This is a genomic window from Sinorhizobium sp. CCBAU 05631 (genome assembly GCF_002288505.1).
Taxonomy (GTDB): Bacteria; Pseudomonadota; Alphaproteobacteria; order Rhizobiales; family Rhizobiaceae; genus Sinorhizobium; species Sinorhizobium fredii_C.
This window is the reverse complement of record NZ_CP023063.1, coordinates 851,910-964,191: the sequence shown is the minus strand read 5'-3', so window position 1 is coordinate 964,191 and position 112,282 is coordinate 851,910. Positions and strand designations below refer to the sequence as shown.

The 112,282-nt window shown below is 62.8% G+C and carries 104 protein-coding genes, 1 tRNA gene and 1 pseudogene (2 of these 106 only partly in view); 61 read left to right on the top strand and 45 right to left on the bottom strand.

The window, feature by feature from the left end:
* From rplM to argC, 5 genes are all read left to right on the top strand, one after another.
* Nucleotides 1-219, top strand: partial view of a 50S ribosomal protein L13 gene (gene rplM / locus SS05631_RS04615; RefSeq protein WP_014327963.1) — the end only. The gene continues 246 nt to the left of window position 1, outside the view; only the last 219 of its 465 coding nucleotides appear in the window; the start codon falls outside the window, past its left edge; its stop codon occupies nt 217-219.
* 2 nt (nt 220-221) lie between these two features.
* Nucleotides 222-689, top strand: coding sequence for a 30S ribosomal protein S9 (rpsI, locus tag SS05631_RS04610; RefSeq protein WP_018239369.1), 468 nt, complete (start codon nt 222-224; stop codon nt 687-689).
* Between the two features lie 81 nt (nt 690-770).
* Nucleotides 771-1,106, top strand: coding sequence for an antibiotic biosynthesis monooxygenase (locus tag SS05631_RS04605; RefSeq protein ID WP_037414064.1), 336 nt, complete (start codon nt 771-773; stop codon nt 1,104-1,106).
* Between the two features lie 2 nt (nt 1,107-1,108).
* On the top strand, nt 1,109-2,065 hold the full coding sequence (gene speB, locus SS05631_RS04600; protein WP_037414062.1) for an agmatinase: 957 nt from the start codon (nt 1,109-1,111) through the stop codon (nt 2,063-2,065).
* 84 nt (nt 2,066-2,149) lie between these two features.
* Nucleotides 2,150-3,082: an N-acetyl-gamma-glutamyl-phosphate reductase gene (gene argC, locus SS05631_RS04595; protein ID WP_037414060.1), complete on the top strand. Its 933-nt coding sequence runs from the start codon at nt 2,150-2,152 to the stop codon at nt 3,080-3,082.
* Between the two features lie 72 nt (nt 3,083-3,154).
* Here argC and SS05631_RS04590 read toward each other — a convergent pair whose 3' ends face one another.
* Complete coding sequence (locus tag SS05631_RS04590; protein WP_095677929.1) at nt 3,155-4,258, bottom strand: COX15/CtaA family protein; 1,104 nt, start codon at nt 4,256-4,258, stop codon at nt 3,155-3,157.
* A gap of 211 nt (nt 4,259-4,469) precedes the next feature.
* Between SS05631_RS04590 and SS05631_RS04585 the strand changes: the two genes are divergently transcribed.
* Nucleotides 4,470-4,682, top strand: a complete 213-nt coding sequence (locus SS05631_RS04585) for a DUF2842 domain-containing protein (protein ID WP_037414046.1) — start codon at nt 4,470-4,472, stop codon at nt 4,680-4,682.
* A 17-nt stretch (nt 4,683-4,699) separates the two neighbouring features.
* Nucleotides 4,700-5,440 carry a metallophosphoesterase family protein gene (locus tag SS05631_RS04580; RefSeq protein ID WP_037414045.1) on the top strand — a complete coding sequence of 247 codons (741 nt, stop codon included), beginning with the start codon at nt 4,700-4,702 and terminating at the stop codon, nt 5,438-5,440.
* A 2-nt stretch (nt 5,441-5,442) separates the two neighbouring features.
* On the opposite strand, the gene SS05631_RS04575 is transcribed toward SS05631_RS04580, so the two are convergent.
* Nucleotides 5,443-6,090, bottom strand: a complete 648-nt coding sequence (locus tag SS05631_RS04575; protein ID WP_037414053.1) for a CatB-related O-acetyltransferase — start codon at nt 6,088-6,090, stop codon at nt 5,443-5,445.
* Nucleotides 6,091-6,302: 212 nt separating this feature from the next.
* Here SS05631_RS04575 and SS05631_RS04570 point away from each other — a divergent pair, with 212 nt between their 5' ends.
* Nucleotides 6,303-7,547 carry a GNAT family N-acetyltransferase gene (locus SS05631_RS04570; RefSeq protein ID WP_037414044.1) on the top strand — a complete coding sequence of 415 codons (1,245 nt, stop codon included), beginning with the start codon at nt 6,303-6,305 and terminating at the stop codon, nt 7,545-7,547.
* A gap of 6 nt (nt 7,548-7,553) precedes the next feature.
* Here SS05631_RS04570 and SS05631_RS04565 read toward each other — a convergent pair whose 3' ends face one another.
* Nucleotides 7,554-9,671, bottom strand: coding sequence for an exopolysaccharide transport family protein (locus SS05631_RS04565; protein ID WP_037414042.1), 2,118 nt, complete (start codon nt 9,669-9,671; stop codon nt 7,554-7,556).
* A gap of 213 nt (nt 9,672-9,884) precedes the next feature.
* Here SS05631_RS04565 and SS05631_RS04560 point away from each other — a divergent pair, with 213 nt between their 5' ends.
* From SS05631_RS04560 to SS05631_RS04545, 4 genes are read left to right on the top strand one after another with little or no spacing between them, the layout of a single operon-like run.
* Nucleotides 9,885-10,460 carry a polysaccharide biosynthesis/export family protein gene (locus tag SS05631_RS04560; protein ID WP_037414040.1) on the top strand — a complete coding sequence of 192 codons (576 nt, stop codon included), beginning with the start codon at nt 9,885-9,887 and terminating at the stop codon, nt 10,458-10,460.
* Nucleotides 10,461-10,464: 4 nt separating this feature from the next.
* Nucleotides 10,465-11,637 (top strand): glycosyltransferase family 4 protein, encoded by a 1,173-nt coding sequence (locus SS05631_RS04555; RefSeq protein WP_037414051.1) that lies wholly within the window; start codon nt 10,465-10,467, stop codon nt 11,635-11,637.
* A 57-nt stretch (nt 11,638-11,694) separates the two neighbouring features.
* A complete protein-coding gene (locus SS05631_RS04550; protein WP_037414038.1) occupies nt 11,695-13,251 on the top strand; it encodes an undecaprenyl-phosphate glucose phosphotransferase in 1,557 nt (518 codons plus the stop codon).
* A complete protein-coding gene (locus SS05631_RS04545) occupies nt 13,248-14,495 on the top strand; it encodes an O-antigen ligase family protein (protein ID WP_037414036.1) in 1,248 nt (415 codons plus the stop codon). Before SS05631_RS04550 ends, SS05631_RS04545 begins: the two co-directional genes overlap by 4 nt.
* Nucleotides 14,496-14,641: 146 nt before the next feature.
* Here SS05631_RS04545 and SS05631_RS04540 read toward each other — a convergent pair whose 3' ends face one another.
* A complete protein-coding gene (locus SS05631_RS04540) occupies nt 14,642-14,857 on the bottom strand; it encodes a hypothetical protein (RefSeq protein WP_037414035.1) in 216 nt (71 codons plus the stop codon).
* A 195-nt stretch (nt 14,858-15,052) separates the two neighbouring features.
* Here SS05631_RS04540 and SS05631_RS04535 point away from each other — a divergent pair.
* A tRNA-Pro gene (locus SS05631_RS04535) sits at nt 15,053-15,129 on the top strand.
* A gap of 76 nt (nt 15,130-15,205) precedes the next feature.
* On the opposite strand, the gene SS05631_RS04530 is transcribed toward SS05631_RS04535, so the two are convergent.
* The 8 genes from SS05631_RS04530 to SS05631_RS04495 all read right to left on the bottom strand — a co-directional run bounded on the left by SS05631_RS04530 (nt 15,206) and on the right by SS05631_RS04495 (nt 21,506).
* Complete coding sequence (locus SS05631_RS04530) at nt 15,206-16,288, bottom strand: hypothetical protein (RefSeq protein WP_037414034.1); 1,083 nt, start codon at nt 16,286-16,288, stop codon at nt 15,206-15,208.
* A gap of 133 nt (nt 16,289-16,421) precedes the next feature.
* Nucleotides 16,422-16,784: a YbaN family protein gene (locus SS05631_RS04525; protein WP_037414033.1), complete on the bottom strand. Its 363-nt coding sequence runs from the start codon at nt 16,782-16,784 to the stop codon at nt 16,422-16,424.
* Between the two features lie 238 nt (nt 16,785-17,022).
* On the bottom strand, nt 17,023-17,553 hold the full coding sequence (locus SS05631_RS04520) for a MerR family transcriptional regulator (protein WP_037414049.1): 531 nt from the start codon (nt 17,551-17,553) through the stop codon (nt 17,023-17,025).
* 134 nt (nt 17,554-17,687) lie between these two features.
* Complete coding sequence (locus SS05631_RS04515) at nt 17,688-18,026, bottom strand: integration host factor subunit alpha (RefSeq protein ID WP_037414032.1); 339 nt, start codon at nt 18,024-18,026, stop codon at nt 17,688-17,690.
* A gap of 91 nt (nt 18,027-18,117) precedes the next feature.
* Nucleotides 18,118-19,089 carry a beta-ketoacyl-ACP synthase III gene (locus SS05631_RS04510; protein ID WP_037414031.1) on the bottom strand — a complete coding sequence of 324 codons (972 nt, stop codon included), beginning with the start codon at nt 19,087-19,089 and terminating at the stop codon, nt 18,118-18,120.
* Nucleotides 19,090-19,107: 18 nt separating this feature from the next.
* Nucleotides 19,108-20,151 (bottom strand): phosphate acyltransferase PlsX, encoded by a 1,044-nt coding sequence (gene plsX, locus SS05631_RS04505; protein WP_037414030.1) that lies wholly within the window; start codon nt 20,149-20,151, stop codon nt 19,108-19,110.
* A 198-nt stretch (nt 20,152-20,349) separates the two neighbouring features.
* Nucleotides 20,350-20,901 carry a DUF177 domain-containing protein gene (locus SS05631_RS04500; protein ID WP_037414029.1) on the bottom strand — a complete coding sequence of 184 codons (552 nt, stop codon included), beginning with the start codon at nt 20,899-20,901 and terminating at the stop codon, nt 20,350-20,352.
* Between the two features lie 65 nt (nt 20,902-20,966).
* Nucleotides 20,967-21,506 (bottom strand): ubiquinol-cytochrome C chaperone family protein, encoded by a 540-nt coding sequence (locus SS05631_RS04495; RefSeq protein ID WP_037414027.1) that lies wholly within the window; start codon nt 21,504-21,506, stop codon nt 20,967-20,969.
* Between the two features lie 139 nt (nt 21,507-21,645).
* On the opposite strand from SS05631_RS04495, the gene SS05631_RS04490 reads away from it, so the two are divergent.
* Nucleotides 21,646-22,155, top strand: coding sequence for an outer membrane protein assembly factor BamE (locus SS05631_RS04490; RefSeq protein ID WP_083853857.1), 510 nt, complete (start codon nt 21,646-21,648; stop codon nt 22,153-22,155).
* Nucleotides 22,156-22,224: 69 nt separating this feature from the next.
* On the opposite strand, the gene SS05631_RS04485 is transcribed toward SS05631_RS04490, so the two are convergent.
* From SS05631_RS04485 to SS05631_RS04470, 4 genes are all read right to left on the bottom strand, one after another.
* Nucleotides 22,225-24,360 (bottom strand): sodium-translocating pyrophosphatase, encoded by a 2,136-nt coding sequence (locus SS05631_RS04485; RefSeq protein WP_037414025.1) that lies wholly within the window; start codon nt 24,358-24,360, stop codon nt 22,225-22,227.
* Between the two features lie 201 nt (nt 24,361-24,561).
* On the bottom strand, nt 24,562-25,791 hold the full coding sequence (locus SS05631_RS04480; RefSeq protein ID WP_037414023.1) for an MFS transporter: 1,230 nt from the start codon (nt 25,789-25,791) through the stop codon (nt 24,562-24,564).
* Between the two features lie 5 nt (nt 25,792-25,796).
* Nucleotides 25,797-26,279, bottom strand: a complete 483-nt coding sequence (nusB, locus tag SS05631_RS04475) for a transcription antitermination factor NusB (protein ID WP_037414021.1) — start codon at nt 26,277-26,279, stop codon at nt 25,797-25,799.
* Nucleotides 26,276-26,737 (bottom strand): 6,7-dimethyl-8-ribityllumazine synthase, encoded by a 462-nt coding sequence (locus SS05631_RS04470; RefSeq protein ID WP_037414019.1) that lies wholly within the window; start codon nt 26,735-26,737, stop codon nt 26,276-26,278. Before SS05631_RS04470 ends, nusB begins: the two co-directional genes overlap by 4 nt.
* Before the next feature lie 246 nt (nt 26,738-26,983).
* Here SS05631_RS04470 and SS05631_RS04465 point away from each other — a divergent pair, with 246 nt between their 5' ends.
* The 7 genes from SS05631_RS04465 to SS05631_RS04435 all read left to right on the top strand — a co-directional run bounded on the left by SS05631_RS04465 (nt 26,984) and on the right by SS05631_RS04435 (nt 33,894).
* The gene (locus tag SS05631_RS04465) at nt 26,984-27,532 is read left to right on the top strand and encodes a cupin domain-containing protein (RefSeq protein ID WP_037414017.1); all 549 of its coding nucleotides are present in this window, start codon (nt 26,984-26,986) and stop codon (nt 27,530-27,532) included.
* Nucleotides 27,533-27,534: 2 nt separating this feature from the next.
* Nucleotides 27,535-28,071, top strand: a complete 537-nt coding sequence (locus SS05631_RS04460) for a GNAT family N-acetyltransferase (protein ID WP_037414016.1) — start codon at nt 27,535-27,537, stop codon at nt 28,069-28,071.
* Nucleotides 28,072-28,389: 318 nt separating this feature from the next.
* Nucleotides 28,390-28,740: a hypothetical protein gene (locus SS05631_RS04455; protein ID WP_037414014.1), complete on the top strand. Its 351-nt coding sequence runs from the start codon at nt 28,390-28,392 to the stop codon at nt 28,738-28,740.
* 365 nt (nt 28,741-29,105) lie between these two features.
* Nucleotides 29,106-29,864 carry an AraC family transcriptional regulator gene (locus tag SS05631_RS04450; protein WP_244412093.1) on the top strand — a complete coding sequence of 253 codons (759 nt, stop codon included), beginning with the start codon at nt 29,106-29,108 and terminating at the stop codon, nt 29,862-29,864.
* Between the two features lie 207 nt (nt 29,865-30,071).
* Nucleotides 30,072-30,704: a (2Fe-2S)-binding protein gene (locus tag SS05631_RS04445; RefSeq protein WP_037414010.1), complete on the top strand. Its 633-nt coding sequence runs from the start codon at nt 30,072-30,074 to the stop codon at nt 30,702-30,704.
* A 2-nt stretch (nt 30,705-30,706) separates the two neighbouring features.
* Nucleotides 30,707-31,684: a xanthine dehydrogenase family protein subunit M gene (locus SS05631_RS04440; RefSeq protein WP_095677928.1), complete on the top strand. Its 978-nt coding sequence runs from the start codon at nt 30,707-30,709 to the stop codon at nt 31,682-31,684.
* Nucleotides 31,681-33,894, top strand: a complete 2,214-nt coding sequence (locus SS05631_RS04435; RefSeq protein ID WP_037414005.1) for a xanthine dehydrogenase family protein molybdopterin-binding subunit — start codon at nt 31,681-31,683, stop codon at nt 33,892-33,894. The genes SS05631_RS04440 and SS05631_RS04435 overlap by 4 nt, the downstream gene beginning before the upstream one ends.
* 25 nt (nt 33,895-33,919) lie before the next feature.
* On the opposite strand, the gene SS05631_RS04430 is transcribed toward SS05631_RS04435, so the two are convergent.
* The 7 genes from SS05631_RS04430 to SS05631_RS04400 all read right to left on the bottom strand — a co-directional run bounded on the left by SS05631_RS04430 (nt 33,920) and on the right by SS05631_RS04400 (nt 40,475).
* On the bottom strand, nt 33,920-34,540 hold the full coding sequence (locus SS05631_RS04430) for a riboflavin synthase (protein WP_037414002.1): 621 nt from the start codon (nt 34,538-34,540) through the stop codon (nt 33,920-33,922).
* On the bottom strand, nt 34,525-35,730 hold the full coding sequence (gene ribD / locus SS05631_RS04425; RefSeq protein ID WP_037413999.1) for a bifunctional diaminohydroxyphosphoribosylaminopyrimidine deaminase/5-amino-6-(5-phosphoribosylamino)uracil reductase RibD: 1,206 nt from the start codon (nt 35,728-35,730) through the stop codon (nt 34,525-34,527). The genes SS05631_RS04430 and ribD overlap by 16 nt, the downstream gene beginning before the upstream one ends.
* A gap of 17 nt (nt 35,731-35,747) precedes the next feature.
* On the bottom strand, nt 35,748-36,221 hold the full coding sequence (gene nrdR, locus SS05631_RS04420) for a transcriptional regulator NrdR (RefSeq protein WP_026612571.1): 474 nt from the start codon (nt 36,219-36,221) through the stop codon (nt 35,748-35,750).
* A 12-nt stretch (nt 36,222-36,233) separates the two neighbouring features.
* Nucleotides 36,234-37,529 (bottom strand): serine hydroxymethyltransferase, encoded by a 1,296-nt coding sequence (gene glyA / locus SS05631_RS04415; protein ID WP_095677927.1) that lies wholly within the window; start codon nt 37,527-37,529, stop codon nt 36,234-36,236.
* 184 nt (nt 37,530-37,713) lie between these two features.
* Entirely contained in the window at nt 37,714-39,042 is a 1,329-nt protein-coding gene (locus SS05631_RS04410; RefSeq protein ID WP_037413991.1) for a murein L,D-transpeptidase, read from the bottom strand.
* A 352-nt stretch (nt 39,043-39,394) separates the two neighbouring features.
* A complete protein-coding gene (locus SS05631_RS04405) occupies nt 39,395-39,907 on the bottom strand; it encodes a MarR family winged helix-turn-helix transcriptional regulator (RefSeq protein WP_037413965.1) in 513 nt (170 codons plus the stop codon).
* Between the two features lie 130 nt (nt 39,908-40,037).
* Nucleotides 40,038-40,475 carry a DUF6163 family protein gene (locus tag SS05631_RS04400; protein WP_037413963.1) on the bottom strand — a complete coding sequence of 146 codons (438 nt, stop codon included), beginning with the start codon at nt 40,473-40,475 and terminating at the stop codon, nt 40,038-40,040.
* Between the two features lie 182 nt (nt 40,476-40,657).
* Here SS05631_RS04400 and hemB point away from each other — a divergent pair, with 182 nt between their 5' ends.
* The 4 genes from hemB to SS05631_RS04380 all read left to right on the top strand — a co-directional run bounded on the left by hemB (nt 40,658) and on the right by SS05631_RS04380 (nt 44,084).
* Nucleotides 40,658-41,671 carry a porphobilinogen synthase gene (hemB, locus tag SS05631_RS04395; protein WP_037413961.1) on the top strand — a complete coding sequence of 338 codons (1,014 nt, stop codon included), beginning with the start codon at nt 40,658-40,660 and terminating at the stop codon, nt 41,669-41,671.
* Between the two features lie 77 nt (nt 41,672-41,748).
* Nucleotides 41,749-42,213, top strand: coding sequence for an RDD family protein (locus SS05631_RS04390; RefSeq protein ID WP_037413959.1), 465 nt, complete (start codon nt 41,749-41,751; stop codon nt 42,211-42,213).
* A gap of 176 nt (nt 42,214-42,389) precedes the next feature.
* Nucleotides 42,390-43,169 carry an arginyltransferase gene (locus SS05631_RS04385; protein WP_037413957.1) on the top strand — a complete coding sequence of 260 codons (780 nt, stop codon included), beginning with the start codon at nt 42,390-42,392 and terminating at the stop codon, nt 43,167-43,169.
* A gap of 3 nt (nt 43,170-43,172) precedes the next feature.
* Nucleotides 43,173-44,084 carry a DMT family transporter gene (locus SS05631_RS04380; protein ID WP_037413955.1) on the top strand — a complete coding sequence of 304 codons (912 nt, stop codon included), beginning with the start codon at nt 43,173-43,175 and terminating at the stop codon, nt 44,082-44,084.
* A gap of 18 nt (nt 44,085-44,102) precedes the next feature.
* On the opposite strand, the gene SS05631_RS04375 is transcribed toward SS05631_RS04380, so the two are convergent.
* Both SS05631_RS04375 and parC read right to left on the bottom strand, forming a co-directional pair.
* Complete coding sequence (locus SS05631_RS04375; RefSeq protein ID WP_037413954.1) at nt 44,103-44,426, bottom strand: metalloregulator ArsR/SmtB family transcription factor; 324 nt, start codon at nt 44,424-44,426, stop codon at nt 44,103-44,105.
* 144 nt (nt 44,427-44,570) lie between these two features.
* Nucleotides 44,571-46,847, bottom strand: coding sequence for a DNA topoisomerase IV subunit A (gene parC / locus SS05631_RS04370; RefSeq protein ID WP_037413952.1), 2,277 nt, complete (start codon nt 46,845-46,847; stop codon nt 44,571-44,573).
* 380 nt (nt 46,848-47,227) lie between these two features.
* Between parC and SS05631_RS04365 the strand changes: the two genes are divergently transcribed.
* From SS05631_RS04365 to SS05631_RS04325, 9 genes are all read left to right on the top strand, one after another.
* Nucleotides 47,228-48,421, top strand: coding sequence for a hypothetical protein (locus SS05631_RS04365; RefSeq protein ID WP_037413984.1), 1,194 nt, complete (start codon nt 47,228-47,230; stop codon nt 48,419-48,421).
* Between the two features lie 196 nt (nt 48,422-48,617).
* Nucleotides 48,618-48,836, top strand: a complete 219-nt coding sequence (locus tag SS05631_RS04360) for a hypothetical protein (protein WP_037379841.1) — start codon at nt 48,618-48,620, stop codon at nt 48,834-48,836.
* Between the two features lie 95 nt (nt 48,837-48,931).
* Nucleotides 48,932-50,560, top strand: coding sequence for a chaperonin GroEL (gene groL, locus SS05631_RS04355; RefSeq protein WP_037413945.1), 1,629 nt, complete (start codon nt 48,932-48,934; stop codon nt 50,558-50,560).
* A 231-nt stretch (nt 50,561-50,791) separates the two neighbouring features.
* Nucleotides 50,792-51,718 (top strand): helix-turn-helix domain-containing protein, encoded by a 927-nt coding sequence (locus tag SS05631_RS04350; protein ID WP_037413942.1) that lies wholly within the window; start codon nt 50,792-50,794, stop codon nt 51,716-51,718.
* Nucleotides 51,719-51,825: 107 nt separating this feature from the next.
* A complete protein-coding gene (locus SS05631_RS04345; RefSeq protein WP_037413940.1) occupies nt 51,826-53,337 on the top strand; it encodes an alpha-N-arabinofuranosidase in 1,512 nt (503 codons plus the stop codon).
* 247 nt (nt 53,338-53,584) lie between these two features.
* The gene (gene ugpC / locus SS05631_RS04340; RefSeq protein WP_037413938.1) at nt 53,585-54,685 is read left to right on the top strand and encodes a sn-glycerol-3-phosphate ABC transporter ATP-binding protein UgpC; all 1,101 of its coding nucleotides are present in this window, start codon (nt 53,585-53,587) and stop codon (nt 54,683-54,685) included.
* Nucleotides 54,678-55,613, top strand: coding sequence for a sugar ABC transporter permease (locus SS05631_RS04335; protein WP_037413935.1), 936 nt, complete (start codon nt 54,678-54,680; stop codon nt 55,611-55,613). The genes ugpC and SS05631_RS04335 overlap by 8 nt, the downstream gene beginning before the upstream one ends.
* Nucleotides 55,610-56,461, top strand: coding sequence for a carbohydrate ABC transporter permease (locus tag SS05631_RS04330; protein ID WP_037413933.1), 852 nt, complete (start codon nt 55,610-55,612; stop codon nt 56,459-56,461). The genes SS05631_RS04335 and SS05631_RS04330 overlap by 4 nt, the downstream gene beginning before the upstream one ends.
* Nucleotides 56,462-56,541: 80 nt before the next feature.
* Nucleotides 56,542-57,867, top strand: coding sequence for an extracellular solute-binding protein (locus tag SS05631_RS04325; RefSeq protein ID WP_037413932.1), 1,326 nt, complete (start codon nt 56,542-56,544; stop codon nt 57,865-57,867).
* 212 nt (nt 57,868-58,079) lie between these two features.
* Here the strand turns inward: SS05631_RS04325 and SS05631_RS04320 are convergent, their stop codons facing one another.
* Both SS05631_RS04320 and aspS read right to left on the bottom strand, forming a co-directional pair.
* Nucleotides 58,080-58,460 carry a rhodanese-like domain-containing protein gene (locus tag SS05631_RS04320; protein WP_037413931.1) on the bottom strand — a complete coding sequence of 127 codons (381 nt, stop codon included), beginning with the start codon at nt 58,458-58,460 and terminating at the stop codon, nt 58,080-58,082.
* 253 nt (nt 58,461-58,713) lie between these two features.
* On the bottom strand, nt 58,714-60,501 hold the full coding sequence (gene aspS, locus SS05631_RS04315) for an aspartate--tRNA ligase (RefSeq protein WP_037413982.1): 1,788 nt from the start codon (nt 60,499-60,501) through the stop codon (nt 58,714-58,716).
* 291 nt (nt 60,502-60,792) lie between these two features.
* Here aspS and SS05631_RS04310 point away from each other — a divergent pair, with 291 nt between their 5' ends.
* The 5 genes from SS05631_RS04310 to SS05631_RS04290 all read left to right on the top strand — a co-directional run bounded on the left by SS05631_RS04310 (nt 60,793) and on the right by SS05631_RS04290 (nt 67,476).
* Nucleotides 60,793-62,079: an MFS transporter gene (locus SS05631_RS04310; RefSeq protein WP_037413930.1), complete on the top strand. Its 1,287-nt coding sequence runs from the start codon at nt 60,793-60,795 to the stop codon at nt 62,077-62,079.
* Between the two features lie 72 nt (nt 62,080-62,151).
* Nucleotides 62,152-63,552, top strand: a complete 1,401-nt coding sequence (locus SS05631_RS04305; RefSeq protein WP_037413980.1) for a multicopper oxidase family protein — start codon at nt 62,152-62,154, stop codon at nt 63,550-63,552.
* Between the two features lie 80 nt (nt 63,553-63,632).
* Entirely contained in the window at nt 63,633-64,784 is a 1,152-nt protein-coding gene (rnd, locus tag SS05631_RS04300; RefSeq protein WP_037413978.1) for a ribonuclease D, read from the top strand.
* 159 nt (nt 64,785-64,943) lie between these two features.
* Entirely contained in the window at nt 64,944-65,963 is a 1,020-nt protein-coding gene (locus tag SS05631_RS04295) for an adenylate/guanylate cyclase domain-containing protein (RefSeq protein ID WP_037413929.1), read from the top strand.
* A 160-nt stretch (nt 65,964-66,123) separates the two neighbouring features.
* A complete protein-coding gene (locus SS05631_RS04290; protein WP_037413976.1) occupies nt 66,124-67,476 on the top strand; it encodes an esterase-like activity of phytase family protein in 1,353 nt (450 codons plus the stop codon).
* Nucleotides 67,477-67,547: 71 nt separating this feature from the next.
* On the opposite strand, the gene ppx is transcribed toward SS05631_RS04290, so the two are convergent.
* From ppx to SS05631_RS04270, 4 genes are all read right to left on the bottom strand, one after another.
* Nucleotides 67,548-69,071, bottom strand: coding sequence for an exopolyphosphatase (gene ppx / locus SS05631_RS04285; protein WP_037413928.1), 1,524 nt, complete (start codon nt 69,069-69,071; stop codon nt 67,548-67,550).
* Between the two features lie 11 nt (nt 69,072-69,082).
* Nucleotides 69,083-71,269 (bottom strand): RNA degradosome polyphosphate kinase, encoded by a 2,187-nt coding sequence (locus SS05631_RS04280; RefSeq protein ID WP_086022722.1) that lies wholly within the window; start codon nt 71,267-71,269, stop codon nt 69,083-69,085.
* A 64-nt stretch (nt 71,270-71,333) separates the two neighbouring features.
* Nucleotides 71,334-72,023, bottom strand: coding sequence for a DnaA regulatory inactivator HdaA (gene hdaA / locus SS05631_RS04275; protein ID WP_037413926.1), 690 nt, complete (start codon nt 72,021-72,023; stop codon nt 71,334-71,336).
* Nucleotides 72,016-73,173, bottom strand: coding sequence for an AI-2E family transporter (locus SS05631_RS04270; protein ID WP_037413925.1), 1,158 nt, complete (start codon nt 73,171-73,173; stop codon nt 72,016-72,018). Before SS05631_RS04270 ends, hdaA begins: the two co-directional genes overlap by 8 nt.
* Before the next feature lie 240 nt (nt 73,174-73,413).
* Between SS05631_RS04270 and purM the strand changes: the two genes are divergently transcribed.
* Nucleotides 73,414-74,484, top strand: coding sequence for a phosphoribosylformylglycinamidine cyclo-ligase (purM, locus tag SS05631_RS04265; protein WP_037413924.1), 1,071 nt, complete (start codon nt 73,414-73,416; stop codon nt 74,482-74,484).
* Nucleotides 74,481-75,146, top strand: coding sequence for a phosphoribosylglycinamide formyltransferase (gene purN, locus SS05631_RS04260; protein WP_037413922.1), 666 nt, complete (start codon nt 74,481-74,483; stop codon nt 75,144-75,146). Before purM ends, purN begins: the two co-directional genes overlap by 4 nt.
* A gap of 16 nt (nt 75,147-75,162) precedes the next feature.
* Here purN and SS05631_RS04255 read toward each other — a convergent pair whose 3' ends face one another.
* The 5 genes from SS05631_RS04255 to SS05631_RS04235 form a co-directional block, all read right to left on the bottom strand.
* The gene (locus SS05631_RS04255; RefSeq protein ID WP_037413920.1) at nt 75,163-77,037 is read right to left on the bottom strand and encodes an adenylate/guanylate cyclase domain-containing protein; all 1,875 of its coding nucleotides are present in this window, start codon (nt 77,035-77,037) and stop codon (nt 75,163-75,165) included.
* A 156-nt stretch (nt 77,038-77,193) separates the two neighbouring features.
* Complete coding sequence (locus SS05631_RS04250; protein WP_037413919.1) at nt 77,194-78,576, bottom strand: AcvB/VirJ family lysyl-phosphatidylglycerol hydrolase; 1,383 nt, start codon at nt 78,574-78,576, stop codon at nt 77,194-77,196.
* A complete protein-coding gene (gene mprF / locus SS05631_RS04245) occupies nt 78,573-81,185 on the bottom strand; it encodes a bifunctional lysylphosphatidylglycerol flippase/synthetase MprF (protein WP_037413918.1) in 2,613 nt (870 codons plus the stop codon). Before mprF ends, SS05631_RS04250 begins: the two co-directional genes overlap by 4 nt.
* 95 nt (nt 81,186-81,280) lie before the next feature.
* Nucleotides 81,281-81,877: an NUDIX domain-containing protein gene (locus SS05631_RS04240; RefSeq protein WP_037413917.1), complete on the bottom strand. Its 597-nt coding sequence runs from the start codon at nt 81,875-81,877 to the stop codon at nt 81,281-81,283.
* Nucleotides 81,878-81,935: 58 nt separating this feature from the next.
* Complete coding sequence (locus SS05631_RS04235; RefSeq protein ID WP_037413915.1) at nt 81,936-84,068, bottom strand: molybdopterin oxidoreductase family protein; 2,133 nt, start codon at nt 84,066-84,068, stop codon at nt 81,936-81,938.
* Nucleotides 84,069-84,136: 68 nt separating this feature from the next.
* On the opposite strand from SS05631_RS04235, the gene SS05631_RS04230 reads away from it, so the two are divergent.
* From SS05631_RS04230 to SS05631_RS04215, 4 genes are all read left to right on the top strand, one after another.
* Nucleotides 84,137-85,018, top strand: a complete 882-nt coding sequence (locus SS05631_RS04230) for a 23S rRNA (adenine(2030)-N(6))-methyltransferase RlmJ (RefSeq protein ID WP_037413912.1) — start codon at nt 84,137-84,139, stop codon at nt 85,016-85,018.
* A 151-nt stretch (nt 85,019-85,169) separates the two neighbouring features.
* Nucleotides 85,170-85,613 (top strand): hypothetical protein, encoded by a 444-nt coding sequence (locus SS05631_RS04225; RefSeq protein WP_037413910.1) that lies wholly within the window; start codon nt 85,170-85,172, stop codon nt 85,611-85,613.
* Nucleotides 85,610-86,311 (top strand): ribonuclease T(2), encoded by a 702-nt coding sequence (locus tag SS05631_RS04220; protein ID WP_244412091.1) that lies wholly within the window; start codon nt 85,610-85,612, stop codon nt 86,309-86,311. The genes SS05631_RS04225 and SS05631_RS04220 overlap by 4 nt, the downstream gene beginning before the upstream one ends.
* Nucleotides 86,312-86,325: 14 nt before the next feature.
* Entirely contained in the window at nt 86,326-86,916 is a 591-nt protein-coding gene (locus SS05631_RS04215; protein WP_037413906.1) for a glutathione S-transferase, read from the top strand.
* 58 nt (nt 86,917-86,974) lie between these two features.
* Here SS05631_RS04215 and SS05631_RS04210 read toward each other — a convergent pair whose 3' ends face one another.
* The gene (locus SS05631_RS04210) at nt 86,975-87,613 is read right to left on the bottom strand and encodes an outer membrane protein (protein WP_037413904.1); all 639 of its coding nucleotides are present in this window, start codon (nt 87,611-87,613) and stop codon (nt 86,975-86,977) included.
* A 370-nt stretch (nt 87,614-87,983) separates the two neighbouring features.
* Here SS05631_RS04210 and SS05631_RS04205 point away from each other — a divergent pair, with 370 nt between their 5' ends.
* The 5 genes from SS05631_RS04205 to SS05631_RS04185 all read left to right on the top strand — a co-directional run bounded on the left by SS05631_RS04205 (nt 87,984) and on the right by SS05631_RS04185 (nt 92,298).
* Complete coding sequence (locus SS05631_RS04205) at nt 87,984-88,748, top strand: SDR family oxidoreductase (protein ID WP_037413902.1); 765 nt, start codon at nt 87,984-87,986, stop codon at nt 88,746-88,748.
* Nucleotides 88,745-90,766 (top strand): excinuclease ABC subunit UvrC, encoded by a 2,022-nt coding sequence (uvrC, locus tag SS05631_RS04200; RefSeq protein ID WP_037413900.1) that lies wholly within the window; start codon nt 88,745-88,747, stop codon nt 90,764-90,766. Before SS05631_RS04205 ends, uvrC begins: the two co-directional genes overlap by 4 nt.
* Nucleotides 90,767-90,984: 218 nt before the next feature.
* A complete protein-coding gene (pgsA, locus tag SS05631_RS04195; RefSeq protein WP_037379793.1) occupies nt 90,985-91,572 on the top strand; it encodes a CDP-diacylglycerol--glycerol-3-phosphate 3-phosphatidyltransferase in 588 nt (195 codons plus the stop codon).
* Nucleotides 91,569-91,829 carry a molybdopterin converting factor subunit 1 gene (moaD, locus tag SS05631_RS04190; RefSeq protein ID WP_037413895.1) on the top strand — a complete coding sequence of 87 codons (261 nt, stop codon included), beginning with the start codon at nt 91,569-91,571 and terminating at the stop codon, nt 91,827-91,829. The genes pgsA and moaD overlap by 4 nt, the downstream gene beginning before the upstream one ends.
* 4 nt (nt 91,830-91,833) lie before the next feature.
* Nucleotides 91,834-92,298: a molybdenum cofactor biosynthesis protein MoaE gene (locus SS05631_RS04185; RefSeq protein WP_037413893.1), complete on the top strand. Its 465-nt coding sequence runs from the start codon at nt 91,834-91,836 to the stop codon at nt 92,296-92,298.
* A 10-nt stretch (nt 92,299-92,308) separates the two neighbouring features.
* Here the strand turns inward: SS05631_RS04185 and SS05631_RS04180 are convergent, their stop codons facing one another.
* The gene (locus SS05631_RS04180) at nt 92,309-93,205 is read right to left on the bottom strand and encodes a branched-chain amino acid ABC transporter permease (protein WP_037413890.1); all 897 of its coding nucleotides are present in this window, start codon (nt 93,203-93,205) and stop codon (nt 92,309-92,311) included.
* Between the two features lie 263 nt (nt 93,206-93,468).
* On the opposite strand from SS05631_RS04180, the gene SS05631_RS04175 reads away from it, so the two are divergent.
* Nucleotides 93,469-94,029: a CGNR zinc finger domain-containing protein gene (locus SS05631_RS04175; protein WP_037413887.1), complete on the top strand. Its 561-nt coding sequence runs from the start codon at nt 93,469-93,471 to the stop codon at nt 94,027-94,029.
* A complete protein-coding gene (locus tag SS05631_RS04170) occupies nt 94,026-94,526 on the top strand; it encodes a hypothetical protein (RefSeq protein WP_037413885.1) in 501 nt (166 codons plus the stop codon). Before SS05631_RS04175 ends, SS05631_RS04170 begins: the two co-directional genes overlap by 4 nt.
* Before the next feature lie 74 nt (nt 94,527-94,600).
* Here the strand turns inward: SS05631_RS04170 and ndk are convergent, their stop codons facing one another.
* On the bottom strand, nt 94,601-95,023 hold the full coding sequence (gene ndk / locus SS05631_RS04165) for a nucleoside-diphosphate kinase (protein ID WP_012707487.1): 423 nt from the start codon (nt 95,021-95,023) through the stop codon (nt 94,601-94,603).
* Nucleotides 95,024-95,125: 102 nt separating this feature from the next.
* Nucleotides 95,126-95,815 carry a glutathione S-transferase family protein gene (locus tag SS05631_RS04160; protein ID WP_037413883.1) on the bottom strand — a complete coding sequence of 230 codons (690 nt, stop codon included), beginning with the start codon at nt 95,813-95,815 and terminating at the stop codon, nt 95,126-95,128.
* 139 nt (nt 95,816-95,954) lie between these two features.
* On the opposite strand from SS05631_RS04160, the gene SS05631_RS04155 reads away from it, so the two are divergent.
* On the top strand, nt 95,955-96,467 hold the full coding sequence (locus tag SS05631_RS04155) for a DinB family protein (protein WP_083853852.1): 513 nt from the start codon (nt 95,955-95,957) through the stop codon (nt 96,465-96,467).
* On the opposite strand, the pseudogene SS05631_RS04150 reads toward SS05631_RS04155, so the two are convergent.
* Nucleotides 96,411-99,071 (bottom strand): annotated as a pseudogene (locus tag SS05631_RS04150) (AMP-binding protein); the annotation flags it as partial. The gene SS05631_RS04155 and the pseudogene SS05631_RS04150 overlap by 57 nt on opposite strands.
* A gap of 224 nt (nt 99,072-99,295) precedes the next feature.
* Entirely contained in the window at nt 99,296-99,574 is a 279-nt protein-coding gene (locus SS05631_RS04145; protein WP_037413881.1) for a hypothetical protein, read from the bottom strand.
* A gap of 319 nt (nt 99,575-99,893) precedes the next feature.
* Here SS05631_RS04145 and SS05631_RS04140 point away from each other — a divergent pair, with 319 nt between their 5' ends.
* Nucleotides 99,894-101,783: an ABC-F family ATP-binding cassette domain-containing protein gene (locus SS05631_RS04140; RefSeq protein WP_037413879.1), complete on the top strand. Its 1,890-nt coding sequence runs from the start codon at nt 99,894-99,896 to the stop codon at nt 101,781-101,783.
* Nucleotides 101,784-101,795: 12 nt separating this feature from the next.
* Here the strand turns inward: SS05631_RS04140 and SS05631_RS04135 are convergent, their stop codons facing one another.
* Entirely contained in the window at nt 101,796-102,635 is an 840-nt protein-coding gene (locus SS05631_RS04135) for a GNAT family N-acetyltransferase (RefSeq protein WP_037413876.1), read from the bottom strand.
* A gap of 187 nt (nt 102,636-102,822) precedes the next feature.
* On the opposite strand from SS05631_RS04135, the gene SS05631_RS04130 reads away from it, so the two are divergent.
* Nucleotides 102,823-103,749 carry a Gfo/Idh/MocA family oxidoreductase gene (locus SS05631_RS04130; RefSeq protein ID WP_037413873.1) on the top strand — a complete coding sequence of 309 codons (927 nt, stop codon included), beginning with the start codon at nt 102,823-102,825 and terminating at the stop codon, nt 103,747-103,749.
* Between the two features lie 171 nt (nt 103,750-103,920).
* Here the strand turns inward: SS05631_RS04130 and SS05631_RS04125 are convergent, their stop codons facing one another.
* Together SS05631_RS04125 and SS05631_RS04115 are read right to left on the bottom strand one after the other, a co-directional pair.
* Nucleotides 103,921-104,385 carry a DNA polymerase III subunit chi gene (locus SS05631_RS04125; RefSeq protein WP_037413871.1) on the bottom strand — a complete coding sequence of 155 codons (465 nt, stop codon included), beginning with the start codon at nt 104,383-104,385 and terminating at the stop codon, nt 103,921-103,923.
* Between the two features lie 120 nt (nt 104,386-104,505).
* Nucleotides 104,506-105,999, bottom strand: a complete 1,494-nt coding sequence (locus SS05631_RS04115; RefSeq protein ID WP_095677926.1) for a leucyl aminopeptidase — start codon at nt 105,997-105,999, stop codon at nt 104,506-104,508.
* Nucleotides 106,000-106,081: 82 nt separating this feature from the next.
* Here SS05631_RS04115 and SS05631_RS04110 point away from each other — a divergent pair, with 82 nt between their 5' ends.
* The 6 genes from SS05631_RS04110 to pdxA all read left to right on the top strand — a co-directional run.
* Nucleotides 106,082-106,315 (top strand): hypothetical protein, encoded by a 234-nt coding sequence (locus tag SS05631_RS04110; RefSeq protein ID WP_037413867.1) that lies wholly within the window; start codon nt 106,082-106,084, stop codon nt 106,313-106,315.
* On the top strand, nt 106,312-107,484 hold the full coding sequence (lptF, locus tag SS05631_RS04105; protein WP_037413865.1) for an LPS export ABC transporter permease LptF: 1,173 nt from the start codon (nt 106,312-106,314) through the stop codon (nt 107,482-107,484). The genes SS05631_RS04110 and lptF overlap by 4 nt, the downstream gene beginning before the upstream one ends.
* Nucleotides 107,481-108,563: an LPS export ABC transporter permease LptG gene (gene lptG, locus SS05631_RS04100; RefSeq protein WP_037413863.1), complete on the top strand. Its 1,083-nt coding sequence runs from the start codon at nt 107,481-107,483 to the stop codon at nt 108,561-108,563. The genes lptF and lptG overlap by 4 nt, the downstream gene beginning before the upstream one ends.
* The gene (locus tag SS05631_RS04095; protein ID WP_037413861.1) at nt 108,563-110,911 is read left to right on the top strand and encodes an LPS-assembly protein LptD; all 2,349 of its coding nucleotides are present in this window, start codon (nt 108,563-108,565) and stop codon (nt 110,909-110,911) included. Before lptG ends, SS05631_RS04095 begins: the two co-directional genes overlap by 1 nt.
* Before the next feature lie 198 nt (nt 110,912-111,109).
* On the top strand, nt 111,110-112,048 hold the full coding sequence (locus SS05631_RS04090; RefSeq protein ID WP_037413859.1) for a peptidylprolyl isomerase: 939 nt from the start codon (nt 111,110-111,112) through the stop codon (nt 112,046-112,048).
* Between the two features lie 11 nt (nt 112,049-112,059).
* A protein-coding gene (gene pdxA, locus SS05631_RS04085; RefSeq protein WP_037413857.1) for a 4-hydroxythreonine-4-phosphate dehydrogenase PdxA crosses the window boundary here: on the top strand, nt 112,060-112,282 show its 5' end (the start). 806 nt of this gene lie beyond the right edge of the window; only the first 223 of its 1,029 coding nucleotides appear in the window; it begins with the start codon at nt 112,060-112,062; the stop codon falls past the right edge of the window.

Genomic DNA, 112,282 nt, shown 5'->3' with positions numbered 1-112,282 from the left:
GGCATCAAGGAGCGCACCGCTCGCCAGATCATCGAGGGCCGCTTCCCGGAGCGCGTCATCGAGAAGGCCGTCGAGCGCATGGTTCCGCGTGGTCCGCTCGGCCGTCGCCAGATGAAGAACCTGCGTGTCTACGCCGGTACGAACCACCCGCATGAAGCACAGCAGCCGACCGTCCTCGACGTCGCCAAGCTGAACAGCAAGAACACAAGGAGCGCCTGATAATGGCTGACCTTTCCGCTCTCAAGGATATTGCCACGACCGCGGAACCGGCCGCTCCGGTTCACGTCAAGAAGGTCGACGCGCAGGGCCGCTCCTACGCGACCGGCAAGCGCAAGGACGCCGTCGCCCGCGTTTGGGTTAAGGCCGGCTCCGGCAAGATCACCGTCAACGGCAAGCCGTTCTCGGCCTACTTCGCCCGCCCGGTCCTGCAGATGATCCTGCAGCAGCCGATCGTCGCCGCTGCCCGTGACGGCCAGTTCGACGTCGACGCGACCGTTGCCGGCGGCGGCCTCTCCGGCCAGGCCGGTGCCGTTCGTCACGGCATCGCCAAGGCGCTGACCTACTTCGAACCGGGCCTGCGCTCCGTTCTGAAGCGCGGCGGTTTCCTCACCCGCGACAGCCGCGTCGTCGAGCGCAAGAAGTACGGCCGTGCGAAGGCACGCCGTTCGTTCCAGTTCTCCAAGCGCTAATCGCGCTCACGGATTACGAGATCGAAAGGCGGGGCTTTCAGCTCCGCCTTTTCTTTTGCGGATCGGTCACGGGAGCGTCGGATGCCCTTCGCCAAATTGCCTGCCCCGCCCTACTACGTCGTCTGCTTCTCTTCCGCCCGAACCGACGGCGACAACGGCTATGGAGACATGGCCGACGCGATGGAGAAACTGGCGCGGGAGCAGCCCGGCTTTCTCGGCCTAGAGAGCGCCCGCGGCAATGACGGCTTCGGAATCACCAATGCCTTCTGGCGCGATGAAGATTCCATCCGAGCCTGGAAAAGAAACGTCGATCATCTCGCCGCGCAAAAGCGCGGCCGTGCCGAATGGTACAGCCACTATGAGGTGCGCGTGGCGCGGGTCGAGCGCGCCTATGGCTTCAGCAAGACAGAGGGTTGAAGATGGCTCCGAAATCCATCGATCACGCGATTACCGCCGGTTCGCTGCACGGTGCCGCCACGGACCCGACCCATGCCGGCGTGCTTTCCTTCATGCGGCGCAAATATTCGAAGCGGCTGCAAGACGTGGATGCCGTCGTCTGGGGCATTCCTTTCGACGCCGCCACCTCGAATCGCCCCGGCGCGCGTTTCGGTCCGCAGGCGATCCGCCGGGCGTCGGCGATCTTCGACAACGATCCCCAATACCCGTTCCAGCGCGATCTCTTTGCCGACATGGCGACGATCGACTATGGCGACTGCCTGCTCGACTATGGCAACCATGCGAAGACCCCAGCCACGATCGAGCGCGAGGCGGCGAAGATCCTGAGGTCGGGCGCCTATCTGCTGACGCTTGGCGGCGACCATTTCGTCACCTATCCGATCCTCAAGGCGCACGCAGCGCTCCACGGCCCCCTCGCGCTCGTGCAATTCGACGCGCATCAGGATACCTGGCCGGATGAAAAGGGCCGTATCGACCACGGCTCCTTTGTCGGTCGGGCCGCGCGCGAGGGGCTGATCGACGTCGAGCGGTCGATCCAGATCGGCATCCGCACGCATGCGCCGGACGACTGCGGCATCCGCATCGTCCACGGCTACGAGGTCGAGGAGATGCGCGCCGAAGAGGTCGCCGACACCATCGTCCGGCATGTCGGCAGCCATTCGGCCTACCTGACCTTCGATATCGATTGCCTCGACCCGGCTTATGCTCCGGGCACCGGCACGCCGGTTGCGGGCGGTCCGTCCAGCGCCAAGATCCTCTCGGTGCTGCGCAAGCTGGGAGCATTGCATATCGCCGGCAGCGACGTCGTCGAGGTGGCGCCCGCCTATGACCATGCCGACCTGACCGCCATTGCTGGCTCGACCATCGCCATGTATATGCTGGGCCTTCGAGCCGAATGGCTGGCGGAACGGCGCGGCTGATCGCCGCCGCTCAAGAAACTGATTCAATTCTATGCCAGATTGAATCCGGAAACCCCGGTAACCATCTGCAGGAGCAGGAAAATCATGAAACCGAAGATCTTCATCGATGGCGAACACGGCACGACGGGCCTGCAGATCCGGACCCGCATGGCCGGTCGTTCCGATCTCGAGCTCCTGTCGATCCCGGAAGCGGAACGCCGTAACGCGGCGATGCGTGAAGACCTTCTGAACAGCGCCGACATTGCCATCCTCTGCCTGCCGGACGACGCCTCGCGCGACGCGGTCGCCATGGTCGCCGGCAACAATCGGGTGCGGATCATCGACACATCGACAGCGCACCGCGTCGCGCCCGACTGGGCCTATGGCTTTGCCGAGATGGACAAGGCACAGCCCGCCAAAATCCGCGACGCGCGGCATGTCTCCAATCCCGGCTGCTACCCGACCGGCGCGATCGGCCTGATCCGGCCGCTGCGCCAGGCGGGCGTCCTGCCGGACGGCTACCCGGTCACCGTCAACGCCGTCTCCGGCTATACCGGCGGCGGCAAACAGATGATCGCGCAGATCGAGGACGAGAACCACGCCGACCGCATCAGCGCCCCGCACTTCCTCTACGGCCTCCCGCTCAAGCACAAGCATGTGCCGGAAATGAAGATGCACGGTCTGCTCGAGCGCGCGCCGGTCTTCTCACCCTCGGTCGGCAAGTTCCCGCAGGGCATGATCGTCCAGGTGCCGCTTTATCTCGACGACCTCGCCGCCGGAACGACGCTCGAAAGCATCCATGCCGCGCTCGCCGCGCACTATGCCGGCCAGGCGATCGTCGAAGTGGTTCCGCTTGCCGACAGCGCAAAGCTTGCCAGGATCGACGCCACCGAGCTCGCCGGCAAGAACACGATGAAGCTCTTCGTATTCGGAACCAGCGGCGGTGCCCATGTGAACCTCGTCGCCCTGCTCGACAATCTCGGCAAGGGCGCCTCGGGCGCGGCCGTCCAGAACATGGACCTGATGCTGTCTGCCTGACAAAGGCTCAGGAAACAAAACCCCGGCAGTCATCGCTGCCGGGGTTTTTCTTTGCGCCTTTCGAGCCGCGGATCAGTTGCGGATTTCGATCGCCGTCGGTCTCGGATATTCGCCGACGAAGCCGCGCCAATGGGCGATCGCGAAGCCGAGCACGACAAGCGCGCCTGCCTGGTGAAGCACGCCCCAGCCGATCGGCACCTGCAGAACGAGCGTCGTGATACCGATCGCGGCCTGGATGGCTATCAATGCAAGGAGAAGCACGGAACGGCGTGCATGGGTCGTGCCCGGCGCGGCTCGAAGGGAGGCGACCATGTGCACGAGCACCAGGGCAAACAGCAGGTAGGCGCCGGCGCGGTGCAGGAATTGCACGGTTTTCGGATTCTCGAAGAGGTTGATCCAGGCGGGCTGCTGCACGAAGAGATCCCCCGGTACGAGGGCGCCATCCATCAGCGGCCAGGTATTGTAGCTCAGGCCGGCGTCGAGACCGGCGACGAGCGCGCCCAGATAGATCTGGAAGAGGCTGATCACTGCGATGATGGCGGCCATCATTCGCGACCTTTGCGTCGGCGCCGCATCGCCGGAATGCGGCGAAAGCCCGCGATAGATCCACATGCAGGCAGCAAAGATCAGACAGGCGATCACCAGATGCGTGGCAAGGCGGTACTGGCTGACCTCCGTGCGCTCGACGAGACCGGAGGAGACCATCCACCAGCCGATGAAGCCCTGAAAGCCCCCGAGCGCCAGAATGCCGAGGAGCGGCAGCCGCAATCGCGGCTCGATCCGCCGGGTCAGCCAGAAGAACAGAAGTGGCAGGGCGAAGACCACGCCGATCCCGCGCGCGAGCAGCCGGTGCGCCCATTCCCACCAGAAGATCGTCTTGAACTCCTCGACGGTCATTCCCTTGTTCATCTGCTCATATTGGGGAATGCGCTGGTAAAGGCGGAACTCCTCCTCCCATTCCTCCGCGGACAGAGGCGGAACGACGCCATGGATCGGCTTCCACTCAGTGATCGACAGGCCGGACTCCGTCAGGCGCGTCGCACCGCCGACAATCACCAGGGCGAACAGGGCGAACAGGACGACCGCGAGCCAACCGCGGATCTGCCGGCGATTGCGCTCGGCTCTGTCGATCTCGCGCCGCAGCGTCTGTTCCGTTGCCAGTTCGGCATGCGCCATGACGTCTTCCTCGTTTGTCGGCGACAACCTTGTAGGGACGGGTTGCCGCCAAGCGTTCGAAAGCCGTTGATTTGCACCAGAGCGGCGTGCAAAACAAGGCCGAAGCCTTTGCGGCATGCCGTCGCGGCCAGCTCCAGGTTGAAGCGGGATGCAGGGAGCCGCAAGCAATTCTCCCGATCCGGCGCGGCTGCCGCCATCCGAAAGACATCCAATGCCCCTACGCCTCAGAAAACTCATCGGCACCGTCCTCATCATCATTCTTGTCATCGTCTATGCGCTGGCGGCAGTCACCTTTGCCTCCCTGCTACTCGGCGCGTCGCCCTGGTGGGTGCATCTTCTCTATTTCTTCTTCACCGGGCTCCTGTGGATCCTTCCGGCGATGCTGATCATCAAGTGGATGGAAAAACCGGCAAACAATCGCTGACCGGCTGAGGTGCACCCATGAAGATCGCCGTCATCTCCGACATTCACGGCAACGACCTGGCACTCGAGGCGGTGCTGGCGGACATCGACGCCCAGGGGATCGACGACATCGTCAATCTGGGTGACCACCTGAGCGGACCGCTCAATGCCGCCCGCACGGCGGACCTCCTGATCGACCGCGGAATGCCGGCGATCCGCGGCAATCACGATCGTTACCTGCTGACGCTGGAGCCGGCCAAAATGGGGCCTTCCGATCGCGCGGCCTGTGACGAACTCGAACCGCGCCACAAGGAATGGCTGGCTGCGCTCCCGGAAACGCTCGTCCATCGCGACACGTTCTTCCTCTGCCACGGCACGCCCACGAGTGACGAGACCTACTGGATGGAGGCGCTGACAGGCGATGGCGTCGTCCACATGGCTGCGCGAAAGGCGATCGAGCGTTTGGCCGATGGTGTCGACTACCCGGTGATCCTCTGCGGACACACGCATATTCCGCGCGCCGTGCGGCTGGCGGACGGGCGCCTCCTCGTCAATCCCGGCAGCGTCGGCTGCCCGGGTTACGATGACGATCAACCCGTGGCGCACAACGTGGAAACCGGCGCGCCGGACGCGCGCTACGCTATCGTCGAATGCACTTCTGACGGTTGGACTGTCAGCTTCCGCTGCCTGCCCTACGACCACAGGGCAATGTCGCGCCTCGCCGCCGAACGCGGCCGAGCCGACTGGGCAGCCGCGCTGGCGACCGGATTTCTGGACTGAGGCTACTCTGCGATTTCAAGCGCCCCAATGTCCGCGCCGGTGATCGCCGCGATGTTGCGCGTCACCTTGTCGGCCGGCCAGTTCCACCAGGCCACCGCCTGCAAGCGCTCGACGATCTCAGCCGGGAACCGCATCCTGACGACCCTTGCCGGGTTGCCCGCGACGATCGCGTAGGGAGGAACGTCCTTGCTCACAACGGATTTCGCCGCCACGATCGCGCCGTCGCCGATGGTAACGCCCGGCAGAACCGTCGCCTCCCTGCCGAGCCAGGCATCGTTGCCGACGATCGTGTCGCCGCGATGGCCCGTGCCATAGGCGGACGGATCGAAGCCCTCGCGCCAGGCACCGGGGAAAATGCCGAAAGGGAAGGTCGAAAAGCCGGACAGCGCGTGGTTGGCGCCGTTCATGATGAACTGGACAGCGGTCGCCAACGCGCAAAACCGCCCGATAACCAGCCGATCCCCGACGAAGTCATAGTAGTAGAGGACGCACTTCTCCTCGAAACATTCGGGGCCCTCGGGATCGTCGTAGTAGCTGTACTCGCCGGCTTCGATCAACGGCGACCGCACCAGGTTCCTAAAAAATCCTATCCGCAGAAATTCCGCGACCGGAAACTTGGCGCCGGGGTCCGGCAGGGCATGGCTCGGCATCATCAGCAGTTCCGCAGTTGTTTCTTCATGACGTCGTATCGGCCGCGAGATGTAACGCCGCGGCGGCGATTTCCAAGCCGCAGACAAACCAGTCGCTTCACGCTTTGCTAACCGCATTTGCCGATCGCAGGGTAGGCAGCGGCGGATTTAAAGAGGATGTAGCAATTTTTGCCGTCTTATCGATACGCGACGTATGCCGGATGATCCGAGAGATGGCCAATTTCAATTTCACCCTTGCCGCGCCAGAGGGGCAATCCTGGCGCGACCTTTCGATGCGCCCGGCTGCCCATAATCCTTACGCCGACCGGGTCACGCTTTCCGTGCATCGCGATATGGCGGAACTGGAGGCGGACTGGCGTGCGCTCGACGCCAACAATCTCAACTCCCTGCATCAAAGCTTCGACTGGTGTGCCGCCTGGAAGAGAGCGCATGACAGCCAATTGCTGGTCGTGCGCGGCGCCATTGCCGAGCAACTGCTTTTCCTCCTGCCGTTCGAGGTCGAACGGGGCCAATTCTTCCGGACCGCGCGACTGATCGCGACCGGGCACAGCAATCTCAACACCGGCTTGTTTGCTGCCGAGATCGAGCGCGTGCCGCGGGACGACCTCGTCCGCTCGCTGAGCGAAGGAGTCCGCCAGGCGCTGCGCGCGCATGCGGATGTCGTTGCCTTCGAAAGGACGCCGGCAGTTTGGCGCGGCCTGCCCCACCCCCTCGCCGCCCTGCCCGGAATCGCCAATCCGAACGCCTCTTTCCAGCTCGGGCTTGCCGGCGACATGGAGCGGACGCTCGCCCAGCTCAATGCAAAACGCCGGCGCAAGAAGATGCGTCTCTCCGAAAGGCGTCTCGCCGAAATCGGTGGCTATGACTATGTGGTTGCCCGTGAGGCGGCGGAGGCGCAGGCGCTGCTGGAGACGTTCTTCCGGCAGAAGGCCGCGCGGCTGGAGGCCCAAGGCTTACCCGACGTCTTCGACGAGCCGGAGACGCGCGCCTTCTTTCGCCTGCTGATCGATCGCCATCGCGCCGGCGACAGGCTGCTCGAACTCAACGCGATCCGTCTCAAGGGCGAGCACGAGGGGCGGATCATCGCCGTGACCGGCCTGTCGCGCAAGGGCGACCATGTCATCTGCCAGTTCGGCTCGATCGATGACACGATCGCCGCCGACAGCAGCCCGGGCGAGTTGCTCTTTTACCGGGTGATCGAGCGTCTTTGCGGCGAAGGCGTCGTACTCTTCGACTTCGGCATCGGCGACCAGCCCTATAAGCGATCGTGGTGTACGATTGAGACCGTCTTGCGGGACATCACCCTGCCGCTGACGCTGCGTGGACATGCGGCAGCCGGCCTGCACCGAGCCGCGGTCCGCGCCAAACGCGCCATCAAGGCAGACAAAGCCCTTTATGCCCTCGTCCAGCGACAGCGGCGCCGGCTGCGGACCACCACGGAAATCGCAGCCGATTGAAGCACCTCACGCCGCGCGGCGGTCGCGAAGCTCGGGACCGCTTTCGCCGCCACCGGTCATCAGCAGGATGTCGCGGTAGCCGGCCTCCCCGAAGCTTGTCAGTGCTTCGATGATCCCGTCCTCGCTGACCGACGGCGCCGAAACGATAATCTCGACCTCCTCGCGCCGCGCCACCTTGGCGACGGAAGCCGCGTCCGCGGCACCGCATTCGACCAGCACAAGATCATAGGCGCTTGTCAGCGCGTCGATGATCATCTGCAGACGCTCGATGCCGCGCATCGCCGTGTGGGGATCTGCGTCGCCCTGCGGGATGATGTGCGCCTCGGAAAACCTGTCCGCATGGATCGTCTCGGTGAAGGCAACCTCGCCGGATAGGAGGTTCGTAATGCCGGGCAGATGCAGCGCCTGGGCCATCAGCCGCGTCGGGCAGGCCGATCCGGAAAGGTCGATGAGCACGACCTTGTGTTCCTCTTCGGCAAGCAGACGCGCCAGCATCACCGTTGCCGTCGATCCTTCATCCCCTCCGGGCGAGACCGAAACGGCGACCCGGACGGCGTTGTCGAGCAGATGTCCGGCCACGGACTCGATCGAGAAGTCGTGCTCTGCTGCGATGCTCGGCTCCTGCTCCTCTCGTGCCCGCTCGTCTTCCGGCACGGCAACGGTTGCCGGCACCTCGTCCGGGACAGTCGTACCAGCAGTTTCGGGCATCCTTCCGGAACCGGAGACCGGCCTCAGCGCCCTGCCGCTGAAGAGTTCGCCGAGCATGATGACGACGCAGCTGATCAGGAAACTCGCAAGCGCGGCGACGATCGTGATCGGCACCACCTTGGGAAAGCTCGCCAACGTCGGCACCACGGCATTGGAAATCACCCGCGCGTCCGCCGGCGTCGCATTCGCGACGGTTCGCGATGTCGCTTCGCGGTAGCGGGCCAGATAGGTCTCCAGGAGCTGGCGTTGGGCCGCCGCCTCGCGCTCCAGCGCACGAAGCCCCACCTCTTCCTCGCCCGCCTGCGCCGATTGCGCCTTCAGCGCGTTCAACTGCTGCAGCAATTGCTGTTCGCGAAGCTGCCCGACCTTCGCCTCGTTCTCGAGACTGGAGAGAATCTTTCGCGTTTCCGAACGTATCTGCTCCCGAATACCTTCGAGCTGTGACTTCAGCCCCTTCAGCCGAGGATGCCCGTCGAGCAGCGAGGTCGATAGATCGGCGATCTGCGCCTGCAGAGTGGCCTGGCTCTCCTTCAGCCGCTGGATCATCGGTGAGCCGACGATATCGGTCAGCGTTTCGACCGGGCGGCCATCGGCAAGCGCTGCGCGCACGCCTTCGGCGCGTGCCGCCGCATTCGCCCTTTCGCCCCGGACCCGCGCCAGCTCGGTCGAAATATCGGTGAGCTGCCTGGTCGCGAAGTTCTCCGTTTCGCCGGTCGGGAGCAAACCGGATTCGGCGCGATAGACGGCGACCTTGGCCTCCGCCTCGCGAACCTTTTCCCTTAGATTGGCGATCTCCGGCTCCAGCCAGCGGCTGGCTTCCGAGTTGGAGTCGAGCTTCGCACCGCTCTGCAGCGAGAGATAGACCTTGGCCATCTCGTTCGGAATGGCAGCGGCGAGTTTCGGATCCTTCGACGTGAAGGCAATGGCGATCACGCGTGACTTCTCGACCTGGTAGACTTGCAACTTGGTATTGAACTCTTTGAGGATCCGCTCTTCCGGCGGCAGTTCGAGCGGGTTCTTCTTGAGCCCCAGCATGACCAGGAGATCGGAAACGGCCGAGGGATGCGCCGACGGATCGAATTCCTCCAGCTCGTGCAGCTTCATGTTGCGGGCGACCTGCTTGATGAGGTCGGCGGAGCGCAGCACCTGCACCTGGCTGGCGATGCCGGACTCGTCGAAAATTCGGTCCGAACTCGTCTGAGACGCCTGATTGGGACCGCTGAACTCCGGCTCGCGCGATTCGATCAGGACACGCGTTTCGCTTTCATAACCGGGCGCGATCATCTTCGCCGCGCCGAAGGCAAGCACCGCGGCCCCGACCGTCGCAAGCAAGACACGGGTGCGACGCTGCCAGATGGCGCGAACGAGCCTGCCCAGATCGATATCCACATCCTGCTGACCGCCGACGTCCGACATGCCGCAACCCCAATAGCTTCCGCATTCAGCCGGAAGGTAAAGGAACATGGTAACGCAAGTGTTAATTGCAGGCACAACCGTCGGATGCCGGTGCCGCGGAAGGGTGCGGATCGCCGCCGGATCGGAATTCTACCGGAGTTTACCGGCTATTAACCCTAACGGATCGATAACATCACCGAGAGGTATTCATTTCCGGAGCCAACGAGAACCCGCATGTCGATCGCAGGCACAAAGGCAGCACGCGCTTTCGCCGTGGCAATATTGTCGGCGCTGGCCAGCGGTTGCACGAGCTATCAGCCGGCTCCCAAGGCCTTCAGCGAGGCGACGATCCAACCCTACCGGCTGGACAGCGGCGATCGCCTTCGCGTCACCGTATTCGAACAGCCGGGCCTCAGCGGGACCTACACTGTCGACCAGGCGGGCTACGTCGCCTTCCCGTTGATCGGCGCAGTGCCGTCGCGCGGCCATACGCTTCCGGAACTCGAAGGGATGATCGCGGCGAAGCTCCGCGAGGGCTTTCTGCGCGACCCGGACGTGACCATCGAGGTCGATCGCTACCGTTCCGTCTTCATCATGGGCGAAGTGGGCCAATCCGGCCAGTACAGCTACGTTCCCGGAATGACCGTGCAGAACGCGATCGCGGTTGCCGGCGGCTTCACCCCCCGCGCAAACCAGGCGAATGCCGACATCACCCGCAAGGTCAACGGCCGTATCATAACGGGTCGCGTGCCGATCACCGATCCGGTGCTTGCGGGCGACACGATCTATGTTCGCGAACGGCTGTTCTGACGCCATGTCGAACGAGCGGCCCCTGCGCATTCTCCATTGCTTCAGATCGCCGATCGGCGGCATCTTCCGCCACGTTCGCGATCTTGCCGAGGCGCATGCGGCAGCGGGCCATCAGGTGGGAATTCTCTGCGATAGCACCACGGGCGGCGCCTACGAGGATGCCCTCTTCGACGAGATCCGCCCCTTCCTGGCGCTCGGTGTCGTCCGCACGCCGATCCATCGGACGATCGGGCCTTCGGATTTTGCCGCGCTCTGGCGCAGCTACAAGCAGATCAGAAGCTTGCAACCGGATGTGTTGCACGGGCATGGCGCCAAGGGCGGCGTGCTCGCACGCATCATCGGTTCAGCGCTGCGGGTCAACAAGTATCGCGTAGCCCGCCTCTATTCGCCCCACGGGGGCAGCCTCCATTATGAACGGAAGTCGCTCGCCGGCGGCGCCATCTTCCGGATGGAGCGCCTCCAGGAGCGTCTCACCGACGCGCTCGTCTTCGTCTGCGATTTCGAGCGGCAGACCTATTTCGCCAAGGTTGGCCGGCCCGCGGGGCGCAATGAACTGATCTATAACGGCATCGGAGACACGGAGTTCGCGCCGATCGCCGAAAGTCCCGGGGCGGTCGATTTTCTTTATATCGGCATGATGCGGGATCTGAAGGGGCCGGATCTCTTTATCGAGAGCTTCGCCAAGGCCGAAGAACTTGCCGGGCGGCCGCTTTCGGGCCTGATGATCGGCGATGGTCCGCAGCAATCCCGGTATGAAGAAATGATAGCGCGCATGGCGCTTGGCGATCGCGTCAGGATGCGCCCGGCAATGAAGGCGCGCGCGGCCTTCGCGCTTGCCCGGACAGTCGTCATCCCCTCTCGCGCGGAGTCGATGCCCTATATCCTTCTCGAAGCGCTCGCCGCCCGAAAACCGGTCATCGCGTCCCGGGTGGGCGGCATGCCGGAAGTGCTGGGCGCCGACAGCGGAGCGCTCGTCCAGCCGGCAGATGCAAGGGCGTTCGCCGAAGTCATGGCGGCGGCCGCCGTCGACCAGGACTGGGCAGTCCGCACGATGCCCGATCCGGAGGGCTTCAAGTCGCGCTTCTCGGCTGCGGTGATGACCAGGCGCGTGATGCAACTCTACGGTGAACTTACCGAGGAATCGATCTTCGCCGAGGCGCGACTTCGCACAACGTAAGCGTTTCTTAGTGGCTTTCTGCTATCCGGGCGTAGCGGACAGCGCCGGAAAGCCACCATGAACAAGTTTGACAGGCCCGAGACTTTCGATACCGAGGCGCTTCGCAAGAAGGTCTCCGAGATCCGAACGACCGCCGACGGGAAAAAGGCCGGCGATCCTACGCCGCTCAATCCGCTGGCGCGCCAGATCGCACTCCAGTTCCGGGCCGATACCTATTCCCCGTCGATGATCACCGGTCTCATCCGGCTGCTCGACCTCTGCGCGCTGTTCGCGATCGGCTATGCCATCAATACGCAATATGTCCGCCCTCCGCTCCAGGACCTGCCGGTCTACCTCGCCATTCTCGCCTTCGGTTCGGCGCTTGCCGTGATCGCCATGCAGATCGCCGATACCTATCAGGTGCCGGCGCTCAGGGCCTGGCTCCGGATGACGCCGCGCATCCTGGCCGCCTGGACTGCGACATTCGGCACCATCGCGCTCGTCCTGTTCTTTCTGAAGTGGGGCCATCTCTATTCGCGCGTCTGGGTCGGCGGCTGGTTCGTCGCCGGCGCGCTCTTCCTGGTCGCCGAACGCGCCTTCATCGCCTATTCGATCCGGCATTGGTCGCGCAACGGCACGATGGAGCGCCGCGCGGTGATCGTCGGCGGCGGTGCCCCGGCACGAGACCTGATCCGCACGATCGAGCACCAGCCGGATAACGACATCCGCATCTGCGGGATCTTCGACGACCGCGACGAGCGGCGCTCGCCGCATGTGATCGCCGGCTACCCGAAACTCGGAACCGTCGACGAACTCGTCGAATTCGCCCGGCTCGCCCGCATCGACATGCTGATCTTCTCGCTGCCGCTGACGGCGGAGAAGCGCATTCTCGAACTCTTAAGGAAACTCTGGGTGCTGCCGGTCGACATCCGTCTCGCCGCCCATGCCAACAATCTGCGCTTCCGCCCGCGCAGCTACTCGCATGTCGGCGAGGTGCCGATGCTCGACATTTTCGACAAGCCGATTGCCGATTGGGATTCCGTCGCTAAGCGGTGCTTCGACGTCTTCTTCAGCATCGTGGCGCTCGCCCTGCTTTGGCCGGTGATGCTGGTCGCCGCGCTCGCGGTCAAGCTCACGTCGCCTGGGCCGATCATATTCAAGCAGCACCGCCACGGCTTCAACAACGAGATCATCGAGGTCTACAAGTTCCGCTCGATGTACACCCATTTGAGCGATCCGAGCGCCCGCAACGCGGTCTCCAAGGGGGACCCCCGCGTCACCCCCGTCGGCCGCTTCCTGCGCAAATCCTCGATCGATGAGCTGCCGCAGCTCGTGAACGTGCTGAAGGGCGAGCTCTCGCTTGTTGGGCCGCGCCCGCATGCCGTTCTCGCGCAAACGCACAACCGCACCTATTCGGATGTGGTGGAAGGCTATTTCGCCCGCCACCGGGTCAAACCTGGCGTCACCGGCTGGGCGCAGATCAACGGCTGGCGGGGAGAAATCGACAACGACGAGAAGATCCGTTTCCGCACCGCCTTTGACCTCTACTACATCGAGAACTGGTCGCTGCTTCTGGACCTGAAGATCCTGTTTCTGACGCCTTTCCGGCTGCTCAATACGGAAAACGCGTATTGATCGCCACCACCTCCCAGCCGGCCATCATCCGGCCCCAGCTCGCCGCGGTTTCGATCATCGGCTCCGGCCTGGTGACGATCGGCGTTTTCCTCTCGGGCTTCGTCATCGCGGAGCCGGCGCCCTACGAGGTCTTCATGGCGGGCCTCATCGGTCTCTGGTCGCTCTTCGGGCTGAGGATTTCACGCCGCGTCGCTCCCCTCCTGGCCCTGCTCGTACTGTTCATGGTCGGCGGCATGCTGTCGCTGACGGTGATGACCGAACTCGCCACGGCACCGATGTACATGGCGGTCTCCGGCTTCCTGGCACTGACCGCCGTCTTCTTCGCTGCGATCATCGAAGACCGTCACCAGCGACTGCGGTTGATCTTCAATGCCTGGGTCTCGGCTGCCGTGCTCACCGCCCTTCTCGGCATTCTCGGCTATTTCGGCGCAATCCCGGCGGCGGCAAACTTCACCCTCTACGACCGCGCCAAGGGTGCCTTCCAGGACCCGAACGTCTTCGGGCCGTTTCTCGCCGCGCCGGTGCTCTATCTGGTACACGGCCTGCTGACGGAACCGATCCGGCGTGCTCCGCTCAAAATCGCCGGCCTGCTCGCCCTCACGCTGGGGGTGTTCCTCTCCTTCTCCCGCGCGGCCTGGGCGCTCAATCTCTTCTGCGTGGTCGCGCTGGTCTTCGTCATGCTCCTCAAGGAGCGCAGCGGACTATTCCGGCTGAGAATTCTCGTGCTCGCACTCTGCGGCGCCCTTTTCGTCATGGCGGCCCTTGTCGCCGCCCTGCAATCGGAACAGGTGGCAACGCTCTTTTCAAGCCGCTCCCAACTCGTTCAGGATTACGACGGCGGCCACCTCGGGCGTTTCGACCGGCACCGGATCGGCTTTATGATGTCGATGGAGAGGCCGCTCGGCATCGGCCCGCTGATGTTCGGCGCGATCTTCTTGGAGGACGAGCACAATGTCTGGCTGAAAAGCCTGACGTCCTACGGCTGGATCGGCTTCGTCGCTTATATTACGCTGATCGCGTGGACGCTCACGCTCGGGTTTCGACTTCTTCTGCTCGACCGGCCTTGGCAGCCCTATCTGATGATCGCTTGGGTGACGCTTATCGGCCATGTGGGCATAGGCAACGTCATCGATACCGATCACTGGCGGCATTTCTATTTGCTTCTCGGCATCGTCTGGGGGTGCGCCGCACTCGAATATCGCAATCGTCGGCAGGCCGTGCCGATGAGATCACCTTCGCGATGACGAAACAGGCAGATGTGGGTCTGAGACACACGGACGCGGTCGACGCAGGAAAGCGTCGTCGGCAGATCGCATGTTCGAGTCAAGGCGGAAAGCGGGCCTCGAAGGCAAAGACGCCCGGCGAGACCCGCATTCGCCGCTCTCCTGGCTTATTCTTCGGCGGTCGGTTCGTCTTGCTGCAGCTTCCGCTGCTGCAGGAGAAGCTCGTCGGCCGGCTTGGACTGTTCGGTCTCTGTCACGCTGGCTGTCGTGATCTCCTTGTCCACCGGATCCGCCGAGGCTGTGGTGTTGTGGCCGAGGCACGCGGCTGACGCTGCGGTCGCAGAAAGCGCGAGGGCGGCTGCAAATACGAGGATGCGCTTCATAGGGCTTCTCCTGTTGTTGCAGGCCGTAGTGTATCTGCGCCCCTTGCGCCGACCAAATCACAAAACCGTTCGCTCCACTGCTTTCGGCGGATCCCCAGTTTCTCAACAGCTGCGGAAGGACCGGCGAAATTCCATTTTCCCCTTGCGCCGCTCTTATGTTCCGACTAATGAGAGCGGGCTTGTAACGAAGCGGGTCGGAGCGTAGCGCAGCCCGGTAGCGCACTTGACTGGGGGTCAAGGGGTCGCTGGTTCGAGTCCAGTCGCTCCGACCATTTATTTCCTAAAAATCAAGGCTTAGCCTGTCCCTGCCGCAGTCGCCCGTTGCAAGGACAATGGCTGTCGCGGCCCTCATATCGAACGGATTGCCAGCGAATTCAGCAGCCAAGCCGAGTCGATCGAGATTTCGATGCTGACGTCATTGAGCAGCGCCCAGATACGATCGGCAATGCCGACATAGACCCAGAGTTCGCGGCCGGCCGGGAAGGCCACGTCCGTGAACAGGTTGATGATCCGTCTTTCGCCCGGGAGTGCCTGGACGCGGGTGCCGGGGAAGCTCTCGCCGTCGCCGCGGCAGTCGAGACCGGAAATGAACCATTGGTCGCTGACTTCGTTGGCCGGATCGATGTCGTCCCAGTTCCAGAACACCGCCATCACGAGTCTGCCGCGCGTCGTGGCATGGAAGTCGGACCATCCGAACTCGTCATAGGTCGAGATATGATGGCGGCATACGAGGGCCGTGAGGTCGGCCTTGACCTGCAATATGCCGGTACGAAGTGTCTTGAAGGGAACGAGATAGCCGTTCTCCCGATAGGCGCAGAGGAGGTCCACGTCGGACGCGTCGTCGTTGCGGGCGACGAGCTTGGATCCCATGCGGGCGGCGCAATCGAGATAGGACCTGTTCTCGACGATCGCTCCGTCGCCGGTTGCCTGGTTCTGATCAAGCCGGTCCCAACAGCCGCCGAAATGCGGGTAAAACAGCTTTTCCTTGTCCGGATCGGGAGCGACGTAAACGATCGGCGGCTGGACCAATGCGTCGGCAAGGCTTCCGACCACCGATTCATGGAAGTGAAAGGCACTGTAGCCCTTCACCAGTTGACCGAACTTGTCATAGGCCCGGTCATGCAGCCCCTTGACCGCCTTCAGATCGACCTCGGCGTTTCTCGCCTCGATCAGCGACTTGTATCTTAGTCCGGGCCCGCGGGGATCATCCCGCCTTCCGCCCCGTGCAGCGCTTGTCAGCCTGTCGCGCAATGCGGCCGGAAAGACCTGCCGCCGCTCTTCGCTGAACGACTGCCGCAGCGCATCCAGCCTGTCCACCGTCGCGCGCCACTCGTCCCTCTGACGGCGTTGATAAATCGCCTGAAGCCGATCCAGGACCTCCGGCGCCGACCGATCCGGTCTCGTGCGTTCAATGTGGTCAGCTATTTGCATGGCTTCCTCCCATGGTTGCGAATGCCGGCGCCGCCCGACCCGCGAGAGGTCGGATCGGCCCAGTGTATTTTGCCATGGAGTGCCCGCTTTGCGTGTTACCTTTGGAACCCCGCTTGCGGGCCGGCGGATCCCGTCATTTCCGCGGCTCGGGCCGCGACGCGATGAATGCGCCCAGTGCGAGCATGATCGTCGCAACGACGGACGCAATCGGCATGGAGGGTTGGGCGCGGAGCCAGAAGAATGCGAAACCAAGTGCCATCAGCGACAAGGCACACATCTTTGCCCCACGCGATATCGCACCATCCTCTCGCCAATCGCGCAAAGGCTGCCCAAACAGGGGATGATCGAACAGCCATTGTTCGAGACGCGGAGAGGATCGCGCAAAGAGCCAGGCGGCCAGGAGCAGGAAGGGTGTCGTCGGCAGAAGCGGCAGGAATATGCCGACGACGCCGATGCCGACCATTACCCAGCCGAGGCCGAGAAGAACAGGGCGCATGGAAAGGTACTCGCTTCTCCCTGTCAGGCCATCAACCTGCGGGAGATTTTCTCGGCATCCTGTGGGGTCGGAGCCGGCCTGTCAATGCGAGAGGATTGCTATTGCCGCCGGACCGGTCGCCGCGCAGCCTCGGCCAGCAATTCGCCGACGCCCTAGTGGGAGAAGATCGCCTCTACCTCGGCGCTTTTCTCCGGCTCGGCGAGTGACGACGACGATGCTTTGGTCGGCCGACAACGTGCTATCGCACCTGGTCGAGCAGGCGCTTGCACTCCAAAAGATCGTAAAGCGCTTCCTGCAGCAGCGCCCTGTCCTCCTTGCTGACGGAGGTCTTGCCGATCGAAATCTCCGCATCGTCGCTGCTGGCGCCGAAGGAGAAGAAGCGCCGACTGGCTGGGGCCTTGGGGCGGCCGACGATCTGATCCTCGTCGGTGACGCCGACCTTCGGCGCCGGCGGTTCTTCGTGGCTGGAGGCCGCGAGCGCCTCGACGGTGGCGAGATCGCCGCTCGCGATCGCGGCGACGAACTTGTTGCCATTGGCCTTCAGAAGCTTCTGCACGCCCTTGATCGTATAGCCGTGGTCGTAGAGCAGGTGGCGAATGCCCTTCAGCAGATCGACGTCCTCGGGCCGGTAGTAGCGCCGGCCGCCGCCGCGCTTCATCGGCTTGATCTGCTGGAAACGGGTTTCCCAGAACCGCAACACATGCTGGGGCAGGTCGAGTTCGTCGGCGACCTCGCTTATGGTGCGGAAAGCGTCCGGGCTTTTTTCCATATCGTCCCCATCCCCATATTCATGCGAAGCAAGCAGCCGCATCACTGGACAATTGCGCGATGATCGCACGAATCAGGCCTGTTTCAATGGCTTATGGATGGGTTTTCAACCACATTTGTGATTGTGGCCTTGCCTCAGGAGCCCGCTCCGGCCTGCTTCTGCTTGGCCTTCCGGCTGAGATGCGCCTTCAAGACCCGCTGTTTCAGCACATTGGAGGCCTTGAACGTCATCACCCGGCGCGGCGAGATCGGCACTTCCTCGCCCGTCTTCGGGTTCCGGCCGATGCGCTCGTTCTTGTCGCGGACCTGGAAGGTTGCAAACGAAGACAGCTTCACGCTCTCGCCACGCACGATTGCGTTGCAAATCTCGTCGATGACGGTCTCCACCAATTCGGCAGACTCCGTCCGAGACAAACCGACCTTGCGAAATACCGACTCAGCCAAGTCTGCTCGCGTAACTGTTTTTCCGCTCATCTTCCCCCACCGATGTCTGGCTCGCCGATCAGCGATGAAAGACTATTGCCCTTGCCTTTTTCGGTCAAGCGCCTGCCGTCATTCAATTTTTTTACCAGCGGATGAGAACGGAACCCCAGGTGAAGCCACCACCCATGGCTTCGAGCATCACCAGGTCGCCCTTCTTGATGCGCCCGTCGGAGGCGGCGGCGTCGAGGGCGAGCGGGATGGATGCGGCGGACGTGTTGCCATGCAGATCGACGGTCACCACAACCTTTTCGTTTGGAATGCCGAGCTTCTTCGCCGACCCATCAATGATGCGCCGATTGGCCTGATGCGGCACCAGCCAATCGACGTCCTCGGCCGTCATTCCCGTGGCCTCGAAGGCGGCCTCGATCACGTCGGTGATCATGCCGACCGCATGCTTGAAGACCTCGCGCCCCTCCATACGGAGATGGCCGACGGTGCCGGTCGTCGAGGGGCCGCCGTCGACATAGAGCTTGTCGCCATGAATGCCGTCGGACCGCAATTGCGCCGTCAACACGCCGCGATCGGCATTTGTGCCCTCACCCTTTTGTGCCTCTAGGATGATCGCGCCGGCACCGTCGCCGAAGAGCACGCAGGTGGTGCGGTCCGACCAGTCGAGGATGCGCGAGAAGGTCTCGGCACCGATCACCAGAGCGCGCCTGGCAAGGCCGCCGCGGATATAGGCGTCGGCCGTCGCCACCGCATAGACGAAGCCGGAACAGACCGCCTGCAGGTCGAAGGCCGCCCCGTGGCGCATGCCGAGACGGTTCTGGATATTGACCGCCGTCGCGGGGAAAGTGTTGTCGGGCGTCGAGGTCGCGACGATGATCAGATCGAGATCATCGGCGGTCATGCCCGCCCTCTCGAGCGCCGCGCGCGCCGCTCCCTCGCCGAGCGAGGCGGTCGTTTCGCCCTCGCCGGCAATGTGGCGCTGGCGAATGCCGGTCCGCTGCACGATCCATTCGTCGGACGTCTCGACCTTGGATTCCATTTCCTTATTGGTCATCACTCGCTTCGGCAGCGCTGCACCGAAGCCGCGAACGACAGAACGGATCATCTAATCAAACCTCTTCAATCATGCCGGCGGCAGGGCTTCGGTCGGCTCGGCGCCGTGATAGCGTGCGAGGTCGGCCTCGATCTTGGCCTTCAGGCCGTTCTTCACCATATCGTAGCCGACGTCGATCGCGGCGGCGAAGCCTTCCGCATCGGTGCCGCCGTGGCTCTTGATGACCACGCCGTTGAGCCCGAGGAACACGCCGCCATTAACCTTGCGCGGGTCCATCTTCTCGCGCACCCGATCGAAGGCAGCCTTGGCGAAGACATAGCCGATCTTTGCAAGAAGGGTGCGCGACATGGCGGAGCGCAGATATTCGGCGATCTGGCGGGCCGTGCCCTCGGCCGCCTTCAGCGCGATATTGCCGGAAAAGCCTTCGGTGACGACGACGTCGACGGTGCCGCGACCGATGTCATCGCCCTCGACGAACCCGTAATACTCAATGCCCTCGATATTGGCCTCGCGGATGAGCCTGCCGGCTTCCTTGACCTCCTCCTGGCCCTTGATCTCCTCGACGCCGACATTCAGCAGGCCGACGGAAGGACGTTCGACCTCGAAGAGGGCGCGGGCCATGGCGCCGCCCATCAAGGCGAAATCCATGAGTTGCTGCGCGTCCGCGCCGATCGTCGCGCCGACATCCAGCACGATGCTCTCGCCTTTCAGCGTCGGCCAGATGGCGGCGATCGCCGGACGCTGAATACCTTGCATGGTGCGAAGGCAGAAGACCGACATGGCCATCAGCGCACCCGTATTGCCGGCCGAGACCACCACATCCGCCTCGTCGGCATTGATGGCGTCGATCGCCCTCCACATGCTCGACTTGCCGCGGCCGCGCCGCAGCGCCTGGCTCGGCTTCTCGTCCATGCCGACGGCGATCTCGCAATCGTGAAAAGTGCTGCCTGCCTGAAGCTTCGGGTACTTGGCCAAGAGTTCGGCGCAGCGCGCTTCCTGGCCGAACAGGACGAACTTTATATCCGGGTGACGTTCGAGTGCCCTGGCAGCACCCGGGATGACGACCTCCGGACCATAGTCGCCCCCCATAACGTCAAGTGAAATTCTGACCACGCGTGTCTTATCCCTTCTTCCCGCCACGCGACGCATTCCGCCCCTGCGCAGTCCCTACGCAACGGCGATTCGTCCTTCCCTCTGACACTTGGGCCAGCATGCAGCGTGTCGGCACCACGGCCCCCTCGGCTGAAGTCGGGCCAAAATACTGCTTTTCGTCTGCGTGACAACCGAATTGTAAGCCCGGCCGATTCCGTTTCAATCCTTTTTAAGATCCTTGAGGACCGCGAACGGGTTGGGCCGCTTGTCATCGGCCGCCGAGCTTTCGATGCGCTCGCCGAAGACGGCCCCGTCCTTGCGGGGATAGGGGTCGATCGCAAGCGCCACATGCTCGCTGACGACCACGCCCACGTCGATCGTGTCGCCGGTGAAGGTATCGGGAATGTCCGGACCACCCGGGTCGAGGATCATCTCGCCGCCGTCGTTGTCGGCTTGGCGCGCCAGGCGTGAGCCCTCCGGCACGAAGATCGCCTCAACCGGCTCGGAGATCCCTGCGGTGACGGGCTCGAGCGTGACGACGCAGGTCTGGACGAGTTCGGCCTGCACCTCGCCCTTGATCTTCACGCCATCCTTCTTCCAGCGTCCGATCTGCAAGTCCGCGACCAGCGAACGGACCTCGTTGACCTTCCAAAGTTCCGCCAGCGCCCGCCGCTCGGCGTCGTTGGCGGACAGGCGGACGCTGACCGGATTGGCCGAGATATGCCCTACCCTCACCGGGTAGGAAAGTGCCGGTTTGCTTTCGTGCTTCATGACAAGATCCTTCCTGCAGCGCCGCGTCCTTACCGATGCGCAGATGCCGCTGCGTTGGGGGACGCCTATTGGCTCCCGGCCGGCGGTACGCGCAACTGTCCCGTTTCGACCAGCTCTTCCGGGACTTTCGCGAAGGCGGCCTCTATGGACATCAGGTAGCGCGCCAAGCCTGTCATCGCCGGCGCATCGTCTTGCTGCGGATGAAAGTTGCGCTGCAATGCATTGGCAAGCGCGTGCCTGTCGCCGCCGTCGAGCGCCGTCGCATAGGACTCGAGGCGTCCGTAGAACATGCCGGCGAACTTCTTCATCTTCTTCGGCACGCTGACGTCGCCGACGCCAAGCTCGCGGATCGAGTGGTCGACATCCTCGAAGAAGGCATCGACGATCTCCTGGGCGATTTCCTGGCCGGTGCGGGCCGAGGCGCGGGTCCGACGGAAATAGAGAATTAGGATCGCTGACAACATCTCGAAACGGCCCATCACCGTATCGGGCACATCGAGGTCGGTATAGAGAAACGGCTGGCGCGCCGCCGCGGTCAGAAGGCCATACTGGCGCTCCACAATCGCAATGTTGCCGCTTTTTTTCTTGAACAGTCCAAAAATCATAATAAAGCCCAGCCGTGGCTTTCTCGAATCCGTGGGCACGCGCCCATGACGTTATTGCATGATAGCCGAAGCTGGTTTACCGAAGCAGGCACGAATTGCAATGGCGCATATGCCATCGTTACTCCAAGGGGAGCAGTCGTTGACGAAGCGGTATCTGACAACAAACCTGAAAGTTCTTGGCCGTGCCGTGGTCGTGGCTTCCCTATGCACTGCAGTGCTTGCCGGCTGCCAGGCGGCGAATGTCGGTGAAGTCCTGCACCAGGGCTATGTCGTCGATCAGGAAACCCTCAATCTGGTTCCCGTCGGGTCGAGCCGCGAACAGGTGCTGCTGTCGCTCGGCACCCCCTCGACGACGGCGACCTTCGACAACGAGGTGTTCTACTACATCTCGCAGAAGCGAAAGCGTCCTGTCGCCTTCATGAAGCCCAAGCTGATCGACCAATCGATCCTCGCGGTCTATTTCGACAAGGAAGGCGTCGTCAGCCAGCTTGCTCATTATACGATGAAGGACGGCAAGGTCTTCGACATGCTGTCGCGCACGACGCCGACGGGCGGCAAGGAGACGAGCTTCCTCGGCCAGCTCTTGACCGGCCCAGGTGCCGGACAAGCCGCGGCGCGCAACCTGTTCAAGAACTTCGGCAACAACTGACGGAAATCCCGCTCACGCAAAAGCCCGCGGAACTCAGTTCCGCGGGCTTTTCGTTGAAGGCTGATACCGTCAGGCAAGCACGGCGAGCAGCAACAAGGCTACGATATTGGTGATCTTGATCGCGGGGTTGACGGCCGGACCGGCCGTGTCCTTGTAGGGATCGCCGACGGTGTCGCCGGTGACCGAAGCCTTGTGCGCCTCCGAGCCCTTCATGTGGCGCGTGCCGTTCTTGTCGACGAAGCCGTCCTCGAAGCTCTTCTTCGCATTGTCCCAGGCGCCACCCCCGGAGGTCATCGAGACCGCCACGAACAGGCCGTTGACGATGACACCGAGCAGCGAGGCACCGAGCGCCGCGAAGGCCGAGGCCTTCGAGCCGGAAATCAGCAGCACGCCGAAATAGACGACGATCGGCGCCAGCACCGGCAAGAGCGACGGAATGATCATTTCGCGGATCGCCGCCTTGGTCAGCATGTCGACGGCGCGGCCATAGTCCGGCCGATCCTTGCCTTCCATGATGCCCGGCTTCTCCTTGAATTGACGGCGCACTTCCTCGACGACGGCGCCCCCTGCCCTGCCGACGGCGGTCATGGCAATGCCGCCGAAGAGATAGGGAATGAGACCGCCGAATATCAGGCCGGCGACGACATAGGGGTTCGAAAGGTCGAACGAGATCGTGCCGACGTCGGCGAAGTAGGGATGCTTGTCGCCATTCGCCGCGAAAAACGCCAGATCGTTGGAATAGGCGGCGAACAGCACCAGCGCACCGAGCCCCGCAGAGCCGATGGCGTAGCCTTTGGTCACGGCCTTCGTGGTGTTGCCGACCGCGTCCAGGGCGTCGGTCGACTTACGCACCTCGGGCGGCAGGTGCGACATCTCGGCAATGCCGCCGGCATTGTCGGTGACCGGTCCGAAGGCATCGAGCGCCACGATCATGCCCGCCAGGCCCAGCATGGCGGTGACGGCGATCGCGGTGCCGAAGAGACCGGCGAGCTGATAGGTGGTGATGATGCCGCCGACGATGACGATCGCCGGCAGGGCGGTCGATTCGAGGGACACGGCGAGACCCTGGATGACGTTGGTGCCGTGGCCGGTCACCGAGGCCTGCGCAATCGAGTTCACGGGCCGCTTGTTCGTGCCGGTATAATATTCGGTGATCACGACGATGAGCGCGGTGACGACCAGGCCAATGATGCCGCAGACGAACAGCGCCCAGCCGGTGACGTCCTGACCCGCAACGGTTCCGATCGAGCCCCAGCCGATCGTCAACGACGTCGCTGCGCCGAGGCCGAGGATCGACAGTGCGCCGGTTACGATCAGACCTCGATAGAGCGCCCCCATGATCGAGCCGTTGGTGCCGAGCTTGACGAAGAAGGTGCCGATGATCGATGTGATGATGCAGGCGGCGCAGATCGCCAGCGGATAGGTCATGACCGTCGCGAGCACCGGCGCACCGGCGAAGAAGATCGATGCGAGCACCATGGTCGCCACCACGGAGACCGCATAGGTTTCGAAGAGGTCCGCCGCCATGCCGGCGCAGTCGCCGACATTGTCGCCGACATTGTCGGCGATCGTCGCCGGATTGCGCGGATCGTCTTCGGGAATGCCGGCTTCGACCTTGCCGACGAGGTCGCCGCCGACATCGGCGCCCTTGGTGAAGATGCCGCCGCCGAGACGGGCGAAGATCGAGATCAGCGAGGCGCCGAAGCCAAGTGCGACCAGCGCATCGATAACCTCGCGCTCGGCCGGTTCATGGCCGAGGCCGACGGTGAGAATGAAGTAATAGACCGAGACGCCCAGCAGAGCGAGGCCGGCCACCAGAAGACCGGTGATGGCACCGGATTTGAAAGCAATGTCGAGACCGGAGGCGAGACTGACCGATGCGGCCTGGGCCGTGCGGACATTGGCCCTGACCGAAACATGCATGCCGATGAAGCCGGCCGCGCCCGAGAGCACCGCGCCGATCAGGAACCCGATGGCGGCCGCACTCGAGAGCAGAACCCATGCGGCGATGAAGACGACGACACCGACGATGGCAATGGTTGTGTACTGACGAGCGAGGTAGGCCTGTGCCCCCTCCCTGATAAAACCTGCGATCTCCTGCATGCGGGCATTCCCCTGGTCGGCGGCCATCACCGACTGTGTCGCCCAGATGGCATAGGCCACTGAAAGCAACCCGCATGCGATAACGCCCAACAATATGGTCATTTCGCATTATCCTCCGTTAAAACCCGCGGCCTCAACTCCCTGCCGCCGGCCCCTCTTTTCCGCGAATCGCACGCGCCTCCTCAAGCGGCATGCTCCCACGGCGCGGCCAGAGTGCGGTTGCGAATGTGGATCGTCAAGCCCCTGAAAATGCGAAAACATCGGGGTCGTGAGGCTCATGTTTCCCGGCGAAGGACAGCGACTTCAGGCTGCGGCCCTTTTGCCTGCACGCATCAGGAGAAAGAGAAGCACAAGGCAAAAGCCCGCCACCGGCCAAATGACGGCATTGAGCATGTCCCAGCCGTAGACGGCCAGAACCTTCCCGGAGGCGAAGGACGAGCCGGCAACGGTGGAAAACAGCACGACGTCGTGGAAGCCCTGGACCTTGTCCGCCTCGTGCGGACGGTAGCTCTGGGCGACGATCGCCGTCGCGCCGATGAAGCCGAAGTTCCAGCCAAGCCCGAGGAGAACGAGCGCGCCCCAGAAATTCCAGAGCGCCACGCCTAGATGAGCGACGGCCGCACAGCCCATGAGCAGCAGGAGACCGCAGGCAACGACGCGCTCCGCGCCGAAGCGGCTTATCAGCCAGCCGGTGGCGAAGCTTGGAGCGAACATGGCAAGCACGTGCCATTGGATGCCGAGCGTGGCGAGATCGCTCGAAAAGCCGCAGCCGACGACCATGGCGACCGGAGCGCCGGTCATCATGAAGGTCATCAGCGCATAGGAGGAGATGCCGCAGACCATGCCGGTCAGGAAGCGCTGGCTGCCGGCGATCTCGCGAAGCGGGCGGGCGGGTAGGCCTGCTTGCACAGACGCCGCCGCCGTCGTTTTCGGCAGCCGCAGCGGCATGAAGAAGAAAAGGGCGAAGAGGCAGATGGGGATCAGCGCGACGAAAGCGCCGGCGAACCACACCGGTGCGAAGTAATCGCCGGCGAAGATGACGATCTGCGGTCCAAGCACTGCCGAAAGGATGCCGCCGCCCAGAATCCAGGAAATAGCCTTCGCCTTGTAGAAGGAAGGCGACGCATCCGCGGCGGCGAAACGCAATTTTTGGGTAAAGCCGTTCGAGGAGCCGAGCATGGCGAGGCCGGTGGCGAACAGCCAGAAACTCTCGCGGAACAAAGCCGCGGCGGTAACAATGCCGCCTATCGCGGCAATCACCGCGCCGATCATGAAGGCAAAGCGCCGTTCGACCGTGCGCGACAGGATCGCCACCAGGATGACGCCCATCGCCATGCCGACATTGAAGGTGGTCAGGGGCGCGGTCGCGAGCGACTTGTCGTCGCCGAGCAATTGATGGCCGGCAACGCCGCCGACGGCAAAGCTGATCGGCCCGATGACGCCGAGCAGCGCCTGGGCGACAGTAAGCAAAAGGACGTTGCGGCGGGCTTCGCGAAGGACGGTTCCGATGTCTTCCGAAGCCGCAACAAGCATCAGGGCTATTTCCGCCGCTCGCCGCGGATCTGCTTGGCGATCCTGTCGAGAACGGCATTGACGAGCTTCGGCTCCTCGTCCTCGAAGAAGGCCTTGGCGATCTCGACATATTCGGTGACGATCACCGGCACCGGCACGTCCTTGCGCTCCAGCAATTCGAAGGTGCCGGCGCGCAGGATGGCGCGGACGGTGGAATCGAGCCGCGACAGTGCCCAATCGTCCTGAAGGGCCGATCCGATCAATGGGTCGAGCTTGCGCTGGTCGCGCACGACGCCGGAGACGATCGCGCGGAACCAGGAGGCGTCCGCCTTCAGGTAGGTCTCGCCGTCAAGTTCCTGGCCGAGGCGATGCGCCTCGAACTCGGCAACGATCTCGAGCACGCCGGTTCCGCCGACTTCCATCTGGTAAAGCGCCTGAACGGCCGCAAGACGCGCCGCGCCGCGCTGGTTGACCTGCTTCAGCGGCTGATCCGGGGGTGTGTTCGTCACTGTTCTGCACTCAGCTTGTTTTTCAGTTCGATCATGGTAAGCGCGGCGCGCGCCGCAAAGCCGCCCTTGTCGCCTTCCGACCGGCGGGCCCGCGCCCAGGCCTGCTCCTCATTCTCCACCGTCAGAATGCCATTGCCGAGCGCCAGGCTCTCGCTTACCGCAAGATCCATCAAGGCGCGCGCCGACTCGTTGGCGACGATGTCGAAATGATAGGTTTCTCCGCGGATCACCATGCCGAGCGCGACGAAACCGTCATATTCGGTGCCGCCTTCGTCGGCGCCGTCGAGCGCCATGGCGATGGCCGCGGGGATTTCCAGCGCCCCCGGGACCGTGACGATGTCATAGGTCGCACCGGCTGCGTCGAGCGCATGTTTCGCTCCGTCGAGCATTGCATCCGCCATATCGTCATAGAAGCGCGCTTCCACAATCAAGATGCGGACGGGCTTGGTCTTCGCCATGGATCACCTGTCTTGAAAATATCGGCCGGCCTTGGCCGGCGCAGGCGGCGGTCAAACCACGGCCTGCACAGAATGGCAAGCAAATTCCTCTATCAGGAGGCCATTTGCCGCGCCATGTTCCTCTTTGGACTATCCCGATGACAGTTCCGACATATACTAGCCTTAAAACCTCAAGTATATTGCGGCCGATTCTACAAGGTGAAGCTGTTCATGCTGCGGAAGGCCGCCGCGGCCGGGAGGAGAGCCATGACGGAAGACAGAAAACCGATGGTCAGCCTCAAGGAGCTCGCCCTCGACCATTGGCGCCGCGGCTCCTTCTTCGAATCGCGCGACGCTTCCTTCGGCGCGCTTCTCGGCCGGAAGGAGCTCGGCATCAGCTATGGCGAGGTGCCGCCCGGCAAATCCGGCTGCCCCTTTCACAACCATCATGTCGAGGAAGAACTGTTCGTCATTCTCGAGGGAGAAGGCACGTACCGCTTCGGAACGGAACGCTTTGCCGTCGGGCCCGGCGACGTGCTTGGCGCACCGGCTGGCGGCCGCGAAACAGCCCATCACCTGATCAATACCGGGACGCTGCCGCTCAAATATCTGTCGATCTCCACGATGGCGGCAACGGAAATCTGCGAATATCCCGATTCAGGCAAGTTCCTGGCGAGAACCCGGCGGCCCGGCACGGGCGAGGCTTCGTTCGACTTTATCGGCCGCCCGCATTTCGCTGTCGACTACTGGGACGGGGAGCCCGGGGCTCAGGTTCAAGATCCGATACCATTTCCCCCATCAGCCAAACCGGAGTGAAAATGCATCGTGTGCCCGTGATCGAGACCGAGCGGCTTCTTCTGCGTCCCTACCGTCGGGACGACTTTCCTTCCTACAACGCGCTCTTTTCAGACGAGGAGGTGACACGCTACGCGGGCGGCGTTCCCTACACGCGTGAACAGTCCTGGACGCGCTTCTTGCGTCAGGTCGGCATGTGGCACTATTTCGGCTTCGGCTTCTTCGCCCTCCAGGATAAGGAGAGCGGTGCCTTTATCGGTGAGGCCGGCTTCCATGACCCCCACCGCCAGATCACACCGTCGCTCGAGGGAACGATGGAGATGGGCTGGGCGCTTTCTCCAAAGAGCCATGGCCGCGGCCTTGCGTCGGAGGCCGTCTCCGCCGCGCTGGCCTGGGGCGACCGAGAGTTCCCCGCCCTCAGAAAGACCTGCATCATCGAGCCCGGCAACGAGGCCTCGGTCCGGGTCGCGCTCAAGCACGGCTTCAGGGAATTCTGGCGGACGACCTATCACGGCAGGTCGATGCTCATGTTCGAACGGCGGTGGACGGGCACGGTCTGAAAGCCCACTTCTTCGCCGGCCTCCTCAACTCGGCGAACATGAACAATTTTTAATGATTTTTCAGCGACTTGCGTCATGGAAACGGCCACATTCCGGCCCAGTTTCCTAACCGTTGGCACGGCGCGGCACCCGAGAGCAAAAGGGCAAACGCCGCCTCAACCAGTCGAAACAGTCCAGCACCCCTTCGCTGCGGATGGTCCCACCCGCAAACGGCTTGTGCTGGCCATGCGGAGCTCGTCAGGACGGCTCGGCAATCGTAACGGGTCATGCGTTCGATTGCCGGTCCGGGCAGCAGCCGCGAACCAAAGGAGCGTGACAATGAACCGCTTTGCGACTTTTTCCGTCATCGCCGCCCTCTCCACATTGAGCTTCGGCGGCATCACCTATGCCACCGACGCCAAGATGAACTGGCCGAGCCACATCGACCAAAGCGTTCGCGCCTTCAAGGGCGACAATGTCAGGATCGTCGACGTCGACACGTTGAAGGAGGAGAACCAGACCCGGATGTGGATCGACGAGGCATCGGCGGAGCAACGTGCCGCCCTGCTTGCCGCAGTCGAAGCCAACAAGCCGCTGGCGACCAAGCTGAAGGCGCAAAATGTCGAGATGAACAACATCGCCGGCGCCGAGGAAGCCGCCGACGGCGGCCTGACGATCTACGTACGCTAAGCGAGCACCCGACAGAGCAGGCTAGGCAAGCATGTCCGGTTCTTGCCTGTGGCCCGGCTCTGTGAATGATCCCAGGTCGTTTTTCGACCCGGGATCATTCACGACGCCAGTGCGAAGCTTGACCTCTTACCCCTGCCGTTGGATTTTTCCAGACACTTTCCAATTGTGCAGCGGGCAGAGTATAGTTCGCCAGCAGCTCGACTGCTGAGAGGGGAGCGCCAATGAGTGGAAAGCTTGGGCAGCGCTTGGGCAGGTTCGTGGGGCTGGATCAGCCTCCTACTCTCACCACTCGTTATTTACACTTGGCAGAAATCTCCGGCAGCCGACACTGTTGGGACGGCTCCGAGGCCGCAGCGCCTGTCCGAATGGAAACCAGCAACGGCTACCTGCTTTGTCTTCAGCGGCGCGAACTGCCCGCAATCCCCTATTGGGTAAACGGAAAGCCGGTGTCCATGATGCCGCTAAATCGAGGGCAGTTTCTCTTTCTCGATCTGAACGAGGAGCATGCCTCCGTAACGCGTGGCACCGTGGACTGCGTCTCAATGTACGCGCCGCGTGCAGCGATCCGGCAGTTCGAACACGAGCACGATATGAAGTCGGTGGGCGAGCTTAGAACGGCCAACGGCGTGGCCTTCAGCGATAACGTCATCAGACATCTCGGAGCATGCCTTGCACCTGCATTCGAGCGCCCAGAGACGACGAGCCGCCTTTTTGTCGATTACATCGCTTTGGCGCTGCTCACGCACCTCACCACCCACTATGCAGAGAATCCTGCCGTCGCGCGTCCGATAGGAGGACTGGCACCGTGGCAGGAACGCCGGGCAAAGGAGATGTTACTGGCCCATTTGGACGGAAAGATCGGCCTTGATGAACTCGCCCGCGCCTGTCGGCTCTCGCGCAGTCATTTCGCCCGCGCCTTCAAGGCCACGACAGGATCGTCTCCTCTGCAGTGGCTGCTCGGCCGACGCATAGAACGCGCACAGGAACTCCTTATCAATTCAGACTTGCCAATCGAGCAGATCGCAAGTCGCTGTGGCTTTACGGATCAAAGTCATCTCACCCGCAGTTTTATCAAAGCCATGAATGTAACGCCAGGCCATTGGCGCCGCCTGCGTCTCGCGTAGCAAATCGAGCCTCTGGCTTATGTGCTGCTATCGGCGGTTCTTCGCACCGCTTGGAGACAGCACTCTCATGCAAAAAACAGCACTCCGATCACTGGCAGGCATCAAGGAAACGAATAGCTTTTTCATCCGAAGCCGCGGAGCATCGCGGTCCAGGCCTGCATCTTCATAGGATCGCAGCTGTTTCACGGCATTTCTCAGGAGAATCTGATGATCAATCGGCAGCCACCATCAACCAATGCAGAAGCAGCTTCGCCTCCCTTCCCGGCCATCGTATCGCGCCGGGCGGTGCTGCAAATGGCCGGAGGCGCCGCTTCGCTCGCGACGATTCCCACTGTCGCCGCCCAGCCCGCTCCTCCCCCAGGCCAAACCGGCAATGCACTCGAGCGGGTCCGTTTGGTCGTCAATGGCGATGCACGAGAACTTGAGCTCGATCCTCGTCAGTCGCTGCTTGATGTCCTGCGGGAAACTCTTGACCTGACCGGAACGAAAAAGGGCTGCAACCAGGGCGCCTGTGGTGCCTGCACTGTTCTTCTCAACGGCAGGCGGGTCGTTTCCTGCCTGACGCTGGCCGCCATGCACGACGGCGCCGAGATCACAACAATCGAGGGTCTTTCCAGGGGCGAGGAGCTTCATCCGCTGCAGGCAGCTTTCATCGAGCATGACGGGCTGCAATGCGGCTACTGCACACCCGGCCAGATCATGTCGGGCGTCGGCTGCATCGCGGAAGGCCACGCCGGCTCGCCTGAAGAAATCCAGTTCTGGATGAGCGGCAATATCTGTCGGTGCGGCGCCTACCCCGGCATCGTCGCGGCGGTAGCGGATGCTGCGGAGAGGAGCTGACCATGTTCCCCTTCACTCTCGAGAAGGCGAGGACAGCCGAACAGGCGATTGCCGCCGCCGCGGCGGGCTCCCGCTTTATCGCCGGCGGCACGACCCTCATCGATCTCATGCGCGAGGAGGTGGAGCGCCCCGAACAGCTCATCGATATCAACGCACTTCCCCTGGCGGAAATCCGTGTGGAGAACGACATTCTTGTCATCGGTGCACTCGCTCGCATGGCTGATGTTGCGGCTCACCCGGAGGTGCAAGCCCGGCAGCCGCTCATCGCCGAAAGCCTGATCGAGGGCGCCTCGCCGCAACTCAGGAATATGGCCTCGATCGGCGGCAATTTTCTCCAGCGCGTCCGCTGTCCCTATTTCCGGATGCTCGACGCGCCGTGCAACAAGCGCGATCCGGGTTCGGGCTGCTCGGCAATCGACGGTCTCCATGCGGGCCACGCCATTCTCGGCACGAGCGATCACTGCATTGCAACGCATCCTTCCGACCTCGCGGTCGCTCTTGTCGCTCTCGATGCAACGATGCGGGTCCTTGGTCCGCAGGGGGAGCGCAGCTTTCCGGTGGAGGACCTCTTCCGTCTACCGGGCGACGCGCCGCATCTCGAACACACTTTGCTGCCCGGCGAACTCATCATTGACGTGCAGGTCCCAGCGGGCGCCTATAGCCGTCGCGCGCGCTATCTGAAAGTGCGCGATCGGGCTTCGTACGAATTCGCGCTCGTCTCGGCAGCGGTCGCACTGGACATTGAGGGCGGCCAAATCCGCCAAGCGCGGATTGCCACAGGCGGCGTGGGGACACGGCCGTGGCGGATGCGCGCCGTGGAGGAGGCGCTGGCGGGTAAGCCGCCACAGCGCCAGGCGTTCGAGGCGGCCGCCCTACTGGCGGTGCAAGAGGCACGGCCGCTGAGAGACAACCACTATAAGGTCGAGCTCTTGCCGCGGACGATCGTCCGGGCACTTGAATTGGCAGGAGAAGTCGCATGACAACGAGCGTCATCGGAAAACCGCTGCCGCGAGTGGACGGACGCGCCAAGGTCACCGGGGATGCGCGCTACGCCGCGGATTTCAATCAGCCGGGCCAGGTCTATGCGGTGATCGTCAGCGCCACTGCCGGCCTTGGCCGCATCGCCGGTGTCGACAGCGCCATGGTGGAGTCCATGCCCGGCGTCATTGCGGTAATCACGCATCGGAACGCACCACGCCTGCCCTATGGCGAGCATAAGAGCTACATCGACCCGGCTGTCGGCGAGCGGCTGCATGTGCTGCAGGACGACCGCGTACGCTTTTACGGTCAACCCGTGGCGATCGTCGTTGCCGACACGCTCGACCGGGCCGAACGGGCCGCCTCAGCGTTGAAGGTCACCTACGAAGCGGAACGGCCGATCGTTGATCCGTCAGACCCGGCAGTGGAAGCGATCGCCCCGGCAGCAGGACACGCGGACACTTCACGCGGCAACGCCGACGCGATGCTGGCCAGCGCACCCGTAAAGGTCGACGAAACCTATGACATCGCACGGGAGAACCACAACCCGATGGAGCCGCATGCGACGATCGCTGCCTGGAGCGGCGATCGTCTGACGCTTTGGAGCAAGAGCCAGTTCGTCGTTAATGAACAGGCGGAGATCGCGGCAATATTCGGCATTCCTCCCGAAAACGTGCAGGTGGTCTGTCCTTTCATCGGCGGCGCCTTCGGCACGAGCCTCAGGACATGGCCGCATGTAACGCTTGCTGCCATGGCCGCGCGGCAGACCGGGCGGGCCATCAAGCTCGTGCTGACGCGCAAGCAGATGTTCTTCACCACCGGTCACCGCCCGCGCACCCTTCAGCGGATCGCAATCGGCGCAAACGCGGACGGCAGGCTGACAAGCCTCATCCATGAAGGCGCTGGCGAAACCAGCCGCTACGAACAGTTCATCGAGGCGCTCACCAGCGCCAGCGGCTACATGTATTCCTGCCCGAACGTGCGTACGCGGTACAGACTGCAGCAGCTCGACATCAGCACGCCGAACCATATGCGTGGACCGGGCGAGGCGAGCGGCATCTTTGCGCTCGAATGTGCATTGGATGAACTATCCTACAGCCTCGGGCTCGATCCCATCGAACTGCGGCGGCGAAACGAACCTGAGATCGACGAGAGCGAGAACAAGCCCTTCTCCAGCCGCTCGCTGATGCAATGCTACGACCTCGCCGCCGGTCGCATTGGCTGGTCACATCGCACTCCGGAGCCGCGCTCGATGCGCGACGGGCGCCTCATGATCGGCATGGGGGTGGCCTCGGCCACCTATCCAGCCTACCACGCGCCGTCCAGCGCACGCGTGCGCCTGCTCCCTGACGGCACCGCCGAAGTCGCGGTCGCGGCGAGCGATATGGGTCCCGGGACCTATACATCGATGACGCAGGTCGCGTCCGAAACGCTCGGCCTGCCGGTAGAGCAGGTGCGCTTCAGCCTTGGCCGCTCGGATTATCCGCCTGCGCCCTCCCACGGAGGCTCATGGACCATGGCGTCCGTCGGCTCGGCAATTCGCGCCGCCTGCATCGCGGTGCAGGAGAAAACTGCACAACAGGCTGTTGCCGACCAGCGCCTGCCGGTCTTCGGAGCGGCGCTCGATGCGATCGAGTGGACCGGAGGCCGGCTGCGTCGTCGTGGCGACCCGTCGCCCGGCCAGTCTTATGGAGATGTCGTGTTGAGCCTCGGGAAGCCGATCGAGGCGGAGGCGTCTGCGCAGCGTGATCCGGACGTTGCCGAACGCTATTCGATGCATTCCTTCGGAGCCGTGTTTGTCGAGGTCGCCGTCGATCCGGACGTCGGGACAATCCGCGTGCGCCGCGCGGTCGGCGCATACGGTATCGGCCGCGTCGTCAATCCGCGCCTCGCAGCAAGCCAGTGCACCGGCGGCATGATTGGCGGCATCGGCATGGCGCTGATGGAGCGAACCGTCCTCGATCCGCGCGACGGGCGCCCGGTCAACGCCCACATGGCCGACTATCTCGTGCCCGTAAATCTGGATATCCCGAAGCTGGAGGCGCATTTCGTCGAAGAACTCGACCCGCACGTCAATCCGCTCGGCGTCAAAGGGCTTGGCGAGATCGCGCTCGTCGGCATGGCCCCGGCGATTGCCAATGCGGTCTTCCACGCGACCGGCAAGCGCGTGCGCACCCTGCCGATCCGAATAGAGGACGTGCTGACCGTTTAGATCAGATGGCTCCGCCAGTCGACCATCATTCCCCCTTCGGAGCGGGAAACTCGGCAAGCCGGGCCGCATAGCGCGCCATCGTATCGACCTCGAAATTGACGAAATCGCCGGCCTGGCGTTCACCCCAGGTGGTGACCTCGAGCGAATGGCGGATCAACAGCACGTCGAACTCGGCGCCATCGACCCGATTGACCGTCAGCGACGTCCCGTCGAGCGCCACCGACCCTTTTGGCGCGACGAAGCGGGCGAGATGTTCCGGTGCCCGGAGCCGGAAGCGCACCGCATCGCCCTCCGCCTCGACGGCGAGGATTTCCGCCTGGCCGTCCACATGGCCGGAGACGATATGCCCGCCGAGCTCGTCGCCAATCTTCAGCGAGCGCTCGAGATTGATACGCGTCCCCTCCTGCCAGCCGGAAATGGTCGTCAGTCTCAGGGCCTCCTCCCAGGCCTCGACCTCGAACCAGCGCTCGTTGCTGCCGGTCTCCGGCAGTGCCGTCACCGTCAGGCACACGCCGGCATGGGCGATCGAGGCGCCCATGTCGATCGTCTTCGGATCATAATTGGTGGCGACGCGAAGCTTGAGGCCCTCTTTGAGCGCCGTGATCTTCGCCACCGTACCGATATCGGTGATTATGCCTGTGAACATGCGGTATCTCTTTCGTAATCGTCGAAAATATCATCGCCGTAACGGGCGCTGCGCTTGAGCGAGAACCCCGCGGGTACGGTCGTCCGATCAAATGGGGATCGAATGCCGCCTTCGCCAATGGCCGACGGACCCGAATAGAGCAGGATGCGATCGACGAGATCCGCATCGAGAAATTGCCGCGCCGCCCGCGCCCCGCCTTCCACCAGAAGCGAGGAAATGCCGCGCGAGGCAAGGGCGGTCAACAGATCGGAGACGGTATCGGCGTTCAGCACCTCCACGCCCGCGGCTTCGAGAGCCGCGCGGCGGATAGCCGTATCACCCCCTCTCCCCGCGAACGGGGCCGGGGTCAGGGGCAATGGAGCAAGTTCGACCTGGCCCTCATCCGCCCTTGGGGCACCTTCTCCGCGCTCGCGGGGAGAAGGAAGGCCGGCGTCACCTGCGACGATGATCAGTGGAACTTGCCGCGCCGAGCGCACGAGCTTGGAGTTCAACGGCAGATCGAGACGGCGATCAAGGACGATCCGCACTGGCGAGCGCTCTTCAAGCCCGGGCAACCGCACCGTGAGTTCCGGATCGTCGGCATTTGCCGTGCCGACCCCGACGAGGATCGCATCGGTCTCGGCTCGTAATACCTGGACCTGGGCGCGCGAGACCGAACCGGTGATCCTCACCTGCCCTTCGCCCTTTCGGCCGATCATGCCGTCGGCGGAAACTGCAAGCTTCAGAGTCACATATGGGCGTTTCATGCGCTGGCGCATGAGGTAGGCCTTTAGGACGCGCTCGCCTTGCTCATGGAGAACGCCGATGTCGACATCGATGCCGGCGTCGCGCAGCATCACCACCCCGCGGCCGGCGACCCGCTCGTCGGGATCGACAAGGCAGACGACAACGCGAGCAACGCCCGAGGCAATCAGCGCATCGGCGCAGGGCGGCGTCCTGCCGTGATGCGAACAGGGCTCGAGGGTGACATAGGCGGTCGCTCCCCTCGCCTGCTCGCCGGCATCGGCGAGCGCCTGCGTCTCGGCATGGGGTCGTCCGCCCGACGCCGTCACGGCCCGCCCGACGATCGTTCCGTCCTTGACGACAAGGCAAGCGACGGCAGGATTTGTGGAGGTCAGACCAAGATTGCGGCGGGCGAGGCGCAGCGCCGCCGCCATGAATCTCTCGTCCTCACGCGTCGGCCCACCCATGCGCTTCTCCGCCAGAGCTACTCGCTCGGATCTCGCGCGATCTTGGCGCTGATCTCGGCAATGACCTTTTCGAAGTCCTCTGCGTGCGAGAAATCCCGATAGACGGAGGCGTAGCGCACGAAGGCGACGTCATCGAGGCTCTTGAGGGCCTCGAGCACCTGGAGACCGATTTCTTCCGAGGGGATCTCGGTTTCGCCGGAGCTTTCGAGACGGCGGACGATGCCGGATACCGCCCGCTCGATACGATCGCGATCGACCGGGCGCTTGCGCAGCGCGATCTCGAAGGAGCGCAAGAGCTTGTCCCGGTCGAAAGGCACCTTCCGACCGGTCTTCTTGATGATCATCAGCTCACGCAACTGCACCCGCTCGAAGGTCGTGAACCGGCCGCCGCAGTCTGGGCAGATGCGGCGGCGGCGAATGGCATTCCCGTCCTCGGCCGGACGGGAATCCTTCACCTGGCTGTCTTCAGAACCGCAATAGGGGCAGCGCATGCAACCTTCCGATCACATGTAGCCGTACATCGGGAAGCGGTCGGTAAGCTTCACCACCTTTTCGCGGACGGCGGCTTCGACGGCGGCATTGCCCTCGTCGGAGTTTGCGGCCTTGAGGCCGTCAAGCACTTCGACGATCAATTCGCCGATTTCCTTGAATTCCGCCTCCTTGAAGCCGCGCGTCGTGCCGGCCGGCGCGCCGAGGCGAACGCCCGAGGTGACGAAGGGCTTTTCCGGGTCGAAGGGGATGCCGTTCTTGTTGCAGGTGATGTAGCCGCGACCGAGCGCCGCCTCGGCACGCTTGCCCGTGGCATTCTTCTTGCGCAGGTCGACGAGCATCAGGTGGTTATCGGTGCCGCCGGAAACGATGTCGAGGCCATTGGCCTTCAGCGTTTCGGCGAGCGTACGCGCATTCTTGACGATCTGAGCCGCATAGTCCTTGAAGGAAGGCTGCAGCGCCTCGCCGAACGCAACGGCCTTGGCGGCAATCACATGCATCAGCGGACCGCCCTGCAGGCCCGGGAAGACGGCCGAGTTGATCTTCTTGGCGATGTCCTCGTCATTGGTGAGGATCATGCCGCCGCGCGGGCCGCGCAGCGACTTGTGCGTCGTGGTCGTCGCGACGTGGCAGTGCGGGAACGGCGAAGGATGCTGGCCGCCGGCGACGAGGCCAGCAATATGGGCCATGTCGACCATCAGCCAGGCGCCGATTTCATCGGCGATCTCGCGGAAGCGCTTCCAGTCCCAGATGCGCGAATAGGCGGTGCCGCCGGCGATGATCAGCTTCGGCTTGTGCTGGCGGGCCTTCTCGGCGAGGTCGTCCATGTCGAGCAGGTGATCGTCTTCGCGCACGCCGTAGGAAACGACATTGAACCACTTGCCCGACATGTTGACGGGCGAACCATGGGTCAGGTGACCGCCGGAGTTGAGGTCGAGACCCATGAACGTATCGCCCGGCTGCAGGAGCGCCAGGAACACCGCCTGGTTCATCTGCGAACCGGAATTGGGCTGCACGTTGGCGAAATTGACGCCGAACAGCTTCTTGGCACGATCGATCGCCAGTTCCTCGGCGATGTCGACATATTGGCAGCCGCCGTAATAGCGCTTGCCCGGATAGCCCTCGGCATATTTGTTGGTCATGATCGAGCCCTGCGCCTCGAGCACGGCGCGCGACACGATGTTCTCGGAGGCAATCAGCTCAATCTCATGGCGCTGGCGGCCCAGCTCCTTCTCGATCGCACCGAAGATTTCCGGATCGCTATCGGCGAGAGAGCGGGTGAAGAAGGCGTCATTGGTCTGTGGAAGCATGGGCTCGCGGCTCCTCTCAAGGGTGGCTGTTCCTTTAGCTTCCTCGCACGCCGAGAGCAATATCCGCTGTGCGGTTTGCGTCATTTCCACGATCCGCCGCGCCCAAACACCGCTGGCGCCAATCATGCAAAAGGCCGCGCATCCTGGAGATGCGCGGCCTTTGCAATTGAACGCGGGACTTTGCTTATTGCGGCAGGGCGTCGGCGTCGATCGGGCCCGGCGATTGCTCGACTCCGGTCGTCGTCTGGAGGGCGAGCTCCGCCGCGCCGTCGCGCTGGTAGATATCGTCGCGGAACTGGACGACACGGTCCTTTGCCGACCAGGCGGTGATGTAGGTGAAATAGACCGGCACCTCTTCGGCAAGCTTGATCGGCGTGTTGACGCCCGACTTGATGGTCGCCTCGATCTGCTGGCGCGACCAGCCGGGCGTTTCCTTGAGCAGCCAGGTGGAGAGGTCGCGGACATTCTGCACGCGCACGCAGCCCGACGATTCGAAGCGCATCAGCTTGTTGAACAGGCCCTGCTGCGGCGTGTCGTGCATGTAGACCGAATGCTCGTTGTGGAAATTGATCTTGGTCGAGGACATGGCGTTGATCTTGCCCGGGTCCTGACGGAACATCAGGTTCGGCGCCTTCTCCGCATTCCAGTCGACGGTTTCAGGAGACACCTCGTTGCCACTGCCGTCGAAGAGGCGGATGGCGTTGCGCTCGAGATAGGTCGGGTCCTTGCGCATCAATGGCATGATGTCCTTCTGGACGATCGATCTCGGCGCGGTCCAATAGGGATTGAGGATAACCTCGTAGATCTTCGAATTGAGGATCGGCGATTGTCGGTCGATCTTGCCGACGACCGCAGCATGACGCAGCACGACGCGACCGTTCTCGACCGCCTCGATATAGGCGGCGGGAATGTTGACCATGACATAGCGCCGACCGAGATCGCCCGACATCGACTGAAGTCGCACGAGGTTGGTCTCGAGCTGGGCCAGCCGCGTCGCGGCGTCGACGTTCAGGGCCTTGAACGTATATTCGCCGATCACGCCATCCGCCGGCAGGCCGTGGCGTGCCTGGAAGCGCTTGACCGCGCCGTCGACATAGGAGTCGAAGGAGGAGGAAATCCCGGCGGACTGCGGCAGGTCGCCGGAGATCATCAGGCGCTGACGCAGCTGCTGCACGGAGGGATCGGTGACGCCGAGCTCCAGCTTTACCCCGGTCTGCGGAACCTGGGGCCAACCGCCGGCGGCAACGATCTGCTGATAGTCGAAGATGGCCTGCTGCACATGGCCGATGGTCTGGGGGCCGAAAACCGGCGTGTTGGAGAGGACTGCCGTCGCGGTGCGCGAGGCCTTGGCGTCGAACTGGTCGTCCCAGGAGCCGCGGCGCGGCGAATTGATGAGCTCGCCCAGGGCGTCCTGGGCACTCGCGGAGCCTGCCCATGCGGCGGCACCGATCGTAGCGGCCGAACGCAGAAACGCGCGGCGCGAGAGAGCATCAATTCCGTTCTTTTTCGACATAGTCCCTACCATCTCAAGGCGCTGAAGCGCGCGCTGCCCGAGCCCTAGCACAAACGTGGTTAACAAACGTAAACCCGCGTGCCACCCCGGCCCTCAAATTGCTTTCACGATCGTGCGAGCGAGAGCCATTCCAGCAGGTCGGACGAAAACGAATCGCCGCGATAAACGCCATTGCGCACCTGCCGCATCTTAAGCGTCGCTGTCATAGCAATATGGCCAATTCGTGTCTCGGCACTGCCGGGCCACCTGCGGGCAGGCAGTGCTACGACAATTCGGCCGGGAAAAGTCGGCAAGGATCGGACACGCAGGGATTGCGCCCGACCCTTGAAACTGGAGGTGCTTATGCCTGCAGTTACAGGCGATACATGATGCTGTCGTTCCAGAAGCGATCGAGGCGCTGCAGGAGCTTGTTCATCTGAGTGAACTCATCAGAACCGATGCCGCCGACCTTGTGGATAGAACCGATATGGCGCTCGTAGAGCTTGGCAACGGTTTCGGCAATCTCCTGGCCGTCTTCCGTCAGGCTGATGCGCACCGAGCGGCGGTCGATGCGGGAGCGCTGATGGTTGATGAGGCCAAGATCGACGAGCTTCTTGACGTTGTAGGATACGTTGGAACCGAGATAGTAACCACGCGAACGAAGCTCGCCGGCGGTCAGTTCGGAGTTGCCGATGTTGAACAGCAGCAGCGCCTGGATGGCGTTGACGTCGCTGCGGCCCTGCCGGTCGAACTCGTCCTTGATGACGTCGAGCAGACGGCGATGCAGACGCTCGACGAGGTGAAGGGATTCCATGTAGAGACCACGGATCGTCTCTTCCTGCGGGTCCCGGGGTGCAGCTACCTGCGGCTTCATCTTGGTGTTCATTTTCGTGCCTCACTGTTTCGTTTGGCGGTGTTTCTTTGTCTTCCCGCCTTGAGTGAGACCCTATCGAATACGTATAAAATTCTACTTAAACCGCAGCCTTAACATGTACTTACCATCCGCGGAGCCTGTCTCAGGGTGAATCAACCCTTACCTGCCGCGCCTGGCGCAGGCGCTGCCAGAAGAGCGCCGCACGGAAAAGAATGAAGGTCGCCGCGACCGCCCCGTGGAGCAAGAGGAGCAGCGGACGTGCCCCGAGCATGCCTGGATAGAATTCGAGCATGGCTACCTCGATGGCCGCCGCGAGCACCCAGATAACCGGTCCCCAGGAGACGAGCAACCAAAGCCCGATGGCAGCGACCGGATAAAGGACGGCAAGCGCGGTCGCGGCGGCGCGCCACTCTGGCGCCAGCAAATCGAAACGCCCGGCGCCGCCGTGGGAAAAGCCGATCAGCATCGCCCAGTAGTTCAGCGCAAGCCAGAAGCAGGAGGCCGAGACCAGTCGCAGGAACCAGCCGAACAGCACTTCGGTGAGCGATGGCTTCGGGACATGAGCAGAATCGTGAAGCATGGCCGGCAAGATAGGCCGAGTGCCGGCAATCCACCAGCGCAAAGCAGGAGAGCCCGCCCCGAGCGGCTCACCCGCGGGAGGAAATGCCGCAGCCGTCCTCCCGCAACGCCGTTTTCAATCGACCGGGGCGCATGATAAACCGCCTTCGACCAACGCAGTGAAAGAAGAAGGAAGCGGGCGCGATGAACGACAGGACAAATCTTGTGGACAGGATCACTGGACACCGTCGCATGCGCCGCAACCGCAAGGCGGACTGGACGCGCCGCCTGGTGCAAGAGAACCGCTTGACCGTGGACGACCTGATCTGGCCGATCTTCATCGTGCCGGGCAGCGGCATCGTTCAGCCGATCGACGCGATGCCCGGCGTCAACCGCATGAGCGTCGACAAGGCCGTCGAGGCGGTGAAGGAGGCGGCCGATCTCGGAATTCCCGCCGTCGCCACCTTCCCGAACATCGAGATGGCGCTCCGCAACGAAACCGGTTCGAACAGCCTTGCCCCTGACAACCTGATCAACCAGGCGACGCGGGCGATCAGGAGCGCCGTTCCGAATGTCGGCGTCATCACCGATGTGGCGCTTGATCCTTTCACCAGCCACGGTCACGACGGCATTCTGCGCGGCGGCGAGATCGTCAATGACGAGACGGTGGAAGCGGTGGCGCGCGCGGCAGTAATGCAGGCGGATGCCGGCTCCGACATCATCGCACCTTCCGAAATGATGGACGGACGGGTCGGCGCCATCCGCGAGGCGCTCGATGCGGCAGGCCACCAGAATGTCGGCATCATGTCCTATGCGACGAAATTCGCCTCCGCCTTCTATGGCCCCTATCGCGAGGCGATCGGCACCGGCGGGCTGCTGAAGGGCGACAAGAAGACCTATTACATCGATCCGGCCAACGGCACCGAAGCGATCCGCGACGCCGCGCTCGACGTCAAGGAAGGCGCCGACATGCTGATGGTGAAGCCCGGCCTGCCCTATCTCGACATCTGCTGGCGGATGAAGGAAGCCTTCGGCTTGCCGGTCTTCGCCTACCAGGTCTCGGGCGAATACGCGCAGATCAAGGCGGCGGCGGCGAATGGATGGATCGACGGCGAGCGCATCATGCTCGAGACGCTGCTTGCCTTCAAGCGCGCCGGCTGCGACGGCATTCTCAGCTATTTCGCCGTCGAAGTGGCAAGGATCCTGGCAAAGCGATGAGCGGCCGGTTCGCACGACAGACGCATTGTTTTGTCGAATACGGTCCCCATATGTGAGCGAAACGATGCGAGGCTGACATGAGCATGCATAACCAGGAACTCCGACTTCCGAGCCAGGACTGGCGCGCTTACCAGGGTGTCCTGTCGCGCCGGGTGTTCGCCTTCATTGTCGACTATCTGATTGTCGCGCTCCTGTGGATCCCGGCTGCGGTCGTCGTCTTCTTTTTGGGCATCCTGACGCTCGGCCTCGGATTCTTCCTCTATCCGGTGCTCTTCGCGCTGGTGGCGATGCTGTATTTCGGGCTGACGGTCGGCGGCCGCGAGCAGGCATCGCTCGGCATGCGGATCATGGGCGTTGCGATCGCCCGGACGGACGGCCGGCCGATGGATTTCCTGACCGCAATCGTACATCTCGCGATCTTTTGGATCGCCAATGCGCTGTTGACGCCGCTCGTCCTGCTGATCGGATTGTTCACGGATCGCGGCCGATTGCTGCACGACCTTCTGATCGGCACTGTCGGCGTCCGCAGAGACATGTATTGACGGTGGCGGGCCGAGAACACCGTTTCAACGTCGAATTGAATTCAGGCAGAGCCGAATCGACGTCCCCAGAAATTGTCGGCACTTGCTCGTTCCTCGCCGAACGCGTGTGTTGACGTTTTTCATTCTTCGGCCATCCTATTGCAGAGTAACCTCGCGAAGAGTGATCCCCGCGCTCGATGAACACGCAGACCACACAGTCTCCGCAATTCTATCTGACCGCGCCGGCAGCCTGTCCCTACCTGCCCAACGAGATGGAACGGAAAGTCTTCACGCACATGGTGGGCGAGCGTGCACCCGAGCTGAATGATCTTCTGACCCAGGGCGGTTTCCGCCGCTCGCAGAACATCGCCTACCGCCCGGCCTGCGAAACCTGTCGCGCCTGCATCTCGGTCCGCATCCTAGCCAACGAGTTCATGCCCACCCGCTCCATGCGCCGGGTGCTCGCCGCCAATCACGACGTGGTCTCGACCGAGTACCCTGCCGAGCCATCGAGCGAGCAATACAACCTCTTCCGCCGCTATCTCGATTGCCGGCACCAGAGGGGCGGCATGTCGGACATGTCGGTGCTCGACTACGCGATGATGGTCGAGGACACCCATGTACACACGAAAATCATCGAATACCGGTTGCGGTCCGAGGGCGACGGCATCAGCGAGAAGGCCAAAGGTCCGCTGATCGCCACGGCGCTCACCGACCGGATGGGCGATGGGCTGTCGATGGTTTATTCCTTCTTCGACCCCGGTCTCGCAAACCGTTCGCTCGGAACCTTCATGATTCTCGACCATATCCGCCGGGCGAAGGAACGCGGCCTTCCGCACGTCTACCTCGGATATTGGGTCAAGGGCTCCCGCAAGATGGGGTATAAAACAAAGTTTTTGCCGCAGGAGCACCTTATGGCCCGCGGTTGGGAGCGCTATGCTGGCGGACAAGACCTCCCCGAAACCGCCACGGATTAAGAATTGACCCCCTCCTCTGACGCCGCGCGGCACCGACGCGGCCTTGCCATCACCGGCCTCGGCGGCCTTGCGCTTTCCTTCGACATCCCGCTGATCCGTTCCGCAGACGGCGAAGTATGGTCGATTCTCGCCGTGCGCAGCCTGTCGACCTTTGCGGTGGCGATCGCCGCCTGGTTCTTCATCAATCGCATCCTGGGCCGCCACATTGCCTTGATCCCCGGCAAGGCCGGGCTGATCGCCGGCCTTTTCTACGGCATCAATTCCTTCACCTTCCTGCTCGCGGTGTTCAACACATCGACGGCGAACGTCGTCTTCATCCTCGCCTTCACTTCGATGTTCGCGGCAATCCTTTCCTGGATCTTCCTAAAGGAGCGGCTTTCCAACGCCACATTGCTGACGATGGCGATCATGCTGCTCGGCGTCGGGGTGATCGTGCAGGACGGACTTGAGAGCGGGCACCTGTTCGGCGACGCCATGGCCGCCTGCTCTGCCTTCCTGTTGGCGAGTGCCATCACCATCAGCCGCGCCGATGGCAGGGACATGGCGCTGGTGCCGCTGACGACGGCGATCTTCCCGGCGGTCGCGGCGCTCACGCTTTTGCCGGCGAGCGGAATCGCGATCGCCGCGCCCGGCTACATTCTCTTCAACGGTCTGGTGATGATTCCCGTCGCCTTCTTCTGCCTGGCGACCGGGCCGCGTTATCTCTCGGCACCGGAAGTCGGGATGTTCTACCTGCTCGAGACGATTCTAGCGCCAATCTGGGTGTGGATCGTCTTTTCCGAGATGCCCACGTTCCAAACGCTCGTCGGCGGCGCCATCCTGATACTCGCTTTGCTCGGCCATTCACTCTGGCAGATGCGCAGCAAGGCGGCAAAGGCTCAGATTCCCTGTGCTGAATTGCCGTTCACCGGGTGACGACGACTCGCCTGCCGGTTACTGCGGGCTTGTGGGAGCGGAACCCGTGTCCTCGATCTGCGATCGCATCGCCCAGAGTTCGCGATTGGTATTGATCCATTCCGCCGCGATCTCCAAAGGGGTCGGATCGGCGGCGATAAACTCTCCATTGTCCTGACGCCGGCGGGTAATCAGCCCCGCCTCCTCCAGAATCACCACATGATTCGACAGCTCGTCCTGTTCGGCGCCGACCGCACTGGCCACGTCCGCAACGGAGCTTTCACCGGCAAACAGGACTTCGAATATGCGGCGGCGTGTGGGATCGGCAAGTGCCAACAAGGTATCGTCAAGGGCCGAGATCATCGCATTCCTCTCTCCGGCGCATCATTGGGCAAATCGCGGCCGATTTAAGGAAACAGCAAAGAGTTGCAGCGGCTGGTGGAAAAGACCTGAAAGCTGTGGATAACCAAGCCGCCGAACGAACGATCCACTGGCCAGGTCCGGCAATCAGCCGCTGAACCGGCCACTCCGCGGGAAGCCCTTCGGCACGACGCGTCCGGCGCCGGCGCGGTCGCCCTGCCACTCCATCAACTCGTCCTTGCTCTTCGTGAAGACACGGCCGGCGCTGTCTTCCCAGGACAGCCCCTCGGCCATGGTGAAGCAGCGGATATCGGAAATGCCGCCGTCCTTGTAGCGCTGCAGGCGCACGCCCTTGCCGCGGGCCATTTCGGGTATCTGCACCAGCGGGAAGACCAGCATCTTGCGGTTGTCGCCGACGACGGCAACGTGATCGCCCTTGACCGGGACGACGAGCTTTGCCTCGTCCGGCATCACGACGTTCATCACCTGCTTGCCTTTGCGGGTATTGGCAACGATGTCGCTTTCGATGACGACGAAGCCGTTGCCGGCGGCGGACGAGACGACAAGCTTGCGGGCCGGATCGTGGACCAGAGCCGTCAGCACGTCCTGGTCGTTTTCCATATCGACTATGATGCGCAGCGGCTCGCCATGGCCGCGGCCGCCCGGCAATTTGTCGCCGCCAAGCGTATAGACCTTGCCGCCGGTGGTGAAGACGAGGATCTTGTCGGTCGTCTGGGCCGGAAACGCCACCTTCAGGGCATCGCCGTCCTTGAACTGCAGCGCAGACGTGTCGGAGATGTGCCCCTTGAGCGCGCGGATCCAGCCCTTTTCCGAGATGACCACGGTGATCGGTTCCTTCTCGATCATCGCCTGCTGGATAGCTTCCACGTCCGCGTCGGGCGCGTCCGCGAAAGTGCTGCGGCGCTTGCCGAGCTCGGTCGCCTTGGCGAACTTCTTCTTCACCTCGCCGATCTCCCAGGCGACCGCCTGCCACTGCTTGTCATCGGAAGCGAGCAGCCCCTCGATTTCCCCCTTCTCCTTCGACAGCGCGTCGAATTCGGTGCGGATCTCGAACTCCTCGAGCTTGCGCAGCGAGCGCAGACGCATGTTGAGGATTGCTTCGGCCTGGACATCGGTCAGCGAGAAACGCTCGATCATCACCGCCTTCGGTTCATCCTCCTCGCGGATGATCCGGATCACCTCGTCGATGTTGAGATAGGCGACGAGATAGCCGCCGAGGATCTCGAGCCGCCGGTCGATCGCGGCAAGCCGATGGCGGGAACGCCGCTGCAACACCTCGCGGCGATGTGCCAGCCATTCGCTCAGCACCTCGTTCACCGCCATGACGCGCGGAACGCGGCCCATCGACAGCACGTTCATGTTGAGCGGAATGCGGCTTTCGAGCTCGGTCAGCTTGAACAGCGATTCCATCAGGATATTGGCATCGACGGAGCGGCTCTTCGGCACGAGCACGACGCGGACGTCCTCCGCCGATTCGTCGCGGATGTCTTCGAGCAGCGGCAATTTGCGGGCGATCAGGAGCTCGGCGATCTTTTCGATCAGCCGCGACTTCTGGACCTGATAGGGAATTTCCGTAACGACGATTTGATACCCGCCGCGCCCCAGGTCCTCGACACTCCAGCGGGCGCGGACGCGGAAGCCGCCGCGGCCGGTGCGGTAGGATTCGAGCATGCTGGCGCGGCTTTCGACGATGATGCCGCCGGTCGGAAAATCCGGCCCCTCGATGCCGCCGCGCTGCGGATTGGCCGGATCGAAGAGCAGTTCCTCCACCGTCGCCTTCGGATGACGGATCAGATAGAGGGCCGCATCGCAAAGCTCATGCGCATTGTGCGGCGGAATGGATGTCGCCATGCCGACCGCGATGCCCGATGCGCCGTTGGCGAGAAGGTTCGGAAAGGCGCCGGGAAGGACGACCGGCTCCTGATCCTCCTCATTGTAGGTCGGGCGGAAATCGACCGCATCCTGGTCGATGCCCTCGAGCAGCAGGGCCGCGACGTCGGTCATCTTCGCTTCGGTGTAACGATAGGCTGCGGCGTTGTCGCCGTCGATATTGCCGAAGTTGCCCTGCCCGTCGACGACCGGATAGCGCTGCGAGAAGTCCTGGGCGAGCCTGACCAGCGCATCATAGACCGACTGGTCGCCGTGCGGGTGGAACTTGCCGATGACGTCGCCGACGATACGGGCGCATTTCTTGAACGAGGAATTGGGTCGCAAGCCCATCTCGCTCATCGCGTGGATGATACGGCGATGGACCGGCTTCAATCCGTCGCGGACATCCGGCAGCGCGCGATGCATGATGGTCGACAGTGCGTAGGCGAGATAGCGCTCCTCGAGCGCCGCCTTGAGGTCAACCGGCTGAATGTTGTCGTTCCCGCCAGACGGCGGCAAAAGGCTTTGTCCCATGCCTCCTTGCTACCGCAACCGGCCCGCCGCGGCAAGAATCGGGGCCCACCACGCTGTGGAGAACGCGCCTCAGGCACTTGCCTAAACCTCGAGTTGCAACCATGGATTTCCGCAGGTAATTTTCCGGAAAGCATGATCCGCGGGGAACATCCGCCATGCGACTCGGCGATATAAATTCGCCCGGTTTCGTATTAGGGTCGCACGGCAATTCGGTGGGTTGAGGATGGGGATCGATGCAAGAGCTCGTGCGCGGGGAGGCAGCGTCGCAGTTCCGTCTGCCGCGCAGCGCTTCCGATGAGCTCCGCGACGACCGCCAGAAATCACCGCAGCAGGCCTTGCAAACAACCAGCAGTCCAACATTTCTCACAAGGAACAACGCAATGATGCATACGCGCAAGATCCGCCTGATGATGGCCAGCGCCGCCCTCCTCACGCTTGCCGGCCCGGCCTTCGCCCTGGACGGCGCGGACATGATGAAGAAACTGAGTGCCGCGCTCGAGGTGAACGGTACCTCGCTCGCCTTCGACAAGGCCGAGGCGGACGGTGACGTCGTGACGGCAAGCGGCGTCAAGCTTCAGGTCGTGGCACAGCCAGGCGAAACGGTCGACATAGGCGATGTGACGTTCGAAGGCGTCGAGGAGACCGATGACGGAGGCTACTACGCCGAAACGGTTTCCTTCGCGGATGTCAATGTGAGCGAAAAGGAGGACAGCGCCTCCGTCAAGAATATCGCGATCGGCGGCCTCTCCATTCCCGGTAATGCATCCGGCGGCACGATCGACGACATTCTGCTCTATGAGTCGTTTGGCACTGGGCCGGTAGAGGTCAAGGTCAAGGGCAAGGACGTCTTCAAGATCGCCAGCATCGAGAGCAATCTCAGCCGGCAGGAAAACGATGCGGGCTTCGACTTCGACGCGACGATGGCCGGGCTATACGCTGATCTCTCCGAGGTCGAAGACGCCAAGGCGAAGGAAGCAATCGAGAAGCTCGGACTGAAGCAGATTGATGGCCAGGTGACGATGAAGGGAAGCTGGGAGCTGGAGAGCGGCAATCTCGCCGTCGATGAATATGCCCTCGACTTCAAGAATGTCGGCCGGCTGAACATCGCCATGGATTTCTCAGGCTACACGCTCCAGTTCCTGAAGTCGCTGCAGGAGGCGAACAAGGCCGCGCAAGCCAATCCGAACAAGGATGAGGCCAACCAGGCAATGGGCCTTGCCATGCTCGGCCTCATGCAGCAACTGACGTTCAACAGCGCTTCGATCCGCTTCGACGACGCCTCGATCACCAAGAAGGCGCTCGACTATGCCGGCAGCCAGCAGGGCGTCACCGGCGAACAGATGGCGCAGTCGCTAAAGGGCCTTGTGCCGATCATGATGGCGCAGTTGAACCTGCCGGAGTTGCAGAACCAGGTGTCGGCCGCGGTCAACGCCTATCTCGACGCGCCGAAGAGCCTGACGATCAGCGCCGAACCGGAAAAGCCCGTGCCGTTTCCGATGATCATGGGTGCCGCGATGGGCGCGCCGAACACCATTCCCTCGGTTCTCGGCGTCAAGGTGACGGCGAACGACTGACGCTTCCCGAAGCGCCACAAGCCGACGCAATGCGTATGGCTTTCGAATTCAAGCCCGGCGGATCCCGCCGGGCTTTTTTTTGCCGCCGCGATCGATGTTATGATGCGACGCTTGATGCTCGCATGCGCCGGCCTATCTATTTCGACAGCCGGCAGTTTGTGCATTCCCGACCGTAGAAAACCGGAAGGAGGACGCAATGGGACTGAAGCATTCGGATATCACCGCCATACTCGGTCCGGTCGACGAGACCCTGATGGCCGAACTTCTGGCGACGGGCGCGACCGCGAGCGAGCTTGCCGAAGCGATCGCCTGGGTCAACAACGACGAGGCGCTGATCGGAGAGGGCCGGCATCTTCCGGCCGGCCGGGTTGCCGCCCTGATCGACATTCTGACACCCGAGGTCGACGAGGAGTGACGGCCGAAGCTTTCGCCCGCAGGTGCCGGCGTCAGGTCCGGCCGCGGACGGCCGGACGAGTGAGTATCTGATTTATCGTGTTGAGGGAGGGATACATGGCTGCCAAAGATGTCAAGTTCAACACCGATGCGCGCGACCGGATGCTGCGCGGCGTCGACATAATGGCCAACGCGGTTCGGGTCACCCTTGGCCCCAAGGGGCGGAACGTCGTCATCGACAAAGCCTTCGGCGCACCGCGGATCACCAAGGACGGGGTCTCCGTCGCCAAGGAGATCGAGCTGGAGGACAAGTTCGAGAATATGGGCGCGCAGATGCTCCGCGAGGTCGCTTCGAGGACCAGTGAAATCGCCGGCGACGGCACGACGACCGCGACGGTACTGGCGCAGGCCATCGTCCGGGAGGGCGCGAAGGCCGTCGCCTCCGGCATGAACCCGATGGACCTGAAGCGTGGCATCGATCTCGCCGTCGATACGCTCGTCACCGAACTGAAGGGCAAGGCAAGGCAGGTTTCCAAGAACGAGGAGATCGCCCAGGTGGCAACGATCTCGGCCAATGGAGACGCGGAGATTGGGCGCTACCTTGCCGAGGCGATGGAGAAGGTCGGCAATGAGGGCGTCATCACCGTCGAGGAGGCCAAGACCGCCGAGATCGAACTCGAGGTCGTCGAAGGCATGCAGTTCGATCGCGGCTACCTATCGCCCTATTTCATCACCAACCAGGACAAGATGCGGGCGGAGCTGGAGGATGTCTACATTCTCATCCACGAGAAGAAGCTCTCCAACCTGCAGGCGATGATCCCGATTCTCGAAGCGGTGATCCAGGCCGGCAAGCCGCTGCTGATCATCGCCGAAGACGTCGAGGGCGAAGCCCTTGCGACGCTCGTCGTCAACAAGCTGCGCGGAGGGCTGAAGATCGCCGCCGTCAAGGCGCCCGGCTTCGGGGACCGCCGCAAGGCGATGCTGGAGGATATCGCCATCCTGACCGGCGGCACGGTGGTTTCAGAGGACCTCGGGATCAAGCTCGAAAACGTGACGATGGAGGCTTTGGGGCGCGCAAAGCGCGTCATGGTGGAGAAGGACGCGACCACCATCGTCGGCGGTGCCGGCGCCAAGGAGGATATCAGCGGCCGCGTCGCCCAGATCAAGGCGCAGATCGACGAAACCACATCGGACTATGACCGCGAGAAGCTGCAGGAGCGGCTTGCCAAGCTCGCCGGCGGCGTCGCGGTGATCCGCGTCGGCGGCTCGACGGAAATCGAGGTCAAGGAGAAGAAGGACCGCGTCGACGACGCGCTGCATGCGACGCGTGCCGCGGTGGAGGAAGGCATCCTGCCGGGTGGCGGCGTCGCATTGCTGCGCGTCGTCAAGGCGCTCGAAAACGTGGCGACGGCCAATGACGACCAGCGTGTCGGCGTGGAAATCGTCCGCCGCGCCGTCGAGGCGCCCGTGCGCCAGATCGCCGAGAATGCCGGCGCCGAGGGCTCGATCATCGTCGGTCAGCTCCGGGCGAAGACCGACTTCGCCTATGGCTGGAATGCCCAGACGGGAGAATTCGGCGACCTCTTCGCTATGGGCGTCATCGATCCGGCAAAGGTCGTGCGCGCCGCGCTGCAGGACGCAGCCTCCGTCGCCGGTCTTCTGGTGACGACGGAAGCGATGATCGCCGAGAAGCCGAAGAAGGAAAGCCAGGCGCCGATGCCGCCGGCACCCGGAATGGATTTCTAGTTACCGGCTTAACAGCGCCGGCGCAGCCGTCGTCGCAAGGCGCCGGCCGCGCGCCGGCGCCGTCCCACGGGCCCGCCTCCGTTCAGCCTGCACGGGCCGCCTGCCCTGCCTTTGCCCTCCAAGAAACTTGCGATGGTAAGTGTCCCCGCGACATCTTGCTGGCGGTTGATTAGAACATATTTTTTGATATGCATTATCCAATTGCATTTCACTCCCGCCGACCGGAGCCCCATGAGCCGTAATTTTCTTGTCGTCGACCCCGAGGAAGGCATGCCCGTACTGAAAGGGCTCGCGTCGCCGGCAAGGGTCTCGGTGCTCAAGCTGCTGCACGAAAAGGGACCGCTGAACGTCAACGAAATTGCGGATGTTCTTGATCTGCCGCAGTCGAGCGTCTCGACCAACGTGCAGATATTGGAAGAGGCGGGACTTATCCGCACGGAGACACAGAGGGCGCGCAAGGGAAACCAGAAGGTCTGCCGCAGCGTCTATGACGAGATTCTCGTCGTCTTCAAGAATGAAATCAAGGAAACTGAACCGGACGCGATCGAAGTGTCGATGCCGCTGGGGCTCTATACGAGCTTCGAAGTGACTGCCCCCTGCGGCCTCTGCTCGGTTGACGGCATCGTCGGACTGCTCGATGTGCCCGACACGTTCCTCGATCCCGACCGGATGAAGGCAGCACTAATCTGGTTCACCCGCGGCTATGTGGAGTATCAGTTTCCGAACAATGCGCGCCTGGCGAACACCGGCATTCGCGAGGTCGAATTCGTCATGGAACTGAGCTCCGAGGTGCCGGGGACCAGCGCCGACTGGCCGTCCGATATCACCCTGACGATCAATGGGGTGGATATCGGAACCTGGACTTCCCCGGGTGATTTCGGCGACAAACGCGGCGTTTTCACCCCGGACTGGTGGAAGCTCAAAGGCTCGCAATACGGCAAACTCAAGAGTTTTCGGATCAATGACGATGGCTCCTTCGTCGACGGCCTGCGGATCTCCAACGTGAAGCTCGCCGAGCTGAAGCTCGAGCAACATCATTCGATCCGGCTTCGCGTCGGCGTCCGGGACGATGCCCGCCATCCCGGCGGCATCAACATCTTCGGCCGAGGCTTCGGCAACTACGATCAGGACATCGTGTTGCGCCTGAAGACGCGCTGAGCCCGCCCTGCCTACAGAATCTCACTACTTGACCTCCGGCCTCGCTTCCGTTTTACTCATCCCAATTTCTGATATAAATCATAAATCAGGATTTAGTGGAGGAAGCCATGAAGGCCGCGGTAACGGTGCACAGCAAGTTCACGATCTCGGACATCGATCCGCGTCTCTACGGGTCCTTCATCGAGCACCTCGGCCGCGCCGTCTATACCGGCATCTACGAACCCGATCATCCGACTGCCGACGAAAACGGCATGCGCCGGGACGTGATCGAACTCGTCAGGGAACTCAATGTGCCGATCGTGCGCTATCCGGGCGGCAACTTCGTTTCCGCCTATAACTGGGAAGATGGCATCGGCCCGAAGGAGAGCCGCCCGACTCGCCTCGATCTCGCCTGGCACACCTCGGAAAGCAACCAGGTCGGCATCCATGAATTCGCCGAATGGTGCGCGGCCGCCGATACTCAGATGATGCTCGCCGTCAATCTTGGCTCGCGCGGCCTCGACGAGGCCCGCAACTTCCTCGAATACGTCAGCCACCCGGGCGGCAGCGAATGGAGCGACAAGCGCCGCGCCAATGGCCGCGAAGAGCCCTGGGATGTCAAGCTCTGGTGCCTCGGCAACGAGATGGACGGCCCCTGGCAGATCGGCCACAAGACGGCCGACGAATATGGCAGGCTGGCGCACGAGACCGCCAAAGCGATGCGCGCCTTCGACAACTCGCTCGAGCTCGTCGTCTGCGGCTCCTCCAACGCGCATATGCCCACCTACCCCGAATGGGAGGCGACCGTCCTCGACCACACCTATAACGAGATCGATTTCATATCGTTGCACATGTATTTCGAGAACCGCGCCAAGAACACCGCCAATTATCTCGCGCGCAGCATCGAGCTCGACAACTATATCGGCACGGTGGCCGGCGTGATCTCCTACATCAAAGCGAAGAAGCGCTCGACCAAGGAGGTCTACATTTCCTTCGACGAGTGGAACGTCTGGTACCACTCCAAGGAGCGCGACAAGGCGACCCTTGCGGGCGCCCATGGCTGGCCGCATGCGCCGGCGCTGCTGGAGGACGACTATAATTTCGAGGACGTGCTCCAGGTCGGCTGCATCCTCAATACCTTCATCAACCGCGCCGACGTGGTGAAGATCGCCTGCATGGCGCAGCTCGTCAACGTCATCGCCCCGATCATGACGGTGCCGGGCGGCCCTGCCTGGCGCCAGACGATCTTTTATCCTTATTATTTCGCTTCGATCTATGGCCGCGGAACGGCGCTCAAGCTGCTGGTCGACAGCCCCGCCTACAGCGTCGATGGCCTTGGCGAGGTGCCTTATCTCGATATTTCCGCCGTGCACGATGCACACAGAAACGCCGTGACGTTCTTCATCGTCAACCGGAATGGCAGCGAAGCGATCGACCTCGACGTCAGCCTCCTCGAGTTCGGGACAATGAAGATCATCGACGACCAAGTGCTCGCCCATTCCGACATCAACATCACCAATACCGCCGAGCAGCCCGCCAATGTGGTGCCGAAAAAAGGAGAAGGCGCCGCCTCTGCCGATGGAAAGCTCTGGGCGAGGATTGCGCCGCTGTCGTACCGGATGATCCGGCTGAAATCGTAAGCAGACTAAATCACATTTTTCGATACATATCGAAAATATGTTGACAGAAGAATTGTATAATTTAACGTCGCGACACCGCTTCGACGTGCCGCTGGGAGGAAGAGATGGGAGCAAGAGCTTCTGTTTTGGCACTATCGTTGGTCAATCTGACCTCGCTGCCCGGGGGGAAAAAGCGCCGTTTTGCAGGAGGCCGGCCGAGCGTCGCACTCCGCGTTTGCGGTTCTGAAACCGGGCCCGGAGCCGCCGGATGACCGCCCATATCGAAATCCAGAATGTCAGCAAACGCTACGGCTCGCTGACCGTGCTCGACGGACTGTCGCTGACGATCAAGGCCAACGAGTTCATGGTCTTCCTCGGCCCTTCGGGCTGCGGCAAGTCAACGCTTCTGCGGATGATCGCCGGGCTCGAAAGCGTCGATGACGGTACGATCTCGATCAACGGCGAGCGCATCGACAACCTGCCGCCGGGCCAGCGCGACATCGCCATGGTCTTCCAGAGCTATGCGCTTTATCCGCACATGACGGTGGCCGACAACATGGCCTTCGGGCTGCGCAACATAGGCCTGCCGGCCGCCGTCATTTCCGCCCGCGTCGCAGAAGCCGCGCGCATGCTCGAAATCGGCCATCTCCTCGACCGCAAGCCCGGCCAGCTTTCCGGCGGCCAGCGCCAGCGCGTCGCGATCGGGCGCGCCATCGTCAAGGAGCCGAAGGCCTTCCTGTTCGACGAGCCGCTGTCGAACCTCGATGCGGCGCTGCGCGTGCGCACCCGTGTCGAGCTTGCCCAGCTTCGCAACCGGGTCAGATCGACGATGATCTTCGTCACGCACGACCAGATCGAGGCGATGACGCTCGCCGATCGCATCGTCGTGATGAACAACCGGAAGATCGAGCAGATCGGCACGCCGATGGAGATCTACTCGCGGCCGGCAAGCCGCTTCGTCGCCACCTTCGTCGGTTCGCCGACGATGAATTTTCTGCCGGTCGGCCTGTCGGGCGAGAACGGCTTCGCCCGCGCAAGGCTGCCGGACGGCACCGAGCTGCAGACGGCGATCCGTCTCGACGGCATCAATGGCGGCGAGCATTCGCTCGGCATCCGCGCCGAGGCCGTCAAACTCTCCAACGGAACCGCCGCGACGACGACGGGAAAGGTCGAGGTGATCGAGCGTCTCGGTGACCGCACCCTTCTGTATACGCGCCTTAAGGAGGGAAGCCTCATCATCGCCGAGGATGCCGGCAACAGCCGCGTCGCGATCGGCGACGAGGTCGCCCTAGCCCTCGATGGCGCCCGCTCGCACCTCTTCGACGCCGAAGGCCGGGCTCGGCACAACGAGGGCGTCGGCCATGGCTGAGGCGACACTTCCCGGCAGCGCGTCGGCCGCCAAGGCGGCAGCCCGGCAGGCGGTGCAGAACATCAATGCCCCGCTCTGGCGCAACGCGGCTTTCGTCGCGCCCTATCTGTTCTTCTTCGTGACGCTTCTTCTCGTGCCGCTCTTCTGGAGCGTATGGCTCAGTCTTCACAAGGCAGATGCCTTCGGAGTCGGGCGGTTCGTCGGTCTCGACAATTACCTTCGGCTCTTCCGGGACAAGATCTTCATCCAGTCGGTCGGCAACACCTTCTACTTCGTTTTCCTGACCGTCCCTGCCCTCGCCCTCATCGGCCTTCTGCTGGCACTCGCCCTTAATCGCAAGACAAAGTCTGCGGCCGCGCTCCGCGCCGTCTACTTCTCGTCGTCGGTCCTCTCCGTGACGATCGTGACGCTCATCTGGCGCATCGTCTTCATCGGCAATTTCGGCCTGCTCGCGACCATCTACGGCTGGTTCGGAGCGACCGCGCCCGCCTTTCTGTCGGACCCGAAGCTCACCATGATCGGAATTGCGATTGCGACCATCTGGTGGTGCATCGGGCTGCCGATGATGCTCTTTCTATCGGCCCTGCAACAGGTGCCGCAGGAAATCTACGAGGCTGCGGCGCTCGACAATGCGAGCCGGTGGCGAACGCTCTGGCACATCACCCTCCCCTCGATCCGGCGCACCTTCATTCTCGTGATCATCATCGAGATCGTCCTGCAGTTCCAGCTTTTCGGACAGGCGCGGCTGATGACGCAGGGCGGCCCGAACAACGTCTCGAAGCCGATCGTGCTCTACATCTACGAGGCCGCCTTCACCAAGTGGGACCTCGGCCTCGGCGCCGCGGCGTCCGAAATTCTCTTTATCCTGATCATGATCGCCGCCATGGCGCAGTATTTCATCTCTCGCCGCAGAGGAGAGGAAGGATGAGCTCCATGTCTTCGGACCGGATCGTCGGCCGCTCGACCGGCGACCGCATCATTCTCGTCCTGGTGATCGTTCTCGCGCTGGTCATGATGGCACCGATCGCCTGGGTCATAGCGCTGTCGCTCAAGGACAACAAGGAACTGATGACGGACATGAATTCCGTCTTCCATGCTCCCTATACGATCCACAACTACATCAACATCCTGGCGACGTCCTCGGTCTTCCGCTGGATCCTGAACAGCGTGATCGTGTCGGGCGGCCTCACCGTCATGACACTGGTTCTGTCGTCGCTCGCCGGCTACGGCTTTGCGCGGCTGAATTTCCCGTTCCGCAATGCGCTGTTCATCATAGTGCTGCTCGGCCTTGCCGTTCCGGAACAGGCGGTGCTGATCGCCCGGCATCAGCTCTTCAGCTGGCTGAAATTCCACAACACCTATCACGGGCTGATCCTGCCGGGCCTGGCCGCTCCCTTCGGCGTGTTCCTGATGACGCAATATTTCCGCGCCATTCCGAAGGAGCTCGACGAGGCGGCACTGCTAGACAATGCCAGCCGCTTCAAAATCTTCTGGAAGGTGCTCTTGCCGCTGACGATCCCGGCACAGGCAACCCTCGGCATCTTCACCTTCCTGTCGTCCTGGAACGACTATTTCTGGCCGCTGATCTCCGGCACCAAGAAGGAGATGTACACGCTGACGATCGGGATCGCTTCGACGCAGACGAACTTCGCACAGTCGGAAGGCCTCGGATTCCTAATGTCGCAGGCGGTCTTTGCAGGAGCACCGATCCTTGTTCTCTACCTGTTTTTCCAGAAATACATCGTGACGGCCGTCTCCGGCGCCGCCGTGCGCTGAAGCCACCACCCATAGTGTCGCAACCGGCTCTCTGGGAGGGGAGCCAAGCCAGGGGCGAGGCCCCATGAGGAGGAGATAACATGACGCATAGCCTGAGGAAGTACATGCTGGCGGCCGCCTCGGCGCTCGCGCTCGCCGTCGCCACGCCTGCCCTGGCGGCAACCGAACTTACCGTGCAGCGCTTCTTCGGCGCCTGTGACGCGGAGTTCGGCACCAATACCGACGTCAGCAAGGCCGTCGGGGAATGCGGCATCATCACCTCGCTGATCAACAAGTTCAACGCCGACAACCCGGATGTGCATGTGACCGTGACCACCGTCGAATGGCCGGGCTACGACCAGCTGACGGCGCAGTTTGCGGCCGGCGACCCGCCGGACATCGTCACCGTCCACCACTCCGTGCTCGGCGACTACCAGTCCAAAGGCCTGTTGATGCCGCTTGACGATCTCCTGAAAACCGTTGGCGTCTCTCCCTCGGACTTCACCAACGCGAGCCTCAGTGGCGTCACCAAGGACGGCAAGATCTATGGCTTGCCGATCGACAACTGGACGATGCTGTTCCACATCAACCTGGACCTCTTTAAGAAGGCCGGCCTCGTCAATGCCGACGGCACGCCGAAGCTGCCGGCGAGCGTCGACGAACTCATGGCACAGGCCAAGCAGTTCAAGGAAAAGACCGGCAAACCCTATTTCGTCCAAAATCTCGCGAACGAAGTCGCGCTCTACACGCGCAACCTCTACACCTATCTTTTCCAGCAGGATTCCGATTTCTTCGCCGATCCCAAGCAGGTCAAGATGAACACGCCCGAGGCCAGGAAGGTCCTCGAGATGTACAAGGCGATCTACGACAACGACGACACCACGAAAGACCTGGACTACGCCGCCAGCATCAATGCCTTTCTCGCAGGAGAAGGCGGCGTGCATTTGAATGGAACGTGGGTGATCGGCGACTATACCGCCTCCTCGGAAACATCCGGCACCGCGCTCAACGCCGGCGGCTACGCGGTCTACCCCTATCCTCAGCTTTTCTCGGGCAAAAAGGCCCAATATGCCGACGGCCACAGCTGGGCCGTTTCGCAGAAGGACCGCACGCCGGAGGAAGAGGCGGCGATCGGCAAGTTCCTGAAGTTCTTCAACGACAATGACTACGAATGGTCGCGCACCGGCCACCTTCCGGCGGTAAAGGCCGTGCTTGAGTCGGACGCATTCAAGAAGCTGCCGCATCGCGATACGATCGCGCCGATCGCAACACTCGGCACGCCGCTGCCGTCGACCGTGCAGCGCCAGTTCGCGATTCAGGACATCATCGGCCAGGAAATGAATGCGGCGATCACCGGCCAGAAGGAGATCGACGCCGCTCTGGCAGACATGGAGTCCCGCATCAACGAGTTGCTCGCGAATATCTGAGGCGCGTTGCCCGCAACGCGGGCGCCTCGGACGGTCGCTATGGCATCTTGAGCTGCTGCATGCGTTGTCCTTTGTCGGTCCTGATCGGGGGAACCATGCAACAGCCGGAGCGGGATGGGGAACTCTTTCCGCCTCATCCCGCTCTGATCTGTTGCATGTTCATCGGCCGCGATTGCGGCCGGAATGGCCAAGGCTCGACAAGGACCTCACGGTCACGCGGGTTCCGTATCGATACCGGCGTCGGCCAGTTCCTTGAAGCCGCCAATGTTGAAAACCGCCGTATATCCCATCTCCTGAAGTGTCTTGCCCGCGAGTGCGGACCGGCCGCCGGAAGCGCAATGCAGAAGGATGGTCTTGTCCTTCTGAAAGGCCGGGTTGTGGTATTGGCTCTCCGGATCTGCGCGAAACTCCAGCATGCCGCGCGAGACGTTCAACGCTCCCTTGATCCTGCCGGTCTGCTGGACTTCCGTCGGATCACGGACGTCCACGATGAGCACATCACCGGCGCGCATCTTCGCGGCGGCTTCGGCGGGAGACAATTTCGGGACTGCACTATTTGCTTCCGCCAGCAGATCCTTGACATTCCTTGCCATCACTCTTCTCCCATTGACGCGCTGCTACTGCATGTCTCCTTAAATCGACCTCGATTTAGGGACGAAGATATGCAGATTCAAAGTACTACAGCGACCTTTGCGCGTCTCGTAAAACGCGCGGCGCTGTGGTGAGCAGCGGCATAAGGGAACGCCTCAAGAGAATCCCTGTCAAGGCGAGCGGCCGGACGGCGTAGTTTCCCAAAGAAAAACCCGGCGAGTCGTCTCGCCGGGCTTACTTCGCTTCTTCTGGAGCTCAGTCCTTTTTCTGCGGGATCGGCCGGATCGCCAGTTCGCGCAGCTGCGCCGGCGTTGCCGGCGACGGCGCACCCATCAACAGATCGACCGCCTGTTGGTTCATCGGGAACAGCGAGATCTCGCGCAGGTTCTTGGCTCCGACCAGCAGCATGACGATTCGGTCGATGCCGAAGGCCATGCCACCATGCGGCGGGGCGCCGTATTGGAAGGCGCGGTAGAGACCGCCGAACTGCGCTTCGACATCCGCCTGGCTGAGGCCGACATTCTCGAAGGCCTTGACCATCAGCTCCGGCGACTGGTTACGGATCGAGCCGGATGCGATTTCGAAGCCGTTGCAGACCATGTCGTACTGGAATGCCTTGATCGACAGCAGGTCGTCGCCCGAGAGCGCCTCGAGGCCGCCCTGCGGCATCGAGAACGGGTTATGGGCGAAGTCGACGCGCTTCTCGTCCTCGTTCCATTCATAGAACGGGAAGTCGACGATCCAGCACAGTTCGAAGCGGTCGCGATCGACGAGGTTCAGCTCCTCGCCGGCCTTGGTGCGGGCTTCGCCGGCGAATTTGTAGAACTTGGCCGGCTCGCCGGCGACGAAGAAGCAGGCGTCGCCATCCTCGAGGCCGAGCTGCGTGCGGATCGCATCGGTGCGCTCCTCGCCGATGTTCTTGGCGAGCGGGCCTGCCCCTTCGAGCTTCTCGCTTTCCTTGCGCCAGAAGATATAGCCGAGGCCGGGCTGGCCCTGGCTCTGGGCCCAGGCGTTCATGCGGTCGCAGAAGGCGCGGCTGCCGCCGGTCTTGGCCGGAATAGCCCAGATTTCCACCTTCGGGTTGGAGGCAATCATGTTGGCAAAGACCTTGAAGCCGGAGCCGGCGAAATGCCGGGTGACGTCCTGCATCTCGATCGGGTTGCGCAGATCCGGCTTGTCGGATCCATATTTGCGGATCGCCGTGTCATAGGGAATGCGCTGGAACTTTTCGGTGACGGGCTTGCCGCCGGCGAAATCCGAAAAGATCGCGCGGATCATCGGCTCCATCGTGTCCCAGACGTCTTCCTGCTCGACGAAGCTCATCTCCAGGTCGAGCTGGTAGAATTCGCCCGGCAGCCGGTCGGCACGCGGGTCCTCGTCCCGGAAGCACGGCGCGATCTGGAAATAGCGGTCGAAGCCGGCAACCATCAGGAGCTGCTTGTACTGCTGCGGCGCCTGCGGCAGTGCGTAGAAAGTACCGGGATGAATGCGGCTCGGCACGAGGAAGTCGCGCGCGCCCTCCGGCGACGAAGCCGTCAGGATCGGCGTCGTATATTCGGTGAAGCCGATGTCGGTCATTCCCCGGCGCATGGCGGCAATGACCTCGGTGCGCTTGATGATATTCTTGTGCAGCGTCTCGCGGCGCAGATCGAGGAAGCGGTACTTGAGGCGCACGTCTTCCGGATAGTCCGGCTCGCCGAAGACCGGCAGCGGCAACTCCTTGGCGGCCGACAACACCTCGATCTCGCGGGCATAGAGCTCGATCTCGCCGGTTGGCATGTTCTTGTTGACGGTCTCGTCGGTGCGCGCCTTCACGGTTCCGTCGATGCGGATGACCCATTCACCGCGCACGGTTTCCGCCATCTTGAAGGCGGGCGAATCCGGATCGGCGACGACTTGGGTGATGCCATAATGGTCGCGCAGGTCGATGAAGAGCACGCCGCCATGGTCGCGGACGCGGTGAACCCAGCCGGAAAGGCGAACGGTGGAGCCGACATCCGACTTGCGGAGAGCGGCACAGGTGTGGCTGCGGTAACGGTGCATCGTCTGGTCCTGGAATTGCAAATGGCCGCGCGAGGCTCGCCAAGGCGGGCGCGGCGGCATAGCCAAAGTCGGGCGGAAAAGCGCATGATGCGCCGGATTTGTCAAGGCCGCGGCGCTCCCGCTGCCCGTCCGATCGGCACTGTCCATCGCAACGTCGCTGCGACTATGCGCCCCTCGGCGGGACGACACCCGAAAAAGGTCACAAATCGCGACTGTCCCCGCCTATCCCGGATCGCTAAACAGAAGAAAGACCCCCCGCTCACGAGTCGCCGCCGTAAAGCCGGATGCGCCATGTCCCAGATTCGCCCGCTCATCCCCCTCCTCCTCACCGCCGGCATCCTGATCGGCGGCAACGGACTGCAGGGCACCTTCATATCCTTGCGTGCGCTGGAGGAAGGCTTTTCGACGTCGCTGATCGGCCTCGTCGGCGCCGGCTACAATATCGGCTTTGCGATCGGCTGCGTCTATGTCGCCCGCATCCTTCGCGCCATCGGTCATATCCGTACCTTCTCGGCAATGGCGGCAATCGCCTCGGCGGCAGCAATCGCGATGGTGCTCGTCATCGATCCGGGCTTCTGGTTCCTGATGCGGCTCGTCGCCGGCATCTGCTTCGCCGGCCTTTTCGCAACGGTAGAAAGCTGGCTGAACGCCAGCGTCACCAATGCCAACCGGGCCCGCACGCTGTCGGTCTACCGCCTCGTCGATCTCGGCTCGGTGACCGCCGCGCAATATCTGATACCCGGCGTTGGGATCGGCGGCTTCGAGCTCTTCGCCATCATCTCGATGGCGCTGACGCTCTCGCTCGTACCGATCTCCTTTGCCGACCGGTCGAGTCCGATCGCACCGGAGGCGATCCGCTTCGACGTCAAGGCGCTCTGGAACATCTCGCCGCTCGCCACTATCGGCTGCATCGTCGTGGGGCTGACCAATGCCGCCTTCCGTTCGCTCGGGCCGATCTATGCGCAGGAGATTGGGCTTTCGGTGACCGCCATTGCGACCTTCATGAGCGCCGGCATCATCGGCGGCGTGGTGTTGCAATATCCGCTCGGGCATTATTCCGATCAGATCGACCGGCGGCTGATCATCCTCATCGCCACTTTCGGCTCACTTGTCGCCGGTCTCTTCCTCGCCTTCGGCACCGGCAGCGACGAATGGCTGAATTTTGCCGGCATCTTCGCCTTCGGTGCCTTCGCCATGCCGCTCTATTCGCTCTGTTCGGCCCATGCCAACGACCACGCCGCCGAAGGCCAGCATGCGCTGGTCTCCGCCGGCATGCTGTTCTTCTGGTCGCTCGGCGCCATCATCGGACCGCTCTTCGCCTCCTTCATGCTCGACCTTTTCGGACCGCGGGCGCTCTTCATCTATACTGCTGTTATCCTTTTCCTCTTCATGCTCTACACGCTGCAGCGCATGACGGCGCGGGAGGCCGTGCCGGCCGGCGAGCGTGCGATGCCGTTCCGCAATCTGCTACGCACCTCGTCCTTCTTCAACAAGCTGGCCGGCGGCAGTCAGCAGCAAGATCGCCTGCGGCAAGATGCACGGTCTCCGCGAATTGCTGAACGCGAGGATCAGGTTTAAAACGGCGCCATTCCCGAAACGCTGCGGGCAACGCCATCGCTCTGCCGCCCGCCTTTTTCGAATGTGGACGCCATGACCCCGATGCTGAGCCGCCGCAGTTTTCTTCAGGGCTCGGCGGCGCTCGGCGGCGCCTTTGCGCTCGGCGCCGGACTTGCAGCACGCGCCGGAGCGACTGCCGAACCGCATGTGCTGACGGCACAGCTTGCGCAAGCGCAGATCGCGGCCGACGGCGTGACGCCCGTCATGACCTACGGGCTCGGCGATGCGCCCCATTCCGGCATGCCGCCGGTCTTGAGGATGCGCAAGGGCGAGGCCTATGCGGCCAGGCTGGTGAACCGGCTCGATGAACCGACAACGATCCATTGGCACGGCTTGCGGGTCGCTAACGCCATGGATGGAGTGCCGGAGATGACCCAACCTTACGTTTATCCCGGCGATCACTTCGACTATGTCTTCACCCCGCCCGACGCCGGCACCTTCTGGTACCATCCCCATTGCAACACGCTGACACAGATGGGCCACGGCCTCACCGGCGTCATTGTCGTCGAGAATCCGGCGGACCCCATTTACGACGCCGAGATTGTCCTCAATCTTCGCGACTGGCGGCTTGGCGCCGGGGGGAAATATATCGACCCGTTCAAACCGCGGGATGCGGCGCGGGGCGGCACCTACGGAACGGTCAGAACCGCCAATTGGCAGAAGGAACCGGTTTACGACGCGCCCGCCGGCGGCCTCGTCCGCGCCAGGATCGTGGCGACCGACGTGACGCGGATCTATACGGTCGGTGTAGAGGGCGCAAAGGCGAAGGTGGTCGCGCTCGATGGCAACCCGGTCGAACATCCGTTCCTGCTCGACCGCTTGGATATCGGGCCGGGGCAGCGCGTCGATCTCGTCCTGCGCATGCCCTATAGCGAAGGGGGGCGCGCGACGCTTGGCAACTTCCGCGGCTCGAACCCTTGGACGATCGCAAGCTTCCGGGCGGCCGGACCTGCCCTGAATCGGGATCTTGGCGACGTCGCTCCCCTCCCCGCCAACCCTGTCGCCGAAGCCGACCTGTCGACGGCGAAACGGATTCCGCTCGAGCTCACGGCGACTGCGGAACACAAGGCGACGCCGTCGATCTGCGGATCGCTCGGCTACACCTTCTGGGCGCTGAACAAGGTTCCGTGGCCGGGGGACACGCCCGAGCCGATTGCGCCGATCGAGGAAATGAAGCTCGGCAAAAGCTATGTGCTAGAAATCGCCAATCGCACGCCGCATGCGCACCCGATCCACCTGCACGGCTTGAGCTTCCGCATCCTCAGCTCAAACAAGCGGAGCTTCCTGCCGCCGCCAACCGACACGATCCTGCTCCTGCCGGACGAACAGGCGGAGGTGGCGCTCGTGGCCGACAACCCCGGCGACTGGGTGATCCACTGCCACATCATCGAACATCAAAAGACCGGGATGACCGGCTATTTCAAAATTATCTGACATTTTCGATTGTTACCGCCGCAGCGAAACGATAGAGGGAAGGCTCAAGCCTCATTTTCGCCATAGTGATTTCAGTCCCGATGATTCAGACGACAGCAGAACTGGAGGCCGCCTGCCAAGAGCTGGCCCGCTCGAGCTATATTACGATCGACACGGAATTTCTGCGCGAGACCACATTCTGGCCGGAACTCTGCCTGATCCAGATGGCGAGCCCGGATGCGGCGGTGATCGTCGATCCGATGGCGCCGGGAATCGACCTCGCGCCCTTCTTCGCGCTGATGGCCAATGCCGACGTCGTCAAGGTCTTCCACGCGGCGCGCCAGGACATCGAAATCATCCACCACCTCGGCAACCTCATTCCGCATCCGCTTTTCGACACGCAAGTGGCGGCCATGGTCTGCGGCTTCGGCGACAGCGTCTCCTATGACCAGCTCGTCAGCCGCATCAAGAACGTGCAGATCGACAAGTCGTCGCGCTTCACCGACTGGAGCCGCAGGCCGCTCACCGACAAGCAGCTCGAATATGCGCTGGCCGACGTAACGCATCTCAGGGACATCTACCATTATCTCAAGGCGGAGCTCGAGCGGGAAGGACGCTCCTCTTGGCTGGCCGAGGAAATGGCCATTCTGGAGAACCGGGAGACCTACGATCTTCACCCGGAGAATGCCTGGCAGCGCCTGAAGATGCGCGTCAGAAAGCCGATCGAGCTGGCGGTGCTGCAGAAGATCGCCGCCTGGCGCGAGCGCGAAGCACGGGCCCGCAACGTGCCGCGCGGCCGAATCATCAAGGACGACGCGATCTACGAGATCGCCCAGCAGCAGCCGAAGGATGCGGAAGCACTCGGCCGGCTGAGGACCATTCCCAAGGGTTGGGAGCGTTCCGCTGCCGGGACCGCGATCATCGAGGCGGTCACCGAGGCGCTGGCGCTTCCGAAGGCCGATCTGCCCCGCCTGCCGCGCCAGAACCACGCGCCGGAGGGCGCTGCGGCAGCGGGCGAGATGCTCAAAGTGCTCCTGAAGCTCATCGCCGAAAAGGAGGGCGTGGCGGCCAAGATCATCGCCAGCAGCGACGATCTCGATCGGATCGCCGCCGAAGGCGAAAAGGCCGACGTCGCCGCGCTGCACGGCTGGCGCCGGGAGCTTTTCGGCGACATGGCGCTGAAGCTTATCAATGGCGAGGTGGCGCTTCGCTTCGTCGGAAAGAAGATCGAGGCGATGGAAATCGGCGGTTGAACGGCGGCAGCCGCCAACACCTTTCCGCCCGAATCCGGTCTTAGCCAGACGAATTGAAATGCTGATCCGACTCAACGGATCAGGTGTTCGCACTGCCGCGAATGAGACTTCCGCAGGCGCGGCCATCCTTCCGCTGTTTGATTCCCGAGGCCATCGCGCATGCGCTGGAGATTTTCCACGCTCGAATTCATTTTCCTGCTTCTGGTTCTTGCCGGCAGCGGCGTGGCCTATGCATGGGTCGTCTATGGCGACGGAGCGCTGATCGGCGCGACCTTTGCGGTGTTCATCTGCATGCCGGTCCTTGCCTTTGAACGCCGCATCATCCTGCGGCGCCTCTACAGGGCGATCCACAGCCTTCCGACACCAGCCTTTCTCCTGTCCTCCATCGCCGTCTATTTCGCGGTCGAAAATCTCGGCTTCGTCGCGGCGGGGGTGGTGCTGAAGATGACGGGCGTGCTTCAGCAATCCTGGAGCGAGGCGATGGTGCCCTCCTTCAATGTGCTCGTCTATGCGCTCGTCGTTTCCGGTCCGATCATTTTCGTGTTGCGGGTGCGGGAACTGCTCGGCCGCGACGTCTTCATGAGCTTGCTGATGGGACGCTACCGCAAGCCGGTGCAGGAGGAACGCGTATTCCTGTTTATCGACGTCGCCGGCTCGACAGCCTATGCCGAGCGCTTCGGCGACCTCAAGATGCAGGAATATCTCGGAAAGCTGTTTGCGGAGCTCGCCGATCCGGTGCTGCGCTATCGCGGCTCCATCGACGACTATATCGGCGACGCCGCGGTCATCACCTGGCCTTTCGACCGAGCCGTGGCCGACGCCGCCTGCATTCGCTGCGTCTTCGACATTCTCGACCAGGTTCAAGCTTCCGCCTCCCGCTGGCACAAGGTGTACGGCGAGGTCCCACGCCTGCGCGCGGCCCTCCACGGAGGAACGATCGTTGCCGCCGAAATCGGCGTCGACAGGCACAAGATCACCTATTTCGGGGACACCGTGAACACGACGGCGCGTCTCGAAGGTCTCTGCCGAACGCTCGATCGGCAGGTGCTGATTTCCGCCGATCTGTTGCGGCGCATGCGCCTGCCGACCTTCGTCAGAAGCGAGGACCTGGGAGAGCACGAGATCAAGGGACGCGGCCAGAAACTCGGGGTATTCTCTCTGCGCGCCGTGCAACTGTAGCGCGCGCCGGGAGGCACCGTCTTCGCTCCCATGGGCGGCCGGTATGGCCGTCATCAAAGCTTCACCGGCCTGTCAGAGAAGCGTCAACTCGCCGTCATCAAAGCCGCCTATCGGGAAGCGATACAGCTCGAACCCAACAGCTCGAACCCAGGTGAATTTGATGACGAAATCCATCCTCGCCGTCGCCTTGACGCTCCTGTCGGCGACCACCGCGCTCGCCGATGAAAAGGCCTTTCCGGCGACACTGAAGGCCCATGCGGTCCTGCCGGCCAATACGATCATTGCCGCGCCTGCGGATGCGGCGGAATACCTCATGACTTCGGGCAAGTTCTCGACCGTCGACCGCAAGCGCGCGACGGAGCTCGGCAGCGTAGCGGGCAAGGACGGCGTCCGCCCGACCGGCCTTTCTCTCCCCTTCAACGGCCAGCCGATGCAGGGCTTCTCCGGCATCAAGGCGATGCCGGACGGCACTTTCTGGAGCCTTTCGGACAATGGCTTCGGCAACAAGCTCAATTCGACCGACGCGATGCTGATGCTGCATCATCTGAAAATCGACTGGGACGCCGGCAAGGTCGAAGCATTGAAAACCGTCTTCCTGTCCGATCCCGACCGCAAGACGCCCTTCCCGATCGTCATGGAAGGCTCTGCCACACGCTATCTCACCGGCGGAGACTTCGACGTCGAGTCGATCCAGCCGGTCGCCGACGGCTTCTGGATCGGCGAAGAATTCGGTCCCTACGTGCTGAAGTTCGACACGACCGGCAAGCTCACCGACGTGATCCCGACGACGGTGGACGGCAAGCCGGTGCTGTCGCCGGACAATCCGACGCTGACGCTCCAGGCGGACCCGTCGAAGAGGGCGCCCGCTTTCAACCTCAAGCGCTCCGGCGGCTATGAAGGTCTGGCTCTGTCCAAGGACGGCACCAAACTCTACGGCCTGCTCGAGGGGCCGATCTGGACCGACGGCGAAACGGTCGAACAGGCGGATGGCCGCCCGGCGCTCCGCATCGTCGAGCTCGATGCCGCAGCCAAGGCCTGGACCGGGCGTAGCTGGCTCTATCCGCTCGCCGAAGGCGGCGAGGCGATCGGCGACTTCAATATGCTCGACGAAAAGTCGGCGCTGGTAATCGAGCGCGACAATGGTGCCGGCACCGTCGACAAGGCCTGCGCCGATCCCAAGGATCCGAAGCCGGATTGCTTCGCGGTCGGGTCGAAGCTGAAGCGCGTCTACAAGATCGCGATGGACGATGAGTATGTCGGCAAGGCCGTGCGCAAGATCGGTTACATCGACCTCCTGAAGATTTCCGATCCGGACAACAGGAAGCGCCAGGGCGGCGACGGCTATTATGACATGCCTTTCGTCACCATCGAGAACGTCGATCGCGTCGACGACGCGCATATCATCGTCGGCAACGACAACAACCTGCCCTTCTCCGCCGGACGTGCGCTCGACAAGGCAGACGACAACGAATTCGTGCTGCTCGAAGTCGGCGACTTCCTGAAAGCCGAATAACCGAACGGTCGCGCGTGGAGACCCGCGCGCGACCGTTCCCACCATCTGAAACGACGCCGCTTGGTGACCGCTCAGCTCTCGAAGTGGAAAGCGAGCTTCTTGCCCGTCAGCCGGCTCAGTTGCTGCAGGCGGCCGTCGAGACGTTCGCCCTCGAAATCGAGATAGGCCGCGGGCACGACGAATTCGAGATCGACCTCCGGCCGCGGCGACGGCCGCAGGGTCAGATGGCGCGCGACGCCCGGCATCGAGGCGGAGAAGAGATAGGCAACCCGCAACAGGCCGCCGAGCAGCTTTGCCAGTTCGAGCAGGCGCGGCGTGGTGATGCCGGCGAGCGGGCTGGTGGCGCCGTCGTCGTTGAGCCCCTCGAAACGATAATAATTGGCAAGCGCGATATAGGCGCGGCCGGCATGGGTAATGCCGGTGAAAGCGGAGTGCGCGATGATGTTCAACGCCTGCAGGCCGCGATAGTCCGGATGCGCGCGCCAGCTGATATCCGCCAGCAGGCAGGCGGCCTCGCGGTAACGGCGCTCCTCCTCGGCTTCCTCGATGCCGAAATGCGGCACCATCCGCCCGGTCCACTCGGCAAGCTCGCGCGCATGTTCCGGGGAGCGGGCGCGCAGGATGGCGATCTCGTCGGCAGCGGTCAGCAACGGGTCCTGAAGGCGTTCGTCGTCGGAAAGGAGCGAGTAGAGGTAGCCTTCGCGAACGCCAAGCGCCGAAAACGAAATGCGCTCGGGCTTCATGATCGAGATCGCCTCCTGCATCGTCACGGCGCCGAATGGCAAGAGGCTGCGACGGCTCTTGGAAATCGTCGCGAAGGCGGAGGGCTTCAGGGTCTTGGGCTCGATCACTTCGGCCAGGATCGCCATCGCCTCGTCATAGGAGATCTCATAGCCCTGCATCATGTGCAGCGGATAGCCACGCATTTCCATCTGCAGCTTGGCGATGGCGCGCCAGGTTCCGCCAACGGCGTAGAAGGTGCGCCCGGTACCCCGCCCCAGTAGATCCGCGCCCTTCATGAACTTCCGCACCCAGGTGCGCGCCCGGCTCAGGGAGCCGTTGCTGTGCTCGAACAGCCGGATGCCGCCGAGCGGCAAGGTGATCCCGTTGCCGATGCGCCTGCCCTCGACCTCGACCAGTTCGAGCGAACCGCCGCCAAGGTCGCCGACGATGCCATCCGGATCGTGATAGCCGCTGACGACGCCCATGGCCGAGTAATAGGCTTCCTCCTCGCCGGTGAGGATCCGAACCTTCTGATCGAGAATGGCTTCCGCCTTCTCGATAAAGGCGGCGCCGTTCGAGGCCTCGCGCGCGGCGGCCGTCGCCAGCACATACATTTGCGTGGCGCGGGCCTGGTCGGACAGCGCACGGAACCGGTGCAGCGCTTTCAGCGCCCGCTGAACGCTCTCCTCCTCCATCCGGCCGGTGGCGTCGATGCCCTTGCCGAGGCCGCACATCACCTTCTCATTGAAGAGCACGGTCGGGGCACGGCTAAGCCCCTCGTAGACGACGAGGCGAATGGAGTTGGAGCCGATGTCCACGACGGACACCGGGCGTATGCCGGGCAGACGCCCCTGCGCTTCAGATTCGACCATGCGATTCCAGTTTACTTGCGCCAACCGCTATTCCAGCCGGCAATCAGCTTCGGTGCACTGGACTTCAGAGCCTCACCCCGGCCCGAAAGGCTGGGATTGGTCATGAAATAATGCTGCGCGTTGAACGGCTCGGCGTCCTTGTCGACTTCCATGCGGCGCGAGGTGCCGTCCGGAAGAATCTCGTAGCTCTGCTGGTTGTCGATGAGATTGCCCAGCATGATCTGCGAAAGAACCTGTTCGTGCACAGTCCGGTTGATGAGAGGCACGAGCGTCTCGACCCGCCGGTCCAGGTTGCGCGGCATCATATCCGCCGAACCGATATAGACAAGCGCATTTTCCGAAGGCAGGCCGTGGCCGTTGCCGAAGCAGAAGATCCGGGAATGCTCGAGGAAGCGGCCGACGATGGACTTGACACGGATGGTTTCGGAGAGCCCGGGGACCTGCGGCCTCAGGCAGCAGATGCCGCGAACGACGAGATCGATCTCTACGCCTGCGCGGCTTGCCCGGTAGAGCGCATCGATGATTTCCGGATCGACGAGCGCGTTCATCTTCATCCAGATCGCCGCCGGCCGACCCGCTTCGGCGTGCGCAATCTCCTCCTCGATGTGCTTGAGGATCCGCGGGCGCATGGTGTGCGGCGAGACCGCGAGCTTCATCCCCGCCTCCGGCTCGCCATAGCCGGTAATGAAGTTGAAGATGTTCGCCATGTCGTGGGCGATCACCGGATTGCAGGTGAAGAACGAAAGATCGGTATAGATCTTCGCCGTGACCGGGTGGTAGTTGCCCGTGCCGAGATGGCAATAGGTCCTGAGCTTGCCCTCTTCCCGCCGCACGACCATCGACATCTTCGCGTGGGTCTTCAATTCGATGAAGCCGAAGACCACCTGGACGCCGGCGCGCTCGAGGTCGCGTGCCCAGCGAATATTCGCCTCCTCGTCGAAGCGGGCCTTGAGCTCGACAAGCGCGGTGACCGACTTGCCTGCCTCGGCGGCATCGATAAGCGCGCGCACGATCGGGCTGTCGTTGGAGGTACGATAGAGCGTCTGCTTGATCGCCAGCACGTCGGGATCGCGCGCCGCCTGCAGCAGGAACTGCACGACGACGTCGAAGGACTCGTAAGGATGGTGGACCACCATGTCCTTCTCGCGGATCGCGGCGAGGCAGTCGCCGCCGTGCTCGCGGACGCGTTCCGGGAACCGTGGATTATAGGGCTCGAAACGAAGGTCCTCGCGCGGCGCCTTGGTGATTTCGGAAAGCGTGTTGAGCGCCAGCAGCCCGGGCAGCACGGCGACGCGGTTGTCCGGAACGCCGAGTTCGTGCACGACGAACTGGCGCAGCGACGCCGGCATTTCGGAATCGGTTTCGATGCGGATCACCGACCCGCGGCGGCGGCGCTTCAACGCCGTCTCGAACAGCCGGACCAGATCTTCCGCCTCTTCCTCGACTTCGATATCGCTGTCGCGGATGATCCGGAACGTCCCCGAACCCTGAACCTCATAGCCCGGGAACAGGCGGTCGATGAACAGGCCGACGACATCTTCGAGGGTGATGTAACGGATGACGTTCTTGACGTCCGGCAGGCGGACGAACCGGTCGAGTGCCACCGGCAGGCGCAGGAGCGCCGTCATCGGCTCGCGGCCGGTCTTACTGACGAGTTGCAGGCCCATGGAGAAGCCGAGATTCGGAATGAACGGGAACGGGTGCGCCGGGTCGATCGAAAGCGGCGTCAGGACCGGGAAGATCGACTGGTCGAATTCATTGGCGAGCCAGCTCTTGTCCTGCGCCGAAAGAGAAGCCGGACGCACGATCAGAATATCTTCCTTGGCGAGATATTGCTGGAGGACTGCGAGCGATGCCTGCTGCTCCATCTGGAGATTGTCGATCTCCTTCAGGATCTCGTCGAGTTGTTCGGCCGGCGTCTTGCCGTCCGGGCTGCGCAACGAAACGCCCGATCGCACCTGGCCCTCGAGGCCGGCGACGCGGACCATGAAGAATTCGTCGAGGTTGGCAGCTGAAATCGACAGGAAGCGGACGCGCTCCAGGAGCGGATGCGCGGTGTTCAGCGTCTCCTCGAGTACCCGGCGGTTGAATTGAAGCCACGAGAACTCGCGGTTGATGAAACGCTCGGGGCTCGTCAGAAGGTCAATTTGCTCCGCCGGCGCCCTGTTTTCGGTGATTGCAGACGTCGCGTTATCCATTCCCATCAGACCCCATTGCTCCGGATGAACGAGCTATCCCACTTTGACGACGGTTCTGTGACAGTCAATCGGGCCGGCGGGCAATTGCGAGTTCTTCCAAGACTTCCGCCGCAAGGGCCCGCGTCAACCGCGTGCCGCGGGCAAGCGCCAGATGGTCCATCCGCTCGACAAGGGTCTGTGCAGCCTCTAGCGAGCGCTCCATCCGATTGACTATATAGGCCACGAAACGCTCGTCGACGAGCAGCTGGCGATCGGCAAAAAGCTTGAAGAGCACCTGCGTCAGGAGTTCGTCGTCCGGTTCGCCGATCTCGACAACGGTGGCGGCCTTGAGGCGCGACTTGAGGTCTGGAAGGGTCACCGGCCAGGACATCGGCCACAGCCGCGAGGTCATCAGAAGCGCCGTACCGTTCTGGCGGACGCTGTTGATGACATGGAACAGCGCCGTGTCGTCGAAACCCTTTCGGTCGACATCCTCGAAAAGCACCGGCTTCGAAGCGGCGACGTCGGCGGCGTCCGTACCGGCAACGGGATGGATCGGTTCGGCACCCGACGCCTCTCGCCAGATGCTGGCGAGGTGCGACTTCCCGGAACCGACCGGACCGGCGATGATGACGACCGGCGACGGCCAATCCGGCCAATGATCCACGATTGCAATGGCCGCGCTCAGGCGATCGGAGACAAGCAGATCCTCCCGGCCGGTTGACGGGTCGTGGCCGAAGACGAGCGGCAGTTGTTCGTTAGGACGTCTAGTCATGCTTTGCTCTGGAGGACGGCATAGGTCGGCTGGGCTCCTGGCCCTCCGACTGCTGGTTCGCGGCCGCCCTATGCCCATGATAGAGGTCGCTATCAAGGTATCGCTGGATGCCGAAACGGACAAGCACTCCGACCGCGGCAGCCGCCGGCACCGCGACGAGCAGGCCGACGAAGCCGAACAGCGCGCCGAAGGCAAGCAGCGCGAACATCAGCCAGACGGGATGGAGGCCAACGCTCTTGCCGACCAGCTTAGGCTGAAGAACGTTGCCTTCGAGGAACTGGCCGGTGAAGAAGACGGCAAGGACGAGCAGGATCCAGAGATAGTCCGGCCAGAACTGGACGATCGCCACGCCGACGGCAAGAACCAGGCCGACCAGCGAGCCGACATAGGGGATGAAGCTGATCATACCGGCGAAAAAACCGATCAGCAGTCCGAAATTCAGGCCCACAAGCGACAGGCCAACCGCATAGTAAAGGCCGAGAATGAGGCATAACGAGCCCTGGCCGCGAACGAAGCCGGCGATCGTCGTGTTCATGTCGCGGGCGATCTGGCGCACCACGTCGACATGGTCGCGCGGCACCCAGCTATCCACCTTCTCGACCATGTGGTCCCAATCGAGCAACAGATAGAAGGCGACCACCGGCGTGATGATGAAGAGCGACAGGATATCCAGGAGCGCCATGCCTGAATTCCAGAGCTGCTGGAACAGGGTGCCGAGAAAGACTGCCCCCTGTTCGAGAAGCTTGGCGGAATTCTCCTTGATCGTCGCCATTTGCGCCTCGAGCCAGTCCGGAACGAGGGTCGACTGGGTCGTATCCGCCACGAAGGCCTGAAGCCTCGCGACATAGCCGGGCATCTTCTGGATGAAATCGGCCGCTTGGGTGAAGATCAGCGGGATGACGATGATCAGCGACAGCGCAAAGAGAAGGACGAAGGCGACGAGAATGGCGATCGTCGCCATCAGGCGGCTGAGGCCAAGGCGTTGCAGCCGGTCGGCGACCGGGTCGAGGAAATAGGCCAGCGCCATCCCGGCGAGGAACGGCAGGAGGATGGAACTGAAGACCATCAGGAAGGCGATGAAGGCGGCGAGCACGAGCAGCCAAAAGAAGATCTGGCGCTGAAGTCCTAAACCGCTGATCCGATTGCCCATGGTGTCCCCGTCCCGCGGTCGTCGCACGGTGCGCGCCCGCATCTTCGTCCGACGAGATAGGGTGCGGCGCGCGCGCAGGTCAAGCCCGACTGCCTTCAATCCGCTCCGTTCGCGCCTGAAGGCGATGAGCCGAAGGCAAAAACGTGAAAAAAGGCCGCAAGGCCCGGCCTCTCCGCTTGCACTCCTTAGCTTACCGTGCCAATCGCATCCGCAAAATACGACGAGCCTTGGAGAACGAGCATGAGCCAGTCGGGAAAGAACGGCCTCACCTATAACGACGCGGGTGTGGATATCGATGCCGGCAATCTGATGGTCGAAAAGATCAAGCCGCATGTGCGCTCGACCCGGCGTCCCGGAGCCGACGGCGAGATCGGCGGCTTCGGCGGCCTCTTCGATCTCAAGGCGGCCGGCTTCACCGATCCGGTCCTTGTCGCCGCCAATGACGGCGTCGGCACCAAGCTCAAGATCGCCATCGACGCCGACAAGCACGACACGGTCGGCATCGACCTCGTCGCCATGTGCGTCAACGACCTTGTCGTGCAGGGCGCCGAACCCTTGTTCTTCCTCGATTATTTCGCCACCGGCAAGCTCGATCCCGACCAGGGGGCGGCAATCGTCGCCGGCATCGCCGCCGGCTGCCGCGAGGCGGGCTGCGCGCTGATCGGCGGCGAAACGGCGGAAATGCCGGGCATGTATTCCGGCGGCGACTACGATCTTGCCGGTTTTGCCGTCGGCGCGGCCGAGCGCGGGCAGTTGCTGCCGGCGGGCGACATTGCGGAAGGCGACGTCATCCTCGGCCTTGCCTCCTCCGGCGTGCATTCGAACGGCTATTCGCTGGTCCGAAAGATCGTCTCGCTCTCTGGCCTTTCCTGGGACGCGCCGGCGCCCTTCGGCGAGGGCACACTTGCCGAAGGGCTGATGACCCCGACCCGCATCTATGTGAAACCGCTCCTGAAGGCAATCCGCGAGACCGGCGCGATCAAGGCGCTGGCGCACATCACCGGCGGCGGCTTTCCGGAAAACATTCCGCGCGTGCTGCCCAAGCATCTCGCCGCCGAGATCGACCTCGACGCCGTCAAGCCGCCGGCGGTCTTCTCCTGGCTGGCCAAGACCGGCGGCGTCGCCGCCAATGAGATGCTGCGCACCTTCAACTGCGGTGTCGGCATGATCGCCGTCGTTCCGGCAGCGGAAGCCGACAGGGTCGCGGCGGTGCTTGCCGGTGAAGGCGAAACCGTCTTCCCGCTCGGCCGCATGGTGGCGCGCGAAGAGGGTGCCGCCGGCACGATCTACAAGGGCAGCCTCGCCCTATGAGTCTATCCCCGGCCAGGAAGAAAAAGGTGGTCGTCTTCATCTCCGGCGGCGGCTCCAACATGCTGTCGCTGGCGAAAGCCGCGGCCGAACCGGATTTTCCGGCCGAAATCATTGCCGTCATTTCCGACAAGGCGGAAGCCGGCGGCCTTGCCAAGGCGGCAGCGCTCGGCATCGCCACAGCCTCGTTCGTGCGCAAGGACTTCCAAAGCAAGGAAGATCACGAAGCGGCGATCCTCGCCGAGCTCGACCGGCTGCAGCCGGACATCATCTGCCTTGCCGGCTATATGCGCCTGCTGTCCGCCGCCTTCATAAATCGCCACGCAGGCCGGATCCTCAACATCCATCCGTCGCTGCTGCCGCTTTTCCCGGGGCTGCATACGCATCAACGCGCCCTCGAGGCGGGCATGAAGCTTGCCGGCTGCACGGTGCATTTCGTCACCGAGGGCATGGACGACGGCCCGATCATCGCCCAGGCCGCCGTCCCGATCCTTGCCGGCGACACACCGGAGACGCTCGCCGCGCGCGTCCTGACGGTCGAGCACAAGACCTATCCGCTGGCGCTCCGACAGGTCGCCGAGGGCAAGGTCACGATGCAGGATGGGCGGGCCGTCAGCCACACGGTCGGCGATGCCTCTGGCGCGCTGATTTCTCCGGCGCTTTGAAACGGGGCAAAGTCTCTTACCCGAGGAGTTCAAGCACCTTCGGGAACCGCGCATGTTCTCGGATGGGATCGAGGTCCGAGTCGTACTTCACCCATCGTTTTGTTTCGTGGGTGGCGCGCGGGAGAAGCTCCACGAGCAGATCGATTGCCCGGTCATGTTCACCCTCGAGCGAGTAAAAGCAGGCCACGTTGTATTTCGCCAGACGATCGTCGGGATCGATGGCCAGGGCGCGTCCTGCCCATTCCTTAGCACGGTCGCGGTCTCCAAGCGCCGCGAGACCCAAGGCTCCCAAATAGGCGGGTCTCGCATTCTCCGGACGCAGCCTGAGCTCACGCTCGGCCCGCGCAACACCTTCCTGTGCCGCCATCCTCATTTCCTGATCGCGCCCGAGTGATCGGAGAATGTTAACGAGCACAAGCAAGGCTTGGTAATCATCCGGCTTGAGTTCTGCGGCGCGCAGGAAAAGCCGGGCCGCTTCATCCAGCTTACCCTGCGTAAAGCAGGCACGGGCATAAAAGTAGTAAGCTTCGAAAAGATTGGGATCGAGGGCGATCGCCTGCTCAAACTCTGCCATCGCTTCCGAATGCCGCTCGCGAAGCGAGAGGGCGAGGCCACGTGAAGCATGCGCTTCTGCCAGGCCGCTCTCAAGGTCCAGCGCCTTGGCGCTCGTCGCCAGAATGCCGTCAATCGAGACATCGGCGTTATAGTGAAGGAAGAGGAAGGAATCGCAGTCCGCGATTCCCGCATAGGCCCGCGCATAAAGCGGGTCGAGTTCGACAGCCATTGCGAACATGCGCTTCGCAAGCACGTAATGCGATTTGCAGTGCCAGTGCAGAAAATGCCGACCCCTGAGGTAATACGCATAGGCCTCGAAATTCCCCGTCGGGACTCGACCGATGACTTTCTTCTCCTCTGGCAGCAGCTTGACCTTCAGATGGTCGACGATGGTATGGGTGATCTCGTCTTGCAGGGCGAATATGTCGGTGAGATCACGGTCGTAGCGGTCGGCCCATACATGACCACCACCCTTGCCCTCCACGAGCTGCGCGGTGACGCGCACACGCGACCCGGCCTTGCGGATGCTTCCCTCCAGGATAAAGTTGACCCTTAGATCCTGGCTCACCTGCTGCACCTTCACCGGTTTGCCCTTGTATGTATAGGCAGTATTGCGGGCGACGACGAACAGGCCGGATATTTTCGACAAATCGGTAATGATGTCCTCGGTGATCCCATCGCTGAAATACTCTTGCTCTGGGTCACCGCTTATGTTGTTGAAAGGTAGAACCGCGATCGACGGCTTTACGATCTCCCAAGGATCTTGCTGGCTAGAATCCGAACCGGTCGTTCGGAGAGCCGTAGGAAAGTCCAGGGTAATGCCATAGGCGCGCACCGGACGGTCGATGTTCTTGAGTGCCTGCTCGCCCATATCCTCGAATCGAAGATCGAGCCGATTGCCGACGTTATCTCGAACGGCTGCAGAGACCGCGATCCCGCCGGGCGTCGCTATGCTTTCAAGTCGAACCGCCACATTGACGCCATCCCCGAATATGTCATCGCCCTCGACGATCACGTCCCCGAGGTTGATGCCCATCCGAAGCTCTATCCGGCTGCGCTGCGGCACACCCGCATTGCGTTCCACCATACCCCGCTGGACCGTGGCCGCGCAGGTGACAGCATTTACTACACTTGGAAATTCCGCCAGGAATCCGTCGCCCGTGAGCTTCACGATGCGACCCTCATGCTCGGCTATCTTGGCGTCGATCAGTTCCCGGCGGTGCGATTTCCATGCCGCGTGAGTGCCTGCCTCGTCCTGGCCCATGAGGCGGCTGTACGTCACGACGTCTGCAGCGAGGATGGCCGTCAAACGTCTGTGCACCGTCGGATCGTTCATGTGACCACCCAGTCTTCGTGTACTGCCACTCTCGGGTGCCAGAATTCCAGGCCGACCCAATCATACCCCAGCGGCCAGCGAATGTCTCATCTTGTGCGGCTAAGACCGCCCACCTTCCGATCAATTGTGGAGGGGTGGTCAATTGGAAGCGCCGGCTCACTTCGCCTGAGCGAGCCGCCGGTCTAGGCCGTCGAGAACGCGACGCGTCAGGGCCGGATAGTCCTCGTCGAAATGATGGCCCCCTTCGATAGCGACAACATCGGCGCCGGATGATTTCAGTTCCGGGCAGGCATCGTCCTCTTCCTCGGTTCCGTAGAAGCACTGGAGCAGCGACGGATCGATCGCCTTGATGTCGTCGACCGGGTCGCCCGCGCTGCCCGCCCCTTCCGCGCCGAGCCAACCGAAGACCGAGATCTTGAAGTCCGCCTGATGCGACAACGCCATCAGCGTCACCTGGCGGACGCGCGCCCGCTCTGCGGGCGGCAGCAGGTTATAGATGCGCGGCAGGATATCGGCGCCGAAGGAGTAGCCGATCAAGAGCACGTTTCGGACATTCCACCGCTTGCGATAGTAGTCGATGATCCGCTGAAGATCGTTGGCGCTCTCCTGCGGCTGGCGCTCCGCCCAAAAATAGCGCAGCGAATCCACGCCGACGACGGGAACGCCCTGCTGTTGCAGGACATTGCCGACCTCCCTGTCGATATCGCGCCAACCGCCATCGCCGGAATAGATCACCGCCATCGTATCGCGGCTCGGCTTGGCGTCGAGGACCGTCAGCGGCAATCCGAACGGATTATCCGCTTCGTCATCCTCCCCTAGATAATCCGACAGCGCGTCGGAGAGCGCCTTATAGGCTTCGTCGTCCGTCTCGTCGGTCTCGATTTCGGAATGCTTCTCGACAAGCGCAGCGACATGGTCTCGACCTGCCGCAGACGCTGCCGGAGAAAAGGTGACGGATACCGGGTCGGGCAAGGCTCCGTCGGTCAAGCCGTACACCATGCGGTCGTTCTTGCGGCTCTTCTCGGCCGGCGTGCAGAGCTGCTTGGTCAGAGCGATTCCTTCTTCTGGATCGACTGCAAGCGTCCTGCCGATCGTCGCGGCGGGGGATTGCGCGGCGATCGCCAGCGCCATTGCGCCGCCGGCGCCGACACCGGCAATGACAGGCGGGCGATAGGCGCCACTGCCCGCCGCGCGCTGCACCTGCTGGCTCAAGGATTCGAGGTCGGAGACCGTATAAATGCAGTCACCGTCGTCCTTGGCGAGCGACGCCAGATAGGCCTTCAGGTCGATGCCGATGACGATCGCGTTTTCGTCGGAAAGCGCACGAGCCGCGGTATCCTCCCTCGCCGTCCATCCGCCGGCATCCGAAAGCAGCACGACGAGTCCTGCCGCCTCTTGATTGGGGAACAGGATATGCGGCGACGGGATCATCCCTGTGTCGAACTTCTGCGCGTCCTCGGCCGCGGCCGAGAGGTTGGCCGCCCCGAGGACAAGGGCCGCGAGGATCGCGGCTTTCCGAACTTTGCCCATGACTGTCATTTCCTTATCACTCCCTTGAGGCCGCCGCCGATCAGGAAGGTCGCGTCCATCAGCGCCAGGATCGGGTTGAGCCCGCCGCTCGCTACCAGATAGCGTGGCTGCCAATGCGGATGGAACTTGGACTTGAAGGCGCGCAGGCCCTTGAAGTTGTAATAGCGTTCGCCGTGCTCGTAGAAGGTCCGTCCCGCACGGTCCCAAACCGGCGCCAGCCGGCGAGAGGACATGCCGGACAGCGGCGCCATTCCGAGATTGAACCGACGATAGCCCTGCGCCTTCAGATATTCCATCAGCTGCGCGAACAGGAAGTCCATCGCACCCCGGGGCGCCTCCGGCGAGAAGCGCATCAGATCCACGGATCCCTCTTCCTTGGTGCCGGTCACAAGGATGTTCGCGAAGGCGACGATGCGGCCATTGCATTTGAGGATCGCCACCGGCTGTTCCGCAAGATAATCCGGATCGAAGGCGCCGAGCGAAAAGCCCTTCTCGCGGGCGCTGTGGTGCGCAAGCCAGGCATCGGATATCTGCGCAAGTTCCGGCAGGATCGCCGGCACATCGGCGGGCTCCACCAGTGAAAATTCCAGCCCATCCCGCTGGCCGCGGCTCACCTGCTGGCGCAGGTTCGCCCATTTGCCGCCTTTCATCTCGAAGCGCGCAAGGTCGACCTCGGCGAGCTCGCCGAGGCGGAAGGCCCTCAAGCCCGCATCGGCGTAGTAAGCTAGGCCCTTGGGCGAGACCTGATAGAAGACGGCACGGCAGCCGTTGGAACGCGCCGTCTCCATGAACTGCCAGATCAAGTCCGGCCAGGCATCCAAGGGCCCGACAGGGTCGAAAAGTGCGATCCAGGAGCGCGCCCAGCGGCCATACATGATGAAGGCGCGGCCGTCCGCCGAGAACATGATGCTCTTGTCGCCCATCCGCACCAGGTTGGCATCAGACATGTCCTGGGCGTCGAGAATGGTGATGGCGCGCTCGAGCTCCTCCTCGGATGCGGGCGCCACTGCCGTCGTGGCCGGCCGCATGAGGCTCCAGATCGCCACGGCGGTCGCGCCGATCGTCACGCCCAGCAGCGCGCGCAGGCCGCGCGGCGCCTCCGCCGAAAACTCGAACTGCCACCAGAGCTCATGGCTGTAGTCGACGTTTCGATAGACGAAGAGCAAGACGACATAGGCACCGAGGCAGATGACGCCCATCGCCATCAGCCAGGGGGCTGTCAGCGCCTGCCCGAACAGCGAAGCGGGACGGACGAAAAGCCGGCGGCTGGCGAGGAGGCCGAGGATGAAGAAGGCGAGCATGCCTGCTGCGACGAGCGCCACCGCCTTGACGAGCGAGAGCAAAAGCGCGGTGAGCGCGATGACGACCGATGCCCACCAGGCGCCATCGAGCCGCAGTGCCAGCCCGCGCGCGACGATGACCAGGGCCAGGCCCAGCAGGCTTGCCAGGAAATGCGCCCCTTCGACGACCGGCAGGGAGACATGGTCGGCGAGGAAGGCCAGGTTCTCGTCCGGCGTCGGCGTGACGCTCGAAAGAACCAGCATCAGGGCGAGCACGAGAGCGAGTGTCGCAAGCAGCAGCGGCGTCATCCGTCCGCCGGCGCGGCGCAGGCTGGACGCGGCCGGATGTCCGGCGAGCTGGCGGAGCTCCATGCCGATGATCACAAAAATGGCGATCAGCAGCGGCAGCACATGGTAGATCACGCGGTAGAGGACCAGTGCGCCGAGGACCGCATCGACATCGGCGGCGCGGCCGAGGGTTGCGACGATCACCGTTTCGAAGACCCCCAGCCCGGCCGGAACGTGGCTCAGCACGCCGAGGCCGACCGCGACGGAATAGATCGCCAGGAATGCCGGCCAGCCGACCGTGCCCGATGGCAGCAGCACGTAGAGCACCGTAGCGGAGGCAGCGAGATCAAGCGCCGTTACCAGAAACTGACGCGACGAGGTCCTGGTATCCGGCAGGCGCAGGGTGACGCGGCCGATGCTCACCTCATGACCGCTCCGCGCCGCCACCATGACCGCGAGCATGGCGGCAAGCACGAGCATGGCGATTGCCCGCAGCCAGAACGGCTCGATCCCCATCAGCGGCGCAACATATTCGGCAACGGCGAGCAGGCTGAGGCAGGCGACGGCGGCAAGACCGAGGCCGAAGGCGAGCGTGACGAAGGCAATGACCCGGCCTATTTCATCGGGCTCCAGGCCGAGACGGGAATAGGAGCGGTACCGGATCGCGCCGCCGCTCAACGGTCCGAAGCCCGCGGTGTTGCCCACAGCATAGGCGCAGGCTGCCGTCAGAGCGACGTCGACATAGGGGAGCTTGCGTTTGACGTAGTCGAGTGCGCCGACGTCGTAGAAGGTAAGCGCAAGAAAGCTCAGACCAGTGAGCAGAATGGCGGTTGCCACCGCGCTCCAGCTCGTGCCTGCCAGTGCCGCCACCACATCCTCATACTGCACTTCGGCAGTGAGGTGAAAAATCGCCACCCCGAAGAGCGCGATCATCAGGAGGGTGCCCAAGGCGGAAAGATAACGTTGATTGCGCCTCAGGAATGGCCGCCACCCGACCTCGGCCGGTTCTGGCTGCGCTTCAATTTCGTGGAGGGAAGAAGGGGACGTCATGGATCGCCCGTGTCGTTGGAGTAGACACGAGGGATTTACCTCAGCCCGTCGCCGACAAAAAGTGAATTATCGGTAATGTATGCGGTATCAAGGGGTTAGCCCGCGAGCGCCGCCCGGTTCAGCACGGCCCATTGCAGAAGCATGATCGTCTTGGCATCGCAGATTTCACCGCTGCCGATCATTGCGACGGCGTCGTCCAAGGCAATTTCCAGCACCTCGATGTCTTCGCCTTCATGCGCCAGCCCGCCGCCGGCGGCCACCTTCTTGGACGTGTCGATGCGGCCGAGGAAAAAACTCGTCCGTTCGGTTATCGAACCCGGGCTCATATAGGCGTCGAAGAGATGCATGGCACTCTCGATGCAATAGCCCGTCTCCTCCATCGCCTCGCGGCAGATCGCCACTTCCGGCGCCTCGCCGTCGAGCAGGCCCGCCGGCGCCTCGACCAGATAGGCGGGCTCCCCCTGCAAAAGGACGGGAAGGCGAAACTGGCGGACGAGCACGACGATCTGGCGCTCCGGGTCGAAAAGCAGGATCGTCGCTGCCCGGCCATGATCGTGCACCTCGCGAACGAGGCGGGCAGTCCTGCCGTCGGACATCTGTTGCTCGAGGGTCACCTGCTCGAGACTGATGAAGCCCTTCCAGAGAGACCGGCGGTCGAGAATCCGGATGCGCGGGTCTTCATGCTGCGTCATGGGTGATCCTCGATGAAAGCGTTTTCACACGCATGCTGCGCGTGTCGAACATGGCTGCTCAGGCCCGGCGCATCCAGACCCGGTTGTCGTGGAAGGCCGCCCCTCCATAGGGTGCGACCGCGTCCGCACCGGTCAGGATATTGATCCCCTCGCCATCGAGATGGGCGCCGTTCGGCCAGAGACCCTCGGCAATCACCACGCCGCGGCGCGCGCCGCCGCCGATCCTGGCATGAAGTCGGATCTCGCCGCGGTCGTTACCGAGCCGGACGATATCGCCGTCGGCGATGCCGAGCCCGGCTGCGTCCTCCACATGGATCATGACCTCCGGGCGCCCCTCCTTCTCGATCGAAGAGGGCGTCTCGGAAAACGTCGAGTTCAGGAACGAACGCGCCGGCGAGGTCGCCAGCCGGAACGGATGACGGCCGTCGGCGATTTCGATCAGATCGACATGGTCGGGAAACTCGGGGAGGCTGCCATGCGGTCCCTGCGGGCCCATCGATTTCGGCGGCCGGTTCGGTGCGGGTGTTCCGGTCCAGTCCGCCTTGAAGCGGAACTTGCCGTCCGGGTGCCCGAAACCCTTGAGGAAATGCGCTTCCTCGAACCCGGGCTGGCAATCAAGCCATTTCCGCTCCTTCATTTCTTCGTAGCCGAGGCCGTAATTGGCGAGCAGCCTGTCGATATGCTGCCGCTCCGAGAGGCCAAAGCCCGTTCGATCGGCAACGCCGAGGCGCTTTGCCAGTTCTTCGATGACGAACAGGTTGGTGCGCACCGTCGACGGCGGTTCGACGATCTTCGGGCCGATCAGAATGTGCTGGTGTCCGCCGCCGCGATAGAGATCGTCATGCTCCAGAAACATCGTTGCCGGCAGGACGATGTCGGCAAGCCGGGCGGTGTCGGTCATGAACTGCTCATGCACGGCGACGAAGAGGTCGCCGCGCAGGACCCCCCTCTTCACCAGCCGCTGCTCGGGCGCGACGTTTACCGGATTGGTGTTCTGGATCAGCATCGCCGTTACCGGCCCGCGATGGCGCAGCGCCTCGGCGTCGCCCGTCAGCACGCGGCCGATCTGCGATTGATCGAGCATACGTATGTCGGGGTCGTGCAGAGCGGTGCCGACCAGTTCGCGCTTGTCGAGCTTGAAGATGTCGTTGTTGGAATGGAAGGCTCCGCCGCCCTCGTGCTTCCACGAGCCGAGCACGGTGGCGACCGATGCCGCGGCGTGGATGGCGACCGAGCCGTTGCGCTGGCGGGTGAAGCCGTAGCCGAGACGGAAATAGGTTCTCGGCGTTGTCCCGACGAGCTTCGCGAAGGTCTCGATTTCCTCGACGGACACCCCGGTGATCGCCGAAGCCCATTCCGGCCCGCGTGTTTTCAGATGCGCCTCGAGACCAGCCGGATCGTCGGCAAACTCCGCCATATAGGCGCGGTCCGCATAGCCGTCGCGGAAGGCGATGTGCATGACGGCGCAGGCGAGCGCCGCGTCGGTGCCGGGTTTCAGGATGAGGCCGAGATCGGCCTGCTTGACCGTCGGGTTGTCGTAGACGTCGATGACGACAATCTTGGCGCCGCGCTCCTTGCGCGCCTTGACCGCATGGGTCATCACGTTGACCTGGGTTGCCACCGCATTGGTGCCCCAGATTACCACGCAATCGGACTTGGCCATTTCGCGCGGGTCCGGGCCGCGCAGGGCTCCGGTCGCCATGGTGAAGCCGGTCCAGGCCATGTTCGTGCAGATCGAGCCGAAGAAGCCGGAATAGCGCTTGGCATGGCGCAGGCGCTCGACGGAATCGCGCTGCACCTGCCCCATGGTGCCGGCATAGAAATAGGGCCAGACCGCTTCCGAGCCGTGTTCCTGCTCGGCCTTGACGAATTGTTCGGCGATCTCGTCGAGTGCCGCCTCCCAGGAGATTTCCTGCCAGCGCCCCTCGCCTTTCGCGCCGATGCGGCGCTGCGGCACCATCAGCCGGCCGGGATGATAGATGCGCTCGGCATAGCGCGCGACCTTGGCGCAGATGACGCCGGCCGTGTAGCTGTTGGCGGCCGCGCCGCGGACGCGCCCGATCCGGCCTTCGGCGGTCAGGTCCACTTCCAGCGCGCAAGCCGAGGGACAATCATGCGGACAGACAGAGTGGCCGACCGACCTTTCTGCTCTGATGGGGGTCGCAACGTTCATGCCTTTTCTATATGGCATCCGAAAGAGGGCTCAAAGTCCCATTCGCCATCCATCGAAACAATTGATCGCAGCCATCGGCGGCTCTTATGAACTATCGGCACATCTATCATGCGGGCAACTTCGCCGATGTCCTGAAGCACGCGGTGCTGGCCAGGCTCGTCACCTATCTCAAACAGAAGGATAGGGCCTTCCGGGTGCTGGATACCCATGCCGGCATCGGTCTCTATGACCTCTCCAGCGAGGAGGCGCAAAAGACCGGCGAGTGGCGCGACGGCATCGGAAGGCTGGTCGACGCCGAACTCCCTCCACCGGTAGCCGCCATTCTCGAGCCCTATCTTGCGGCCGTGCGCGATCTCAATCCGCATACTGGGGCGGATGCCGGGATCACGCATTATCCCGGTTCGCCGAAGCTTGCCCGCATGCTGTTTCGGCCGCAGGACCGGCTCTCGGCAATGGAACTGCATCCGGACGACTATGAAACGCTGCACCGGCTGTTCGACGGCGATTTCCAGAGCCGAATCACCCGGCTCGACGGCTGGCTGGCGCTCGGCGCCCACCTGCCGCCGAAGGAAAAGCGCGGCCTCGTGCTCGTCGATCCGCCATTCGAGAAGGAAGGTGAATACGAGCGGCTGGCCGAAGGGCTTGCCAGGGCCTATCGCCGCTTTGCCGGCGGTATCTACTGCCTCTGGTATCCGCTGAAGAAAGGCGCGCCGGTCAAGGAATTTCATGAGGCGCTGAAAGCGCTGGAAATACCCAAAATGCTGTGCGCCGAGCTTGCGGTCCGCAGCGATCGCGACATCACCGGACTGGCAGGCTCGGGCCTTGTCATCGTCAATCCACCCTATACGCTCAAGGACGAGCTCGACATCCTGCTGCCCTTCCTGAAGGAACGACTTCGCCAGGATCGCTTCGCGTCGGCACGCTGCTTCTGGCTGCGCGGCGAAACAGCTCTCAACCGAGGGCCTTGACGCGTCGGGTGCCGTGGCATCAATCTCTAGCGCATCGGCCCGAAAATCGGATCGATTTTCGGAAAGCACGATGCGTAGGTTCAAAGTCTTGCAGCGTCCTTTGCGCGTCTGAAAGACGCGCGGCGCTGTAGAGACGATCCAGGAGGAAGTCATGATTTGCAAGCTTGCCGCAATGCTTCTGACCTCGCTTTCCCTCGCCGCCGGTGTGGTCACCAGTGCCGCCGCCGCGGATTTGGCCGCGGTGCCCGTCGCCCCGCAGGCTTACAATATCGGCATTTGCGGCAACCCGTCGGTGCTGGGCTTCATCACGCGGCGCTTCGACTATAAGGCGGCAAACTATCTTCATGCCAATCTCGCGATCGCCGAAATCCGCGACATGGGCCAGAACCGCTTCGAGCCGCGCGACTACACCCATCTGGTCGAACGTGAATATTGCTATGCGACCGCGGTGATGAGCGACGGGGTCCGGAGGCCGCTCTGGTACCTCATCGAGCGACCCTGGGGATTTGCCGGCGTCGGCTCCAATGTCGAGTTCTGCGTCGGCGGCCTCGATCCCTGGTATGTCTACGGCGCCCATTGCTCTTCGCTTCGTTGATTGCCGCAAGAAACCGGCTTCTGGCGACCCTTGCCCTGTTGGCGATCGCCGGCTGTAACGGCGAAGGCGACAAGACATCCGGCTCCGGGGTGGACGCCCCGGCGGGTGCCGCATCGGCGAGCGTACCGCTCGGCAAGGGCTTCGACTTCTATGTGCTTTCGCTCTCCTGGTCCCCGACCTGGTGCCGAGGCAATGACCCGAAGGGCAAATCCGAACAATGCGAGCGCGGCAGCGGCCTGATCGTCCACGGCCTTTGGCCGCAATATGAACGCGGCTATCCGCAGTTTTGCCAGACGGGGCAATCCGCCCGGGTCCCTGAGTCACTTGGCCGGCAATATCTCGACATCGTTCCGTCGATGGGCTTGATCGGGCATCAATGGCGCAAACACGGCACCTGCTCCGGCCTCAGCCAGGCGGATTATTTCGCTGTGACACGGGCGGCCCGCGAGCGGCTTGAGATTCCTGCCGAGTTTACCTCCACGGAGGGTTCGCGAGACCTCTCCGCCGCATCGATCGAGACCGCTTTCACGACGAAGAACCCCGGCATAGCGAAAGACATGATCGCCGTGACCTGCGAGGGGCCTCTGATCGAGGAAATCAGGGTCTGCTTCGACAGGGAATTGCGTTTCAGGGCCTGCCCTGAAATAGATCGCCGCGCCTGCCGACGAGACGCGGTGCTACTCCCCGCCGCCCCATAAGAACGGAAAGACGAATGAAGATACTCTACTCGCCCGCCTCCCCTTATTCCAACAAGGTTCGGATGGCTGCCCATCATCTCGGAATCGCTGCGGAAAGCGTGCTCACCGACACCAATGCCAATCCGCCGGAACTGGTCGACAGCAATCCGCTTGGAAAAATCCCGACGCTGATCACGGCCGATGGCCGGTCGATCTACGACAGCCGGGCGATCATGCATTTCCTCGACCGCGAGACCAAAGGCGGGCTCTATCCGAAAACCGCCGAGAAGCGCACCCAGATCGAGATCTTCGAAGCGCTCTGCGACGGCATCTGCGACAGCCTGCTGGCGATCGTCTACGAAAAGCGCTTTCATCCGCCGGAAAAGGTGCATCAGCCCTGGATCGACCGACAATGGGAAAAGGTCGAGCGCGGGCTCGACCACCTGGAAGCTCATCTGCCGAAGACCGGCGGCAAGCTGAATGCGGGACATTTCGCGCTCGCCGCCATGCTGCGCTATATCGAGCTGCGCTTTGCCGGCGAATGGCAGAAAGGGCGGCCGAAGCTCAAGACCTGGCCGGCCAAGTTCGAGAAACACTTTCCGGATTATCCCAAATTCAAGACCTGAATTAAGGGTACAAAAAAGGCCGGGTCACCCCGGCCTTTTCTTGATCCGTTTGAAAGGATCAGAACTTGACGCCCATACCGACGCGGACGCTGTGCTCGTCATAGCCGGAGGAGACCGTCGAGCCGCCGGTGCGGAAGTCCTTGGAGGCGTAGTCCGTGTAACGGTATTCGACGCGGGCCGTAACGTTGTCGGTGACGAAGGTTTCGGCACCGGCGCCAGCCGTCCAGCCGACCAGGGTCTTGTCGTCGGAGCCCGCCGGGGTGGAGAGCTTGGCATTGCCAAGGGCGAGACCGGCCGTGCCGTAGACCAGCACCGGGTTGAGGTCGACACCGACGCGGCCGCGGAGCGAGCCGTTGACGCCCTGCTTCACGCGGCGGCCGCTGGAGTGGGAGTCGTTGCCGGCGTAGTTGACGTCGGCTTCACCGCCGTAGACCATCTGACCGTCCTGCACGTTGTAGCCGCCGTAAAGGCCGCCGCCGAAGCCGGCCGACGTGTTCCCGCCGGTGGCATCGGCTTCGCCGTGATGCCAATTGGCCGTGCCGCCGACATAGGCGCCGGACCAGTTCTTGACGGCCGGCTCGGTATATTCGGCAGCCGGAGCAGCCGGAACTTCGTCGACCGCGTCGGCGGCGTGAGCTGCCTGGAAGGTTACCAGGGCAATGGCCGAAGCCATGAGAGTGGTGGTGAGCGTACGCATACTATTCTCCTTTCAGACCGGCGCCCCGAAGCATCTCTTTGGCGTGCTTTATCGAGACACCGGGTATCTACAATCAACCCGTCCGGTTGACCGGAAATTGGACAGAAAATGCGGATTCTCAAGAGCTAAAATGTGAAATTTTAGCGGCGTAGCCGCGACCAAACTTTGATGTTGCCTTGACGACACAGAGGATTTATTAACCATAATTGAAGATTAACCAAAGATATACTATAAGAATAAAAGATAATTCAAAATACGCCGCTCACGTTAATTTTTCCGAAATGAATCGTCCGGGGGAGTTTTTCAGCCCGGCCTTTCCTGCCTATATCTGTGTCCAACCGGAACAGGATTCGCAGAACGGGAAAGAACGTTGAAAAGGACATTCAAGGCGGCGCTGGTTACAGGCGGCGCCCGGCGCATCGGCAGGGCAATAGTTGAGGATCTCGCCGTCCACGGCTTTGCGGTCGCCATCCATGCAAACGGCTCCATGGCCGAGGCCGAGGCGCTGGCGGCAGACCTCAGAAAAGCCGGCACAAACGCTGTCGCCCTCCAGGCGGACCTCACCGATGTGAGGGCGGCGTCGGAATTGATCGCGCAGGCGACCTCGCTGCTCGGCCCGCTCGATCTCCTCGTCAACAATGCCTCGGTCTTCAACAAGGACAGTCTCGACGAGTTCGACGAGGACGCCTGGGAGCGGCACTTCGCCCTGCATGTGCGGGCCCCCTCCCTGCTTGCCCGCGACTTCGCGCGGCAGCGTTCGGGCGATGTTTCCGGCCTTATCGTCAATGTGATCGACCAGCGCGTCTGGTCTCCAAATCCACGCTTTTATTCCTATATGCTCTCCAAGTCGGCGCTCTGGACGGCAACCCAGACGATGGCGCAGGCGCTGGCGCCTGACATTCGCGTCAACGGCATCGGGCCCGGTCCGACGCTGCCGAACGAGCGGCAGGACCGGCGCGATTTCGAAGCCCAGGTCCACGCGCTGATTCTCAGGCGAGGTCCGGCGCTCGACGAATTCGGACGCGCGATCCGCTTCCTTTTCGAGACGCCCTCGGTTACCGGACAGATGATCGCGCTCGACGGCGGCCAGCACCTCGCCTGGGAGACGCCGGATATTCGGGAGATAGTGGAATGAACGGGCGGACGCCCACCGACGGCGGCATCCTCTATGACGGCAGCGAAACCGATGACGAAGACGATCTCGTCGAAGTTGCCGAGAGCGAACGGCCGGCGCCCACTGTGGAATGGGCGGAGAGCAAGGCACAAACGCAGGGGCTCAAGGGCGCCGAACTGATCCAGGCCTTCGTCAAGCTGCTGCCGAATGGACCCGGCGTCTACCGAATGTTCAACGAGGCCGGCGACGTGCTCTATGTCGGCAAGGCGCGCAGTCTGAAGAAGCGGGTGAGCAACTACGCACAAGGGCGCGGCCACTCGAACCGCATCGCCCGCATGGTGCGCGAGACGGCGAACATGGAGTTCGTCACGACGCGCACCGAAATCGAGGCGCTACTGCTCGAGGCGAACCTGATCAAGCGTCTGCGCCCCCGCTTCAACGTGCTTTTGCGCGACGACAAGTCGTTCCCCTACATTGTCGTCACCGGCGACACCCGGGCACCGGCGCTCTACAAGCACCGCGGCGCGCGCAGCCGCAAGGGCGACTATTTCGGGCCGTTCGCCTCCGCCGGTGCGGTGGGGCGGACGATCAATTCGCTGCAGCGGGCCTTTCTCTTGAGGACCTGCACCGACAGCGTCTTCGAAACACGCACGCGGCCTTGTCTGCTTTATCAGATCAAGCGCTGTTCGGCGCCCTGCACGGGCGAGATCAGCGATCCGGATTATGCCGAGCTCGTGCGCGAGGCGAAGGACTTCCTCTCCGGTAAGAGCCAGGCTGTGAAGGCGACGATCGCCGCGGCGATGGCCGAAGCGTCGGAAAATCTCGACTTCGAGCGGGCGGCGCTTTACCGGGACCGCCTGGCGGCGCTCAGCCATGTGCAGAGCTACCAGGGGATCAACCCGGCCGGCGTCGAGGAAGCGGACGTCTTCGCCATTCACCACGAGGGCGGCATTTCCTGCATCCAGGTGTTCTTCTTCCGCACCGGCCAGAACTGGGGCAACCGCGCCTATTTTCCGAAGGCCGACCCGTCGCTCCCGGCCGCCGAGGTACTCAGCGCCTTCCTCGCCCAATTCTACGACGACAAGCCGTGCCCGCGGCAGATCCTGCTCTGCGAGGCGGTCGACGAGCAGGAATTGCTTGCCCAGGCGTTGAGCGAGAAGTCCGGCTACAAGGTGTCGATCCTCGTACCGCAGCGGGGCGAGAAAAAGGACCTTGTCGAGCACGCACAGGCCAATGCGCGCGAAGCGCATGGCCGCAAGCTTGCGGAGACGGCCTCGCAGTCGCGCCTGCTCGAGGGCTTTGCCGAGACCTTCAAGTTGCCATCGGTGCCGCGTCGCATCGAAATCTACGATAACTCGCACATCATGGGCACCAATGCCGTCGGCGGCATGGTGGTCGCCGGCCCCGAGGGCTTCGTTAAAGGTCAGTATCGCAAGTTCAACATCAAATCGAAGGACATCACCCCGGGCGACGACTTCGGCATGATGCGTGAGGTGATGACGCGTCGCTTCTCGCGTCTGCTGAAGGAGGAAGGCAAGCCGGACCGCTCGACAGAGGTGAGCGAAGAGGCGGCCTTCCCGGCATGGCCTGACGTCATCGTCATCGATGGCGGCCAGGGACAGATGACGGCCGTCCGCGCCATTCTCAAGGAACTCGACGTCGAGGACTGCGTGACGGCGATCGGCGTCGCCAAGGGCGTCGACCGGGACGCCGGGCGCGAACGCTTCTTTGTCGAAGGAGTGGACGGGTTCACGCTGCCGCCCCGCGATCCGGTGCTCTATTTCATCCAGCGGCTGCGCGACGAGGCGCATCGCTTTGCAATCGGCTCGCACCGGGCGCGGCGAAAGAAGGAGATGGTCAAGAACCCGCTCGACGAAATCGCCGGCATCGGCCCGACCCGCAAGCGAGCGCTTCTCACCCATTTCGGCACCGCCAAGGCGGTTTCCCGCGCGGGCATCAACGACCTGATGGCCGTCAACGGCATTTCGGAGACCGTGGCCCGCCTCGTCTACGAGCATTTTCACGAGGATGCCAAATAAGCGCAGCGGCGGCGCAATTCAGACTGCGTTCAGGCGAAATCCGCCAAATATGACAGGAGTAGCGCAATGACCTGTTGACCTTGTGGTCGCAAAGTCATTCTGTACACCTGAAACCGGAGGGTCTGGGAGCTGGCGCTTACCCGATGCCATCCGAACAATAAAATCGCATCGATGACCCGCGGGAAATGGGGATTGTCGTGTCCAGAGAAACCGAGTCCATGCCAACGCCCATTGCCTACAGCATCCCGAATCTGCTGACCTACTTCCGTATCCTCATCGTGCCGCTGATCGTGCTCTGCTTCTTCATCGAGGGCCGGCTGCACAGTTCCGATTTCGCCCGCTGGACCGCTCTCGTGCTGTTCGTCACCGCCTCGGTCACCGATTTCTTCGACGGCTATCTTGCGCGCATATGGAAGCAGACTTCGAATATCGGCCGGATGCTCGACCCGATCGCCGACAAGCTGCTGGTCGCCTCGATCCTGCTGCTGGTCGCCGCGGACGGCACCATCGCCGGCTGGTCGATCTGGGCCGCGATCATCATTCTTTGCCGCGAAATCCTCGTTTCCGGGCTTCGCGAATATCTTGCAGCGCTGAAGGTCAGCGTGCCCGTTACGCGGATCGCCAAGTGGAAGACGACCATCCAGATGGTGGCGATCGCCTTCCTGCTTGCCGGTCCGGCCGGCGACAAGATCGTGCCCTATATAACCGAGGCTGGCATCGTCCTTCTGTGGATCGCCGCGGCAATCACGCTCTATACCGGCTATGATTATTTCCGCGCTGGCCTGAAGCATGTGGTCAACGAATGAGCACGGTCAACCTCGTCTATTTTTCCTGGGTGCGCGAGCGCATCGGCAAGGGTGAGGAAACGCTGGATCTCCCGGACGGCGTCGTCACGGTCGGCGATCTGCTGGCGCATTTGAAGACGCTCGGCGCCGAGTATGAATCGGCGCTCGAACACCAGAACGTCATCCGCGCGGCGATCAACCAGGAACATGTCGATCACGGCGAGCCGATCGCCGGTGCCCGCGAGATCGCGCTCTTTCCGCCGATGACGGGCGGCTGAGGCGATGGACGCTTCGGTCAGCGTGCGTGTCCAACCCGAGGACTTCGATCTTGCAGCCGAAGTCTCCGCGCTCACCTGCGGCCGGGCGGACATCGGTGCTGTCGTCACCTTTCTGGGCCTCTGCCGCGATGAGGCAGGGGCTTTGAACGCGCTCGAACTCGAACATTATCCGGGCATGGCGGAAGCCGAGATCGGCCGCATCTGCCACGAGGCGGTGCAGCGCTTCGGGTTGCAGGCCGCGACGGCCATTCACCGCTACGGCCGTATCGAGCCCGGTGAGAACATCGTGCTCGTGGTCACCGTCTCGCCGCATCGGCAGGCCGCTTTCGACGGCGCCAACTTCATCATGGATTTCCTGAAAACCTCGGCGCCCTTCTGGAAGAAGGAACACCGTGCCGATGGCAGTGCCGACGACTGGGTCAGCGCCAAGGACGCCGACGACGCGGCACGCGGCCGTTGGAGCCGCTGAGCGAGCGCCGTCAGGGGATGACCTTTTCCTGCCGGGTCACGACGAGCACGATGACGAGAAAGCCGAAGATCGCGAAATCCCGCCAGAGGATCGGCCCGTAGGCGCTCCACAGCGTTTCCAGGAGCCCTACGCCGGCGGCGCCGAGGGCAGCATAGAGTGGCGCCGCCTGGCCGCCGATTGCCGCGATGAACAGGACCTTGACGCCGAAGGTCAGGCCCATGCCGAAGTCCATGTTGCCATAATAGGAGGCGGCCAGAATGCCGCAGAAGGCGGCGATCACCGACGCGACGCCATAGGCAAGAATGTAGACGATCGAGGGATCTATGCCGCAAAGGGCGGCAGCCTCACGATCCTCGGAGACGGCCCGCCAGTATCGCCCGACATAGGAGTGCGTCAGCAGCCAATGGCCGCCGGCGACGAGCGCCGCCATCAGCGCGGTGTTCAGCAGTTGCACGACTGTCAGCGTCACGGGAAATTCCGGATCCGGCCAGAAGACGATGACCTGGTTCAGAAATGGCGGCAGCCAGAGGCTTCTCGTATCTGACGCGAGACGCGCCGTTTCCATGAGCACGATAAGGCTGCCGAGCGAGGCGACAACCACCGCATTTGCCGAGGAGAAAGCCAGCGGCCGCATGATGTAGCGGCCGGCGACCAGCCCCGCGCCAAGCCCGAAGCTCAGCGCCGCCGCCGCACCGACGCCGAGGGCCGCAGGCAGCACCAGCCACAGCCGGTTCCAGCCGAAATCCGAAAAGAGAACGAACATCTGCCCGGCAAATGCGAAGAGCGCGCCATAGGTCAGGTCGGCCCGCCGCGTGACGGCGAAGGCGATCGCGTAGCCGAAGGCAAGTGCCGCATAGAGCGCTGCCACGGGAACGGCATTGGCGATCTGCTGAAGGAAATAGGCCATGGCATATCCGGTCGGTCGCGGCGGTCAGGATCGGGTCGATCCGAGAACGAAACTGCATCAAGTTCACCTGCAAAACGCGGAGGCCGACAACTTTGCTCTGCGGCTCTACAGCGCCCTGCGTCTTGTCGGACGTGCAAGGATCGCTGTAGCGCTTTGAATTGCTGCATATATTTGTCCTTAAATCGATGTCGATTTAAGAGACATGCAGTGGTGACAGGATCAATATAACTGGTAAAATGAGTTTTACTAGTTAGGATTTTCGCATGAGCTTCACCTGGACCGCGCATCGATTTTCGGGCGGCGCATTGGCGCTAGATGTCGCCAATTCGGTGGTCCTGCGCTTCGACCCGCAACGCCGCATCGATCGTTTTGCCGATGAAAGGGCGATCGACAGCTTTGCCGAAGCAGCCAATCTCCATGGTTGCGAGAAGCAGCGGTTCGGCAGGCTCGGTCCGATCGGGCCTGAAAGGCGGGCGTCGCTGATCGATCTGCGCGAGGCGACGGACCGGCATTTCCGGGCTCTGGTGCGGGACGAAGACCGGCCGGAGCTTCTTGCCGATCTATTGGAGGCGATCGCCGCGGTGGTGCGCCGACCGGGGGATGGCGGCGGATACATCGCCCTCGACGTCGCCACTGCGCATTCGGCGCTCAGCCTCGTCGCCAATCCGGAGCCCGACCGCCTTAAGATTTGCCCGAACTGCGAATGGCTGTTCCTTGACCGCAGCCGCAACCGGAGCAGGACCTGGTGCGACATGGCGGTTTGCGGCAACCGCACGAAGGCCAAACGCCACTACCGCCGTTCCAAACAGGAAACACAGCCATGAAACACGCCATTGCAATCGCCTTGGTCGCGGCCGCGCTTGCCGGCTGCCAGCGCGAGGCCGGACCGGATCCACTGAAATTGACCGGCAAGATGTTCGTCTTCAACTACCGGCTCGCCTACGCCACCTACACGATCACGCTCAACAAGACGGAACCGCTGCCGGACGGCAGCATCGTCGTGGCAAGCTTCGAGAACCCGGCCGGCGGCGAACCGCTGACATTGACGCGCAAGCTCTTCCCGAAGCTCGACAAGGTGGTGCTGGAAAGCCCGGACCTAACCTGCGTCAGGAAGGAGAGGCCCTATGCGGTGACGATCGAGATCAAGGGGCCGGACGGAGCGACGCTGCAGAAGCTGGAAACGACGGTGGTTTCCGATGTCGACCAGAGCGTCATGCCGGCAAGACCCTTGGTCGTCGGCCCTGCCTACGACAAGAACCCGGAAGTCTTCAGGAATGGGCTGGCGCCGACGCATTTCGACACGTCCGCCTGCCCGACATAAGGAAAACCGGGGCGTTTCCGCCCCGGTTTCGAAGACCGTTTCAAGCCCTTAGAGCGCAAAACGAAGAAAATGGATCAGCCGACGATCTCGGTGCCCGCAAACCAGTAGGCGATTTCCTCGGCAGCCGTTTCCGGACCATCGGAACCGTGAACTGAGTTTTCGCCGATCGACAGCGCGTGAACCTTGCGGATGGTGCCTTCGTCAGCGTTGGCCGGGTTGGTGGCGCCCATCACTTCGCGGTTCTTGGCAATGGCGTTCTCGCCTTCGAGAACCTGAACGATGGTCGGGCCGGAAGACATGAACTCGACCAGCTCACCGAAGAACGGGCGCTCCTTGTGGACGGCGTAGAAGCCTTCGGCTTCGCGGCGGCTCATCCAGACGCGCTTCGAAGCGACGACGCGCAGGCCGGCGTCTTCGAGCATCTTGGTGATGGCGCCGGTCAGATTGCGCTTCGTTGCGTCCGGCTTGATCATCGAAAAGGTACGTTCAATCGCCATTGGCTCAATTCCCTTGCTCTTGAGAAAGTGGCGGTTCATTAGCCGCCAATGCCGCGCAAAACAAGGGGGAGCGGCGATGATTCGCCTGAGCCGGCGACAGTTTCACGCGGCTGTCACGGAACGGCCGAGGCCATCGTGGAGATCGAGGCAACGCTCGAACCAGTCCGAAACGACGTCACCCTCAGCGAGCAGACGATGCGGCGAGACGATCCGCGCCCATTGCAGGGCACCGAAGACGATGTAATCGGCAAAGAGTGGCCCATCGCCGCCGATGAAGGGCTGGAATTTCAGCATGTGGCGAAGCGGTTCGAGCTTCATCGAGAAGGTTTCGAGATCCGCTTCTCCCGCCTCCGCGGTCGCCTCGAGCGACTTACCGAAGCGCTGCTCGCGGCTCTGCCGGAAATAGGCCTGATCCACCGGATCGAGGCTGTCATGGATATTCATGATGGCGATGCGGCCGATCGCCGGATGCAGCGTCATCTGCGACCAGCCTTCGACGAAGCGGGCCGCTGCCTTGCCACCCTCGCAGCCGAACAGGGCCGGGTGGTCGGGATAGGTCTCCTCGAGATAAAGAGCGATGTCGAAACTGTCGCTGACGAGATTGTCGCCGTCGCGGAGCAGCGGGACGATCTTCGTCGCTCCTTGCTCGAGCTTTGGGATTTCGGTGAAGCCGACAGGCGCCACGTCGAAGCCGAGCCCCTTGTGTGCGAGCGAAAGCTTGGTCTTCCACACATGCGGCGAAAAGGGGCGCGTCCGGTCGGTACCACAGAGCGCATAAAGTGTGCGGGTCATGTCCCCTCCTGTTCTGAACATCGTTCGACGCATAAAAGGAGAGCGAGCCCGGGCGATCAAATCAGTAATTTTCATGAGTTGCATTCGACACGCGAATATCAATCCGAGCTAGGGTGGGCGGACAGCAAGGGAGAATGTGATGCTCGACCATTACCGGATGTTTGCCGACTACAATCGCTGGGCCAACCGGCTGCTCTACGCTGCCGTAGCCGAACTCTCCGAGGCGGAGTACCGGCAGGACACGGGCGCCTTCTTCGGTTCTCTGCATGGAACGCTCAACCACCTCCTCGTGGCCGACCGGATCTGGATGAAGCGGTTCACCAAGGAGGGCGACGCGCCCACGAGGCTCGACGCGATCCTCCATGAAGACCTATCGGCCTTGACGGCGGCGCGGGAGGCGGAGGACGAGCGCATCATCGCCTGGATCGACAGCCTCGACGAGGCGCGGCTCGGCGCGCACTTCACCTACTCGCCGATCAGCAGACCCGGCGAGATCACCCAGAAAGTCGCCCTGGCGCTCGACCATTTGTTCAACCACCAGACCCATCACCGCGGACAGGCGCATGCGATCTTGACAGCGCTCGGGCGGCCATCCTTGACGCTGGACCTGGCTTTCTTCCTGTGGACCGAGGGGAAGAAGTGGTCGGCCTGAAAAGAGCCGGGCCATGAATGCGGCCGGCCAATCTATCCGGAGAGAACCCACCCGGCCGCGGACGAGCCACTTCACCAGCTGGCGCTGCCCCGACCAGACCGCGATCCCCAAGGCGACGCCGCCGGCGATCGAGCAGAGCGAGAAAGCAAGCGGCGGGAGGAACGGCTGCATTGGCGCAAGCAGCAGCTCCGGCACGAAGCGGTGCAGGATGTAGATATGAAAGCCTGCCGCCGCGAGCGGCAGGACAAGCTGCACTGCCCATTGCGGCAGGCGGATGCGCGGCAGGAACAAAAGCGCCACGAGCACGACGATCTGCAGCAGATATTTGATCTTCGTGCCGATCCAGACGCCCTCATAGAGGCCGAGAAACAGATAGATCGCCGTTCCTGCCGCCATGACCGCGAGCCGCTGGGCCCAGTTTTTCGCCAGTGCCGCGCACCAGCCCGCGACCGCCAGGTGAAAGATCCAGGGAAGCGTGAATATCTGCCGGTTGCCGATTTCCCAGAGCTCAGGCAGTGCCATGCGGGCGGCAAAGGCGCCAGCGAGCAGCGCCATGCCGGCAGCAAACGGCCGCACCGCGGCGAACCGCCTGACGGACGGCACTGAAAACAGAGCGGCAAACACCAGCACCGTCTGGCAATAGGCCTCGACGAACCAGTAGAGATAGGGCACCATGCTGTGCCGCTCGGGATCGGCGAAGCCGAAATTGCCGACGAGGAAGACCGAGGCCCAGGGCACGTTTCCCCAGGCAAGAGCGTAAGCGGCGACGATCAGATAATAGGGAACAAGAATCTGCGCGAGCGGCCGCAACAGCTGCCCGAGCGCGCCCGACAGGAGCGCGCCACTTTGAAACCGTGCCAGGCCGAATCCGGCGAGAATGACCATTGTCGCCGACCCTCCCGGGATCGGCCACAGCGTCTCGTGGTGGAGCACGACCAGCAGGATGGCCAGCGCCCGAATCAAGAAGTCGGTGCCGATCTGCGGAGCCTTGCGCTCCTGGCGGACCATGACCGCCAATGTGTTGACCGGTATGCTTTCCCACGCCTCGGGCACGTCACCGAGGATCTTCTCAAGACCCATCGATAGCTGCACGAATCGGAGCGAATCCCCGCCGAGCGACAGGAAGCTGTCCTCGGGTCGGACCTTTCGCGGATAGAAGACCTGCTCGAACAGGGCTTCGACACCTTCTTCGCGTGAAGGCCCGCTGCCGCGCCGACTCCGCTGACGGAGAGCTTCGTAATCGACCTTTCCGGACGCCAGGCGCGGCAGCGCGTCGATGCGCGTCGCCCCCACCTGCAGCAGGGTCAAGCCGCTGGCGGCGACGAGCAGCTGGCGGACGTTGTCGGGAGCGCGTTCGCCGGCGAAAAAGGCGTGGATTTCGACATCGTTGCCAATGACTGCGACGGCGATATCGTGCCGCTCCAGAGCCGCTTCGAGAGCGTCATGGCCGATCCTCAGCCCGGCGATCTTCGATATGCGCTTCGTCCGTCCGACGATGCGGAAGAACCCGTCGGTGTCCCGCACGGCCAGATCGCCGGTTCGCAATTCGGAAAGCTCGGCGCCTCGGGCGAGATCGGCCCGCGCACCGGCATAGCCCATCATCACATTGGCGCCGCGATAGACGAGTTCGCCGGCTTCCTGCGCATCGGTGATCAGTTGCCCGCTCTCATCCTCGATGGTCAGGCTGCCGCCGGGTATCGCGACACCGATCCGGTCCTCCCTGCCCACTAGCCGATCCGGAGGCACATAGGCGATGCGGGCGGTCGCCTCCGTCTGGCCGTACATCACGAAAAAGGCTGCGCCACGCGCAGAGAGATGTTCGTTGTAGAGGCGAACCTTCTCGGTCGGCAGGCGTCCGCCGGCCACGGTCATGAACCGCAGTCGCGGAAATGCCCGCTCGCGGAAGCCCACCTTTTCCAGAAGCTCGTAGGAATAGGGAACCCCGGACAGATTGGTGCAGCCGCTTTCGGCAAGTCCGTCGAGGAAGCCCTCATCGAGAATGGATCCGCCGGGGATGTAGATGCTCGCGCCGACCGTGATGTGAGCGTTCAGGACCGACAGGCCATAGGAATAGTGAAGCGGCAGAACGAGACAGGTCCGGTCCGTCGCCGTGAGGCCGAGATATTCGGCGATGGAACGTGCATTGGCCTCGATATTCGTCGTGGACAGCCGGACATATTTCCCCTGGCCGGTGCTGCCCGAGGTCGATAGCAGGACGGCGAGATCGGGATGGGGAACGACCCGGCCTCCCTCCAGCCGCTCCGTACGCCAGCGTCCGTCGATCCTGCGATGGCAGAAATCCGGCTTGAAGATCTCACGATCCGCATTCATGGCTGCCGTACCCTGCAGCGCAACGGCGTGTCCGGCATCGAGCGCGGCAAGATAAGCAATGATCGCATGCTCCGAGAGGTCGGCCTCGAGCATCACCAGTCCGCGCCCGTTGCGCCACTTCGATGCCTGGCGATCGACGCGGGCGGCGAGTTCGCGATAGCTGACGACCCGCTGGCCGGGAAACATGAGCGCCGGCTTGTCGCCGTGGGCGGCCAGGTGCGCAACACAGAATGGGAATATCGACAAATCGCCAGCGCCCAAAGCCACCTCCATTTTAGCGAGGCGGCATATTATTGCTGACTCTCGTCGTCAAGTATAAGCGCTGAACTAATATCGGGGCTTGCGCAGGAAGGTCTGCGACAAAACGCGGCACGCAGATCCGGCGCCGGGCAAAGTCATCTCAATGGAGACGAGGATGGCCCGGCCCCGTAAAGGGGACCGGGCCATGGGAAGAGCAGTCTGCCTGGGAGGACGAATGCTACGCGATCGATTCCGCGTTATCGGCTAATGCCATGATAATATTCACCCTCTCCGCCACGGACCAGCTTTGGCTGCACGGCGTAGTCCGAGACAGAGCCAGTAGAGGTACGGTCGATGGACCCGTTCGTGCGGCGAACAGAGGCCTCATCGCCTGCCTTTGGAGCGCGTTCAGTAAAGAGCGGCTTGTCGCTGATGCCTTCGTAATAGCTGCCGCCGGCAAAGGCAGCAGAAGCGCCGCCAAGAACGGCAGTGGCGACAAGGGCGGCGGCGAGAGCGGTGTGGATTGCATTTCTCATGTTGAACACTCCTGATCAGTCGTTCTCTTGAACGATGGGTTGGTCGCGACCACCTGTGAACGGATCAGTCTTTTCGAACGCGGCGGCCTTGCCGATGGCGTTCGATCCGAGCCGGATGGTCGGAAGAGCAGTTGCTCGGCTCTTCGGGGATAGATGTGGGGCCTCATGATGAGGAGCGGAAGTATTTATTATCGGAACACGTCGTCCAGGAATCGATAACAATAGGCTCTTGAAAATGCCGACTTCGGACTTATCGGGAAGCCGCGATGCTCGTCCCGTGACCCTTGCCTTCGGATAAAACTCGAGGCAAAAGGCCGCAATGATCCAGATTACCGGCCTCTCCGCCCGCGTCGCGGGCCGTCTTCTTATCGAAAACGCTTCCGTGACACTTCCGGCCGGCACGAAGGCCGGCCTTGTCGGCCGCAACGGCGCCGGGAAGTCGACGCTCTTCCGGATCATCACCGGCGAACTTGCCGCCGAGACCGGCAGTGTCTCCGTGCCGAAGAACGCGCGGATCGGCCAGGTGGCCCAGGAAGCGCCGGGGACGGACGAGCCGCTGATCGAAATCGTGCTGAAGGCTGACAAGGAACGCGCCGCCCTTCTGGCAGAGGCGGAAATCGCCACCGACCCCCACCGGATCGCCGACATCCAGATGCGGCTTGCCGATATCAGCGCCCATTCGGCGGAAGCACGGGCGGCAAGCATCCTCGCCGGCCTCGGCTTCGACCATGAGGCGCAGCAGCGCCCCGCCTCCTCCTTCTCCGGCGGCTGGCGCATGCGCGTGGCGCTTGCGGCCGTGCTCTTTTCCGAGCCGGACTTGCTGCTGCTCGACGAGCCGACCAACTATCTCGATCTCGAAGGTACCTTGTGGCTCGAGGATTACATCCGCCGCTATCCACATACGGTGATCATCATCAGCCATGATCGGGACCTGTTGAACACGGCCGTCAACGCGATCGTCCACCTCGACCAGAAGAAGCTCAACTTCTATCGCGGCTCCTATGACCAGTTCGAGCGGCAGAAGGCGGAAGCCGACGAACTGCAGATGAAGGCGAAGGCCAAGAACGAAGCCGCCCGCAAGCATCTGCAGAGTTTCATCGATCGATTCAAGGCGAAGGCATCCAAGGCCCGGCAGGCGCAAAGCCGCATCAAGGCGCTCGAACGCATGGGCACGGTCGCCGCCGTCATCGAGGAGCATGTCCAGGGCTTCTCCTTCCCAGATCCGGAGAAGCAGGTCGCCTCGCCGATCGTCGCCATCCAGGGCGGTGCGGTCGGATACGAGCCGGGCAAGCCGATCCTGAAGAGGCTCAGCCTGCGCATCGACGCGGACGACCGCATTGCGCTGCTCGGCTCCAACGGCAACGGCAAGTCGACCTTTGCGAAGTTCATCTCCGGCCGCCTTGCGGCAGAGGCCGGCGAGGTGCGGATCGCGCCGGGCCTGAAGACCGGCTTCTTCGCCCAGCATCAGCTCGACGATTTGATCCCGACGCAAAGCGCCGTGGAACATGTGCGCCGCCGCATGCCGGATGCGCCGGAAGCAAAGGTCCGCTCGCGCGTCGCACAGATGGGGCTGTCGACCGAGAAGATGGATACGCCAGCCAAGGACCTTTCCGGCGGCGAGAAGGCGCGGCTGCTCATGGGGCTCGCCGCTTTCGATCAGCCGAACCTTCTGATCCTAGACGAGCCGACCAACCATCTGGACATCGACAGCCGCAACGCGCTGATCACCGCCCTCAACGACTATTCCGGCGCCGTCATCCTGATCTCGCATGACCGCCACCTGATCGAAGCAACCGCCGACCGGCTTTGGCTGGTGCGGGACGGAACGGTGACGAGCTATGACGGCGATCTCGAAGACTATCGAAGCGTCATTGTCGGCGGCCCCAAGGCGAAGGACGAAAAGCCGAGGGCCAACGGCTCGGACGAAAGCCTGTCGAAGGCCGACCAGCGCAAGGCCAATGCCGGCAAGCGTGCTTCGCTGGCGCCGCTCAAGAAAAGGATCAACGAGATCGAGTCCTTGACGGCAAAACTCGAGAAACTGATTCAGGCCCTCGATGCCGAGTTGGCCGACCCGACGCTCTACGAGAAAGCGCCCGCAAAGGCGGCTCAGCGCGCAAGGGAACGGGCGGAGGCGGTAGCAAAGCTCGCCCAGGCCGAAGAGCAATGGCTCGAGCTTTCGGCCGAATACGAGGAGGCGATGGCCAGTTAGAGCAGGCCACGCTCAGCCGAGTTCGAAGGTCGTAATCCCGTAAATCCGTGGAAGCGGCAGGTCCGGCGCCGGTCCACGATACATGCGAGCGGTCTCGAAAACCGGCTTCATGTTGTAGCGCTCGCAAAGTGCCCTCGCCGAGGCGTTCGGCTCGGGAATGTCGAGGAAGATCCGCTGCCCCTTTGCTCCCGCAGCCAGCTTGCGGAACACGAGGTCGGCGCCGGTCTCGTTGTCGGCAAAGAGCGGGCCGATCTTCAACCCTTCGCGGCAGGCGCGGATCGTCCCGTATCCGGCGATGGTGCCGTCGCGCAGGAGAAGCACGCTCCGACGGGTCGGCAACTGTTTCGTCCATTCGTAGAGAAAGGCGTCGCGTCGGGCCGGATTGAAGCGGCGGTCATAGTCAATGAGAGCGGCGACATGCACCGGGGCCGCGTCGACAAGATGGGTGCCCGGAGGCTCGGTGACATCGACGGAACCGCCATAACGGACGTTCGCATGCGCCCAGGCGAAGCCCGATTTTCGATAGTTGCCCTGCTGCGCCACCACCCCGTCAAGGCCGATGACGCGGCCTTCGCTGCTGGCAATCGCCCGATCCCAGAGGGCGAAGCCGATGCCCCTGCCCCGAAACACCGGATCGGCGATGTAAAGGCCAAGAAAGGCATACTGGCTGCCGTAGCGCACCAGCGATAGGCCAGCCGCCAGGGCTTCCTCTTCCGTTGCGACCCAATAGCCCTCCGGATCGGCCGCCCAGAAGGCGTTGCCGTCCTCCAGGCCGGGATTCCAGCCCTCCCTCGCCGCCCAGTCGATGATTGTGTCAAGCTCGGCGCGCGTCGCATGGCGGATGTTCGGCATGGCAAATCCTCGACTGTGCTCCGAATGATGAGGGCGCAAGACCATCGTCATCCGAGGCATAACAGATTTGTTTGCATCTTGTGCCCCGAGGTGCCAGCTTGTTTCAAGACCGAACCCCGCTTGCCCGCCGCCCTCAATCTGCTACAAGAGGCGGCAATAAGTCATACTAATTAAGAGCGAAGCACCCATGTCCCCCATTCGAATTGCCATTGTCGGCGTCGGCAAGATCGTGCGCGATCAGCATCTGCCGGCGCTTGCCAAGGATGCCGACTATCAACTGATCGCGGCAGCGAGCCGCCATGGAACGGTCGACGGCATCGACAATTTCAAGTCGATCGAGGCGATGCTCGAGGCGGTACCGGCGATCGACGCGGTGTCGCTCTGCATGCCGCCGCAATACCGCTACGAAGCGGCCCGCACTGCCCTCGAGGCCGGCAAGCACGTCTTCCTCGAGAAACCGCCGGGCGCGACCTTGAGCGAGGTCGCGGACCTTGAGGCGCTGGCGGCGGCCAAGGGCCGTTCGCTCTTCGCCAGCTGGCATTCGCGCTATGCACCGGCGGTCGAAGCCGCCAAGGCCTTTCTGGCGTCGACGGCGATCCGCACCGTCAGGATCATCTGGAAGGAGGATGTCCGCCACTGGCATCCGAACCAGGAATGGATCTGGGCAGCCGGCGGGCTCGGCGTGTTCGATCCGGGCATCAATGCCCTGTCAATCATCACCCACATCCTGCCGCGGCCGATCTTCATAGCCTCGGCGACGCTTGAATTCCCCGAGAACCGCGACGCACCGATCGCCGCCTCGATCGCCTTCAGCGATGCCCAAAAGCTCGACGTTTCGGCCGAATTCGACTGGCGCCAGACGGGCAAGCAGAGCTGGGACATCATTGCCGAGACCGAAGCCGGCGAGATGGTTCTTTCCGAAGGCGGTGCCAAGCTCGCCATCGACGGCAAGATCGTCCACGACGAGCCGGAGCAGGAATATCCGATGCTCTATCGCCGTTTCGCCGAGATCATCAAGGAGGGCCGGTCGGACGTCGACCTGTCGCCGCTCCGGCACGTCGCCGACGCCTTCATGCTCGGCCGACGAAAATTCGTGGAAGCATTCCACGACTGAGATGAAGTGCCGGCGGGGTATCGTTTGCCTCTCGCCGCTGTTTGCAGATTTGCCCCTCACCCTAACCCTCTCCCCGCACGCGGGGAGAGGGGACTTAGAGGGGCCGCGAGTCTCCTTCGCCCCGGCTGCGGGGAGAAGGAGGCCGGCAGGCCGGATGAGGGGCACGGGCGATCATCCCTGCTGTGATTCGGCCTTCTTCTCCCACCTTCCGTCGCGGTTTTGCTGCCAATAGGTGAGGTTATGCCCCTCGCCCTTCAGCCGCTTCCATTGGCCGCGCGCCGCCTCGAGTTGCCCCTGGTCGTACCCGTCGAACATGAAGACGACGCGCTGGTATTCGGAAAGCGGCGGCGGCTCGGCGCCGTCGACGAGGAAGCGCACGGTCGCGCTATTCCGGTTGCCACTGTCGGCGACGATCAGGATCGGTTGCTCGGCGGCAAACTCACCCGCATCCGTGCCGTGCGGCAGAAAGCTGTCGTCGCGGTAGACCCAGAGATGCGTGTCGAGCGCGTCGCGCCTCTCCGCATCGACCGTTTGCACGGCCACCCGCCAGCCGCGCTCGAGGCTTCTGTCCAGGAGCGGCGGCAGGGCGTCCTCGAGTTTCGATTCGGTCAGGTGGTAGAAAAGGATTTCGGTCATTCCCGCAGCCCACTACAGCGCCGCGCGTCTTATCAGACGCGCAAAGGACGCTGTAGCACTTTGGATTGCTGCATGTCTTTATCCTTAAATCGGCGATTTAAGGAAACATGCAGTAGGCAATCAGGATTCGTAGTTTGCCCGGACCAGTTCGTCGAGGAGACGCACGCCGAAGCCGGAACCCCAGGACTGGTTGATCTCATCGGTCGGCGAACCCATGGCTGTGCCGGCGATGTCGAGATGCGCCCAGGGCGTATCCTTGACGAACCGCTTCAGGAACTGCGCCGCCGTCACCGAACCGCCGTGGCGGCCGCCGGTATTTTTCATGTCTGCAAATTTGCTGTCGATCATCTTGTCGTATTCCTTGCCGAGCGGCATCCGCCACAGGCGCTCCCGCGTCGTCGTGCCGGCCTTCAGCAGCTGTTCGGCGAGGCGATCATCGTTCGAGAACAGCCCGGCATAATGATTGCTGAGCGCCACCATGATCGCGCCGGTCAGCGTGGCGAGGTCGATCATCGCCTTCGGCTTGAAGCGATCGTTGCAATACCAGAGCGCGTCGCAGAGGACGAGCCTGCCTTCGGCATCGGTGTTGATCACCTCTATCGTCTGGCCGGACATGGACGTGACGATATCGCCAGGGCGCTGCGCACTGCCGTCCGGCATGTTCTCCACGAGCCCGATGATGCCGACGGCATTGACGCTCGCCTTGCGGGCCGCCAGCACATGCATGAGACCGGTCACGGCGGCGGCACCGCCCATATCTCCCTTCATCTCCTCCATGCCGGAGGCGGGCTTGATCGAGATGCCGCCCGTGTCGAACACGACGCCCTTGCCGATGAAGGCAATCGGCTTGTCCTTTGCCTTGCCGCCCTTCCACTGCATCACGACCAGCCGCGGCGGGCGGGACGATCCTTGCGCGACGCCGAGGAGCGCGCCCATTCCGAGCTTCTTCATTTCCCGCTCGGTCAGGATCTCGACCTCGATGCCGAGCCTCTCAAGTTCCTTCGCACGCGCCGCGAACTCCACGGGGCCGAGCACATTGGCGGGCTCGTTGACGAGGTCGCGCGCCAGGAAAACGCCCTCGCCGACCGCCTGGGCGGTGGCGAATGCCTTCTTCGCGGCGATGACCATACCGGTGACGATGGTGACCTTCACCACTTTCTGAGCAGACTTCGAGTCGTCGTCGGACTTGCGTGTCTTGTAGCTGTCGAAGGCATAGGCGTTCATTTCCATGCCGAGGGCGAAGTCGGCCGCCGCCTTGCCGGTTACCTCGGCATCCGGCGCATCGATGAAGATGGTGGCCTTCTCGGCGTTGCGCAGCTTCGCGGCCGCGGCACCGCCGGCTTTCAGCCAGTCGTGGCTCGTGAGCGCTGCCACATCTCCAAGGCCGAGCAGAATGATCCGATCCGCCGGCGAGCCGTGCGGGGCGACGACGTCGAGCGTGGAGAGCGCCTTGCCGGTGAACTTGCCGATCTTCGCCGCCTTCGGCAGCACTCCCTCGGGATCCACGACAGCGGCACCTGCCGGTTCCTTCGCGCCGGCGACCTGCAGGAGGACTGCGGAGCCCCCGGCCGGGCGGTGGGATTTGCTGAACGTGAACTCGAACTTCATCGGCATACAGGGGACTCCGGCATTTCTGGTGGGCTTCCGTCCGGCTGTTACCGGACGGCTACAGTGGCGGACATTCGCGACGTCGACCATGTTCAAAACCGTGGCGGGCACCCTTCTCGCTTTTGAAGCGCTTGGCAAGATGCCCGCACATGTTTACATGCGGTTAACCGCAGTTCTTCGCCTTATATTATCCCTGTTGTTCGAGACTCTGGGTTTCGACGAAGGAGACGGGAAACCGGTTCGGCCGGAACGCGAATACGAGGCTCGTAAGCGCATGAACGGCTCGAATGAAGAGCAGGAATTGGGTCGGAAACGGGTATGAAGCTGATCGAACGCTACATCTTCCGGCGCGCCACGATCATGTTCCTGGCAACGCTCCTGCCGCTGCTCGGCATCGTCTGGACCACGCAGGCGCTGACCAACGTCAACCTGGTCACCGACAGCGGCCAGTCGATCTTCGCCTTCCTCAAGCTCGCGACCTTGATCCTGCCTTCGGTCGTCCCAATCATCCTGCCCTTCGCGCTTTTGATCGGCGTCACCCAGACGCTGAGCGTGATGAACACCGATTCGGAACTGACGGTGCTCAACGCCGCCGGCAGTTCGCGCATGTCGGTCATCCGGCCGGTGATCTATCTTGCCGTGGGGCTCAGCGTCCTTTCCTTCGTCATCGACAATTTCGTCGAGCCCTACTCGCGCGTTGCGGTGCGCAAGATGATTGCTACGGCCCATGCCGACCTGCTTTCCTCAGTGGTGCAGGAAAACGCCTTCCGGAAGATCACCGACGGACTTTACGTGCAGGTCGCGGCGCGGCGCAGCGGCGGCGTCCTGCACGGAATCTTCGTCGCCGATTCGCGCAATCCGAACTTCGAGCTCGTCTACTATGCCCGCGAGGGCGCGGTCGACGAGGAGCGTTCGGCGCTGGTGATGAAGGACGGCGAAGTCCATCGCAAACTGCCGGACGGCGGCGTCTCGGTCATCAAGTTCGATTCCTACGCCTTTGATCTTACCGACATGACCAGGGCGGCGGGCGAAGCCACCATTCGGGCCAAGGATCGCGACCTCTTCTATCTCATCGATCCCGATCCGGAAGATCCTTCCTACAAGCGCTCGCCGCTGACCTTTACGGCGGAACTGCACCGGCGCCTCACCGAGTGGACCTACCCGCTCCTCTTCGGTTTGATCGCCCTCGTCGTCAGCAGCGATGCCCGCTCGCACCGGGAGGCGCGCGTTCATCCGACGATCAGTGCCGTGGGCGCGGCCCTCGTCATCCGCTGGATGACCTTCTACGCCGGCAACAGCGCCGAAGATTCGATCTGGTTCATACCGCTCATGTATCTGGTGCCGCTGGTGACCGGCGCCCTGGCGATTCGCCAGCTCGCCAGCAACCGCCGCCTCGACATACCCATGACGTGGAAGGAAAAATTCACCGATCTCATGTTGCGGCTTCGGCTCGTGCGGCCGGCCGGCGCCGACGGGGAACAGGCGTCATGATCCTCAACACCCTCGGACTCTATTTCTTCAAACGTTACATCGTCACCACGTTCTGGTTCCTGGTCGGCATCTTCGCGCTGATCTTCATCATCGATTTCAGCGAGCTCTCCAGCCGCATGTCGGCCCTGCCGCACTACACGGTCAGCGGCGCCCTGTTGATGACGACGTTCCGCATCCCGACCATCCTGCAGCAGACGGTACCCTTCGTGGCCCTGTTTTCCGCCATGGCTGCACTGATCTCGCTCAACCGCCGCTACGAGCTAGTCGTCACGCGGGCCGCCGGCATTTCCGTCTGGCAGTTCCTGAGACCCTTCGTGCTGGGTGCGTTCCTCTTCGGCGTTCTCGCCGTCGCAGCCCTCAACCCGCTTGCCGCCTGGGGAACGAAACGGGCGGAAGCGCTGGAGGCGGAATGGGGTTCCTCCCGCTCGGCGCAATCCAATTCGATTCCGTGGCTTCGACAGATCTATGACGGCACCGACACGATCATCGGCGCCCGGTCCGTCCAGAACGGCGGCACGGAGCTCATCAACGTCACCGTCATCCACTTTGATCCACAGGGAACCATCATCCTGCGTCAGGATGCCAAGTCGGCGAAACTCGAAGATGGTTACTGGCTCCTTAACGGGGTCACCGAAAGCGGCAACGGACGGCTGCCCCGACGTCTGGAAACGGTACGTCTTCGTACCAATCTGAAAGCCGATTTCGTCCAGGAACGCTTGGCAAAGGCTGATTCCATTCAGTTTTTCGACCTGCCGCACAAAATCGAAGTGGCCCGATCCTTCGGCTTCTCGACCGACGCCATGGAGACCCAGCTACACTCGCTCCTGTCGCTGCCACTGCTTCTCGTTGCGATGACTTTGATCGCCGCCTGCGTGTCTCTAAAGTTTAGCCGGTTCAACCAATCGCGCTCCGTAATTCTCGGTGGAATCCTGTCAGGCTTCGTGCTTTATGTCGTCACCGTGCTTGTCAAAGCATTCGGGAGCAGCGGTATCGTGCCTCCGTTCGTTGCAGCCTGGTTGCCAGTTGTTGTAGCGATGGCGCTGGGCTCGACGATTCTATTGCATCAGGAGGATGGCTAGTGGCGGCAGGCAACCGCGGACCTATGAAGCTTATCAACGCCGCCCTCCTCGCAGGCGTGGCGCTGCATGCGCTTGCCATCGGAATGCATGCGCCGGCCATGGCGCAGGACACATCTACCCGAATCGACCAGCTGCAGCCGAACATCCCGGCCGACGCGAAGCTCCTGCTGACCGCCAATGAGCTGGTCTACAACCGCGACACGGAAATCGTCATCGTGCGCGGCAACGTCCAGATCGAATATGGCGGCTACAAGATGGTGGCCCGCCAGGTCGAGTACAATCAGCAAAGCGGCCGTATTCTTGCGACCGGGGAAGTGCAGCTGATCGAGCCCGGCGGCAATGTCGTCTATGCCGACAAGATGGACGTCACCGACGATTTCGGCGATGGTTTCGTCACGGCGTTGCGGATTGAAACCACCGACCTGACCCGGCTTGCGGCCGAAAGCGGCGAACGGCGCGGCGGCGAAGAATTCATCCTCAACAAGGCCGTCTATACCGCCTGTACGCCCTGCTCGACCAAACCGGAGCACCGCTCGCTGTGGCACATCAAGGCGCAGCGTGTCATTCAGAACGGCCGCACCCGCACGATTCGCCTTGAACACGCCTATTTCGAGCTCTTCGGAAAGCCGATCGCCTACATACCGGTGATGGAAATTCCCGACCACACCGTCAAACGCAAGAGCGGCTTCCTGTTTCCGACTTTCCGCTACGCGCAGAAACTCGGCGCCGGCGTCGGCATCCCCTATTATTGGGCGATCTCGCCCTATATGGACGCAACCGTCACCGCGACCGGATTGACGCGCCAGGGCTTCCTGCTCGAAGGCGAGTTCCGCCAGCGGTTCCACAACGGCATGCATACGCTGAACGTGGCCGGCATCAGCCAGATGGACCGGGACCAGTTCACGCCCGGAACCGTCGATGCGCAGGAGACCGCACGCGGCATGGTGGCGTCCAAGGGCCGATTCGAGATCAATCCGCGCTGGACCTTCGGCTGGAACGTTCTCGTCCAATCAGACAACAACTTCGCCAAGACCTACGACCTTTCGTCGTTCGATGGCACGACCTATGTCAACCAGGCCTACTTGTCCGGTCTCGGCAAGCGCAACTATTTCGACCTGCGCGCCTTCTATTTCGACATCCAGGATGCCGATCCGGACAGCATCGCCGAAAACCAGCAGCCGATCGCGCAGGTCCTCGACTATTCCTACACGGCGCCCGAACCGGTGCTGGGCGGCGAGCTCAATGCCGACTTCAACTTCACGAACGTCAAGCGCAACCGGCTCGACCGCGACACGACGATTTTCGGCGTGGATCGCTTCCGCGGGCTTGAGGGAACGTCGCATCGCCTGACCGGCGAACTCGAATGGAAGCGGACCTTCATCGCCCCAGGCGGTCTGGCGCTGACGCCATTGCTTGCGGCGCGCGGCGACGCGATCGGCGTCAATGTCGACGACCCCGTCGGCTACACCGGTGATTTCACCAGCAGCGATGCCGTGACGCGGAGCATGCTCACCGCGGGTCTCGAGGCGCGCTATCCGATCCTTTTTGCCGGTGAAACGAGCAGCCACGTGCTGGAGCCGATCGCACAGCTCTATGCGCGGCCGAACGAACAATATGCCGGCGCACTGCCGAACGAAGATGCCCAGAGCTTCGTCTTCGACGCCACCAATCTCTTCGACCGCGACAAGTTTTCCGGTTTCGACCGGATCGAGGGCGGAACACGTGCCAATGTCGGCTTCCGTTACACCGGAAGCTTCGACAACGGCTACGGCCTGCGCGCCATTGCCGGGCAATCGTTCCACCTCGGCGGCCTCAACTCCTTCGCAACTGACGATCTCGTCAAGGCTGGGGCGGATTCGGGCCTGGAAAGCGACCGATCCGATTACGTGGCGATGTTCGGCGTCGACGCGCCTTCCGGTTTGATGGCAAGTCTCTCCGGCCGTCTGGACGAAGAGGACTTCAGCCTGCGGCGTGCCGATGCGACGGTCGGCTATCTCGGGCTGACATGGCAGGCCGCCTTCACCTATACGCGGATCGAGGCACAGCCGCTCTACGGCTCGGCCTTCGATCAGGACGAGATCCAATCGGCTGCCGCCTATCGGTTCCACGACTACTGGTCGGTGTTCGGCGGCGTGACTTACGACATCAATGAGGGCGTCGTAACCCGGCATGGCTTGGGACTGACCTATGACGATCAGGACACGCTGTTCTCGATCGTCTACAAGTCGGAGCGGGATACGGACAGCACGGTCGCCAACGACTGGTCGATCGGTGCCCGCATCAGTTTCCGCACGCTCGGCGACATCAATGTGGGCGAGACCACCTTCGAAGAGCTGGACTATTTCTGAGACGTCCCTCGCTCCTCTTCTAATCTCGAGCGCCGTGATCGCGCCGCATAAATGCGGCGCGATCGTTTGATCACGCGCTCTTGTCATCGTTTAGCCGCATGTATTATGCATTTCCCACAAATTGACAGTGGGCAGGCGGACGGTTGAGGCTGTGGCAACGGCTGCGAGCAATCGACGCGGGATGAGCAGGGAACGATAATGGGCGGGAAATTCTCGATCGTGAAGGCGCTCTCCGCCCTGGCGGTCGCCGGGGTGCTGAGCTTTGCTTCGGGTACGGCCGTTCAGGCTGCGAGCGGAGTGAGTGTAATCGTCAACAATACGGTGATCACCTCAGGTGATATCGCCAAGCGCGTGGCGTTCCTTCGCCTGCAGCGCCAGGGCGGCGGCGCGGCCGAAGCCAAGAAGCAGCTGATCGACGAGGTGCTGAAGCGCGCCGAGATCGCGCGCGTCCAGCAGTCGGTGAGCACCCAGGAGGTCGACGCCGCCTATGCGCGGTTTGCCGCCGGCAACAAGCTGTCGCCTGAACAGCTCGGCAAGATTCTCGACCAATCCGGCGTCGGTGTCGAGCATTTCAAACAATATATCGCTGTCCAGATGAGCTGGCCGCGGGTCGTCAATTTCCGCTATGGCAGCGCCACGCGCCTCTCCGGTGGCGATCTCGTCAAACGCATGATGGAAGGCGGCGGCGACAAGCCGGTCACCACCGAGTACTTCCTGCAGCAGGTCATCTTCGTCATACCGGAAAAGAAGCGCGGCGCAATCACCGCCAAGCGGCAGGCCGAAGCCAATGCCTCGCGCTCGAAGTTCCCCGGCTGCGAGACGTCGAAGGTGTTTGCCGCGAACTACCGTGACGTATCGATCCGCAGCCTCGGCCGCGTGCTTGCCCAGCAGCTGCCGGAAGATTGGAAGCCGCTCGTCGAAAAGGCGGGCGACGGCATGACGACAGGTACGCGCGTCACCGAAAAAGGCGTCGAATATCTGGCAATCTGCAAGAAGCGCCAGGTCAATGACGACGCCGCCGCCGAAGTCGTCTTCCGCGCCGAGGATATCGGCAAGAAGAAGGCCGGCGGCGAAGATCCGAACAGCGAAAAATATCTCGAGGAACTGCGCTCCAAGGCGCAGATCGTCAATAAGTAATACGGGCTAACATGAGCGACACGCGCGGCAGGCCGGTTGCCCTGACGATGGGCGACCCGGCCGGTATCGGCCCGGACATCACTCTTGCCGTTTGGGCAAAGCGGGAGGCGCAGGCAACTGCGCCTTTCCTCTTCATCGGCGACCCCGCGGTGCTTTCGGCACGCGCCAAGACGCTCGGTATCACCGTGCGGATCGAGGAAACCGATTGTCTCAACTCCGCCGCCGTTTTCCCGA

What these genes read in the sequence shown, in the direction of transcription:
- SS05631_RS04510 (WP_037414031.1), bottom strand. Translation starts at nt 19,089, where the DNA reads ATGATCCGTTCTGTCGTTCGCGGCTTCGGTGCAGCGCTGCCGAAGCGA.
- SS05631_RS04230 (WP_037413912.1), top strand. Translation starts at nt 84,137, where the DNA reads ATGAACTATCGGCACATCTATCATGCGGGCAACTTCGCCGATGTCCTG.
- SS05631_RS04515 (WP_037414032.1), bottom strand. Translation starts at nt 18,026, where the DNA reads ATGAGCGGAAAAACAGTTACGCGAGCAGACTTGGCTGAGTCGGTATTT.
- SS05631_RS04110 (WP_037413867.1), top strand. Translation starts at nt 106,082, where the DNA reads ATGTTCAAAACCGTGGCGGGCACCCTTCTCGCTTTTGAAGCGCTTGGC.
- SS05631_RS04145 (WP_037413881.1), bottom strand. Translation starts at nt 99,574, where the DNA reads ATGAGAAATGCAATCCACACCGCTCTCGCCGCCGCCCTTGTCGCCACT.
- lptF (WP_037413865.1), top strand. Translation starts at nt 106,312, where the DNA reads ATGAAGCTGATCGAACGCTACATCTTCCGGCGCGCCACGATCATGTTC.
- SS05631_RS04430 (WP_037414002.1), bottom strand. Translation starts at nt 34,540, where the DNA reads ATGTTCACAGGCATAATCACCGATATCGGTACGGTGGCGAAGATCACG.
- SS05631_RS04440 (WP_095677928.1), top strand. Translation starts at nt 30,707, where the DNA reads ATGTTCCCCTTCACTCTCGAGAAGGCGAGGACAGCCGAACAGGCGATT.
- SS05631_RS04175 (WP_037413887.1), top strand. Translation starts at nt 93,469, where the DNA reads ATGAGCTTCACCTGGACCGCGCATCGATTTTCGGGCGGCGCATTGGCG.
- SS05631_RS04480 (WP_037414023.1), bottom strand. Translation starts at nt 25,791, where the DNA reads ATGCTTGTTGCGGCTTCGGAAGACATCGGAACCGTCCTTCGCGAAGCC.
- ribD (WP_037413999.1), bottom strand. Translation starts at nt 35,730, where the DNA reads ATGGGTGGGCCGACGCGTGAGGACGAGAGATTCATGGCGGCGGCGCTG.
- SS05631_RS04235 (WP_037413915.1), bottom strand. Translation starts at nt 84,068, where the DNA reads ATGCCATATAGAAAAGGCATGAACGTTGCGACCCCCATCAGAGCAGAA.
- SS05631_RS04575 (WP_037414053.1), bottom strand. Translation starts at nt 6,090, where the DNA reads ATGCCGAGCCATGCCCTGCCGGACCCCGGCGCCAAGTTTCCGGTCGCG.
- SS05631_RS04540 (WP_037414035.1), bottom strand. Translation starts at nt 14,857, where the DNA reads ATGAAGCGCATCCTCGTATTTGCAGCCGCCCTCGCGCTTTCTGCGACC.
- SS05631_RS04410 (WP_037413991.1), bottom strand. Translation starts at nt 39,042, where the DNA reads ATGTCGAAAAAGAACGGAATTGATGCTCTCTCGCGCCGCGCGTTTCTG.
- rnd (WP_037413978.1), top strand. Translation starts at nt 63,633, where the DNA reads ATGATTCAGACGACAGCAGAACTGGAGGCCGCCTGCCAAGAGCTGGCC.
- mprF (WP_037413918.1), bottom strand. Translation starts at nt 81,185, where the DNA reads ATGACGTCCCCTTCTTCCCTCCACGAAATTGAAGCGCAGCCAGAACCG.
- SS05631_RS04445 (WP_037414010.1), top strand. Translation starts at nt 30,072, where the DNA reads ATGATCAATCGGCAGCCACCATCAACCAATGCAGAAGCAGCTTCGCCT.
- SS05631_RS04160 (WP_037413883.1), bottom strand. Translation starts at nt 95,815, where the DNA reads ATGACCCGCACACTTTATGCGCTCTGTGGTACCGACCGGACGCGCCCC.
- SS05631_RS04310 (WP_037413930.1), top strand. Translation starts at nt 60,793, where the DNA reads ATGTCCCAGATTCGCCCGCTCATCCCCCTCCTCCTCACCGCCGGCATC.
- SS05631_RS04405 (WP_037413965.1), bottom strand. Translation starts at nt 39,907, where the DNA reads ATGAACACCAAGATGAAGCCGCAGGTAGCTGCACCCCGGGACCCGCAG.
- SS05631_RS04550 (WP_037414038.1), top strand. Translation starts at nt 11,695, where the DNA reads ATGAACAAGTTTGACAGGCCCGAGACTTTCGATACCGAGGCGCTTCGC.
- lptG (WP_037413863.1), top strand. Translation starts at nt 107,481, where the DNA reads ATGATCCTCAACACCCTCGGACTCTATTTCTTCAAACGTTACATCGTC.
- SS05631_RS04305 (WP_037413980.1), top strand. Translation starts at nt 62,152, where the DNA reads ATGACCCCGATGCTGAGCCGCCGCAGTTTTCTTCAGGGCTCGGCGGCG.
- SS05631_RS04500 (WP_037414029.1), bottom strand. Translation starts at nt 20,901, where the DNA reads ATGAAGCACGAAAGCAAACCGGCACTTTCCTACCCGGTGAGGGTAGGG.
- parC (WP_037413952.1), bottom strand. Translation starts at nt 46,847, where the DNA reads ATGGGACAAAGCCTTTTGCCGCCGTCTGGCGGGAACGACAACATTCAG.
- SS05631_RS04525 (WP_037414033.1), bottom strand. Translation starts at nt 16,784, where the DNA reads ATGCGCCCTGTTCTTCTCGGCCTCGGCTGGGTAATGGTCGGCATCGGC.
- SS05631_RS04325 (WP_037413932.1), top strand. Translation starts at nt 56,542, where the DNA reads ATGACGCATAGCCTGAGGAAGTACATGCTGGCGGCCGCCTCGGCGCTC.
- SS05631_RS04255 (WP_037413920.1), bottom strand. Translation starts at nt 77,037, where the DNA reads ATGAACGATCCGACGGTGCACAGACGTTTGACGGCCATCCTCGCTGCA.
- SS05631_RS04330 (WP_037413933.1), top strand. Translation starts at nt 55,610, where the DNA reads ATGAGCTCCATGTCTTCGGACCGGATCGTCGGCCGCTCGACCGGCGAC.
- aspS (WP_037413982.1), bottom strand. Translation starts at nt 60,501, where the DNA reads ATGCACCGTTACCGCAGCCACACCTGTGCCGCTCTCCGCAAGTCGGAT.
- purN (WP_037413922.1), top strand. Translation starts at nt 74,481, where the DNA reads ATGAGTCTATCCCCGGCCAGGAAGAAAAAGGTGGTCGTCTTCATCTCC.
- SS05631_RS04520 (WP_037414049.1), bottom strand. Translation starts at nt 17,553, where the DNA reads ATGGAAAAAAGCCCGGACGCTTTCCGCACCATAAGCGAGGTCGCCGAC.
- SS05631_RS04290 (WP_037413976.1), top strand. Translation starts at nt 66,124, where the DNA reads ATGACGAAATCCATCCTCGCCGTCGCCTTGACGCTCCTGTCGGCGACC.
- SS05631_RS04250 (WP_037413919.1), bottom strand. Translation starts at nt 78,576, where the DNA reads ATGACAGTCATGGGCAAAGTTCGGAAAGCCGCGATCCTCGCGGCCCTT.
- ndk (WP_012707487.1), bottom strand. Translation starts at nt 95,023, where the DNA reads ATGGCGATTGAACGTACCTTTTCGATGATCAAGCCGGACGCAACGAAG.
- pgsA (WP_037379793.1), top strand. Translation starts at nt 90,985, where the DNA reads ATGCCAACGCCCATTGCCTACAGCATCCCGAATCTGCTGACCTACTTC.
- SS05631_RS04140 (WP_037413879.1), top strand. Translation starts at nt 99,894, where the DNA reads ATGATCCAGATTACCGGCCTCTCCGCCCGCGTCGCGGGCCGTCTTCTT.
- SS05631_RS04295 (WP_037413929.1), top strand. Translation starts at nt 64,944, where the DNA reads ATGCGCTGGAGATTTTCCACGCTCGAATTCATTTTCCTGCTTCTGGTT.
- SS05631_RS04465 (WP_037414017.1), top strand. Translation starts at nt 26,984, where the DNA reads ATGACGGAAGACAGAAAACCGATGGTCAGCCTCAAGGAGCTCGCCCTC.
- SS05631_RS04090 (WP_037413859.1), top strand. Translation starts at nt 111,110, where the DNA reads ATGGGCGGGAAATTCTCGATCGTGAAGGCGCTCTCCGCCCTGGCGGTC.
- SS05631_RS04530 (WP_037414034.1), bottom strand. Translation starts at nt 16,288, where the DNA reads ATGCAAATAGCTGACCACATTGAACGCACGAGACCGGATCGGTCGGCG.
- uvrC (WP_037413900.1), top strand. Translation starts at nt 88,745, where the DNA reads ATGAACGGGCGGACGCCCACCGACGGCGGCATCCTCTATGACGGCAGC.
- SS05631_RS04270 (WP_037413925.1), bottom strand. Translation starts at nt 73,173, where the DNA reads ATGGGCAATCGGATCAGCGGTTTAGGACTTCAGCGCCAGATCTTCTTT.
- SS05631_RS04450 (WP_244412093.1), top strand. Translation starts at nt 29,106, where the DNA reads ATGGAAACCAGCAACGGCTACCTGCTTTGTCTTCAGCGGCGCGAACTG.
- SS05631_RS04280 (WP_086022722.1), bottom strand. Translation starts at nt 71,269, where the DNA reads ATGGATAACGCGACGTCTGCAATCACCGAAAACAGGGCGCCGGCGGAG.
- SS05631_RS04605 (WP_037414064.1), top strand. Translation starts at nt 771, where the DNA reads ATGCCCTTCGCCAAATTGCCTGCCCCGCCCTACTACGTCGTCTGCTTC.
- SS05631_RS04135 (WP_037413876.1), bottom strand. Translation starts at nt 102,635, where the DNA reads ATGCCGAACATCCGCCATGCGACGCGCGCCGAGCTTGACACAATCATC.
- SS05631_RS04225 (WP_037413910.1), top strand. Translation starts at nt 85,170, where the DNA reads ATGATTTGCAAGCTTGCCGCAATGCTTCTGACCTCGCTTTCCCTCGCC.
- SS05631_RS04375 (WP_037413954.1), bottom strand. Translation starts at nt 44,426, where the DNA reads ATGATCTCGGCCCTTGACGATACCTTGTTGGCACTTGCCGATCCCACA.
- SS05631_RS04565 (WP_037414042.1), bottom strand. Translation starts at nt 9,671, where the DNA reads ATGTCGGACGTCGGCGGTCAGCAGGATGTGGATATCGATCTGGGCAGG.
- hemB (WP_037413961.1), top strand. Translation starts at nt 40,658, where the DNA reads ATGAACGACAGGACAAATCTTGTGGACAGGATCACTGGACACCGTCGC.
- ppx (WP_037413928.1), bottom strand. Translation starts at nt 69,071, where the DNA reads ATGGTCGAATCTGAAGCGCAGGGGCGTCTGCCCGGCATACGCCCGGTG.
- SS05631_RS04335 (WP_037413935.1), top strand. Translation starts at nt 54,678, where the DNA reads ATGGCTGAGGCGACACTTCCCGGCAGCGCGTCGGCCGCCAAGGCGGCA.
- SS05631_RS04470 (WP_037414019.1), bottom strand. Translation starts at nt 26,737, where the DNA reads ATGGCGAAGACCAAGCCCGTCCGCATCTTGATTGTGGAAGCGCGCTTC.
- SS05631_RS04390 (WP_037413959.1), top strand. Translation starts at nt 41,749, where the DNA reads ATGAGCATGCATAACCAGGAACTCCGACTTCCGAGCCAGGACTGGCGC.
- argC (WP_037414060.1), top strand. Translation starts at nt 2,150, where the DNA reads ATGAAACCGAAGATCTTCATCGATGGCGAACACGGCACGACGGGCCTG.
- SS05631_RS04590 (WP_095677929.1), bottom strand. Translation starts at nt 4,258, where the DNA reads ATGGCGCATGCCGAACTGGCAACGGAACAGACGCTGCGGCGCGAGATC.
- SS05631_RS04570 (WP_037414044.1), top strand. Translation starts at nt 6,303, where the DNA reads ATGGCCAATTTCAATTTCACCCTTGCCGCGCCAGAGGGGCAATCCTGG.
- groL (WP_037413945.1), top strand. Translation starts at nt 48,932, where the DNA reads ATGGCTGCCAAAGATGTCAAGTTCAACACCGATGCGCGCGACCGGATG.
- SS05631_RS04180 (WP_037413890.1), bottom strand. Translation starts at nt 93,205, where the DNA reads ATGGCCTATTTCCTTCAGCAGATCGCCAATGCCGTTCCCGTGGCAGCG.
- SS05631_RS04345 (WP_037413940.1), top strand. Translation starts at nt 51,826, where the DNA reads ATGAAGGCCGCGGTAACGGTGCACAGCAAGTTCACGATCTCGGACATC.
- SS05631_RS04170 (WP_037413885.1), top strand. Translation starts at nt 94,026, where the DNA reads ATGAAACACGCCATTGCAATCGCCTTGGTCGCGGCCGCGCTTGCCGGC.
- glyA (WP_095677927.1), bottom strand. Translation starts at nt 37,529, where the DNA reads ATGCTTCCACAGACCAATGACGCCTTCTTCACCCGCTCTCTCGCCGAT.
- SS05631_RS04210 (WP_037413904.1), bottom strand. Translation starts at nt 87,613, where the DNA reads ATGCGTACGCTCACCACCACTCTCATGGCTTCGGCCATTGCCCTGGTA.
- SS05631_RS04215 (WP_037413906.1), top strand. Translation starts at nt 86,326, where the DNA reads ATGAAGATACTCTACTCGCCCGCCTCCCCTTATTCCAACAAGGTTCGG.
- SS05631_RS04400 (WP_037413963.1), bottom strand. Translation starts at nt 40,475, where the DNA reads ATGCTTCACGATTCTGCTCATGTCCCGAAGCCATCGCTCACCGAAGTG.
- moaD (WP_037413895.1), top strand. Translation starts at nt 91,569, where the DNA reads ATGAGCACGGTCAACCTCGTCTATTTTTCCTGGGTGCGCGAGCGCATC.
- SS05631_RS04485 (WP_037414025.1), bottom strand. Translation starts at nt 24,360, where the DNA reads ATGACCATATTGTTGGGCGTTATCGCATGCGGGTTGCTTTCAGTGGCC.
- SS05631_RS04385 (WP_037413957.1), top strand. Translation starts at nt 42,390, where the DNA reads ATGAACACGCAGACCACACAGTCTCCGCAATTCTATCTGACCGCGCCG.
- rpsI (WP_018239369.1), top strand. Translation starts at nt 222, where the DNA reads ATGGCTGACCTTTCCGCTCTCAAGGATATTGCCACGACCGCGGAACCG.
- SS05631_RS04155 (WP_083853852.1), top strand. Translation starts at nt 95,955, where the DNA reads ATGCTCGACCATTACCGGATGTTTGCCGACTACAATCGCTGGGCCAAC.
- speB (WP_037414062.1), top strand. Translation starts at nt 1,109, where the DNA reads ATGGCTCCGAAATCCATCGATCACGCGATTACCGCCGGTTCGCTGCAC.
- SS05631_RS04360 (WP_037379841.1), top strand. Translation starts at nt 48,618, where the DNA reads ATGGGACTGAAGCATTCGGATATCACCGCCATACTCGGTCCGGTCGAC.
- purM (WP_037413924.1), top strand. Translation starts at nt 73,414, where the DNA reads ATGAGCCAGTCGGGAAAGAACGGCCTCACCTATAACGACGCGGGTGTG.
- SS05631_RS04185 (WP_037413893.1), top strand. Translation starts at nt 91,834, where the DNA reads ATGGACGCTTCGGTCAGCGTGCGTGTCCAACCCGAGGACTTCGATCTT.
- SS05631_RS04240 (WP_037413917.1), bottom strand. Translation starts at nt 81,877, where the DNA reads ATGACGCAGCATGAAGACCCGCGCATCCGGATTCTCGACCGCCGGTCT.
- SS05631_RS04320 (WP_037413931.1), bottom strand. Translation starts at nt 58,460, where the DNA reads ATGGCAAGGAATGTCAAGGATCTGCTGGCGGAAGCAAATAGTGCAGTC.
- SS05631_RS04365 (WP_037413984.1), top strand. Translation starts at nt 47,228, where the DNA reads ATGATGCATACGCGCAAGATCCGCCTGATGATGGCCAGCGCCGCCCTC.
- SS05631_RS04460 (WP_037414016.1), top strand. Translation starts at nt 27,535, where the DNA reads ATGCATCGTGTGCCCGTGATCGAGACCGAGCGGCTTCTTCTGCGTCCC.
- SS05631_RS04455 (WP_037414014.1), top strand. Translation starts at nt 28,390, where the DNA reads ATGAACCGCTTTGCGACTTTTTCCGTCATCGCCGCCCTCTCCACATTG.
- ugpC (WP_037413938.1), top strand. Translation starts at nt 53,585, where the DNA reads ATGACCGCCCATATCGAAATCCAGAATGTCAGCAAACGCTACGGCTCG.
- SS05631_RS04580 (WP_037414045.1), top strand. Translation starts at nt 4,700, where the DNA reads ATGAAGATCGCCGTCATCTCCGACATTCACGGCAACGACCTGGCACTC.
- hdaA (WP_037413926.1), bottom strand. Translation starts at nt 72,023, where the DNA reads ATGACTAGACGTCCTAACGAACAACTGCCGCTCGTCTTCGGCCACGAC.
- nrdR (WP_026612571.1), bottom strand. Translation starts at nt 36,221, where the DNA reads ATGCGCTGCCCCTATTGCGGTTCTGAAGACAGCCAGGTGAAGGATTCC.
- SS05631_RS04555 (WP_037414051.1), top strand. Translation starts at nt 10,465, where the DNA reads ATGTCGAACGAGCGGCCCCTGCGCATTCTCCATTGCTTCAGATCGCCG.
- SS05631_RS04350 (WP_037413942.1), top strand. Translation starts at nt 50,792, where the DNA reads ATGAGCCGTAATTTTCTTGTCGTCGACCCCGAGGAAGGCATGCCCGTA.
- SS05631_RS04115 (WP_095677926.1), bottom strand. Translation starts at nt 105,999, where the DNA reads ATGCCGATGAAGTTCGAGTTCACGTTCAGCAAATCCCACCGCCCGGCC.
- SS05631_RS04125 (WP_037413871.1), bottom strand. Translation starts at nt 104,385, where the DNA reads ATGACCGAAATCCTTTTCTACCACCTGACCGAATCGAAACTCGAGGAC.
- SS05631_RS04560 (WP_037414040.1), top strand. Translation starts at nt 9,885, where the DNA reads ATGTCGATCGCAGGCACAAAGGCAGCACGCGCTTTCGCCGTGGCAATA.
- SS05631_RS04495 (WP_037414027.1), bottom strand. Translation starts at nt 21,506, where the DNA reads ATGATTTTTGGACTGTTCAAGAAAAAAAGCGGCAACATTGCGATTGTG.
- SS05631_RS04585 (WP_037414046.1), top strand. Translation starts at nt 4,470, where the DNA reads ATGCCCCTACGCCTCAGAAAACTCATCGGCACCGTCCTCATCATCATT.
- SS05631_RS04435 (WP_037414005.1), top strand. Translation starts at nt 31,681, where the DNA reads ATGACAACGAGCGTCATCGGAAAACCGCTGCCGCGAGTGGACGGACGC.
- SS05631_RS04130 (WP_037413873.1), top strand. Translation starts at nt 102,823, where the DNA reads ATGTCCCCCATTCGAATTGCCATTGTCGGCGTCGGCAAGATCGTGCGC.